The sequence below is a fragment of the Verrucomicrobiales bacterium genome, from assembly GCA_016793885.1.
GTDB lineage: Bacteria > Verrucomicrobiota > Verrucomicrobiia > Limisphaerales > UBA11320 > UBA11320.
Map to the genome: position 1 here is coordinate 1 of JAEUHE010000031.1, position 102,184 is coordinate 102,184.

Annotated in this window: 68 protein-coding genes and 1 tRNA gene; 23 read left to right on the plus strand and 46 right to left on the minus strand. The window is 59.9% G+C overall.

Annotated elements, in window-relative coordinates:
* Window positions 1-239 precede the first annotated feature (239 nt).
* Window positions 240-1,748 (plus strand): hypothetical protein, encoded by a 1,509-nt coding sequence (locus JNN07_03765; GenBank protein ID MBL9166834.1) that lies wholly within the window; start codon window positions 240-242, stop codon window positions 1,746-1,748.
* 80 nt (window positions 1,749-1,828) lie between these two features.
* Complete coding sequence (locus JNN07_03770; GenBank protein MBL9166835.1) at window positions 1,829-4,435, plus strand: hypothetical protein; 2,607 nt, start codon at window positions 1,829-1,831, stop codon at window positions 4,433-4,435.
* Between the two features lie 315 nt (window positions 4,436-4,750).
* Here the strand turns inward: JNN07_03770 and JNN07_03775 are convergent.
* Together JNN07_03775 and JNN07_03780 are read right to left on the minus strand one after the other, a co-directional pair.
* Window positions 4,751-4,826 (minus strand) — tRNA-Ala (locus JNN07_03775).
* Between the two features lie 933 nt (window positions 4,827-5,759).
* Window positions 5,760-6,617, minus strand: coding sequence for a serine/threonine protein kinase (locus tag JNN07_03780; GenBank protein MBL9166836.1), 858 nt, complete (start codon window positions 6,615-6,617; stop codon window positions 5,760-5,762).
* A gap of 152 nt (window positions 6,618-6,769) precedes the next feature.
* On the opposite strand from JNN07_03780, the gene JNN07_03785 reads away from it, so the two are divergent.
* From JNN07_03785 to JNN07_03805, 5 genes are all read left to right on the plus strand, one after another.
* Window positions 6,770-7,705 carry a CPBP family intramembrane metalloprotease gene (locus JNN07_03785; GenBank protein MBL9166837.1) on the plus strand — a complete coding sequence of 312 codons (936 nt, stop codon included), beginning with the start codon at window positions 6,770-6,772 and terminating at the stop codon, window positions 7,703-7,705.
* A gap of 98 nt (window positions 7,706-7,803) precedes the next feature.
* Window positions 7,804-8,541, plus strand: coding sequence for a ComF family protein (locus tag JNN07_03790; protein ID MBL9166838.1), 738 nt, complete (start codon window positions 7,804-7,806; stop codon window positions 8,539-8,541).
* Window positions 8,542-8,687: 146 nt separating this feature from the next.
* Window positions 8,688-9,650, plus strand: a complete 963-nt coding sequence (locus tag JNN07_03795; GenBank protein MBL9166839.1) for an acetyl-CoA carboxylase carboxyltransferase subunit beta — start codon at window positions 8,688-8,690, stop codon at window positions 9,648-9,650.
* Window positions 9,651-9,671: 21 nt separating this feature from the next.
* The gene (locus JNN07_03800; GenBank protein MBL9166840.1) at window positions 9,672-11,324 is read left to right on the plus strand and encodes a hypothetical protein; all 1,653 of its coding nucleotides are present in this window, start codon (window positions 9,672-9,674) and stop codon (window positions 11,322-11,324) included.
* Window positions 11,325-11,352: 28 nt separating this feature from the next.
* On the plus strand, window positions 11,353-12,738 hold the full coding sequence (locus JNN07_03805) for a DUF1501 domain-containing protein (GenBank protein ID MBL9166841.1): 1,386 nt from the start codon (window positions 11,353-11,355) through the stop codon (window positions 12,736-12,738).
* Window positions 12,739-12,761: 23 nt separating this feature from the next.
* Here JNN07_03805 and JNN07_03810 read toward each other — a convergent pair whose 3' ends face one another.
* From JNN07_03810 to xylB, 5 genes are all read right to left on the minus strand, one after another.
* Entirely contained in the window at window positions 12,762-12,932 is a 171-nt protein-coding gene (locus tag JNN07_03810) for a hypothetical protein (GenBank protein ID MBL9166842.1), read from the minus strand.
* A gap of 7 nt (window positions 12,933-12,939) precedes the next feature.
* Window positions 12,940-13,689: a hypothetical protein gene (locus JNN07_03815; protein ID MBL9166843.1), complete on the minus strand. Its 750-nt coding sequence runs from the start codon at window positions 13,687-13,689 to the stop codon at window positions 12,940-12,942.
* Between the two features lie 197 nt (window positions 13,690-13,886).
* Complete coding sequence (locus JNN07_03820; GenBank protein ID MBL9166844.1) at window positions 13,887-14,354, minus strand: hypothetical protein; 468 nt, start codon at window positions 14,352-14,354, stop codon at window positions 13,887-13,889.
* Between the two features lie 53 nt (window positions 14,355-14,407).
* On the minus strand, window positions 14,408-15,238 hold the full coding sequence (locus JNN07_03825; GenBank protein MBL9166845.1) for a DUF3445 domain-containing protein: 831 nt from the start codon (window positions 15,236-15,238) through the stop codon (window positions 14,408-14,410).
* A 66-nt stretch (window positions 15,239-15,304) separates the two neighbouring features.
* On the minus strand, window positions 15,305-16,831 hold the full coding sequence (xylB, locus tag JNN07_03830) for a xylulokinase (GenBank protein MBL9166846.1): 1,527 nt from the start codon (window positions 16,829-16,831) through the stop codon (window positions 15,305-15,307).
* A 294-nt stretch (window positions 16,832-17,125) separates the two neighbouring features.
* Here xylB and JNN07_03835 point away from each other — a divergent pair, with 294 nt between their 5' ends.
* From JNN07_03835 to JNN07_03850, 4 genes are all read left to right on the plus strand, one after another.
* Window positions 17,126-18,076: a DUF1080 domain-containing protein gene (locus tag JNN07_03835; protein MBL9166847.1), complete on the plus strand. Its 951-nt coding sequence runs from the start codon at window positions 17,126-17,128 to the stop codon at window positions 18,074-18,076.
* A gap of 49 nt (window positions 18,077-18,125) precedes the next feature.
* Entirely contained in the window at window positions 18,126-19,340 is a 1,215-nt protein-coding gene (locus JNN07_03840) for a patatin-like phospholipase family protein (GenBank protein MBL9166848.1), read from the plus strand.
* Window positions 19,341-19,556: 216 nt separating this feature from the next.
* Window positions 19,557-22,547 carry a hypothetical protein gene (locus JNN07_03845; GenBank protein ID MBL9166849.1) on the plus strand — a complete coding sequence of 997 codons (2,991 nt, stop codon included), beginning with the start codon at window positions 19,557-19,559 and terminating at the stop codon, window positions 22,545-22,547.
* A 25-nt stretch (window positions 22,548-22,572) separates the two neighbouring features.
* Window positions 22,573-23,937 (plus strand): hypothetical protein, encoded by a 1,365-nt coding sequence (locus JNN07_03850; protein ID MBL9166850.1) that lies wholly within the window; start codon window positions 22,573-22,575, stop codon window positions 23,935-23,937.
* A 181-nt stretch (window positions 23,938-24,118) separates the two neighbouring features.
* On the opposite strand, the gene JNN07_03855 is transcribed toward JNN07_03850, so the two are convergent.
* Together JNN07_03855 and JNN07_03860 are read right to left on the minus strand one after the other, a co-directional pair.
* Window positions 24,119-26,710, minus strand: coding sequence for a hypothetical protein (locus JNN07_03855; protein MBL9166851.1), 2,592 nt, complete (start codon window positions 26,708-26,710; stop codon window positions 24,119-24,121).
* 50 nt (window positions 26,711-26,760) lie between these two features.
* Window positions 26,761-27,642: a sugar phosphate isomerase/epimerase gene (locus JNN07_03860; GenBank protein MBL9166852.1), complete on the minus strand. Its 882-nt coding sequence runs from the start codon at window positions 27,640-27,642 to the stop codon at window positions 26,761-26,763.
* Between the two features lie 103 nt (window positions 27,643-27,745).
* Here JNN07_03860 and JNN07_03865 point away from each other — a divergent pair, with 103 nt between their 5' ends.
* Both JNN07_03865 and JNN07_03870 read left to right on the plus strand, forming a co-directional pair.
* On the plus strand, window positions 27,746-28,528 hold the full coding sequence (locus JNN07_03865) for a UvrB/UvrC motif-containing protein (protein MBL9166853.1): 783 nt from the start codon (window positions 27,746-27,748) through the stop codon (window positions 28,526-28,528).
* Window positions 28,529-28,545: 17 nt separating this feature from the next.
* The gene (locus tag JNN07_03870; GenBank protein ID MBL9166854.1) at window positions 28,546-28,992 is read left to right on the plus strand and encodes a GatB/YqeY domain-containing protein; all 447 of its coding nucleotides are present in this window, start codon (window positions 28,546-28,548) and stop codon (window positions 28,990-28,992) included.
* Here the strand turns inward: JNN07_03870 and JNN07_03875 are convergent.
* A complete protein-coding gene (locus JNN07_03875) occupies window positions 28,989-29,669 on the minus strand; it encodes a TIGR00730 family Rossman fold protein (protein ID MBL9166855.1) in 681 nt (226 codons plus the stop codon). The two genes, JNN07_03870 and JNN07_03875, sit on opposite strands and share 4 nt — an antisense overlap.
* A 94-nt stretch (window positions 29,670-29,763) precedes the next feature.
* Here JNN07_03875 and JNN07_03880 point away from each other — a divergent pair, with 94 nt between their 5' ends.
* Window positions 29,764-30,390, plus strand: coding sequence for a phosphoribosylglycinamide formyltransferase (locus JNN07_03880; protein MBL9166856.1), 627 nt, complete (start codon window positions 29,764-29,766; stop codon window positions 30,388-30,390).
* A gap of 201 nt (window positions 30,391-30,591) precedes the next feature.
* Here JNN07_03880 and JNN07_03885 read toward each other — a convergent pair whose 3' ends face one another.
* The 18 genes from JNN07_03885 to JNN07_03970 form a co-directional block, all read right to left on the minus strand.
* Window positions 30,592-33,690, minus strand: a complete 3,099-nt coding sequence (locus JNN07_03885; protein MBL9166857.1) for a chitobiase/beta-hexosaminidase C-terminal domain-containing protein — start codon at window positions 33,688-33,690, stop codon at window positions 30,592-30,594.
* 319 nt (window positions 33,691-34,009) lie between these two features.
* Window positions 34,010-35,338 (minus strand): cell division protein FtsZ, encoded by a 1,329-nt coding sequence (ftsZ, locus tag JNN07_03890; protein ID MBL9166858.1) that lies wholly within the window; start codon window positions 35,336-35,338, stop codon window positions 34,010-34,012.
* Window positions 35,339-35,373: 35 nt separating this feature from the next.
* Window positions 35,374-36,603 carry a cell division protein FtsA gene (gene ftsA, locus JNN07_03895; GenBank protein MBL9166859.1) on the minus strand — a complete coding sequence of 410 codons (1,230 nt, stop codon included), beginning with the start codon at window positions 36,601-36,603 and terminating at the stop codon, window positions 35,374-35,376.
* Window positions 36,596-37,555 carry an FtsQ-type POTRA domain-containing protein gene (locus tag JNN07_03900; GenBank protein MBL9166860.1) on the minus strand — a complete coding sequence of 320 codons (960 nt, stop codon included), beginning with the start codon at window positions 37,553-37,555 and terminating at the stop codon, window positions 36,596-36,598. Before JNN07_03900 ends, ftsA begins: the two co-directional genes overlap by 8 nt.
* Window positions 37,556-37,763: 208 nt before the next feature.
* Complete coding sequence (locus tag JNN07_03905; GenBank protein ID MBL9166861.1) at window positions 37,764-38,666, minus strand: D-alanine--D-alanine ligase; 903 nt, start codon at window positions 38,664-38,666, stop codon at window positions 37,764-37,766.
* Between the two features lie 48 nt (window positions 38,667-38,714).
* Window positions 38,715-39,647, minus strand: coding sequence for a UDP-N-acetylmuramate dehydrogenase (gene murB, locus JNN07_03910; GenBank protein MBL9166862.1), 933 nt, complete (start codon window positions 39,645-39,647; stop codon window positions 38,715-38,717).
* 32 nt (window positions 39,648-39,679) lie between these two features.
* Window positions 39,680-40,864 carry a UDP-N-acetylglucosamine--N-acetylmuramyl-(pentapeptide) pyrophosphoryl-undecaprenol N-acetylglucosamine transferase gene (locus tag JNN07_03915; protein MBL9166863.1) on the minus strand — a complete coding sequence of 395 codons (1,185 nt, stop codon included), beginning with the start codon at window positions 40,862-40,864 and terminating at the stop codon, window positions 39,680-39,682.
* Between the two features lie 8 nt (window positions 40,865-40,872).
* A complete protein-coding gene (ftsW, locus tag JNN07_03920) occupies window positions 40,873-42,003 on the minus strand; it encodes a putative lipid II flippase FtsW (GenBank protein ID MBL9166864.1) in 1,131 nt (376 codons plus the stop codon).
* A 95-nt stretch (window positions 42,004-42,098) separates the two neighbouring features.
* Window positions 42,099-43,067: a LysM peptidoglycan-binding domain-containing protein gene (locus JNN07_03925; GenBank protein MBL9166865.1), complete on the minus strand. Its 969-nt coding sequence runs from the start codon at window positions 43,065-43,067 to the stop codon at window positions 42,099-42,101.
* A gap of 161 nt (window positions 43,068-43,228) precedes the next feature.
* On the minus strand, window positions 43,229-44,602 hold the full coding sequence (gene murD, locus JNN07_03930; GenBank protein MBL9166866.1) for a UDP-N-acetylmuramoyl-L-alanine--D-glutamate ligase: 1,374 nt from the start codon (window positions 44,600-44,602) through the stop codon (window positions 43,229-43,231).
* Window positions 44,603-44,739: 137 nt separating this feature from the next.
* Window positions 44,740-45,891 (minus strand): phospho-N-acetylmuramoyl-pentapeptide-transferase, encoded by a 1,152-nt coding sequence (mraY, locus tag JNN07_03935; protein MBL9166867.1) that lies wholly within the window; start codon window positions 45,889-45,891, stop codon window positions 44,740-44,742.
* Window positions 45,888-47,276 (minus strand): UDP-N-acetylmuramoyl-tripeptide--D-alanyl-D-alanine ligase, encoded by a 1,389-nt coding sequence (locus JNN07_03940; GenBank protein MBL9166868.1) that lies wholly within the window; start codon window positions 47,274-47,276, stop codon window positions 45,888-45,890. The genes mraY and JNN07_03940 overlap by 4 nt, the downstream gene beginning before the upstream one ends.
* A 12-nt stretch (window positions 47,277-47,288) precedes the next feature.
* Window positions 47,289-48,782, minus strand: coding sequence for a UDP-N-acetylmuramoyl-L-alanyl-D-glutamate--2,6-diaminopimelate ligase (locus tag JNN07_03945; GenBank protein MBL9166869.1), 1,494 nt, complete (start codon window positions 48,780-48,782; stop codon window positions 47,289-47,291).
* 23 nt (window positions 48,783-48,805) lie between these two features.
* The gene (locus JNN07_03950; GenBank protein ID MBL9166870.1) at window positions 48,806-50,755 is read right to left on the minus strand and encodes a penicillin-binding protein 2; all 1,950 of its coding nucleotides are present in this window, start codon (window positions 50,753-50,755) and stop codon (window positions 48,806-48,808) included.
* Between the two features lie 17 nt (window positions 50,756-50,772).
* The gene (locus tag JNN07_03955; protein ID MBL9166871.1) at window positions 50,773-51,153 is read right to left on the minus strand and encodes a hypothetical protein; all 381 of its coding nucleotides are present in this window, start codon (window positions 51,151-51,153) and stop codon (window positions 50,773-50,775) included.
* Window positions 51,150-52,082 (minus strand): 16S rRNA (cytosine(1402)-N(4))-methyltransferase RsmH, encoded by a 933-nt coding sequence (gene rsmH / locus JNN07_03960; protein ID MBL9166872.1) that lies wholly within the window; start codon window positions 52,080-52,082, stop codon window positions 51,150-51,152. Before rsmH ends, JNN07_03955 begins: the two co-directional genes overlap by 4 nt.
* Before the next feature lie 16 nt (window positions 52,083-52,098).
* Window positions 52,099-52,695 (minus strand): hypothetical protein, encoded by a 597-nt coding sequence (locus tag JNN07_03965; GenBank protein ID MBL9166873.1) that lies wholly within the window; start codon window positions 52,693-52,695, stop codon window positions 52,099-52,101.
* 5 nt (window positions 52,696-52,700) lie between these two features.
* Window positions 52,701-53,174 carry a hypothetical protein gene (locus JNN07_03970; GenBank protein MBL9166874.1) on the minus strand — a complete coding sequence of 158 codons (474 nt, stop codon included), beginning with the start codon at window positions 53,172-53,174 and terminating at the stop codon, window positions 52,701-52,703.
* Between the two features lie 424 nt (window positions 53,175-53,598).
* Here JNN07_03970 and queA point away from each other — a divergent pair, with 424 nt between their 5' ends.
* Window positions 53,599-54,675: a tRNA preQ1(34) S-adenosylmethionine ribosyltransferase-isomerase QueA gene (gene queA / locus JNN07_03975; GenBank protein MBL9166875.1), complete on the plus strand. Its 1,077-nt coding sequence runs from the start codon at window positions 53,599-53,601 to the stop codon at window positions 54,673-54,675.
* The gene (locus JNN07_03980; protein MBL9166876.1) at window positions 54,672-55,460 is read left to right on the plus strand and encodes a dihydrofolate reductase family protein; all 789 of its coding nucleotides are present in this window, start codon (window positions 54,672-54,674) and stop codon (window positions 55,458-55,460) included. Before queA ends, JNN07_03980 begins: the two co-directional genes overlap by 4 nt.
* Window positions 55,461-55,718: 258 nt before the next feature.
* Here JNN07_03980 and JNN07_03985 read toward each other — a convergent pair whose 3' ends face one another.
* Complete coding sequence (locus tag JNN07_03985) at window positions 55,719-57,050, minus strand: hypothetical protein (protein MBL9166877.1); 1,332 nt, start codon at window positions 57,048-57,050, stop codon at window positions 55,719-55,721.
* 167 nt (window positions 57,051-57,217) lie between these two features.
* Here JNN07_03985 and JNN07_03990 point away from each other — a divergent pair, with 167 nt between their 5' ends.
* Window positions 57,218-59,887 carry a DUF1800 family protein gene (locus JNN07_03990; protein ID MBL9166878.1) on the plus strand — a complete coding sequence of 890 codons (2,670 nt, stop codon included), beginning with the start codon at window positions 57,218-57,220 and terminating at the stop codon, window positions 59,885-59,887.
* 17 nt (window positions 59,888-59,904) lie between these two features.
* Window positions 59,905-61,371: a DUF1501 domain-containing protein gene (locus tag JNN07_03995; GenBank protein MBL9166879.1), complete on the plus strand. Its 1,467-nt coding sequence runs from the start codon at window positions 59,905-59,907 to the stop codon at window positions 61,369-61,371.
* A 1,125-nt stretch (window positions 61,372-62,496) separates the two neighbouring features.
* Here the strand turns inward: JNN07_03995 and JNN07_04000 are convergent.
* From JNN07_04000 to JNN07_04010, 3 genes are all read right to left on the minus strand, one after another.
* Complete coding sequence (locus JNN07_04000) at window positions 62,497-63,054, minus strand: hypothetical protein (protein MBL9166880.1); 558 nt, start codon at window positions 63,052-63,054, stop codon at window positions 62,497-62,499.
* A gap of 121 nt (window positions 63,055-63,175) precedes the next feature.
* Window positions 63,176-63,433 (minus strand): hypothetical protein, encoded by a 258-nt coding sequence (locus JNN07_04005; protein MBL9166881.1) that lies wholly within the window; start codon window positions 63,431-63,433, stop codon window positions 63,176-63,178.
* A 32-nt stretch (window positions 63,434-63,465) separates the two neighbouring features.
* Window positions 63,466-63,696, minus strand: coding sequence for an addiction module protein (locus JNN07_04010; protein MBL9166882.1), 231 nt, complete (start codon window positions 63,694-63,696; stop codon window positions 63,466-63,468).
* 334 nt (window positions 63,697-64,030) lie between these two features.
* On the opposite strand from JNN07_04010, the gene JNN07_04015 reads away from it, so the two are divergent.
* Window positions 64,031-65,014 carry a VOC family protein gene (locus JNN07_04015; GenBank protein MBL9166883.1) on the plus strand — a complete coding sequence of 328 codons (984 nt, stop codon included), beginning with the start codon at window positions 64,031-64,033 and terminating at the stop codon, window positions 65,012-65,014.
* Window positions 65,015-65,279: 265 nt separating this feature from the next.
* On the opposite strand, the gene acs is transcribed toward JNN07_04015, so the two are convergent.
* Window positions 65,280-67,292 carry an acetate--CoA ligase gene (gene acs, locus JNN07_04020; protein ID MBL9166884.1) on the minus strand — a complete coding sequence of 671 codons (2,013 nt, stop codon included), beginning with the start codon at window positions 67,290-67,292 and terminating at the stop codon, window positions 65,280-65,282.
* 151 nt (window positions 67,293-67,443) lie between these two features.
* Here acs and JNN07_04025 point away from each other — a divergent pair, with 151 nt between their 5' ends.
* Complete coding sequence (locus tag JNN07_04025) at window positions 67,444-72,153, plus strand: PAS domain S-box protein (protein ID MBL9166885.1); 4,710 nt, start codon at window positions 67,444-67,446, stop codon at window positions 72,151-72,153.
* A gap of 38 nt (window positions 72,154-72,191) precedes the next feature.
* Here the strand turns inward: JNN07_04025 and JNN07_04030 are convergent, their stop codons facing one another.
* The 3 genes from JNN07_04030 to JNN07_04040 all read right to left on the minus strand — a co-directional run bounded on the left by JNN07_04030 (window position 72,192) and on the right by JNN07_04040 (window position 77,389).
* On the minus strand, window positions 72,192-75,452 hold the full coding sequence (locus JNN07_04030) for an efflux RND transporter permease subunit (protein ID MBL9166886.1): 3,261 nt from the start codon (window positions 75,450-75,452) through the stop codon (window positions 72,192-72,194).
* Between the two features lie 42 nt (window positions 75,453-75,494).
* Window positions 75,495-76,763 (minus strand): TolC family protein, encoded by a 1,269-nt coding sequence (locus tag JNN07_04035; GenBank protein MBL9166887.1) that lies wholly within the window; start codon window positions 76,761-76,763, stop codon window positions 75,495-75,497.
* 131 nt (window positions 76,764-76,894) lie between these two features.
* Window positions 76,895-77,389, minus strand: a complete 495-nt coding sequence (locus JNN07_04040) for a hypothetical protein (protein ID MBL9166888.1) — start codon at window positions 77,387-77,389, stop codon at window positions 76,895-76,897.
* Window positions 77,390-77,671: 282 nt separating this feature from the next.
* On the opposite strand from JNN07_04040, the gene JNN07_04045 reads away from it, so the two are divergent.
* Together JNN07_04045 and JNN07_04050 are read left to right on the plus strand one after the other, a co-directional pair.
* Window positions 77,672-78,031, plus strand: a complete 360-nt coding sequence (locus JNN07_04045; GenBank protein MBL9166889.1) for a hypothetical protein — start codon at window positions 77,672-77,674, stop codon at window positions 78,029-78,031.
* Between the two features lie 60 nt (window positions 78,032-78,091).
* Window positions 78,092-79,003 (plus strand): inositol oxygenase, encoded by a 912-nt coding sequence (locus tag JNN07_04050; GenBank protein MBL9166890.1) that lies wholly within the window; start codon window positions 78,092-78,094, stop codon window positions 79,001-79,003.
* A 406-nt stretch (window positions 79,004-79,409) separates the two neighbouring features.
* Here the strand turns inward: JNN07_04050 and JNN07_04055 are convergent, their stop codons facing one another.
* From JNN07_04055 to JNN07_04080, 6 genes are all read right to left on the minus strand, one after another.
* The gene (locus JNN07_04055) at window positions 79,410-82,844 is read right to left on the minus strand and encodes a hypothetical protein (protein ID MBL9166891.1); all 3,435 of its coding nucleotides are present in this window, start codon (window positions 82,842-82,844) and stop codon (window positions 79,410-79,412) included.
* 83 nt (window positions 82,845-82,927) lie between these two features.
* Window positions 82,928-86,317: a hypothetical protein gene (locus JNN07_04060; protein MBL9166892.1), complete on the minus strand. Its 3,390-nt coding sequence runs from the start codon at window positions 86,315-86,317 to the stop codon at window positions 82,928-82,930.
* 7 nt (window positions 86,318-86,324) lie between these two features.
* Entirely contained in the window at window positions 86,325-92,528 is a 6,204-nt protein-coding gene (locus JNN07_04065) for a hypothetical protein (protein ID MBL9166893.1), read from the minus strand.
* Between the two features lie 124 nt (window positions 92,529-92,652).
* Window positions 92,653-93,681, minus strand: a complete 1,029-nt coding sequence (locus tag JNN07_04070) for a hypothetical protein (GenBank protein ID MBL9166894.1) — start codon at window positions 93,679-93,681, stop codon at window positions 92,653-92,655.
* 30 nt (window positions 93,682-93,711) lie between these two features.
* A complete protein-coding gene (locus tag JNN07_04075; protein MBL9166895.1) occupies window positions 93,712-94,047 on the minus strand; it encodes a hypothetical protein in 336 nt (111 codons plus the stop codon).
* 293 nt (window positions 94,048-94,340) lie between these two features.
* Complete coding sequence (locus JNN07_04080) at window positions 94,341-95,696, minus strand: POT family MFS transporter (GenBank protein ID MBL9166896.1); 1,356 nt, start codon at window positions 95,694-95,696, stop codon at window positions 94,341-94,343.
* 137 nt (window positions 95,697-95,833) lie between these two features.
* Between JNN07_04080 and JNN07_04085 the strand changes: the two genes are divergently transcribed.
* On the plus strand, window positions 95,834-96,634 hold the full coding sequence (locus JNN07_04085; GenBank protein MBL9166897.1) for a thioredoxin family protein: 801 nt from the start codon (window positions 95,834-95,836) through the stop codon (window positions 96,632-96,634).
* Between the two features lie 33 nt (window positions 96,635-96,667).
* On the opposite strand, the gene JNN07_04090 is transcribed toward JNN07_04085, so the two are convergent.
* The 4 genes from JNN07_04090 to JNN07_04105 form a co-directional block, all read right to left on the minus strand.
* Window positions 96,668-98,119, minus strand: coding sequence for a hypothetical protein (locus tag JNN07_04090; GenBank protein MBL9166898.1), 1,452 nt, complete (start codon window positions 98,117-98,119; stop codon window positions 96,668-96,670).
* A 93-nt stretch (window positions 98,120-98,212) separates the two neighbouring features.
* A complete protein-coding gene (locus JNN07_04095) occupies window positions 98,213-99,178 on the minus strand; it encodes an ABC transporter permease (GenBank protein ID MBL9166899.1) in 966 nt (321 codons plus the stop codon).
* Between the two features lie 36 nt (window positions 99,179-99,214).
* On the minus strand, window positions 99,215-100,183 hold the full coding sequence (locus tag JNN07_04100) for an ABC transporter permease (GenBank protein MBL9166900.1): 969 nt from the start codon (window positions 100,181-100,183) through the stop codon (window positions 99,215-99,217).
* 29 nt (window positions 100,184-100,212) lie between these two features.
* Entirely contained in the window at window positions 100,213-101,880 is a 1,668-nt protein-coding gene (locus JNN07_04105) for a peptide ABC transporter substrate-binding protein (GenBank protein ID MBL9166901.1), read from the minus strand.
* Window positions 101,881-102,184: the final 304 nt, after the last annotated feature.

A 102,184-nucleotide genomic window follows, 5' to 3' on the forward strand; every position in this document is an offset into this window, starting at 1 on the left:
GACCCAGTCCGTCCTCTCCTTCTCAATCTTTTGCTTTCTTCCACGGGCACACTTGGCGATCCAGACTTCGATTAGTTATTTCGAACAATTTCCCTTCGGTCTTTGTTGACAAACCACATACCCGTCCTTCGCGGTTCAACAGTCCTCGGAGTGCTTCCCGAATTCCGTCCTACCCGTTTAGGCTAGGCCACTCGAACGCGCTCGACAACCGGACCGGGAGAATTGAACCTTCGCTCACTATGAACTCCCCGCGCGTCGCCCTGCTCTTATGCCTGATGGTTCACACTGTCTGGAACAGCTGCCTAGCCGCACCCGCCGAGAGTAGATCTGGGTCGCTCGCCTTCGGCTGGGCGACTGAAACCATCACCCCGCCCAAGCCGGTCGCGATCGGCGGTCAATACCACACCCGCATCAGCGGTGACAGTCACGACCCGCTGACGGTGACAGCTCTGGCCCTGGAGACGCGCGATGCGGAAGGAGTCATCGACCAGGTCTTGTGGATCTCCTGCGACCTGGTTGGGATTCGGAAACGGTCCGTGGATCAGGTGCGACAGCGGATCGCGAAGTCGATCCCTGACTTGGACGTGCGAAAGCTGGTGATCTCCGCCACTCATACCCACACCGCCCCGGCGATCACTGACGCGAACGAAACGAACCTTCATCCCTATGACTTCGCGGGCAGCTGGGCCTATCGCATTCCGGCCGACCGGAAGGACATCATGCATCCGCTGGCGTATCTCGACTACCTGGAACAACAGATCGCAACGGCGGCGATCCGGGCATGGAAGTCACGACAGCCCGGAGGCTTCAGCTCTGGACTGGGCCATGTCTCCGTCGCTCGTAATCGTCGCGCAGTGTATTTCGATGGCACGACACGGCTCTATGGCGACACCAAAGATCCCGGCTTTTCACACACCGAAGGAGCATCGGACGACTCGCTGGACGGCCTGTTTTTCTGGCGCGGGGGAAAGATGATCGGGATGGTCCTCACCCTTTATTGCCCATCGCAGTCAGTCGAAGGAGAACTCTATCTCTCGGCGGATTTTTGGTATGACGCCCGAAAAGCCCTCCGTGAACGGTTTTCCCCGGACCTCTTCGTTCTGCCGCTCAACGGAGCGAGCGGCGACCAATCGCCTCACATCCAGGTGGGCAAGAACGCCGAGCTAGGAATGCTCAAGCGACGCCAATTGGAGTATCGCCAGGAGATCGGCCGTCGGATTGTGCAATCGGTCACCGATGTCGCCGAGCTTGCCAAGGCGTCGGTGCGCTCCGAGGTGCGGCTGGCCCACCGGGTGGAGCAGGTGCGACTGCCGGTGTGGAAGGTGTCGGACCAGCGCTTCGCCGAGGCATCGAAGCTCGTTCAAGCCGGAAAAGATCGGCAGAACGACCTAACGAGTCCGGACTACATCAACTGGCGGGTGAGCCGAACCATGGTCGCACGTTATGAGTTGCAAAAAACAGATCCCTATTACCCCGCAGAAATCCACGTCCTGCGGCTGGATGATCTGGCCCTGGCCACGAATCCATTCGAGCTCTATAGCGACTACAGCACCCGGATCAAGGCCCGCAGCCCCGCGACCCAGACCTCAGTGGTGCAGCTGACCGCGGACTGTCCGGCCTACCTCCCCACCGAGCGTGCGGTTCAAGGAGGCGGTTACAGCGCCCGGATCGACGACGGCGTGGTGGGCCCCGAAGGCGGTCGCGTGCTCGTGGAGGAGACCACGCGGCTGCTTAAAAGCTTGTGGTGAGCGGCTAGCATCGACAAACAAGGGTGAGCAAATGCCAAGCGCTCCCTGTCTGCGGCGGTCCGAAGTCGCCATATTGCGATATGAACGACTACGCCCCCACGCCGTCGGAACGCGGTGCTTGTCCGGGCTACCCAAGAAGGGTTGGGATTTGTTCAGCCCTGACACTGACCATCGCCTCCACTTTCCTCAGCATCAACGCGTGGGGTGATTTAGGATTTGGTTGGGATACCGAGAACAAGGGAGGCTCCGGGAGCTGGTTCGACTCTGACCACTGGACACCGAAAGGCATCCCGGGAACTCAGGATTCCGCCAATACCTTTGTCACCATTAACGCACCGTCCACAGGCCTCGAGGAAAGTTCAGTCAGCCTGCCCTGCTGCCTGTCCATCGCGATCAACTCTCTCACCCTCGGGCCACGAACGTCCCCTCTCCCGACCGACGTTGTTGGAACCAACAGCCTCACGGTCCAACAGTCCGCAGCGCTTGGGTTCTTACGAAGCCCGGCCAATCCGTCGCCAGCGATCCACAACTCGGGTCTAATCTATGTCTACGGGGTCCTCGGCTCAGGAATTGGGGAGCTTGATCGCACGACCCTTTCCGGCCCCGGCAGAATTCTTCTCTTTCACTCCGGACAACATCTCATCGGACAATTCGAAAGCCAGCAGACAATCGAAGGAGAGGGGGATATCATGGGTGTGATGGTGAATCGTGCCTCGATCCGCGCCGCCCATGGCGGCACTCTGAGACTTTATGCTTCGGTCGACAACGACGGAGGCATGCTCACGACCGATGGCGCTGCAGCCGATCCTTTCAGGAGCGTCCTGCTCATCGGCTCTCGCGTCACGGGTGGTGTGATCGATGCGAATGGAGGCGGGGTGCGTTTCGCAACATCCGAAGCGTTGAAGGGAGTAACTCTGATCGGCGGACCGATGGGAGTTGAATGGCCGGGACTTCGTTTTGAGGGCGCGAACCAACTTCAAACCAATGCGGTGTTGTCGGCTGCGGGAATCGGCGTCCAGCCTGGATTGAGTCCGGTGACGGTGACTCTGGCGGACCAAGCCAGACTCACGAATAACGGTGTCGTTCGGTTGGAGACCTCTGAGAACAGGCTCGGCATCCTTGACAAGTCCTCGTCGATTGGCAGCACCGCCACCCTGGGGGGGACCGGGCGGGTGATTCTGAATGGCAGCCGAAGTTCTGTGGACATCGGCCCCCTGAGCGAGCTGATTCAGGAAACGGATCATACCATCGAAGGCTTCGGCCAGATCATGGGCGGTACGCTGAGGAATGAGGGTCGAGTGGCGGCGAAAGGCGGAACGATGAAGCTGGCGGCTTTCATCCGAAACGCGGGATCTCTTGAATCCGCCGCCAGTGGGGTACTCGAGCTCACGAGCAGCGCCATCATCAGCCGATCCTCCGCTGCTCCGAATCTCCTCTCGCCCGGGGCTGGAGTCATCCGACTCACCGGAGCGACCGTGGCGGACGGAGAATGGGCGGAAGGCCGGGTGGAGTTGTATCCCCTGCTCTCCGGATCCTCGCCGGCCGTCATCCTCACCGGCACCCATCACTTTTCCTCGAACGCCGTCGTGGAGTTTGTGACCGGCACGTCTGGACTTGGGGCTGGAATCGCCGTGATACCGGGATCATACGTGATTCGGAACGATGGCACGATCCGACTCAATGGAGCGGCGATGCTCTACTCAGGGGATCGGAGCGGAGTGAGTGTGACCAGTGCATTGCTCACAGGATCTGGAAGATTGCTACTAGTCCCGACTGCGAGCGCTCGTCCAAGTCTTACGACCTATGCGTCCAGTGGCTTTGTAAACGATACTTACCACACCATTCAGGGGGCCGGAACGCTGAACGCACCGATAGAGAATCGGGGCACGATCATCGTGGAAGATGGCTACCTCGCTCTGAATCGACCCGTCGCTGGGAGCGGGACCCTCCGGTTAAAGGCATCCGGAAAACTGGCCCTCGGCCCGGGTCTGCATACCGGCAGCCTGCTCATGGAAGACGGGGCGCTCCTTGACAACAACTATTCCGGCACTGTCATCGAAATCGAAGGGAACCTCTCCTTTGCTCAAACCAACGAGGCCAGTTGGCACAGGGGTAACCCTTCCTTCCTGATGTGCGGAGGCCACGGAGTCCAAAGATTGGAGATCGGGGGTACCGACCTGGGGGCGACATGGTCGGGGTTCAGCACTCCGAACTTTCAACTCCAAAAACTGATAGTTCAGGGAGACGGAACGCGGGTCGTGCTGACCGACTCGATCAACAACGGAAACCGCTCCTCCTCATCAGAGGCGCTTTACGCCACGACGCTCACCGTTCTCCCCGGAGCAACGCTGAATCTGAACGGACGGGTGATCTACTCGGTGCTGACGGGAACTCCTCATAGGGTAATCGCCGGTGAGGGCGATCTCTTCGGGGGCGGTCAGATCGTTGATCTACCCGAGGCTGAGATGGTGGCTTTGTCGGTAGCTCGCGTTCCGTTGGGAAACTCGCATGTCTGGGTGGTGAGTTGGCCTTCGCCTGCCGAGGGGTGGGTCCTGCAGGAGAATACGTCGACGATCCAGTCGGCCGTGTGGAGCAACGTGGCTGGACCGATCCAGGACGATGGAATCCGCAGGAGCGTGGTGATCCATCCAGTGGGCGTCAGCAAATTCTATCAGCTAATCAGGTAGCGCTATTCACGAAGCGTTGCCAGAACCTCGCTAGAAAGTGGTCGGGAATGAAATTCTCATAACCCCTTTCCATCCGAGTCATTCGAGAAATCCGTGGTGAAAACTCCTTGTTTTCGGGTTCAACTCCCCATGGCTCTCCGCGACACACCTCTCATCTCTTTCCGTGCCCTCTGGGCCCACCAGGGCTCGACGGAGTTTCTCTGACCTGGACCCACTCCGGAGTCCGCGAACCGGCCCACAAAAAAAAGCGGCGCAAATCTAACATTTGCGCCGCTTTTTTTCGTTGACCCATTTTTCCAAACAGAACTGGAAAAATGGTGGAGCCGACAGGTCTCGAACCTGCGACCCCCACAATGCCATTGTGGTGCTCTACCAACTGAGCTACGACCCCAGCCAACGGAGGCAAAAATATATGGAGCACCCCTAGGGTTGTCAAAGGCTAAGTGGAATTTTCGGGAGGACATTCTTAGGGAATAAACCCGCTCAAACCGAAAAGGCCCTTTCAAAACCCACTGCCGATGGAGGTATCCCTTCAGCTGTCCCTTCTCCAGAAACAGGAGTCCCAACCTATTGATTTTCAAATATCGGCTGTCTCTCTAGCACGCAGTGCCCTCTAGCAGAAAACGCCGCCGGCGCGATGTGGCGTTTGCTGCTAGAAACGAAGAGGCGGGTTTTGGCTTACACACAGAACAATTATTCGCCAAAACCCGCCTTTCTTCATCCTCTGAAGAAATTCGTAGAACTGATACCCTTCAGTTCATGAGGGGCCCCCACTTCGCCTGACACAGCGTTCGGAGACACTGACAAGGAAATCATTCAACGCGTTGCTGCCGGGAAATGGCCACAGTTTCGTTGAGTTTCTGAGGGAAGCGCAGAAAGGAAGGGAGAAGTGAACGCCAATGGACTGAGCCATGATAGCGGCCAAAACGACACCAGGAAAACGGTCGCAGCGATCCTCCAAGGGACAAAACTGGAGACTGGTCGGCATCACTGCAGACAACATAAGTTACTTCAGTACGTTCGGCTTCTGGACTAGGGACAACCTAAGGGATTAACGCCGTTTGTAAAGGCGAAATCGGTTCTAAAGGAAGCAAGCGGGCAGCGAAATCGGGGTAAGGCTGTCGGCCGATCCAGTTTTGCAGGAGACACTCGTTAACTCGTATGGAGTTCCGCCTTTAGGCGGTTCCCCTGGGCGTTTTAAGCGTTGGACGGCCAATTCTATGCCGCCACGTCCACTCGTGCGCCTTTCCGCCTAAAGGCGGAACTCCATACAGGGTACCAGGGCCTCAACAGGAATTAATGACGCCCGAGCACCCCGGGGAAACTACTCGATGTAGAGTAAATTCTGCAGTTCGAGCACGGCCACGCTCATAATCGGATACCGTTTGTTCGGATCACGATCGAGGCACTTGACGATCAGCCGAGACAGTGCTGGAGGAAGCTGAGGGTTGTGATCCAAGGGCGTTTTGAGGTTCCCTTCACGTTGTCTCCGCAGGATTTCATCCGCGCTGTCGCCTGGGAATGGCTTCTGCCCCGTCACCAACTCGTAGGCCGAAACCCCGTATGCGAAAATATCAACCCGATGATCGATCGGCTCCCGAAGTAATTGTTCGGGAGCCATATAGGCCGGCGTACCGGGATTCTTAGCAAGTTTGATCGGCTTATCCGGACGCTTCTGAGCGAGGTCAAAGTCGACCAGCCGAACATGGCCGTCCCGATTTACCAGGACGTTCTCCGGTTTAAAGTCCAGATGCATGAATCCGCTGTCATGGACATGCTCCAGAGCCACCGCCATATCTATCAAGATGTTACCAACGTGTTGATGGAGGATCTCATCCCCAGACACAAGCAACTGCTTCAGGTTGGCACCCTCCACGTACTCCATCTGACAATAGTGAATCCCCTCGATTTTGCCGTGCTCGAAGTAGCCGATCACGTAGTCGTGGTTGTGGATTTGCGACAGGATCTCGCATCCCTGGATAAAACGGTTGCGAGTTGTGAAATCCAGCAGGGTGGTGGGACGGAGGAGACGGAGCGCGCAGGTTTTCCCGGAAGGGTCGGTGGCCAGCCAAATATCGGCCATTCCGCCACTGTTCACCAACTCTTGCAGGTAATACTTACCAAACGGGCCGGGTTGACGGCACGGTTCGGGGCGCTGCGCATTGCTTTCTGGATAAACCATCGATTCTTCCTGATCCTTAAGCGAATGTCGGCAGTCCTTACCGGCTTCTGAAGGAAATCGATCTACAAAAGCACTTCGCTTTCGGTAAGTAACACGGCTGTAACGCTGGCGCAATGGAATACAACATCCAGTCCGGAGCTTGATTTTGGCCCTTGGCACACCGCGCCTGGGTTTTCTACGGTGCCGGGGTGCGCCCCTTGAAAGGCCTAGTTTGTTACTTGCTCGTGGTTTTTCTGGGAGCAGCCCTGCTCGCCCCAGCACTCTACCACCTTGTACAGGCGCTGAGCCCCGCAGCTGAGTGGATTCAGCGCCTGGCAAACCAACCCTTCCATCGCTATGTCAACCGTTGCCTCATTTTCCTAGCCCTGGTGGGACTCTGGCCTTTGTTGGGCGCACTCGGAGCGCGGTCTTGGAAGGCCGTCGGCATCGTCTCTCCACGAGGTCGATTCCGCGAACTTGGGTTCGGTTTTGCGCTGGGGCTGAGCTCCCTGGCCGCCCTCGCCGCCATCGCCCTCCTGTCCGGGACCCGCGCCATCTCCCCAACCCTCACCACGGAATGGGTAATCCGCGTGGCGATCCAGGCAAGCCTGTCCGGCCTCGGGGTGGCCATCGTCGAGGAACTGCTCTTCCGCGGCGCACTCTACGGTCGATTTCGTTCCGTTTTGGGACACCCGTTAAGCCTGCTGCTCAGCAGCGCCCTCTATACCCTGGTCCACTTCTTCGAGCGGCCCCCCGCTCCCCATTCCATCGACTGGTCGGCAGGATTCATCACGCTCAGTCACATGTTCCAGGGACTCTCGGATTGGAAGACCTCGCTGCCGGCGTTTCTAACTCTCAACTTGGTCGGATTCACGCTGGCGCAGCTCTACCATCGAACTGGCGCTCTCTACGCCCCAATCGCACTCCACGCCGGCTGGATCTTTTGGCTCAAATTCTACGCGGGGGTCACAGTCGCCCAACACCCGGAGTCGGCAACGATCTACGGCAGCAGGAAATTGATCGACGGATGGACGGCTTTGGCGGTAATGGGTCTCTGTGCATGGGTGGTAGCCCGATGGCGCCTTCCACGCCAAGGATCAACTCCATGAAAACAGACCAGCCCGCGCGGCCGAGGCTTCAATGCCTCCGGCAGCCCCCAACTCAACTGGGGGTCGATTGTCCGGCCGACTAACTCCAGGTGTCCCCGATGTACCGATCTGCCTTGCTCCAAGTCTCGGAGGCCCTCCTCTCCTTTCTTTACCCAGAGGTCTGTCAGCTGTGCGACGTCGAATCCGCCAAGCCCGTTGATGGCTTCGTTTGTTCCTGCTGCCGTGCCCGCCTTCCCACCATCATCCCGCCCTTCTGCTCTCGGTGTGGACTACCCTACCCGGGCGAGGCTTCAGCCTCATTTGAGTGCAGCAATTGCCATGGGGTAGAGCTCCATTTCTCCTTTGCACGCTCCATCCTGCAAGCGAAGGGCCTGGGCCTGGAGTTGATCCACCGCTACAAATACCAGCGAGCCTTGTGGTTCGATCCGCTGTTCAAGGACTTGCTCCACCGTGATGTCGCCCCGCTCCTCCCAACGGCCCGCTGGGACGCCATCGTCGCCGTTCCCCTCCACCCCTTGAAGGAACGCGAACGCGAATTTAACCAGGCCGGACGACTGGCGCAGCTGCTCGGCCAGGTAAGCCAGCTCCCCGTGCTCCCACATCCGCTCCAAAGGACCATTCCCACCGAGTCCCAAACTCGCCTAACCCGACGCGCCCGCTCTCTCAATGTCCGAACGGCCTTTGCCCCCAAAACCCCCCTTCCCAACTGGGCACGCCGTATCATCCTGTTCGATGACGTCCTCACCACCGGCGCAACCACTAACGCCTGCGCTCGCGTGCTCCGCCACATGGGTGCCGAAGAAATCGGTGTGTGGACTATCGCTCGCGGCCTGTAACGTTATCGGATGGCATTTTATGGGAATAGGCCCGAATCCAGCTGTGTTCAGCCACGGATCGAACGGGCTGCGTCGGCGACTGTCTTTACTTTCAGTGTTGCGTGAATGGGCCGAACCCGGCAGGTTCAGGCCCGTATCCGAGCGATATGTCCACTACCTACATCACCAAGAAAACCCTGGGCCTGGAAACGGTTGAACCGGCAGTCACCCCTCCGCCCGCCGAAGCCGCTACCGCCGCCTTTGCCAAGAAACCACGAGTGAGTTCTGGACGTTCCCGCAAGAAAGACATTCCCGAGGGCCTCTGGACGAAGTGTCCGAAGTGCAGCACGATGGTCTTCGACAAGGAATTGGACGCTAACCTCAAGGTATGCCCCAAATGCGGACATCACTTCCCGATCGTCGCCCGCGAACGGATCCACTCGCTCGTGGAGACGTGCTCGTTCAGCGAGATGGACGCCGACATGACGAGCGTTGATGTGCTGGAATTTACCGGGGTAGCCTCCTATCGCGACAAACTGGATGCCTACCAAAAGTCCACCCAACTCAAAGACGCGGTCATCACCGGCATTGGGACCATAGGCACCCAAAAGGTCGCCCTGGGCGTGATGGATTTCAGCTTTTTGGGTGGATCCATGGGCTCCGTCGTGGGAGAAAAGCTGACCCGGCTGATCGAAACAGCCACGGATCGCCGTCTGCCCGTGGTCATCTTTTCGACGAGTGGCGGGGCGCGGATGTATGAGGGCATGTTCAGCCTGATGCAGATGGCTAAGACCTGCGCTGCTTTGGCCTACCACGCTCAAAATAAACTCTCCTACATCAGCGTCCTTACGCATCCCACCATGGCAGGCGTCTCGGCCAGCTTCGCTACGGTCGGTGACCTCATCATCGCCGAACCCGGAGCGATGATCGGGTTCGCTGGTCCGCGGGTCATCAAGGACACCACCCAGGCCGAACTGCCTCCGGGGTTCCAAACCGCCGAATTCCTCATGGATCACGGGCTGATCGATTCGATCGTTCCCCGCAATACCATGAAGGAGCGTCTGATCTACTTCTTGGAGTTCCTAACCGCCAGCAAGGCCGCTCCCGGACCTAACAGCAACGCAGTCTAAGCGATCGAATTGGAGCTCCGGATGCCCGCCCTCAGAGCCCTCATCCTCATCCAGTTCCGGCATCGCTCCTCTCTCCTGTCCCCCTGGATCGCCCTGGCCTTGAGCGGCTGGATGGGCAGCTCCCAACTCTGGGCGGCGGGTGTGACAGAGGTAACCGCCACGCCTGACTTCGTTTACATCCGCGGCGAGACCCGATCGACGCAGGTGCGAGTGTTGGAACGGGACCCGTGGGAGGCGGGTGATCTACCCCGCCGAACAGAGCCTTTGACGCGGATCACAGCCCCAGCCCGATTCGAGTTCGCGGTTCCCCGCTATGCTGAAGGTCGCGACCGGCTCTACTCCGCCTTCCAATGTGTCGAGGAGCTACCCGACGGAGGGGTGAGAACGCTCGGCAACCGGCGGTTCGTGTCGGTTTTCCGGGGAATTTCGCGCAACCGGGAAGCCTTCCCTGCCTCCAGAAGCAAAAAGGGATTGCAGGTCCAGATGCTCGATGACGCCTTGGCCTTGGGCATCGGCCATGCCGCGCTCAACTTCAATCTCGCTCAACTGGTCGATGTCCACCAACGACCCGACAGCCTAAGCTGGGAATCGAGCGGCCAGACTTTCCGATTTCGGTCCGACTACCTCCGGTCCATGGATCAGCAGGTGAAACCTCTGAGCGATGCCGGGGTCATCGTCAGCCTCATTCTCCTGGTCTACCAAAGCAACGATCCGCAGCTGGACCAAACCCTACTCCATCCTCTTTACGATCCGGCCTGCCCAAACCGGCTCGCAGCTTTCAACACCGTCACTCCCCAGGGAGCACAAACCTATATCGCGGCGCTGGAGTTCCTGGCGGATCGCTACAACACCCCCCAATATCCCCACGGTCGGGTCGCGAATTTCATTATCGGCAACGAGGTCAACTCACACTGGTTCTGGAGCAACCGCGGACGCTGCACGATGGAGGAATTCGCGGAGGATTACCTAGGGGCGGTCCGAATGGCGAATACCGCGGTGCGCAAGGCGTCTTCGTCCGCACGGGTGTATCTGTCCCTTGAGCATCACTGGAATATCCGGTACCCCGGAGGCGATCCCGGTCAAGCGTTCGCGGGCAAAGGGTTCTTGGACTATTTTCATCGACGCGCCCACGAAGAGGGTGATTTTGACTGGCATCTCGCCTTTCATCCATATCCCGAGAACCTCTTCGAATGCCGGACGTGGAAGGATCAATCGGCTCATAACAATGCCGAAACCCCGCGCATCACCTTCAAGAACGTGGAACAAATCACCCGCTACGTGGCGGCGCCAGGCTGGCAATACGCCCCGCCTCCCAACGAAAGTTATTCGTTCCCCAACCGCCGCGTCATTCTCTCGGAGCAAGGATTTCATGCCCCCGATGGCTCGGAGGGCGAACTGTGGCAGGCTGCCGCTTACGCGTACGCCTATCGCAAGATCGCCCAGAACCCCGGCATCGACTCTTTTATCCTCCACCGTCACGTCGACCACGCTCACGAAGGTGGCCTGCGGCTGGGGCTCTGGACCCGAAAACCGAACTCGGTGGCCGATCCCGATCGCCCTCGGCGGATGTACGATGTCTTTAAGCGCGCCGATCAACCCGATTGGGCCAACGCTTTCGAGTTTGCCCTTCCGGTGATTGGCCTCCAGAATTGGGAAGACCTCCGGCTGCCCTGATTCTCAGGATACTCGGGAGGGTTGAACGATGGTGAACCGCCGAAACTTTTTACGGTTGGGCGCTCTGGGGCTGTCGCTGCCGCAGATCCTTGCCCTGCAGGGCCGAGCCGTGACGCGCTCGTCAGGCTCCATGGCGGGAGCCGGCGGACGAGCCAAATCATGTATCGTGCTCTTCGCTTGGGGTGGCATCAGCCATCTCGACACTTGGGATCCCAAACCGGATGCGCCATCCGAGATCCGTGGTGAGTTCCGGCCCATTCGAACCTCCGTGCCGGGTATTCACCTCAGCGAACATCTGCCCCAACTCGCGCGACACATGCATCAACTGGCGGTGGTGCGCAGCGTGACTCATCAGGCTCCCTCGCACCGATCGGCCGCGTACTGGAATCTAACCGGCCATCCGCCTCCCAACTTGTCAGGAAACTGGGAGGCGACGCGCCTCGATCATCCTTGTCTTGGAGCGTTGACTCAGGCGGCAATGGAAGCCACGCGCGACCCACGACTGCGATCCAGCATCCTACCGTCGACCGTGGCGCTGCCCTACACCATGGCCGACGGAGGCCGTGCGAACGGTCAGGATGGCGGGTTTCTTGGATCGAAATATGACCCGATCATCCTGCGTCCGGATGCGGGCTCACCTTACGGAGGCGTGTCGCCGGCTTCCCGCTCCCTGCGACTGGATCTCCCCCCGGGCATGACTCTCGAAAGGCTGCAGGATCTTCGGAGTCTGTCCGCATCGTTGGAGCGTCTGGGTTCAAGCCTGGGCGACGGAGAAGCCGAGCCTTTCGCGCGGTCGCGGGAACAAGCCTACGACATGCTGTTGCGGCCTTCGGTTCGCGAGGCCTTTGATCTCCGGCAGGAGCCACCCCACTTGCGAGCCTCTTACGGCAACCACATCTGCGGACAGAGCGCTCTGATGGCGCGGCGGTTGACGGAAGCTGGGGTGCCTCTCGTGACGGTCTATTGTGCCGCCGGGGATTTGAACGGGTCTGTCGGGGACCACTTCGACACTCATGGAGACAATTTCAACCGGCTCAAGCGAACCATGCTTCCGCCCCTGGATCAGGCGTCCCATGCGCTGTTGGAGGATCTCGCGCAACGAGGAACCCTGGATGAAACCTTGGTCTGTTGGCTGACGGAGTTCGGCCGAACACCGAAGGTGAACCCCTCGGCTGGTCGGGACCACTACCCCAACTGCTATTCGGTCGCGTTCGCCGGAGGCGGTATCCGAGGGGGACAGGTGTATGGAAAATCCGACTTCTCGGGGGCGGAGCCATCCGAGCTAGCGTGCGGACCGGAGGACCTCCATGCGACCATCTTCAGGGCCTTGGGAATCGATCCAGCATTGCAGCTAAGCTCCCTGGACGGGAGGCCCTTCCCATTGTGCTCAGGAAAGGCGTTGGAATTGTTCTAAACCTAGAGAGGGGAGGGCTTGAATCAACGGCCTTCGTTGATTCCAGACGGAAGGCCATGCTCCCAAGAACGAGGCGTGTTCCAGGGACGATCCGACTTATTGGCGGTTTCCGGAGTGCCGCACCCAGAAAAACCGAGCACCAGGACCAGGCATCCCAGAAAGGCTAACCAGGAGCGTAATCGGAGGAGCTTCATTCGGCGCTCAATAGAAGACGATGTCGCCTTCCATTAGTTCTTCAAGCTTCCAACCAGGCACCACGTTCGCGATCGCCCGGTCCTGTTGCACCGTTGCGACTTTGACCTTGCCGATGAGCTTTCCAGCACGGCTGACCATCAGCACACCGTTCGGAAGGAGCTCTTGGTTGGAACCAATATCAATCACCACGAAGTCCCACTTGGGATCGACGACCAAAATTTTACCCTTGGTGCCGGCCTTGAGAATCACGGGCACATCATTGGTGCCGCGATAGATCAACAATTCACGGTTCAAACGATCAATGTCCTTGGTCAGGAGCTTCTTCTCCTCTTCCATCGCCGCGTTAGCGTCCCGGGTATTCTTGAGTTCAGCCACGGTGGCCTTCACCTGGTCGACGGTCAAACCCGTCGCCGCCCACGCCGACAGCTGTTGGGCGATGCGAGTGATCTCCTCCTTGGCCTGGTTGAGCTGAGTGGTCAGGGACTTAACCGAGGCGTCGAGAGTGCTCGCGTTCGCTTCGGCTTTGTTCTTGGCCTCGGTGGTCTTCGCGAGGTCCGCTTCAGTGACCTTGAGCTTTTCGCTGGTCTCCTGGAGTTCTTTGACCGCCTTCTGGCGGGCGGAAAGCTCAGACTTCCACTTTCCTTCGAACTCATTGCGCTTGGCAATGATCCCCTCGACTTGAGGTTTAACCTGAACCCAAACCAGCGCCGTAGTCGCAAGAGCGGCCACGATCGCGATACCTAATGTGATTCGCAAAAGTAACATGTTCGTATAACCGACGGGTTAAAGCTCGGCGAAACTAAAGGGCCGACAAACCTGTGTCAATCTCGTCGTTAAGACCAAATGAAAGACGATGCGTCACGAAATATGTCCTAAAAAGGCAAAAAACCCTCATTTTGCAGGGGAAATGACAATAATCCGGTTTCCGATGAGAAAATAGCCGGAATGAGATGCTAATTTTCTTCAGCCAATCGGCGCGCCTGTTTCAAGGTATCCTCGGAACGGGCTTCCAGTTCGTTGCTCACCACCCAATGGTATTTCCAAATGGGATTGCTGGCTTGTTTGGCCGAAGGATCAATCAGAAGCAGGGTCCGCTGAAAATCGTCAATCAGGACTTTATTGGGGAGCTCCTTGGTCTTCCGAATCAGCCGACCATAGATATTGTCGGCTTGATTCGTATAGCCGCGGGTATGAAGCAAAATCATAGCTTCCCGCAGCTCCAGGTGCTTGGACTGACGGGCCTGGAGGCCACGGATCACCATGATGCTGCAAAATACGAGAAGCACCAAGAAACTCAGCACATATCGAAACTGTCCCACAAACCGCATACCTGTCTTAATCGACGGCCGCAGACGGAAGCTAATTCGGTATTTGCGGCAATCATAGCCTGTCGCCACGCTTCCTACGTCATTCTTGAGCACCAATGAGGTTCAAATCCGGACTCACGTCCGGTCGGGACAAGTCCGACAGGCTGCTAGCCCGACAACTCCCGAACCAGGGCCGCTCGAGCTCTCGCTAGCCCCTTGTACTCCGCCACCTCGTCGGGCATGGTTTCCAAAAGCCCCCTCAGGGTCGCCGCTGCCGCGTCCGAAGCACAGACAGTGGAGAGCCGTTCCACCTGAATCCGGAGTCCAAACAGAATTCCGCCCGATTCCGGTAGCCGCCGCAACGCCTGCCGCTCCACCCGAAACCAAGTCGAGGACAATGTCGCGTTCGCCTCCAATCGAGGCATTCCTCGCGCCGGGTGCAGGTTCCGCTCCGAGGTAGCCGCCAATCCCCAGTTTACCCGTTCCCAGTCCATCCCCGGCCGAAGGGCCGTCAAGAACGCGTGGATCTTCCCACCCAATTCACGATTGAGCTGCGGCACCGCCCCATGAATCCAGTCCAGGGAGTGTCCCATCTTCTCAGTCAGGGACCAGGCCGACGGAAAACAGACGCAAGCCGCCACCAGACGAAACTCATCCCCGTGGGGCTGCATCAGCAGGAAATCAGGTTCCCAGAGAGCGCCTAGCCGAAAGCAACGCTCCAGTGCTGAAGCATCGGACAACGCGGCAGCTCGTCGAATCTCCGGGTTTAACTCGCTCGCCCACTCCCAAGCCTCCTCAAACAAACGCTCCCCCTCCGGCAGCACCGCCGCGTACCGGCCTGGATCAGAAGCGAGCCAACTCGCGCGTTCGGCCAAGAGATCCGGTGCTTCCGACCAGTTCCGAAAAAAGCGCCCATCCCCGCGACGCAAACCCATATCGAAACGATAGGGGGGCGCCACCAACAAACGGGCCAACTCGTTGGAGGAGGGCTCAGTCATACTCAGGAGTTCGGTCGGCAGGAGGCTACTCGCTCCCCTGCCCTTACCCGTGGAATCCGAAAGCGCTCACCGGGTCACCAGGCGGCGATGGCGAGCAAAGCTGCTGCGCAAGCCCAAGGACATCTCGTCTTGCAGGGCCTGCATTTCGGCGTAAACCTCAACGGCACGGCGGTTCGGTCGAGCGGTTTCGGCACGATTCAAGGTTACGAATGCGTCGGTGATGTCCTCGATCGCGGTCTTCTCCCCGCGATCCCGCTGCCAAGACCACAAGGCCTGTAGCGCCGCACCGTAGGCTGCCCCTTCACTGACTCGGAGAGTGGTGACCTCGGCGTTAAAGACATCGGCCATGATCTGCCGCCAAACGGCCGACTTGGCACCGCCGCCGGTGGCGCGGATCTGCTTCGGCTTCACACCCAATTCCGCCAACCGTCGCAATCCGTAATTCATGCCGAGCGTCACCCCCTCCATCGCCGCGCGGGCGAAGTGACCCGCTTGGAACGTGCGGGGAGTCACTCCGAAGTAAACGCCGCTGCCATCCGGAACGTTCGGAGTCCGCTCGCCTTCCAAATAGGGTAGCAACAGGAGACCGTCAGAACCGGCGGGAACTTTAGCCACCTCGGCGGCGTAGCGATCGTGGGTCCAGCCAAAGTCTTGCCGGACCATCTCCGTCGCCACCGTGACGTTCATGGTGCAGAGCAAGGGCAGCCAACGGTTCGTAGAATCGCAGAAAGCGGCGATCTCCCCGCGCGGATCCACCACCGGCTGGTTGCTGCAGGCATAGATCGTTCCGCTGGTGCCGAAGCTCGCCGTGATCACCCCCGGACGGGTATTGCCCGTGCCAATCGCACCCATCATGTTGTCACCGCCCCCAGCGCTCACCAGCACACCCGGGTTGAGGCCGAGCGCACGCGCCGCGCGGGCATTAAGGCGACCTGCGGGCAGGTCGCTCCCGATGAGACGAGGCAACTTGTCAGCCAAATCGGAATCGATGGCGGCGAGAGCGGATTGGCTCCACTGCCGTCGTCGCACATCCAGCAGCGCCGTGCCGCTGGCATCGCCATATTCCATCACTCGCTCGCCGGTCAGCCAGAAATTGAGATAATCGTGAGGAAGCAGAATGGTGGCGAGACGGGCGAAGTTTTTGGGCTCATGGCGCTTGAGCCAGAGAATCTTTCCCGCCGTGAAGCCCGGCAGCACGGCGTTGCCAAGCGAAGCAATGGTTCGCTTCAACCCACCCATGCGCGCGGTGAGCTCTTCACATTCGGGAGCGGTGCTGGTGTCGCACCATAGCTTGGCCGGACGAATCACTTCGCCCGCTTTGTCCACGGGGACAAAGCCGTGCTGCTGTCCGCTGACACCCATGGCCACCACTTCACCGGACTTTGCTTTCGCCTCTTTCAGGGCTTCTTGGATCGAACGAGTCATGGCCTGAGTCCAAGATTTGGGGTGCTGCTCCTTGGCTCCCGGAGGAAGCTTCGGGATCAGGCCATAGGCCTGCGCGCCGGTTCCGAGCACTTTCCCGTTCCGAACGTCCACCACGAGGGCTTTGGTCGACTGCGTTCCGCTATCCACACCAATGACAAGGCTTCTCATATATTCGATTCAAAGAATGGGAAGGAGACTGTCCAAGCTCGGATCCGTTGTCGAGCCCGCTGCGCCCCCCCGTTCTGTGGAGGCCGATGGCCGTCTACCCCTTGGCGCTCCCTATGGAATCAGTTTCGAATCACGACCAACTTGGTGAACGTACGTTCACCAAGTTGGTCGTGGCGGTTTGTGTAGTGCAGGAGCCGCCGTCAGAAGGCTCGGGGGCAGCCTTGCTTGGTCCCAGGACACCCCCCAAAAAAGCCTCGGTGACAAAATGAGAACACCCAGGTAAAACCCTTGCCCATGAAAACGATCCCACTCCTCCTCGCGCTTTGCCTCGCGATGGTCGCCTCCGCGGCCGATCAGATTCCCACGTTCCTCGAACCCGCCGCCGGTGGCCGAGACTACCTGGATCAAGGTGAATACAAAAACAGCTGGGGTGGAGCCCAGATCATCGCTTTGGGCGACGACAATTTCCGCATGGTGACCTATCCAGGCGGACTTCCGGGCGATGGCTGGAACAAGGAGACGCGCACCGAAGTACCGGGAAAGCGCGACGGCAAGAAGATCGTGTTCACGGGTGAGAATGGCTATCGCGCGGAGTTGGCCGACGGCAAGATCACCATTACCACAGCCACAGGCGGACCTTACACCATGGAGAAAACCGCGCGGAAGAGCCCAACCCTGGGCGCACCCGCTCCCGCCGGAGCCGTAGTCTTGTTGGATGGCTCCAGCGCCGACGCCTGGGAAGGCGGGCATTTGGACGACCGAAAACTCCTCGCGGCGGGATGCAAGAGCAAGCAGGCGTTCGGCAATTTCACTGCCCATCTAGAATTCCTCCTCCCCTTCAAGCCGCTCGGCCGTGGACAAGATCGCGGGAACAGCGGCGTCTATGTCCAAGATCGGTATGAGATTCAAGTTCTGGACAGCTTCGGCCTCAAGGGCGAGAACAACGAGTGTGGCGGCCTCTACACCCAGGCCAAGCCGGCCGTCAACATGTGCTTCCCGCCGTTGACCTGGCAGACCTACGACATCGAGTTCACCGCCGCCACCTACGACGCCGCCGGAACGAAGACCAAGAACGCCATCCTGACCTTGAAACACAATGGCGTGACCATTCATGACCACTTTGAACTCAAGGGACCTACACCGGGCAACGGCCGCAAGGAAGACGCGACCCCGGGACCTTTCCAACTGCAGGGTCACGGAAATCCGGTGTTCTATCGCAATATCTGGGTGGTGCCCCGCTCCTAAGCCAGCCCATTCCAGCGAATCACTCGATGGGAACGACCCAGGATCTTTCATGAACTACCGAGGGACTATAGCCTGTCTGCTGGCCTCGGTATGGATGGCGATGACCACCGGCTGCGGTACCCTCCGACACCGGAACGCGCTGCCGGAATTACACTCCGTCCACGCCCAGATCCCGGGCTACACCGACATCCGCGATTGGGGAGACCAGCACAGTCCGGTGCTCCGGAGGAGTGTCGAACAAGCACTCCACCAGCAAGCCGCGCACACCGGACAATCAGTGCAAACGCTGGCCTCCCAACCCGTGTCAATCCTGGCGCTGTCCGGGGGCGGCATGAACGGGGCCTTCGGTGCCGGATTTCTCTGCGGATGGACTCAGCACGGTTCCCGGCCCCAATTCGATTTGGTGACCGGCATCAGCGCCGGATCTTTGCTGGCCCCGTTCGCCTTTCTGGGCACCAATCACGATGGCACCCTTTGCCAAATCCAAGCTGAGCTGGGTCCGAAAGGAATCGTCCGGCGCAAGGGGTTTCTCCACCTCCTGCGCGAAGACTCGTTGTTCGATACCACTCCATTGCAGCGGTTGCTCGAGCGCTACATCACACCCGAGCTGGTTGAACAGATTGCTCAGGAACACGCCAAGGGCCGCCGGTTGTGGGTAGGAACTGCGAACCTCGACTCCCGTCGTCCGGTGATCTGGGACCTGGGCGCGGTCGCCGCGAGCAATCGTCCGGACGCCCCGGAACTGTTCCGCCAGGTCCTACTCGCCTCTTCGGCAATCCCAGGAGCCTTCCCGCCGGTCTACTTCAACGTGGAAGCGAATGGTCGGACGTTTGACGAAATGCACGTGGACGGCGGTGTGGGCTTCCAGGTATTCGCCTACGGGGTGGTCGTAAACCTGGATAACGAACTCCGACAAGCCGACAAACAGTTACCCGCCCGGCCCGCCCGCCTGTTTATCATCCGCAACGGGGAACTCCGACCCCATTACCATCCCGTGAATGCACGGGTGGTGCCAATCATCATGAATTCCATCAACACCCTGACCTACCGGCAATCCATGGGTGACTTGTATCGGATGTTCGCTTATGCGGGACGCGACCAGGTTGATTTCAATCTCGCCGGCCTTCCTTCGGACTACCGCCCGCAGACTCAGACCGAGTTTGACCCGGAGGAAATGAAACGGCTGTTCGACCTGGGGCAGGATCTAGCCCGCCGCGGATATCAGTGGATCAGAACCCCTCCCGGCTACGGCCCCACAGATTAGGGGAACGGGACTCAACTAGGGCTCGCTCGGTTGAGGAAGCACAGCTAGGTTCCTGACCGGACCCTAGAGCGCAGGCCAGGACGTCGACAAGGGGTCGTCGATGGGTCGAGGTGTGACGAGCAGGCCGAAGGTAGTGACCAGGCCGGCCAAAGCCCGGATGTCAGTGAGGTGATGTCTCGAGCTGAGCAAAATGAGGACAGGCAAGACCAGATGAACATGAGCACCAAGCCGCTTCCAGGAATCGCGACCCTCAACGGGGGTCTCCTACTCTCCATCCTTCTGGCCATCCCACCGGAGGAGGTGCCAGCCGCGACAACCCCCAACCCGCGTTCCATGGAGGTTCAGGTAATCGAGGAGGCCACCGGCCAGCCGGTGGCCGGCGTCGTCGTGCTGTCCCCCTACCACCAGAGCCTACTCCAGGATCCCACGAACTCCTCAGCCTCGCTGCCTCACACCGACCAGAACGGCAAGCTTCGACTCACCATCCCCGAAGCGTTAACCCCACCCGGCCAATTCTATCTGGCGATTCAGGCTTCCAACTATCCCGCGCTCAATTTGAATTGGTCCTCGCCGACCGGCGGGCCGATCCGCGACCGACTGCCAGCTTCGCATGTTGTTCGACTTCCCCCCCGGTCGACCGTCGGAGGCTGGGTCCGCGACTCCCAAGGACGCCCCGTCGTGGGCGCCAAGGTGATGGTTTGGGGCTACGACCAGAATGGAGCGAGCAGCCCAACGCCGAACGGACTTCAAATCTTCCAACAGTTTCATCTCCCCCGCGAACCCCACCGGGCGGTGGAGACCGACCAAGAGGGGCGTTGGAGGTTCGACCGCTATCCCTCCGGGCTTACCTTCCTCACCATGGATGTCATCCAGCCCGGAGGCGCGTTAACTTCTTTCGTCACTCCCAGTTCCCAGAACTTCGGCCTGATGCCCCGCGGAAGCTCCATCGACCTTGAGAGTCTGTTGAACACGAACGCCACTCTGGTCCTCAAGCCTGGTTTCACCCTGCGCGGTGTCATCACCGACTCCCGAGGAACCCCTGTTCCGCACGCCATTATTCAAGAGCAGATCGGCATGGACATGGCTTTCCACCCGACGCAAGCCACGAACGGGTTGGACGGAAGATTCGAGCTGAAAGACCGGAGCTACCGACGCGGGCTCCTGAGGGTCGCCGCCCCGGGCTATGCCCTAGCCTTGCACTCGGTGGAGCCGAAACCCGAGGCCGGCGAGATTCGAATTAGCCTCCAGCCCCAGAAACCCATTCGAATCCAAGTACTGACCGCGGAAGGTCAGCCCGTGGGCAGCGCCCGGATCAGCACAATCCCTCATCGGTCGGGAGTCTATGCTTCCTGGGAAGCGACGACGGACCGTCAGGGTTCGGCGACCTGGACCAACGCGCCTCTCGAGGAACTGTTCTTCTGGATCAGCTGGCCCCATCAGCCTCAGCCCCGCTCGATCAAGGTGCCCGTCGACCAACGCGAGCAGACCGTTCGAATGCCGGCCGGATCCAACGCCGTGGCTTACCTCAAGGTTCGCGCTCAGGACGAGGACTCAGGCCAGCCACTGGCGAACTTCACTGTCAAACGTCGTCAATACGCTGGAATGCCGTCCCAACCATGGGGCGAAGGAAAACAAGGGGAGTTCACGGGACAACTCAGCCCCTCTGATCCACAGGGCGGCATGGGCGAAGGTTGGCTGGTCGACGTGGAGGCACCTGGGCATTTGGCGTGGAAAAGCGAGATGATCTATGCCGATGCCGGCGACCAGGAGATCGCGGTGCGGCTTCGAAAAGCCGTCCCCCTGACTGGGCGGGTGCTTCAGCCCAGCGGCCAACCCGCCAGCCAAGCTAGCCTAATCCTGAATACTCAGGACTGGGGCGTGTATTCGCACCAACCTGGGGTTTTTCAGGCATCGCAAGGTGCCGTTTCCGCAAAGTGTGACATGAACGGCAACTTCAGCTTGGCTCCCTCCGTCGAAGACCGCTGGGTCGTGATCACTCACTCGACGGGATTCTTCTCCGCGCGCCTGTCGGAACTCCAGAAGAACTCCACCGTAACTCTGCAAGCCTGGGCACGGGTCGAGGGCATCCTTAAGATCGGGGGCAAGCCGGCGAAATCAGCCCCCGTGAGCGTGCGGACGCCGCTCGTTCGTGAAGGGTCCATTCCCTACCAGGCAACGTACAGCCAAGCCACCGATGCCGCAGGGCGGTTCGTTTTCACCAACCTTCCCCCCGGGAACTATCTCTGGTACCGTCAACCCCGGCCGATCATGGGCGCACCCGTGGTGGAAAGCCATCCCTTCCCCTTCGACCTGAAGCCCGCCGAGGCCAAGACGCTGGAATTACCGACTGGCGGTCGGATCGTGCAGGGTGCCTTCCAAACTTCGGACGAGGTGGACTGGTTCAATGATGCTCATACGCTTCAGCTCAAGATCCCACCTCCGCCCGATGCCCCGCTCTACAATGATTTTACCAACCCCAAAGAATTTGAAGTGGCGCGAAAGGCCTATGCGGATTCGCCCGAGCTTAAAGAGTATCAGCGACAAGCCCGCCAATACCAGCTGGAGATGGACTCTACCGGAGGCTTCCGAATCGCCGACGTCCCGCCGGGAACCTATCTGTTGAAAGTCAACCTGACTCAACCTCCGCCGCCGGGTCAGCACCGCATGTACAATGCACAATCCATCGGCGCACTCGAGAAGGAGGTCATCATTCCCCCGGGAGAAGGCCTGGTCGACCTGGGCGAATTCGATCTTGCAGTTCGAAGTCCAGGAACCAAGCCCTCGGCCCCGCTGGATCTGCCCTTGCTCACGAGCGATGACAAACCCATGAAACTCTCCAACCTGCGCGGCAAGCCGGTGGTGGTGACGCTCTGGGCGGATTGGGCTTTAGGAGCGCGGGATCATCTCAAAAAGGTCGACACCGCGCGCGGGCAGCTACAAGTGAGCAATGAGGTGACGTTCGTGGCCGTCAACCTCGATGAGGACCAAGCTCGGGCCTCGGCTGCGCCCACGGGTGTTGACCACCAGTGGACGCTGGCCCGCGCGCAAGGCCGCGATCGGCTGACCTGGATCGATCAAGTCGGTTTCAACACCCTGCCGCTCACGCTGGTCCTCGATGCCAAAGGCCGGATCGTAGCCCGGGACGTCGCACCCGACCGATTAAAGTCCGGCCTCGTTCGTGCGCAGAAACGATCCTCGATGCCCTAGCCCTTCACCCCCAACTCTTCCCCTTATGAATGCTTCATCCCAATTCTACCTTCGCCGACCGAAGCGATGGCAGGCTACTCTTGCCCTGGCAGCGGCGTCGCTCTGCTGGCTCGGAGCAGGCCCGAACGCGCGGGCGGGAACTCCCCTGGACGTCCGGGGACTGGTCACCGGGGCCGACGGCGACTTCATCGAGGGCGCCGCAGTGTATGTGTTTACGGCACAGCCCAAGGATGGAAAATCCATCGTCTGCCCAAGCTGCTACCCCGATTGCGCCAAACATACCCAGACCGATACTTCGGGAAAGTTCGTGTTGTCAGGTCTCGATAGTGACCTCGATTTTCGTCTGCTCGTGGTCGCGAAGGGACATCTGCCTCGCTACATACGAAACGTGGATCCCGAGGCCGGCAGCGTTGAGGCCAGTCTCAAACCCATCACCTTTCCCAAAGCCCTGCCCGAACATCGCATTGTCGGCAAACTGCTGGATCCCGAAGGAAAGCCACTGGCGGGAGCGATTGTCGAGGTGGAGGGCGCACGTTACGGTCAGTACAGCTACACTTCAGCGAAGAACCTGGCGGATCCCATCGCTGCCACCGATGCCCATGGAGAGTTCCTGTTCACCTGCAAGTCCGACCTGAAGGGCCTTTTGGTGACCCTGAAACCTCGGGGCCTGGCTCGAGAAAAGATGTGGCTGGATGTCGGAAAATCCTACCTGATTCCGGTCAAAACAGGGGTAACCGTCACGGGACGACTGCTCAATGGCCAGCGGCCCATGTCCGAGCTCACCCTCGACATGTCCACGCAGGAACGCAGCATGGAAAACTACCTCGCCAACCTGGAGATCGCCACCGACGAGGAAGGGCGATTCAAACTGGAGCATGTGCCGGCTAGACGGAGCTTTTGGATCACCACGCAGATGAAGGAAGTAATCAGCCTCGGAGCGACGCTCGCGCCACACGCTTTTGTGACAGGCGACAACGGATCGACCGTGGATTTGGGTGACCTCGCCATGCGACCCTCACTTTCCATTAGCGGAAAGGTAGTGATGTCCGACGGCAAGCCGATTCCCGAGAAGACCAGGCTGAGCTTCTCGCTCGAAGATTCCAACGATTCCGCTCAGGTCACGATCGAAGAGGAAGGCGATTTCGAGATCCGAGGAATACCACCGGGCCGCGCCAGCCTCTGGCTACGCATCCCGGGGTATCGCCTGTCAGCAAAGAATCCGAACAAGGATTGGCTGAACGACGGTCGTCTCCTGGGGGTAGTGTCGAAAAATCTGGAAGACTTCACCATCCACCTCGAGCCGGGCGAACGCTTCGATCAGAACGACGCCCCTCCCGACTCCGAACGATATCCCCGCGACAAGCCCTTGCAGGGAGCGCCTGCGAAGTAGGGCATCCATCGAGCCAAGAACTCAGCTAGATGGGTCCTTAGAAGGTGACGAGTCATCCGAGGAATCCGTGGTTAAAACCGCCGTTTTAGGTTCCTCTGGAATCGGTCTTCTCTGCGCCTCTTCCCGTCTCTGCGGTGCATATCAGTCCCGTTGGGTCTCTTGGCTGAGTTGCGGGTCCACGTCACTCAGGACTCTTCACCTCGAAGAGCGGGCCAAGCATCTTCTTTCCCAAGGGCTGATCAGGTCGCACACTAAGAAGACGATCGTAGAGCAATCGCGCCCGCTGCGGATCCGCCTGAGCCATTACTTGGATGACGCTGATGAGTCGAGCGTACGACGCCGTGAAATACAGGCTAGCCTCGGCGGATTTGAAATACAGCTCGACCGCCTGCTTGAAGTCCCCGGACGCCTCCTGGCTCAGCCCCCGTAAATAGTGATCCCTCGCCAGCACGAACGACCGAACCAGCCCTTCCTGTTGAAACGGCTGCTCACTCGCCGCATCGCGAGATGTCGCCAGGGTTCGAGCGCAATCGTCCAACAGCTGAATCAATGTGGAGGAGGAGGGCGCGCTTGAGCTCGTAAGGCTTCGTGGCGCAAGAAAGGTAACCCGCGGAAACTCATCCCGATTCAAGGCGCCCGACCCCGCCAACTGGGCAAGCTGCCCTGCCCCAGCCAATCGACATCCGATCAGCTGAATCGCGTTCTGGAACCCGGCGCTGCGCAACTCGGTGGCATCGGCCGACCGAAACCGTTGCTCCACCTGCCCCATCCAGTCCACCGAGGGATCCTCCATTCGCCCCACCAAACCGAGAACCGGAATATCCACGTTGAAATGCAACAACCAGGCCTCACTCTGACGAAAGACGCTCTGGAAAGTCCGCAACACCATCTTCCAGGTCGCGGCATCCATCTGATGCAGTGGCAGCCACTGGCAAACCAGACCGCCCGGCCGAAGCCTATTGCGCAGGCTCTGGAAATGCTCCTGCGTGTAGAGCGATCCGCTGCCATCCTGAGCCGGATGAAACAAATCCGCTACGATCACATCATAGGTTTCAGAAGTCACCTGGACGAACCGCCGAGCGTCCGCGGCATAGAGCGTCACGCGCGGATTCTTCTGCGGTGCCAGGTTCTGCGGCTCGAACAGTGGCATCATCTCCAAGATCTCGGGCACCAGTTCGACGCCGTCGATTTCCAGCTCCGGGTAGGTCGTCGCCGCTCCCAGAGTGATCCCGGTTCCCGGGCCCAGAAACAGTGCCCGGCGGGCCTGCGGGTGGAGCAAGAGGGGAAGATGGGCTTGCCGCCGCTGCGCCACCACCGCCGCCGTCCCTCCCATCTGGAATCGGTTGTTGAGCCGAAGCGTGCGCTGACCCGCCGCATCTTCGACCACCGACACCATGCCCATCGCTCCCGCTCGCGTGGCCACCACAGTGGAACCTGGCGGCCGCTCTACCAACCCGAGGTCCGGCGGGGAAAGCAACAGAAGCATCCAGCTCACTGCTGCAGCTCCCCACGACCAGGTGCGAAAGGAAGGGGCCAGGAGCAGATAGCCCAGTGCGAGAACGGCGAAACATCCTAGGAAATTCACGCTCGGCAATAGCACCAAGCCGAAAACAACTCCGGCTAGCGCGCCGCCAGCATAGTTCAAGGCCACCGCACGGCTCGGTGTGCTTCCGGCAGCTCGTGCCATCGAAACCCACTGCACAAACAAGCCACCCATGACCAAACACGGGATCAAGAAGACTCCCGCCGCCAAGGTCAGTTCGGCCAAAAGGACACCGGTCAGTCCTTCCCCGGTCCACCGATGCACCTGTCCGTACACGGATTTGGATCGGGGAAGAAACAGGGCGGCCAAGATCAAACCCAATGCCACCCAGGCAAACAAATGGGACAGCAACCGAGGAGCGGCCAGGCGAAACTCGATCCAGCGATGATAGGCTGCGGCGCCCACCGCGGTCGCCACTAGATACACAGCCAATGCGGTCGCGAAGGAGTAGATCGTGTTCTCAAAGATCTGCGACAAGGCTCGGATTCCCACCACCTCCACTCCCAGCCCGAGTAACCCCGTGAGAAACAGGGTGCTCAATAGCCGCCGCCGCGACACCGGGGCTCCCCCCGTCACCCGCTGAGCCCGGGCAGAGGAGCGGGCGGGGATTGGTTTCGTCGCACACTCGACACGTACCAGCCATCCCGCCACCGCGGCACACATCAAGTTCACAGCCCCGCAGGCAACCAAGCTCCACCACAACCCCAGGGCGGGCATCACCACAAACGCGGTTAGCAGACAACCCAGGAAAGCCCCGAAGGTGTTGAAGGCATAGGCGGCACCCAAGCCGCCTGCCGAGGTCCCCTGCCGAGGATTTTGAACCATGGCCTCCATGGCAGGAAGCGTCGCCCCCATCGCCACCGTCGACGGCAATAGAATGAGGAGGGGAGCCAGAAAACTCAGGCCCCATTGAACCGTTTGCCCCGGATCCACCCCCATCCAGCCGCCCACCATCCGGCACCAAGGCAGCACCACGAAAGCCGAGAGAATGGCTCCGAGTCCGATCGCCAACTCCAGGCAGGCATAGCCGCGCAGAGGGGACCAGTCTGACGGCTTTAAACTCCAAAGGGCGCTACCGAGCGCCAGTCCCAGCATCACCGTCGTGACCACGGAAAGGACCGATGGCACTTCATGGCCCAACCCGATGGCGAACAGCTTAGCCCAGGCGACTTGGGCTCCCAAGCTTCCCAAACCCGACCACAAGAACAGCCATGGCAGCAAACGAGGCATGGTGGGAGAACGAGCGTCTGGCCAGTCCGAGGGCTGCCCTCGAGTTCGGCTTACCAGGACACCGATTCCAGATACTTCAAGCTTTCAGGAATCTGCGCCTCGACGCTGGGAGATTCGTCCTCAATGAAGTAATGCTTCACCCCAGCGCGACGAGCCGCCTTGAGGATTTTGGGCCAATCCATCTGGCCCTGGCCCAGAGCCACGTCGTTGGTGACATCAGACTTGCCGGTAAAGTCGCCTTTCACCCCGCGCTTCAAATCCTTCAGGTGAAGCAACTGCCACCTCTTCGGGTACTTCTTGAGCCAGGCCACCGGGTCTTGCCCCGGGTGGACCACCCAGAGCACATCCATCTGGTAGGCCACCAAGGCGGGCTCGGTCTCCTTCATCAACAGATCCATGAACGTGATGTCGCCAAACGGACGAAACTCATAGCCATGACAATGATAGAAAAACTGGATGCCCTGCTTTTTAAGGACGGCCCCCGCCTGATTGAAAATCCGGGCGGCATCGCGACATTCTTTCTCATCAAACTCGCCGTCGTGGGGAATCCAAGCACAGCCTGCGTACTTCAGTCCCAACGCCTTGGCATCCCGTGCCACGCCTTCCGGGTCGTTCTTGTAACGCTCAAAGGGGAAATGGCCGCTCACCGGAAGCAACCCAGCGGCATCGAGCATGGCTTTGAACTTCTCTGGGGAAAGGTTGTAGGTGCCAGCCAACTCAACCTCTTTGAATCCGAAATTCTTCACTTTTTCAATCGTGGTTGGAACGTTCCGAGTGAATTCCGCGCGCAAGCTGTACAATTGCAACCCGATAGGACCTTTGAAACTGTCGCCGATGCCGGGGGAGCGGGCGGCGGATGAAGCCAACGGGAGACAGGTCAGGAGGGCGGCGACGGCCGCGAACGACCACTTGGATGCGAAGGACTGGTTCATGGATCGATTGAATCCAAGAATCGGTCCGAAGGGAATCGAGAAATGAGCCGGAAGGCTCTGCGTTGACTTAGGACATTTCTGCCGCCATAGTAACTCGCAGCGCATGATTCTTGACATCTCTAACCTCCTGGACCGATGGGACTATCGTCCTGGCGAGGTGATGGTGAGGAAAATTAAAGGCAAGGACCGAAAGACCAAGCTCCAGCTGCGGGTGGACTTGGGGATTCTCCAAATGAACCTAGAGGGCCGCCCCGACGGCAAGCGCCCTAATGGGTTCGAATCCTTTTATGAGTTCCTGCTGAGCAGGCTCGACGAGCATGTCATGGCCCATGGGACCGACGACACCTTCAAGCTCTCGCCCGATGCCTGCACGCGCCTTCACCTCGAGGCACTTCAGTATCATCACCGATACATCTGCCTGCTCCAACTGGAGGAGCATCAAGCCGTCGAAAGAGACTGCCTGCGCAATTTAGGCGTCTTCGACTTTGTGGCGCGCTACGCGAGCTCCGGCGAGATGGCCTGGAGTCTGCAACAATTTCGTCCGCAATCGCTCATGATCCTGACTCGCGCGCGGGCAACTCCGCTGCTCCGCGGCAAGCATCCCGGCAAAGCCATCGCCGAAATCGAGTCAGGCATCCAGATGCTCAACGAGTTCTATACTGAAATGGATCGCCAGGATCTCCGCGACCACAGCCTGGAAATCGAGTCTTTGGAAAACTGGCTGAACGAGGTTAAATCCATCCCGACCTCGCGCCGGAAACCATCCAAGCGGGAGCAACTGGAGCAGCAGTTGTCGGAAGCGGTCACGAATGAAGATTACGAACGCGCCGCCCGATTGCGGGATCAGATCCGGAGCCTACGCGTTAAGGCCCCCAAGAAAAGCTAGCGCCGTCCCTCTCCACCATGTCACTCCAGGACCAAATCAGTCAGGAAATCAAGTCGGCCATGCTGGCCAAGGACGCCGCCCGGTTGTCGACGCTGCGACTCCTTAAATCAGCACTGGGATATCTCCAGATCGAGAAGAAGCAGGACGCCCTGGGAGATGCTGAAGTGGTCAGCGTGGTGCAGAAGGAGATCAAGAAACGACGCGATTCCATCGAGCAATACCAGGCCGCCGGCCGGGCAGAACAAGCCGCCCACGAGACTGCCGAGATTGCGGTGCTCGAAGTGTTCTTGCCCAAGGCGCTCGCAGCGGAGGAACTGGAAGCACTGGTGCGAACCACAATTGCCGAGGTCGGGGCCACTTCTAAGAAGGAGATGGGCGCCGTGATCAAGGCGGTCCAAGCCAAGGCGGCCGGTCGGGCCGATGGCAAGAGCATCAGCACCCTGGTGGGTAAGCTGTTGCCCTAAGAAAACGCCTGGTAGCGCATCGCTTCAGCGCCGCGTTGGCGCACGTAGGCTTGGATCTGGTCGGCGACCTGCTGCAGATCGTCGGTGATCGTCACCAACTTCAAATCTTCCGGATCGATGAACCCGGCAGGAACCAGCGTCTTCTCGATCCATTTCATCAGTCCCTTCCAATAGGCCGTCCCCAGCAGAATGACCGGAAACCCCTCGATCTTCCGGGTCTGCACCAAGGTGAGCACTTCGAAGAACTCATCCAGGGTCCCGAACCCTCCAGGCAGATAGATGAAGGCACTGCTATACTTCACCAGGCAAACCTTCCGGGAGAAGAAGTAATGGAAATCGATCTGGATGTTGGCGTAGGGATTCTGCACCTGCTCTTGGGGCAGCTTGATGTTCAATCCAATCGATTTACCGCCCGCTTTGGCTGCCCCGCGGTTGGCGGCCTCCATGATTCCCGGACCTCCGCCGGTGATGATGGCAAATTCGCGCTTGGCCAGGGTCTCCGCCATTTTCATGGCTAAGCGGTACTCTGCCTTGGAGGGCTTCGTCCGCGCCGAGCCAAAGATGGTCACCGCGGGTCCGATGGTGGACAGCCGCTCGAAAGAATCGACGAACTCCGCTAGGATTCGAAAAATTCTCCATGGTTCTTCGTGCGTGCTGGTTGAGATCGGTGGTTCCACGGAGCGCAGCCTAAAAGCACCCCCACGGACCGATCAATGCGAATCCGAAAAACTCCAACATGACAAACCTCGAATCTTCCGATAAGACAGCGCGGTGAAACGTACCGAACCATTCCGATTGGGCATCCTGGGGTCCGGCAAAGGCTCGAACATGCTATCCATCTCCGATGCCTGCGCTTCGGGCATGATCCCGGCCGAAATCGCGGTGGTGATCAGCGATATACCCGATGCGGGTATCTTGCAGCATGCCAAAAACCGGTTTCTTCCCATGGAATACATCCCGCCGGGGAACTTTCGAACCAAACTGGATGAGGTATCTGAGCGTCTCTACATTGATCGACTTAAGGCCGCCAAAGTAGATCTGGTGGTGCTGGCCGGGTTTATGCGCATTCTGAAGGGCAATTTCCTGAATGCGTTTCCTCAAAAGGTCATCAACATTCACCCCTCCCTGCTCCCGTCCTTTCCCGGTTTGGAAGCTTGGAAGCAAGCCTTGGACTACGGGGTCAAGTTTACCGGCTGCACGGTGCATTTCGTGGATCAGGGGATCGACAGCGGCGCGATCATCGGCCAAGAGACGGTGCCGGTCATGGACACCGACACCTACCAAACGCTTCACGAGCGAATCCAATTCGCGGAACGCCGGCTCTACCCGCAGGTCGTGGCGGCGATGGCGCGCCGGGAGGTCAGCGTCGCCGGACGGAAAACAACCTGGCGATCCTGAGTCAACCGCAACGATGTTAGGGACGCCGAACCTGCTGAAGCAGGAACTCCATGTGCCGAAGGGCCGGTCCCCCGTACGGAGTTGATCGCGAGGCGGTCCGATGAGATTTATAGTTCCTTCGTCCGCCTTCAGGCGCTTCCCTCAGATCGGCGGTCGAGGCAGGCTTTCAATCCGTCAGCTAACGAGCGAATCAACCCACCTTCATTCCCACAGCAGCCGATAGAAACGCACGGGATCCTCACCCACCCGGTCCTGAACTTCCACTTCCGATGCCCGATTGGTAATCGACCTCCAGGCGGTCCAGTCAACCAAGTTGCTCGAAACTTGAACCTGCACCACCTGTCCGGTCGGGGCAATCGCTCGGAAAGTCAGGCCGGTTTCTTGAAGGACTGAAAAACTCTTCAGGCCGAGCTCCACGAACTGGGCCGTAAGCACCACATTGGAGGTCATCTGCAGAATCAAAGGCAGCTCGGTCGAATTCCGATCGCCACTCCACCCACGAAAACGTGAGCCGCTGGCCGGAAATGCTTCCACCCTAACTTCCGTCCCCGCTTCAAACGACGATTGCTGAGGCATCCAGCGGACTTCCCCTTGCCCTTGCGGAATCACGGTGAGCGAATAGGTGTTGTCAGCCAGTGGCGAGAACAGTGCCGAGAGGGTCGGTACCGGCCCATTGATGGTAAAGGTCAGAGGATTGGTCTCCCCATTGGCAATTCCTCCCCAGAGAGCAAAGAACTGTCCGGGCCCCGGGATCGCCGTAGCTCGGATCACCTGGCCACGGGCGTAAGCTGGGGATGCCGGCTCCAGTTGAATGGAACCCAAGCCCAAATTCGTGGTGGTCAATACAGTGCCAAACAACGCCTCTACCTCACGAGCCCGATCCATCGTGACCAGAATCACTGGGTTGGTGCCCTCCGCATCACCCGACCACCGCAGAAAGCTCCACCCTCGAGCCGGCTGCGCGGTCATCTGCACCACGGTCCCCAATGGATACACTCCACCGGACGGACGAACGGTAACGACCCCGTCGCGCACGGGAGCCAAAACCAAGGGATACGATCTGAAGATGCGCACCAGAACCGGGTCGCTGACCCCGGTGGTGTAACCAGGAAGCGCCGCTGAAGCACGAAGAGTTGTCGTTTGGGTGAGGACAATGGGTGAGGTGTACACGCTCGCATTGGTGCCCGGAACCGAGCCATCCAGGGTGTAGCTCATGGACGCGCCGACCAGGCCGGACGAGAGCATCACGCTCACGGAGGTCACGTTCGAGAAGGTGAATTCCGTCCCCGCAACGCCATCGATCGAAAAGCGGGGCGGGCTCAGATGAAAACGGATGGGGACTGGGTCCGATTGACTCGACGTCAAGGACCGGTCGTAAGCGATGGCGCGAACCACGGCTGAGGTGGTTACCAGAAAAGGACCCGTGTATCGAAGGGAACCCTGGTTCGGAATGGACCCGTCGAGACTGTAAAAGAGAGACGCTCCCGGAAGGTTCACTTCCAAGGACACCTCAGCAGAGGCGGCGTTGGTCAGATCGATACCCGTCGTCAGCAACCCACCTACTCTTACCTTGGGCAGTGGAAGTCCAAAAACGTTGAGATAGGCGGGACTGCTGGTGGCACTCCCGAATGCGTTAGTGACCATCAGTGAATAGAGGCCCGACTGAGCCGGAGCCACATCCAGCAGCCGCAGGGTGGCATTGGTGGCATGTGGAACCGGAACGGTCTCGTTGAAGAACCACTGATAGTGAAGCGGCTCGGCCCCGACGCTCTCAGTCATCAATTGTGCTTCCGCGCCAGGAGAGACCGTCAACCCCAGGGGTTGCACGATCATCAAAGGTGCGGCGCTCACCAGCGCCGCAAACGCATCCGTGCCGCCGCCGGTAGTGAGATTGATGCGATCCAATTCCACCTTCGCACCGAACCGACCCGCGAGGTAGCAGGAGTCCAGCGGACCCGCAGCCAAAGCCAAACCAACGTCCGTTCCGGTACCTCCCAAACGGCGGACCCACTCCAGGCTGCCGTCGGAGCCATAGCGGGCCAGAAAGGCGTCGAAGTTTCCGGCGCTCACCACCTGATTTGTCTCGAAACTCGCCGTCCCCAAAAACTGCCCGGCCACAAAGACATGACCTCCTTGAGCCGCCAATCCGCGAGCATCACTCCCCCCGAAAGTCCGCACCCAGCCAAAGTTACCCTCGCTGTCGTAACGAGCCAGGTAGGTGCGATTCCCGACTCCCGCCGCCACCAACTCTCCAAACGTTGCGTCCCCACGAACAGTGCCGGTGAGATAAATGCCCCCCTCCGAATCCACACTCAGGGCGTTGGCATAATCCTGATCTTCCCCACCAGCCGATCTCACCCATTTCAAATCTCCAGCCGAGCTGTATTTGGCAACAAAAAGGTCCACGTTTCCCCTCACCTCCTCCGTAGTCTCACCAAAGCGGGCCTGCGCCCCGTGGTAACCACAAATGAGCACGTCACCGGACGGATCGATCGCCAGTCCATAGCCTACGTCGACACCCGGTCCGCCGGCCACGCGAACCCACAACAACTCCCCGACCGGACTGAACTTCGCCAGGAACAAGTCGACGCCCCCGCGGTTGGTCAGGGAGGCGCCGTCGATGGAGGCTCCATTTTGAAAATGTCCGGTGAAGTATCCGTTCCCCGCTGTATCCACCGCCACGGCGTAACCTCGGTCATCGCCAGGACCTGAAAGACCCCGCGCCCAGAGGCAACTGCCATCCGGATCATAGCGGGCCAGGAAGGCATCGTTCCCAGCCGCATTGGTGAGTGTCTGAGCTCCAAACGACGCAACAGACTGAAAGTAACCCGTGACCCAGGATTGCCCGTCCGGCTCCGCCGCTACTCCCAGCGCCGCATCCTGACTGGGTCCTCCGGCTGACCTCACCCAGAGCAGATCGCCATTGCGGTCGTAGAGGGCCAGAAAGGCTTCGAACAGCCGGGCGTTGGTGAACTGATTGACGGAGAAGGAAGCCGCTCCCGAAAAATACCCCGCCACATGCAACTGACCAAGGCCATCCACCGCCAGCGCCGTTGCCTGGTCGTCGGCCAGGCCGCCGCCAGAAACGGCCCAGTGAACGTGATAGCCTCCCGGATTGGCCGCCTCGATGGCCGACGGCCTTAACACCCCGATCACCCAGCACAAGATCCAGACCCATCCCAACCCAACCAACTCGCGACGCCCCGGCCAAATGAAACCTGCCGAGGAACGACCGTGAGGGCCGGGAAGGCGGCGAAGTTGAAACGAAGAAACCGCTGGGGCGTGGGCTTCCGTGCTCATGACGGAGAGGAGGATAGATCGCCTGGCCACCCGGGTTCTAGGCAAATGAGCATGTGCCGCTCCGGCAACCACAACGCTGAACCTAAAAAGGAGAATGGAACCACGGATTGCTCGGACACCTCACTTTTCTCAAAGGGACTGCGATCCCCCGCTAAGGAATATCACAACCCCTTCCTGATCCGTGTCATCCGTGAAATCCGTGGTGAGTCCATTGCCAGTTTTAGGGCAAACCCGATCCGCACGCCGGACGAAAAGAAAAAAGGCGACCTGGCTTGCGCCAAGTCGCCTTCGGAAAGAGATACCGTCGAGGGGTTTCCGGTCAGTTCAGAACAACTCCACGGCGTACGAACGTGGGGATGTCCAAATCCTGGCCGTGGATGATAGTGGGCTCGCTTTTCTCGAAACGTCCTTTCGAGACAATTTCCAAATTGAGCGTCCCCTGCTTCCAAACATTGCTTTTCCGGCGGCCGCGGCTCGATGACTGATTGGCCATCGCTTGGATCATCTCGGGGCTGCTATCGGGAGGAGGCGCCACGAACCGAGAAGGGGCGCGCACCTGATCCTCCAGACTCTCCTGCCGCAACAGAGGCTCGTCCTGATCGGACGCCGTTGTCCGAGTAGGCTGGGGCGGGAAGGGAACCACGGTCGAGGCGATCTCCGCACTGGGGGACGGCTGCACTGCCGCTTCCTTATTGGCTACCGAAGCCACCAGGGTGACCGCAATCCGATCCTGATAACCCTCTTCGATGGCGGCCCCCATGACCAGCAGAGCCTGCTCCGCGTGCCGACGGATCTGCTCGAGGATGTGGTTGACATCTCGCAATGCCAGTTCAGGCCCGCCCACGATGCAGACCAAAATCTGAGAGGCCTCCGCCAGACGGTTGCCGCCATCCACCAACGGATGGGCTAGCAGCTTCTCCAACGTTGTTCCCACCCGATTTTCTCCCCGCGACTCGACCGAGACCAGCGAGCTCTCGGCATGATGACCGCGCAGAACGGCACAGACATCGGCAAAGTCGACATTGATAAGGCCTGGGCGCGACAGCAGCCGCCAGAGTCCGCTAACCCCCTGCCCCACCCACTCGTTCGCGAGCCGGAAAGCGTCCAACAAACTCGTTCGCTCATCGATGAGCCGGAGCACCTCCTGGTTAGGCAGACAGATCACGGTGTCGGCGCAGCTCTTCAACCGCGTCAATCCCTCGACCGCACGGTGTTGCCGCGGCCGCCCTTCACAGTCGAAGGGCAGAACCACGATGCCGATCGCCAAGGCTCCCGTTTCCCGGGCCACCCGAGCCAGGACCGGGGCAGCACCCGTTCCGGTTCCACCCCCCATTCCGGCAATGATGAACACGACATCGGCGCCGTCGCACAACTGCCGCAGCAAAGCCAGATCCTCTTCGGCTGCAAGCCGGCCCCGTTCAGGATCCCCGCCGGCTCCCAGCCCACGCATGGAGCGCTCTCCAATCACAAAACGCCGTTCCAAGCTGGTTCGGGCCAAGGCAGCGGCGTCCGTGTTGATGAGCACGAAGTCCACACCTTCCAACGGCTGAATGGCCAATTGGCTCACGGCATTGCAACCCGCGCCGCCCACGCCGATCACGCGCAATTGGAACACCCGTCGCGCAGGCACCGTCCCAGAGATATCCATAGTCAGTTAGCTCCTGAAGTCGGAAGGTTCGAAAATCATAGCATCGCTCGACGGAGGAAACCGCCCAAAGTCTGCTTGAGAGTCTGAGTTAGTGTGGAGGAGCCTGCCTTGCGCTTTTCCTGAAACGAGCCGAATCGGACGAGACCGATCGCCGTGGCGAATTCGGGCTGATCCAGAGCCGACTTGATCCCGCTGATGGAGTTCGTGCGTCCCAGGCTCACCGGGAGTTGGAAAACCGTTTCCGCCGCCTCCTGAATGCGCGCCGTCCGAGCCCCGCCACCACACAAGACAACGCCGGCACCCAGGTAATTCAGCAGACCAGCCTGACCAATCTCCTGTGCGATGAGCTGGAACATCTCCTCGATGCGCAGGCTCATGATATTCTGAAGATGTTCCAGATTGAGGGTCCGCGCCGGCATGCCCAGTTCAGCCTCCGTAGTCACAGTCTGACCCTTCACGCTGGGAGAAACCAAAGCGGCACCATAGTCCACCTTGAGCTGCTCGGCGCGCTTCAGCGGTACCTTCAGGCCATAGGCAAGATCGTTGGTGACATGATCCCCGCCGACCGCCAGAACCCCCGCGTACTTGACCGCGCCACCGGTGTAAACGATGTAGTTGGTGACCCCGCCGCCAAGATCAATCACCAAAGCCCCCATCTTGCGCTGGTCGGGAGTCAGCACGCTCAAGGCAGCCGCCAGTCCGTTGAAGGCCACCGACTCCACCTCGAGTTGAAGATTCTTCACAGCGCGAATCGGATTTTGCAACCGATTGAGGTTCCCGTGGATCACGTGCATGTCCACTTCCACCCGCGAGCCAAACATTCCGACCGGGTCCACGATGCCCTCTTGTCCGTCGATGACGAAATGCTGGCGAGTCGCGTGCAGAATCTCGTTGTCGGCCGGCAGCCGGACTGCCTTGGCATTCTTAATCGCGTCCTCGACATCCTCGCTTGTGATTTCGCGGTCCGCGGAGACAATCGGATACATCCCCCGGTTGGTCAGCGCAGAGATGTGGCTGCCCGTCACACCCAGGTAGACGCTGCGAATTTCGACATCGGCCATCTGCTCGGCCTCATCCAGGGCCGCTCGGATATCCACCTCCACCCGCGCGCTATCCACGATCTCTCCCTTGCGCACTCCGCGGGAGCGGGCCTGTCCAACTCCGGTGATGTTGAGTTCGTCGTTCTCGTTCACCTCGCCCACGACGGCGCACACCTTCGAGGTGCCGACTTCCAATCCCACTATGACAGAATTGCTCTTAAACATGCTTTTTCCTCACCCTCATCTGACGGGAGGTTTTGGGTTTCACCAGGGCGGCCTCGCCGGCTTCCAGCCATTGGGCAGGGATGTTGTTCCCCACCGAGAGGTCCAGCGACGCCAGTTGCAAGCCCCGGCGCTGGCCATGATCGTAAATACTGCGCCAGCGCTGCAGCTGCTGAGCAGGGTTTTTCAGCCCAAACACGATGCGACCGCGCTGCTCCGTGCTGACCAGCAGGACATCCGGACTGCCCACATGGATCTCCCGAATGTCAACCAGGCCGGCCATGGGCGACCGCTCAAAGGCGGTAACCAAGGCCAGGGCCGCCAGCACCTGCGGTGACTCCACCCGCCGCCCGGGACGAATCTCAGCCGGGGGAACTCCGGTAATGATCGGCAAAAATTCATTCGTGGGTGCTGGGATCGCGCGCTGATAGGCGCTGATCTGGGGCATCACAAAGCCCTCCTCGTCGAGAGTGTAAGTCACCTGATCCGGAGTGCCTCCCAAACGAGGCTGCGCAAACACGAACTGAGCCAAGGGCTCACGTTCCGTGACCCGGATACGCAAGGTGTGCGGCAAAATGCGCTCCACCTCGGCCGACTGAATCACCGGCACATACTCCAAATCCCGCTTGATACGGTTCAGGTCGAGTGCAAAGAGGTTCGAGTCCAGCTCCACACCGGCCCACCGACGCAACTGCTCCAAGGCGATGACTCCATCCGTCCCAATATCAATCTCATTCACGGCGAACGCCGGATTCTGGTAGATGAGTCGTTGAAGCGCCCATTCTCCACCCCGCCAGCAGACCACCAAGATCAGGAACGCCACCGATGCCGTCGCTAAGGTTAGGCCCAGCCAGCGCATGCGAGCACCGTGCCGCTGCTCATTGCTCAACTTCACATCAAGCACATGGCGGCGGCGGTGTTGTCGATTTCGTTGACGGCGGCTAAACCAACTCATGGGAGAAAAGAAAGAAACCGAGACAGCCCCCTCACCCAGCCATGGGACTCCACGGCGGCTCGGAAGCGGGAACGCGAAATAAGGTCGGACAGCAACACGGTCTTGAACTGGCAGGATGATGCAAAAGCGATCCGCCCGACGTCAATAGTATCGTGAAAAAGAGATGAGTTCTCTGGACTGAGACCGGGTGCCACCTGCGCCCGTCCGGTCAGGCCCGGGCGACCGCCAGTTCAATCATGCGCTGGCAAAGCTGCTCGTAGCTCATACCGGCCGCAGCCGCAGCCTTCGGCAGCAGGCTGGTCTCAGTCATGCCCGGCAGCGTATTCACCTCAAGAACCACCGGACTGCCGTCCGGACGAACCATCACATCGACCCGGGCATAGTCGCGTCCCTGGATGGCCCGAAATGCCGCCAAGGCCGCGTTCTGAATGCCGGAGGTCACCCCCGGCTCGAACGGGGCAGGACATAGATACTCCGTGGCACCCGCCGTATATTTGTTACGGTAGTCGTATCCGCCCTGTTTGGGGCGAACTTCGACCACCGGCAAAGGAACTCCCGCCAGGATGCCTACGGTGGTCTCTCGACCCAGGATCATCTCTTCCATCAGGACTTCGGTGTCATACTTCAACGACTCCGCCAACGCCTGCGGCCAGGCGGAGATTTCACGCACGAACTGCAGCCCCACGCTGGAGCCCTGCCGGACTGGCTTTAGAACGACGGGGGGCTCCCACCCCGTGGGCCAAGGCTTGGAGGCTCGATCGAAAACCTGGTATCGGGCGGTGGGGACCCCATGCTCCACACACCGCTGCTTGGTCAGGACCTTATCAAAGGCCAAGCGACTGGCCTCGACGCCGCATCCCGTGTAGGGCACCCCGAGATTCTCCAATTCCTGCTGAACGGTGCCGTCCTCCCCATAGGTGCCGTGCAGCGCCAGGAACACCACCTCTGTCCCGGGGGGCAAATCCCAGTTACCAGGCTGGGGATCGAGCTCGTGCACCCGATGTCCCAATGAGCGAAGCGCTCGCGCGACGGCCGTTCCCGTCACGAGCGACACCTCACGTTCGGCCGAGGGTCCACCTAGCATCACCGTAATCGTGTAAGATTTAGACATAGCTCACTCCGGCAACCCGTTTTTTGTAAGTCCTAGAGGCTCCTGCGGTCAGGAGAGAGGCAGATCCTCCCCGAGAATTTCCACCTCGGTTTCCATCTCAATTCCCCGGGCCGCACGAATCCTTTCCCGCACTGTTTCGATGAGTTTCAACACATCAGCCGCCGTGGCATCCCCTTCGTTCACAATGAAGTTCCCATGCACGTCCGACACCACCGCCCCACCAACGCGGGTGCCCTTCAGCCCCAGTTCGTCAATGAGCTTGCCGGCGGGCACCGCCGCGGGGTTCTTGAAAACGCATCCCGCGCTGGGTTGAGCCGGCTGACTTTCCCAGCGTTTCGAACTATAGGCGCTCATCCGAGCCGCGACTTCAGCCGTGGTCGAGGGAGTTCCCCGCAACACTGCCGATAAAGCCACGTGTGTTTTCAGAATCGGGCAGCAGCGATAGCGCGATTCCACTTCGGCGGCCGGATGCTCCTCGATTTCACCACCGGGGGTCATATAGCGGATGGATTCGACAACGTGGAAGGTCCAAACGCCCATCGCACCTGCATTCATTCGCAGGGCGCCGCCAACGCTCCCCGGTATCCCTTCGAGAAATTCCAGTCCTGTCAAACCCGCGCGTCGAGCCTCCACCGACACCGCTTTCAGGCGAGCACCCGCCCCACAGCGAAGCCGTTCGCCTTCTACCACGATGTGGCTGAAGGCGGGCTGGGCCAGGCAGACGACAACGCCTCGAATCCCGCCGTCCCGAATCAGCAAATTCGAGCCACGCCCCAGCAACGTCACCGGCAGCGAGAGGTCACGACAAACCCGCAACACTGTCGCCAGGTCGGCCTCGTGGGCCGGCTCCACATAAATGTCCGCCTTACCGCCAACCCTTAACGTCGTCTTCTTGGCCAAAGGTTGCCCCGACTGAACGATCGATGACGGGTCGAGTCGCTGTCGTAGGTGGTCGGAGACTGAATCAGGACTGCTTGGCACAGGTCGCTAGAGAGTTAAAACTTCGAGAGAGTCTAAGTTGAGGAAGGAGCACAGAAGACGTTGGCGGCCGGGCGGGAACTGGACCCGCCAGCCGCACCCCGGGGAGCGCTAAGCTGTAGATGCGCGGCCATTCGGTCCGCAATCCGCCGTGCGGCATCCACCACATGCATTTCGGCCAGGCGAGTTTTCATCTGCCTCAGTTTCTCAGAATCGCGACCTAAGGAGAGAACCACCTCAGCGAGCCGCCCGTCCAGCGCCTGTCGCTGCGGCAACCAGATGCCCGCCCGCGCGGCTGACACGGCTTGAGCATTGGCGGTCTGATGATCGTCCGCCGCCGTGGGCAAGGGTAGGAGAACAGCTGGGAGTTGCATGGCCGCGAACTCAGCCAAAGAAGATCCACCAGCGCGGCTCACGGCGAGGTCCGCCGCCGCCAGGGCGAGGTGCATCTCCGCCAGGTAGGGAAGAACCACGGCCTTAGCGGAAAACTCCTGATATCGCGAGTTAACCGCCGCAAAATCAGCCCGCCCGGTCAGGTGCAGGAATTGCACCTCCGGCCAAGCTGCGAGTAAAGCCGGGAGCGACTTCAGCACCGCCTCGTTGACCCCATGCGCCCCTTGGCTTCCCCCCATGGCCAACAACACCGGCCTCGAGGGATCCAATCCAAGCGCTAACCGAGCCGGGCTGGCGGAAACGGGACGGACAAACTCAGGCCGGACCGGCGTGCCGGTTCGATGGACCTGGGCCGTGCGCAGGCGGCGGCCCGCTTGTTCGAACCCTACAAACGCCTCGTCGGTCAGCAAGGATAGCCAACGATTTGCCCGTCCGGGGATGGCATTGGAATCATGCAGAAACAAACCAGCTCCGACGCGCCGCCCTGCCAAGATGGGGGCCAAACTGGTAAAGCCTCCCATGGCCAGCACGGCTTGGGGGGGACGCTCCCTAAACATGGACCGACATCGCGCCCCAGAAGCCCAGAGCCCGGAGAGCAGGCGAAACCACGAACCCTGGCCGGAGCCCAGAGCTGGCAGCCTAGCCACTCGGAACCGGGATTCACCCTGCAATGCCACCTGGTCGATTTCCTTCTCGGAAACCACCAATGTCACCTCTCCCCCCCGCTGAAGCCATACGCCTCCCACCGCAACTCCGGGGAATAAATGTCCCCCAGTGCCGCCGCACGCGATGACCAAATGGCTGGGATATGAAGTCGAGTCGGACATGGTTGAGCCTAGGCAGCGGCCTCGGCGAAAGGATTGGTGTCGTTGCCAAAGAGCCGACCACGTTGTGCCGAGGCTCCCGCATGGCGAGCCACGTTGAGGAGCAAACCCACCGCAGCCGACATCGCCAGCAGATTCGACCCTCCATAACTGAGAAAGGGAAGCGCCAAGCCCTTGTTGGGAAGCGCACCCGTCACCACCCCAATGTTGATGAACGCCTGCAGACCCAGAAGGAAGGTTACTCCCGTTCCCAAGTACATGCCGAACGGATCTCGCGCATTCCAGCTAATGATGCAGCCGCAGATCACAATCAGGATGAAAGCGAGCAGGACAGCCAACGTGGCGATTAGACCCATTTCCTCCCCAATCACGGAAAAGATGAAATCGGTGTGGTGCTCCGGCATGAATCCGAGCTTGGTGCGCCCCTCCCCCAAGCCCACCCCAGTAACACCTCCCGACCCGAGAGCGATCATCGCCTGGTAGGCCTGGTATCCTTTGTCGTCCTTATACAGTTCGGGATGCAGCCAAGCCAGGACGCGAGTCGATCGAACTGAATTGTGCATCACCGCCACCACCAACGCAGCCAAGCCGCCAACCGCAGCGGGCCAAAAGAAGATCGGGCGTAACCCCGCCACGAGCAGCATCATTCCCCCAACGCAGGCCAGCAGCACCGTCGTCCCCCAATCGGGCTCCGGGAGCAGGAGCGCAAGCACGGCACCGATCAAGAGGCCGGGAAGCAGGAAACCGCGGGAGAAGGTTCGCATCTGGCTCTGGTTGATTTCGCAATAGCGAGCCAAGGCGATGATGAGGGCCAACTTCACAAACTCGGAAGGTTGCAGCGATTGCCCGCCGATCACGATCCACCGGCGTGCCCCCTTGATCACGGGCGCCAGCCCAGGCACGAACACCAAGGCCAGAAGGATCAGGCCCCCGCCATAGATCACCCAGGAGAACTTTCGAAGATGCTTATAATCAGGCCCCGCCATCAGGCAGCACACTCCCAATCCGACGCCGAACCAAAAGGTCTGGTTACGAAAATACTTGGTGCTGTCCATGCCAATGCAGGCGCTCGTGATCATCACGAGACCAAGCGCAGCCAGGGCGGCAACACAGAAGACGAGAAGGGTAGTGGCGGTTTTCATCAGAAAAGCGGAAGGCTCTATAAAAAGAGACACCGCCCGATGACTATTCACCGGGCGGTGCCATGAAAGCAACCAGACGAAGCGCGAAGGCTGACCTAGGGATTCCGGACCGGTGCCCCAGGAACTGTGGGCTCAGGCACTGGGGTCAGGACCCCAGGCGAGAGAGTAGGCGGCGGCAAGGTCAACGGGGTCGGAACCGGTGCCGGGGCCGAGTGGTCGACCGCAGGGGCAGCGGGCGCCTTGCTAGGAATGCGCAGTTTGGCACCCACCTTGATCGCATCCAGCTTCAAACCGTTGGCCGCCTTGATGGCCTTAACCGAGACACCGTGGTTCTTCGCGATTCGGGCGAGTGTGTCACCCGACTTGACGGTGTAGGAGCTTGAACCCGAGTCAGCCGACGTTGTGGCATGCTCAGAGCTGGTCGAAGCAGGGCCGCCCGAAGTCACGGTCTTCGAAGGGATCAGAAGCTTCTGGCCAATGCGCAACTTGCGAGCGTCAACGCCCGGATTGGCCGCCTCGATGGCTTTCCATCCCATCCCATACTTCTTGGCGATCAGCGACCCCGTCTCTCCCTTCATGACCGTATGCTCGGTGCTCGGAGTGCTGCTGGTGCTGACGACGGGAGGAATCACGCTATCGAAACCACCCGAGGACACGGTGGAACCCGGTGCACCGGCTCCGGGGAGAGGAGCCAAACCCGTTCCAGCCGGAGGCAGCGGGGCGGGAGGCAATCCGGTAGGAGAGCCGAACGGCGCCGGCGAGGCGCCAGAGGGCACACCCGGGGGAGGAGGAATGGCGCCCGCAGCCCCGAGGGTATTGGTGGGATCGGGCGTCGGCGTGAAGGGCGACGGGGCGTTGGAAGACGCCAAATCGGAGCCGTACTGCGGTGCGTTACCGGCATCCTCAGCGGGCTTGGCAGGCTCATCAGGCTTGCAGCCTTGCAGCAAGAAGCCGGCGAGCACGCCCACGTGGATAAAAAGGATGATAAAGACAGCGGCAAAATGGGATTTTCGCCGTGGCTCCGGAGAAGTGCCCTTGGGCACAAGTGGACTAGGTGTGTTCATTACGCGTCGTCGTCAGTTGCTCAGTTCAATTGAGGAAATCAATTCATTCTGTCGCTCCGGGTCTTTCCCTCATGTAGACCTCAAAGCAAAATCACTGGTCGCTATCAATTCTCTAATACTCTACCCCGCTGGGACAGCATCCGGCCATAAAATCGGCAGAATCAGGCGAGGGCCAAGGCTAAAACCGCCTGCCTAAACACCTCGCCACGATGTTGATAGTCCCGAAATTGATCAAAGCTGGAACAAGCGGGTGAAAGCAGGACCACATCTCCCGGCTCAGCTCGCCGGGCGGCTTCGCTAACTGCTTCTAACAACGAGCCGCACACGCTGCAAGGAGTAAAAAGTCCCCAGTCCGACCGAAGGCGCGTGGCCGTCTCACCGATGAGGTAGGTCCCCTTCACCCTTTCGTGCAGAAGTGGGCCCACTTGGTGATAATCCAAACCCTTGTCCTTGCCACCTGCAATCAACCAGACATTGGGACGCCCCCCCGTGGCCATGGGGATCGCCCGCAAGGCGGCCTCCAGGGCATGCATCGTGGTGGCTTTCGAGTCGTTGATGAAACGCACCCCATTGACCTCCCGCAGCAACTCGCAGCGATGGGGCAGCGGCACGAAATCACGCACCGCGGCGATCGTCTCCTCGAGGGGCAACCGCAGCACGCGTCCCACCGCCAAAGCCGCCATGCAGTTCTCGGCATTATGCGGACCGCTGAGTTTGCATTTCTCGAGATCGAGCAGCGGGCCTTCCCACAGAGGAAGCCGGCTGATGAGCAAACTCCGATCGAGGAAAAGGTCCGCCTGCGAATCCGTCGCGCTAAAGGTGATAATTTTCCCACGCGGCTCGATTCCCAGAGCGCGAAGCTGCGCCAGTGCCTCCGATTGAACAATCGCCCAGTCAAACGCCTGCTGGTTCTCAAACAGACGCCCCTTCGCTCGAATATAGGCCTCCATGGATCGATGCCGATCCAAATGATCCGGGGCCAGATTCAACAGCACTGCCACCGTGGATCGAAAGTATTGGATCGATTCCAATTGAAAGGAGCTGACCTCGAGGGTCAGAAAATCAAGGTCTCGAGTCCGATCAACCACGGAGGTGATCGGGGTGCCGATATTCCCGGCGGCGATCGTTCGCTTGTGGCTATTGGACAACACTCGCTCAATCAACCGGGTCGTGGTGGTCTTGCCGTCCGTGCCGGTGATGGCGATGTTCAAGCAAAGCGACTCTCGATACCCAAGTTCCAGCTCGCCGATCACGGGCACTCCAGCGGAGCGAAGCCGCCCGAGGCAAGGCAGATCACCAGGCACGCCCGGGCTAACAACACCCAGCTCGAAGCCCGACTCCGCAAGGTCGCTGGCACCCAGGAGAACCCGGATGCCATCCTTGCCAAGCCGCTCAGCGGTAGCCCGCAGCTCGGCGGTGTCAGCACTGTCGATCGCCCAAACATCCGCCCCGCGTTGACGAAGGAATGTGGCGGCCGACTGGCCGCTCATCCCCAACCCGATCACCAACACTTTTTGCTTTTCGTAACTCGACATGATTCCTTATTCCACTGCCTGCCAAACCACCGATTCACTCGCACCGAATGAACCTCCGCATCCTGCCTGAGACCTTCGCCGGAGGCGAGCGCCGTTTGCAAAGCCTCGGAAACCCCACCCCGATTATTACCCTCTGATTAACGCAACTTGAGCGTCGCCAACGCCAGGACGGCGAACAAGAAACACAGAATATAGAACCGCATCACCACCTTGGTCTCGTGCCAGCCCAGCTTCTCGAAGTGATGGTGCAGCGGGGCCATCCGGAACAACCGTCGCCCTTCGCCGTAGCGCATTCTCGTGAACTTGAACCAACCGGTCTGCAACAGGACGGAGGCCCCCTCGGCCACAAAGATCGCGCCGGCGATCACCAGCACGAACGGCTGGTGGATGAGCACGGCCATGATCCCCAAAGCCCCGCCCAGGGCCAGCGAACCCGTGTCTCCCATAAAGACCTGCGCCGGATGACAGTTGAACCACAGAAAGCCAAGCCCGGCACCCATCATCGCAGCGCAAACCACGGTGAGTTCACCGGCGCCCTCCACATAGGGCACCTGCAGATAGCCAGCAAAGCGAAAGTTTCCCGCCACGTAGGTGAGGATCAAGAACACCATCCCCACGATGAGGGTGCAGCCGATCGCCAACCCGTCCAGTCCATCGGTCAGATTCACGGCGTTGGAACTGGCCACGATCGCGAGCATCGTTAGCCCGATACCAAGGGTGGCGCCCAAAATCCCCGTTGCCACCGGATGCTTCATGAAGGGCACCATGACCTCCTCCACCAAAGGACGAGTAGCGGGATTCCGGTACAAATAGAGCGCAATGAACCCCGCCAGTCCAAATTGGACGATCAACTTGACCGCCGCCTTGGCGCCTCGATTGCTCTGCTGGGTGATCTTGGCGTAATCATCATAGAAACCAAGTCCGGCCAGCACCAACACCGAAAGGAGCGTGAGCAGCACCAGCACGTTCGGCTGAGCCCAAAGCAAGGCCGCCACGTCCATCGCCACCACGATGAGCACCCCACCCATGGTCGGGGTGCCACGCTTGTCGATCCGAGCCGTGAGCCCGCCCGCCTCCTGAGCCTTGTCCACATAGTCCTGGCCGAACCGCAAGCGCTTCAACGCTCGGATGAGCGGCGGTCCCAGCCACCATGAAATCGCTAGGGCGGTGATGGCCGCGCCGGCGCTCCGCACGGTGAGGTAACGAAACAGCCTCAGGAACGAAAGCGGATCTTCCCAGGGCGTGCCCCGGGAATATTCCAAAAGCCATTGAGAGAAATACAACATCATGACATCAGATGCTTCAGCAGGCCGTCCACCACCCGATCGAGCCGCGCCGACCGCGAGGCCTTGACTAAAACCAGATCCCCCCCGCGCAAGGAAGCCGTCAGGAAAACCAGGGCGGCGTCCACATCCTCAAAAGCAAGTGCTCTCCCGGCCTGCTGACTCCCGGCCCCCTCCAACGTCGCACCTGCCTGCGCGCCTACCGCCACTAAAAGATCTACCCCCAACTCTCCCGCCCGCTCGCCCACCTCCCGATGCGCGGCCAGGGTATGATCGCCCAACTCAGCCATGTCCCCGACCACGGCCACCCGACGCCCCGAGCAAGGCAGCTCTCCCAGCGTCCGAAGCGCGGCGAGCATGGAGTCCGCATTCGCATTGTAACTGTCGTCGATAATCTGGATTCCTCCCGCCTGCTGAAGCTTGAGGCGAGATTTTGCTGGCTGGCACTGACTCAGACCCTGCCGAATCTCCTCCGCGGCCAGGCCAAACTCAGCGCCCAGGACGATGGCAAAAAGCGCGTTCAATGCCTGATGCCGACCGAGCAGCGGCACCTGATAGTCTCCCGCATACCCGGCAGGGGCGGAAACGATTTGAAACCGGGTTCCGCCCGCGCTCAGGGCAACCTCTCCCAAACGCCAGTCGCTTCCCTCCCGCCACCCCGCCCGCACGACTCGGCACAAGGCCCGGGTCACGATGGCCGGCGTCCACTCCGAATCCGCATCGAGCACCAGGAGCCCATCGGCAGGCAGACGAGCTGCCAGCGTGCCTTCTTCTTCCGCAACGCCAGCCACGGTCCCGAAGAACTCCAGATGCTCGCGGCCGATGCTCGTGATGACCCCGAACTGCGGCGACACCATGTCGATGAGAGGCGCTAACTCGCCCGGGTGATTGGTGCCCAGCTCAAGCACGGCGGCCTGATGAGTGCGATCCATCCGCAGCAACGTGAAAGGAACTCCCAAATCGTTATTGAAGCTCGCCTCGCTCCACACCGTGGCGTACCGCTGTCGCAGGACGGCTGCCACCAACTCCTTCGTGGTGGTCTTGCCATTGGAACCGGCGACCGCCACACACCGAGCGGAGAGCTGTCGACGATAGGATGCTCCCAGGCGCCCCAGTCCCGCTCTCACATCATCCACCTCGATCACCGCGCAATCACCCGCGATACCCGCCCACTTGCCCTTTTCAACCAGGACCGCCGCCACGCCGCGCGCGGTTACTTCGGGAAGAAACTGGTGACCATCGAAGCGCTCCCCCGGAATCGCCAAAAACAAATCTCCCTCCTGGGCCAGACGCGAATCTGAACAGACCCGCCGCACCACGGCCGAGCTGAGACCTTGAGCCAAACGACCGCGGCAGGCGTCCACAACGAAAGGAATGGAGAGGGGATCCACGGAAGTCCAAAGTTAGGAGCGACCCGTTTTGTGCCCGAGAAGCTCCAGGGTCTCCGCGGCGTAGAGACGATCGTCAAAAGGAACGACGGTGTCGCTGAACTCTTGGTAAGTTTCATGCCCCTTGCCGGCAATCAAGACCGTATCCCCCGGCTGGGCCATCCGAATCACCTCGTCAATCGCGCGGCGACGCTCGAGCTCCACATGATACTGATCGTTGCGCACCGCGACCAATCCACGCTCGATCTGGGCTGCGATCTCCGCCGGAGGCTCCCGGCGCGGATTGTCGCTGGTAATGATCGTGTAATCGGCCAGACGCCCGGCCACCCTACCCATCTTGGGCCGCTTGGTCACATCGCGCGCGCCACCACACCCAAACACCAGCAAAACCCGCCCCCGCGTGATTTCTCGCAGCGTCGTGAGGACATTCTGCAGCGCATCGTCGGTGTGGGCGTAGTCCACATACACACCAAACGGCTGCCCACGATGAATCGCCTCGAGCCGGCCCGGAACCGGCGGCAGAATGTTCAAGGCAGCTTGGATGTGCCGCACCGGAATCCCCAGCACCAACGCGGCACCAATGGCCGCCAAGGCGTTATAGACGTTGTGCCGGCCGATCAAGGGAAGCCGACACGCGAAGCTTTTATCCGCAGTCTCGACCAGGAATCGGGAGCCATCCCGCCCCAACTCCAGCTGAGTTGCCCGCAGCTCCGCGGACTTTTCCACCCCATAGGTCAGCCGCACGCTGACCTGTTTCGTCTGGGCCGCCAAACGAGCCCCATAATCGTCATCAATATTGATGATGCAGGCTGGAATCTTGTCGCTCTCCCAGTCCGGCGTGAACAACCGCGCCTTGGAAGCAAAATAACTCTCCATCGTCCCATGGTAATCCAAGTGATCCTGGGTCAAGTTCGTGAAAATGGCGACATCGTAACCGATACCCCACACCCGCTTTTGGTCCAGCGCGTGCGAACTCACCTCCATCACGCAGGCCTGACAATCCGCGCGCACCATCTGGGCTAGCATTTGCTGAATATCCACCGACTCAGGGGTCGTCCGCTGGGCTGGTATTACCCGGTCTCCCACCTCATAACGCACGGTCCCCATCAGACCGGTTTTCGATCCCGAAGCTTCCAAGATCGCTTTCACCATGAATGCCACCGTGGTCTTGCCGTTCGTGCCGGTAACGCCAACGAGCTTCATGCTCGAGCTCGGCCGACCATAAAAAGCCGCACTGGCCCGGGCCATCGCCTCACGGACATCGTCCACCCGAATCCGGGTGACTCGCGCCGGTGCCACGGCGTCATGATGGCAGAGCACCACCGGAGCACCCCGCTCCACGGCATCCGCCATAAACTCACCCCCATCGACGCGCTGCCCCGGCACCGCGACGAACAGAGTGCCGGGAGTCACGCGACGCGAATCGTAGGCCATGGACGTGATCTCACGATCCACAGCGCCTTCCACACGGGCTCCCGGAAGGTGGGTGATTAGGTCTTTGACACGCATGTCACGAATAGGGAATCGGCCGGTTAGGGAATATTGGCTGGACGCACCGAACCTCCCACCTGGGCTGCTGGGAAACTTCGGACCATCGCAGGCACCGGCACGCGGGAATCCTCGGTCGGAACCGAAAGACTGCCGCGATCGGGCGGGATCTTCAAATAATGGGAGGCCTGCTCGGCAACCTTGCGGAATACCGGGGCGGCAACCTGGCCGCCGTAAACACCTGACTGCGGGTCATCCACGACAATGGAGATGCAGAGCTCAGGATCGTCCGCCGGGAAAAAGCCGATGAACGAGGAGTAGTAGCGTTTATCGTAGCGAGCCGTGGTGCTGTTCCACTTCCATGCAGTGCCCGTCTTGCCCGCCACGTAGTAGTTGTCCAACATCGCCTTGATTCCGGTGCCATTGGTGCTCGCCACCGTTTTCATGGCCTGGACCACCTGTTTGGCCACAGCCGGAGACATCACCTCGCGCACTTTTTGCGGGGAGTACTCCACCACCGTCCTGCCTTCATTGTCCACCAGCCGCTTGACCACATGCGGCTGCATGAGCACGCCCTGGTTGGCGACAGCGGCGACCGCCATCACCATCTGCAACGGAGTGGCTCCGATCTCATACCCGATGGGAATGCGCGTGAGCGAAGTCTTATGCCAATACTTGGGATCGCGCAACCGGCCCATCACCTCGCCCGGCAGCTCAATTCCGGATCGGCTCCCAAAACCGAACGCCCGCACATACCGATGAAAGTTGGTCTCCGACATGCGCAGGGCCATCTTCGCAATGCCGATGTTCGATGACTTCGCAAAGACCGTTTCCAGCGGAAGACTCCCGTAATGCTCATGGTCCGTGAGCACCAATCCTCCATAGCGCCAGGAGCCGTGCTCGCAGTCAAAGTAGTCGGTCAGCCGAGCAACCTTCTCGTTGAGCGCCGCGGAGAGCGAAACGATCTTGAAGGTCGATCCGGGCTCGTAGAAATCCGCGATGATCCGGTTCCGCCGATGCTGCACCGTCGAGGCGGAGAGGTCGTTCGGATCGAACGTGCGACTGTTCGCCATGGCCAGGATATCCCCTGTCCGGGGACGAACGATGATCCCCATGGCGTTCTCCGGGCGGAACTTCGCCGCCGCCTCAGCCAGCTCGGCTTCCAATATCTTCTGCAGCACCAGATCCACCGTCAGCACCACGTTCAAGCCCGCAACGGGCTCGGCGTCCTGACCGCGAAATCGAACGAGCTCACGGTTGCTTCGGTCCCTCTCGGTGACCCGGATTCCACGCACTCCGGAAAGCTGCTTGTTGAAGCTGGCTTCAATGCCTTCGACTCCGAACAACTCCCGAACCCAGGTGTCATGGAGAGTGTAGTTGGTAATCCCGACCACGCCGACCACATGCGAGGCGAGCTGACCGTTGGGATAGATGCGGCGCTGGGAGTCGATGCCAAAAATGGCCCGTTGCCGGAGTGTGTTCCAAAATCGACGCTCGCGCTTGGGCAGGACGGCCTCGTCGCCTTCGAAGCGAACCTGGGCCATCGCCTGGGTAACTTGCGTCCACTGGTCCAGAGTCGCCTCAAACCTCAGGTCCACAAACTGGTTGGTCCGCACTACCCCGTTCGTGTCGACGCGGGTGGTGATCTTGAGCCGGTCTGCCAATTCCGTTTCCGACCTTCCCAGAATGGGAGCCAGCGCGCGGGCCACATCCCATTGCCGATTGCGTATCAGTGACGGGTCCGCGCAGAGACGCTTCACCGGATGGCTCGTCGCCAGCGGATTTCCGTTGGCATCCCGAATATCCCCGCGCCAAGGCTCCCGAACGGTTGCGTCGTGGGTGAGTGACTCCGCCAGCGCCCGCAGCTCCTCATGACGTTGGACCTGCAGCACGTACAGACGTCCACCCAATGCCATGAGTGCCAGCACGAGGCAGGAGGTCAGCCCAAAGAGCCAGCGGAGCTGGTTGGGACGAAATAAGGCTTGCGAGGCCATGGGATGTTTTAAGTCGACTAGTCGGCCGACGCAGGACGGCTGGCGAGCGGGAGAGATCGTTCGTCCCACCAGGCCTCGCCGGAGGGAGGTGGCTCCGGGAGCCGCACCAATTGAGCGGGCACGGCAGGCACTAAGTTAACTCGGAGCTGACGAACTCGCTCCTGCAGGCGGTACGGCAACTGCAGGTCGGCCAGCTGCCCCTGGAGGACCCGGTTGTCACGCCGCAACAAATCCAGTCTGGCCTCCATCTGACGCTGAATGGTATCCAGCTCGTGCAGCTTGCGCTGCTGCCACACGTAGCCGACCGCTGCGCCGCCGAAAAAAAAGCACAGAAACAGCGCCTTGAGCGCGGGCACCAGGCGAACGGCGGCCGACTGCGATTTTCGATTGCGTTTCATGCCAACTTTTCCAGAACCCTCAGCTGAGCGCTACGCGCCCGCGGGTTCGACTGAATCTCTTCGTCCCCCGGCAAAATTGCTTTCCGCTGAAGCCAGCGGAGCTCGGGCTTCTTTGGGCGACGCAGCTCGGGGATGTCCACCGTTCCGTCGAAATCGTAGTCTCTGGACCGCTCGTTTCCGAAGTCCTTCACCGCCCGATCCTCCAGCGAATGAAAGGTGATCACCGCGAGCCGTCCACCGGGTTTTAGAACTGAGCAGGCTGCCGCCAGTCCGCTTGAGAGGGAGCGGCCTTCATCATTGACTGCGCACCGCAACGCCTGAAACACCCGCGTTGCCGGATGGGCTTTCCGCCCACCCCGAGGACAGACCCGCTCGACCAAAGCCGCGAGCTGTCCCGTGGTGCGAAACGGGTGAGTCCGACGCTCTGCCACAATGGCCTGAGCGATCCGACGCGATGCCCGTTCTTCACCCAGCTTCCAAAACAGGTCAGCCAACGCACGTTCGTCCGAATGGTTGACCAACTGCTCGGCGGTCAGCGACTGACGCTGATCAAACCGCATGTCGAGAGGACCATCGCGAAGGAAGCTGAACCCTCGCTCCGGCGTGTCCAACTGGGGGGAACTCACCCCGAGATCCAATAAAACCCCATCACAGCTCGACCTGCCCAACCCATCTGCCATCTCCGCGAAATTCGCCTGCCTGAACTCCACCCGACCCTCAAAGCGCGCCAATCTTATCCTGGCTGCGTCGATGGCGGCCGCATCCCGATCCAATCCGTAAAGACGCCCGTCTGGTCCGCAGCGTTCCAGAATCGCCTCCGCGTGCCCTGCCCGACCCAAAGTCCCATCCACCCAGCACCCTCCGGGCCCCACCGCCAGCGCGGTGAGCACCTCTTCCAGCAACACCGGCCGATGTCCCGAAGCCTCCACCCTTGCGTCGCTTTGCTCAGGGCGGATTTGCCGATCCGAAGATCCGCGCGGTGAAGCGGCTCCAACGAGAGGGCTCCGGCTCGACCGCCTCCAACCCGGGAGAAGATCCCGTCGCAGCCCGCTTCGGCGCGGGACCCACCAGAGGCCTCGCCGGCACCAGCTCGAGATCCGAGTCACTCAGGTCATTGCGAACTACTTTGACAAATTCGAGCGATAACTGACCTTTGGAGTCGGCACGCAACGTGGCCCGCGGAGCTGTCCGACCACTGAGCCACCGCGAACGCTGAACCGGCACGCCGACGTCCGACGACCCCTGCCCAGAAACTCCGGAACGACTCGAGGAATTCACCAGCATCTCATCCTGTTGTTCCTGCATGACCTTGCCTTTCTCTTGGGAGGATCGCCCACCCCGAGGCAACCCCAACTCACGCACCACCACACTCCGCGCGCAGCCCGCGCCGCTTCCAATCGGTTCCTCCCGGTTCGGAACCGGCCGCAGGCTGCTGCGGGAAAAATCAGGCATCAGATTGTCCTGGGTCAGCTGATAAGCCGTGTTGAGATCCCCTTCTCCACGAAGCGACCTCGCCAAGGACAACATCTTGATCAAACTCATGGCCGTCAGATCAGCTTGCGGAAAGCCGTGGACGCCACCACCCGCACCGCCGCACGCGTCGCGTCATACCGCTCCGGATTCCAAATCTGAAATCGATCCCACATCCCACTCATGACCGCGTTGCCGTTTGCCTTCACCCCGATCCGCTCAGCCATCCAGTCCGGCAGCGCAATCCGCCCCACCGAGTCCAGGGACGCCATGGCTGCGTTGGCTGCCATGTCCGCCCGGATCGCCTCCGCTTCCGACCCGCCATAAGGGAGAGAGTTCAGCTTCGCGATAAAGTCGTCCGCAACCTCTGGAGGCATCACCATCACACAGGAATCCGGTTGGTCATTGTGGGGCCAAAGAATCAAGGTGAACTCCGCCGACTTCTGATCCTTATCCCGCCACTCCGAAGGCACCTGCACACGACGCTTCTCATCCACTTTATGACGAAAAGTGGAGACATACCGGTTCCGCCTGACTGCGCCTTCGGTCATTCTTGCCGGGGACAACCTAAACCCCATTTCGCCCCACAGCGATTAACTTTTACCACACCTTACCCATCTTTGGTCAACCTATTAATTGGCCAAAATTGTCACCAAGTTATTCACAGCCCGGGGAATATTTTAATGAACGACGTAAAATCGGAATACTATTAACGTTATAGCTTCACCAATAAGGCTCAGATTTGCGGATGAACGCCTATGCTCACTGGTAGGATCAGGACAAAGCGTGACAAAGTTGCTCACCCCCACTCCGGCTCTGACCTCGGCGACGTTCCCCCACTCCGGCTGGGAAGTCGGGAGAAGAACCAATGCTCGAGAGCCTGAGGGAACCTGATCCCCCCACCCGGGGGGGTTCACCTGAAAATTCCAGCCCTTGGGCTTTTCAAAGAGGGCGCAGTCGAGGAAGCATACCCACGTGCGGACGGCCGACTTTGACTATCCATTGCCTGAATCGCTCATCGCCCAAGCTCCGCTGGAGCGACGCGATGATTCTCGACTGTTGGTCCTGGATCGAAGCCGGCCCGAACTCGAGCACCGCCACTTTCGCGACCTGGTCGAACTCCTGCCGAGCCCTGCCCTCCTTGTTTTCAATGACTCGAGGGTCATCCGCGCTCGCTTGCGGGCACAAAACTCCCAGAGTAGCGGGCTTTTTGAAGTATTGTTGCTGGAGCAGAACCAAACCAACGACTGGTGGGCGATGGTGCGTCCGGGCAAACGGGCCAAAATCGGCGGGAGCTTGATCCTCCGCCATCCAGCTCGCGGGAACACCGGCATCGTGGCCCGCGTCACCGAGATCAACGACGAAGGACATCGCCGACTCCTCTTCAGCGGAACTCGCGATCTGCTGGCCGAACTCGAGGAACTGGGCGAGCTTCCACTCCCCCCCTACATCGAACGGCCCGCTGGATCGCGCGACCCGCGGGATGATGCACGTTACCAAACGATCTATGCCGGCCAGCCTGGATCGATCGCTGCGCCCACGGCGGGCTTGCACTTCACCCAAGAATTATTGGCAGCACTGGAAGCGCGGGGAGTGAAACTAGCTCGCACCACATTGCACGTCGGCGCTGGCACGTTCGCTCCCGTAAAGTCCGAGCGCATATCGGACCATCACATGCACAGCGAGTGCTACACACTCGACGCCATCAACGCGGAAAAAATCAATCAAGCCCGTCAGACAGGAACACCCATTATCGCGGTGGGAACCACAACGCTGCGAGTTCTGGAAAGCATCGCCAGACTCAATCCCCATGGCATCGCGGCCACCCAGGGAAAGACGGACATCTTCATCTATCCGCCGGCCGAGTTTCTGGTGGTCACCTCGCTCATCACCAACTTTCACCTACCGCAATCAACGCTCCTCATGCTGGTCAGCGCCTTCGCCGCCCCGGGTCGAACCGAAGGCCGGGAGAAAATCTTGAACGCCTACGGTGAAGCCATCGAAAAGCGCTACCGCTTTTTCAGCTACGGGGACGCCATGTGGATCCGATGAGGAAACGCCCGCTCAACTCAGGAACAGCCCGGCCGTGGGTGTCCCTCAACATGGCGATGACCGCCGATGGAAAGATCGCCACCGAGAATCGCCAGGTCGCCTCATTCGGAAGCCGCGCCGACCACGACCAACTCTACCAGCTCCGCGCGCGCGCCGATGCGGTGATGACCGGCGCGGGCACGATCCGCCAGCAGAACGCGGATCTGAACAGCGGTGGGCCACGCTATCAGCGATTGCGGCGTCAGAACCACCTTCAACCCGAGAACCTACGCGTCGTGGTGAGCGGCTCCGCGCAACTCGATCTCGGGTCGAGGCTATTTCACGAATCCGGTGGCCCCATCATTCTGCTCACCACCACCCAAACACCCGCACGCCGTTTGAATCTGCTGAGAAAGGCGAACGTGCAGGTGGGACAGTTTGGCGACCGAGAAGTGGATCTCAACGCAGCGTTGATCTGGCTGCGCGAACACTGGCAAGTGCACCGCCTGCACTGCGAAGGTGGCGGTGAACTGAACGACGCCATGTTCCGAGCCGACTTGGTGGATGAGCTCTACCTCACGGTCTGCCCGCTGATTTTTGGCGGCAAGCTGGCTCCCACCATCGCGGACGGCAAAGGTTTCGAGCGACTGGCGGAAGCGACGCAACTGGAGTTTGTCTCCGTTCGACAGGAAGGCTTGGAACTGTTTCTGAAACTCCGCAGATCCGCCAAGACTTGGAAGGAAGACCCTCATCACCCTGAGAGGGAGTGCGAACTCGTGCTCAAGAATGTCACGATACCTTCTTAATCCGTGTCATCCGTGAAATCCGTGGTTCATCCATTCCCGGATTTAGGTTTAGCTTGGTTTGCGGGCAACCCATTCCCGGTTCCAGGGTAAAGTCGCTCGGCCCGACCCGGGCAAGTTCCTCTTCAGATCCGTGTGGTCCGCGTCGTCCGTGGGCAATAGGTCCCCGCTCCGATTTCCGATGGCCCGTTATCGAACGTTTACGTAGCCTCCCCGCACGCAGTGCCTTCTCGCAGCAAACACCGCCGGCGCTGTTTGCTGCTAGCGCACCAACTCGAGGCTCACCAGATCAGACACCGGCAGCACGCAGGTTCCAATCAATGGTTCCTGAATACTCAATCCGTAGTCGACCATGGTCACCGACAGAGCTTTCCAAGTGGAGCCGTCGACCGTGTGAACCTCATAGGCAAAAGCCGGCTTTTCCGTAGGGCGCATCACCACCGCCAAGACCAAATTCACGACATCCAGCCGCCGCTGTCCGAACAGCACCGAATCCAGCACCATCGTCCCCTCAGAGATAGACCGGACCTCGCCCTCTATGAAATCTCCCGTCGTGAGCAACACTCCGGGCTGCCCCGAGCGAAGCCGAGTCTCGAGTCGGCCAGGGATCGAGTGGAATAGAATCCGGGCAACCTGATCACGACGCACTAACGGCCTGGCCTGAATCCCCGAGAACCTCAGGCCGCCGCTGTCGATCTCCATCCAGGAGGACTCGATCACCGAACCGCTCACCAACTCGGTGCGCACTGGAACTTGATTCACCATGCGACGTTCATGGCGCACACTTTCAAAGGAGGCCGAATGACCGCGAAACTCCGAAACACCAGCCGCCGTCAGCCCCATCAACATGTCCGAGGGAAGGGCCACATTGGTCTGCCCCACTATCAACCACCGGACGCCGTCGCGCGAGCGGAAGGCCGAAAACTCGTCGCCTTCACGCTTGAGCTTATACCATCGGACCCCGGGTAAAACCGGCGCGGAAAACGATTCCATCGGTCCTCCCGCAGCCGTACGCCATTCACAGATATCGTGAGTCCCGCCCATGGTGCCCCAAAAAATCCCAGGCGACGACTCGTTCAAGGTGGATCGAAACATCATTCCCGCCCGCGCCTGTTCATGAATGGGAGTCGACCGTGCGATGCGGGTGACAAACTCCCGATCTCCGCGAATCCGCTCAAACACAAAACGGGCTGCGTCCACCCCCTGCCCCAGCGAGCTGAACTTGCTCTCAAACCGGTAGGTGCCGCCGGAGTAATAGACATTCACCGGCCCCGCCGGACTTCCGATGTCTCCCATTTCCCACGGAAACGGCAACCCCGTCGCCGTGACCTCCTGTCCAATGAGGCTGGCCGGCGGAAGCAGGGGCGGGGAATCCGAGGAATCCAGCCACAGGGCACGGATATCGGCCACATTCACTCGGCTCCACGTATCGGTTCGGGAGTTCACCACCACCAATCCCCCGCCCTCCCACCGAATCTTCCCGTATAGATCACGGCCTTGCAGCGTCGTGACACGCCCCTCAAGTCCCCGCGCTCCAGGAACAGCCCAGAGCAGGATGATCAAGGCGAAGCGACAGGTGCCAAAAAGCTGCATGCCGGGAATCTCACCCCAAAAACCTTCGCGATCAAGCTCGCACGCATGCAAGAGTGCACCAAACCGGCGTAGGACACATCCCGCCTCCCAAGTCAGGGGTATCGGGAGGCAGATTTGGCATCGCTTTTCGGGGAGACCTGGGCTAGGATTTTCAGCGTTGTATCCGCATGAATGCTTTCATACCGCCATCGAGTTTGCACCTCCCTGCGAGTTTCCCCAGCTGTCCGCCGTGCCGCCCGAGTTTCGGAAATGCCGTTTGGTTTCGGGCGTTGGCTGTTGGGTTGCTCCTCGTGCCGGGGGCGCCCCTCGCTCCCGCCGCGGTGTTGGACATCGATGCCAACGGGTTGGAAGACATCTGGGAGCTGAGCTACCAACCCGCCAAACTGGTTCGCGATCAGGACCCGGATAGCGATGGATTCACTAACGAACAGGAGTCCATCGCGGGCACGGATGCGTTGGACCGGACGTCTCATCCCCAGCTGGAAATGACACGGCACCCCAATGGCGAGGTTCAGCTCTCCTTCTCGCGGGTAGCCGGCAAGCGCTATGAGCTCCTGGCCTCTCCTCATCCAGGCATGGACGGCGGGCAGACCTATTTAACCGACCTGGCCGACTCCAACGCCCCCTATGTCCGTGCACTCGAAGCCACCGGTGAATCGCGGTTCTTCCAACTCCGCATCACGGACGCTGACTCCGATGCCGACGGGTTGACGGACTCAGCCGAACGAAACCTGGGACTCAACCCGCTCACGGATCATAGCGACCGCCAGGATGAGTCAGACCTTCAGCGGGTAAACCGCCAGCTCAACCTCCCCAGCACCCTCACTCTGGGTGTGCTCGACCCCTGGATGAGCGAGCGCTGGCCGGATCCCGGAGTGGTGGCCGTCCGACGCAGCGGTGGCATCGGCGGACTGACCGTGAACTTCGAACTCACCGGTACCGCGGTGGACGGAGTGGACTACCGGACGGTGGCAACCCGCAACCTACGGTTCGCACCGGGCGTGCGGGAGCAGTGGATTGAACTCCATCCGCTTCCGGACACCGATGACAACGAAGGTCCCGAAACCATCGTGGTCACCCTCCTTCCCGGCGCGGGATACACTCTCGGCACGACCCCGTCGGTCACTCTGACAGTGCGCAATGAGACGGAGAGCAGCAAACCCTCCGAGAAAGCGGCCGCCCGCTTCCTCTTGCAAGCGGCCTTCGGTCCGGATCAGGATTCAGCCGAGGATGCCGACGAGGTGCCGGAGAATGTGGAGCAGGTTATGGAGCTCGGCTTCGCCGGATGGCTCGAGGATCAGTTCACTCGGCCGCTGGGGTTGATCGAGCCCTGGGTGACCTGGGCCACCTTCAACGGCCAACGTCTGGCACTCTACGGAAACTGGAAGGAGAACTCTTGGTGGAACCGGGCCATGGGGGTGCCCAAACTACGTCCGGACTCACCGACGGAAGAGCTGCCCGATCCCTTGCGCCAACGGGTCGCTTTCGCCCTCAGCCAGATCCTGGTCATATCCGACCGACCGGAGCAGCTGGGCCCCGAGCAGCGCGGGATGGCCAATTACTACGACCTGATGGTCAAGCACGCCTTCGGGAACTACCGCGATCTGCTTTACGACGTCGCACTGCACCCGGCCATGGGCATCTATCTGAGTCATGTGGGCAATCGCAAAGCCGATTCCACCAAGCAAACGTTCCCGGACGAAAACTTCGCCCGCGAGATCATGCAGCTGTTCAGCATCGGACTCTGGGAGTTGAACCCCGACGGATCGCGTCAAGTGGGTCCGGAGGGCCGCCCCATTCCGACCTATGACAACCGCGACATCACCGAATTGGCCCGCGTGTTCACCGGACTGAGCTTCGGCAACAATGAGGGATTCCTGCTCTACCCGAGGGATCTCACCGTTCCCATGCAAATGTGGGATGCCTTTCATGACTGCGACCCGAAAGTCTTGCTGCGCCGACTAGAACTGCCGCTGCGCAGCCCGAGTCCCGGCAAGCAGGGCACGGCCGGTTTGGCGGATGTGAATGCGGCGATCGATCTGCTTTTCCAGCACCCCAACACGGGCCCGTTCATCGGCCGCCAGCTCATCCAACGCCTGATCACCTCCAACCCCAGCACGGGCTATGTGGCCCGGGTGTCCGCCGCCTTCGCAGACAACGGGCAGGGAGTGAGAGGCGATCTGCGTGCGGTGATCCGGGCCATCCTGCTGGATTCCGAGGCGCGCACCAGCGAACCGTGGAGCCGTCCGGAATGGGGCAAACTGCGCGAGCCATTCCTGCGCTGCGTGAACCTGGCCCGCGCCTTCAACGCCAGCTCGCCCTCGGGCTGGTACCCGCTCGATCAATTCCAGCTGGATCACCTCCAGGATCCCCTGAATGCGCCCAGCGTTTTCAACTTTTACTTGCCCAACCACAGCCCAGCAGGTCCTCTGACTCAACAGGGCTTCGTGGCACCGGAGTTTCAACTCATCAACGCCAGCTCCACCATCAGCGGCCCGAACTACTTCTTCAATGCGATCCTCGGCGACCTGCATCGCTGGGGATCAGGCAACACCAACTACTCGGTGCGGCTGAACCTGCTCCCCGAACTCGCCATGATCGTCCCGGCTCACATGATCGGTCAACACGTCCCCCCCATCAAACCGATGGACCCCGATCCCCTGCTCCGCCGGTTGGATCTCGCGTTGACCGCCGGACGATTGACCCCGCCGCAGTTCCAGATCATCCGCGAAGCCATGGAGCGAATCCCCACCTCCACCTGGCAATGGCACAAAGAGCGCCTGCGACTCGCCATCTATTTGGTGGTCACCTCGTCCGACTTCAACGTGTTGCAATGAACCAACGTCCCCCTCCCATGAATCCCTGTATCGTGAATGGTCGAGACCGGTCGTCGTCGGCCTCGATTTCCCGGCGTCGTTTCCTCGGCGGATTGGGCGCGTCCACCTGCGGTGCGATGAGCAGTCTCCCGGCGCTGAACACCCTGCTCAACCTCCAACTGAGCGAGGGGGTGGCGGCGGCCAGCGCGCCGACCAACGGGGAATACCGAGCCTTGGTCTGCGTCTTCCTCGGCGGCGGCAATGATTCGTTCAACATGCTGGTCCCCCGCGAGCAGGCGGCCTATGCCGAATACCGGGCGGCCCGCGGCATCCTGGCGCTGCCCCCCGAGCAGCTGCTGCCCATCCAGCCGATCGGCCTCCCCGCCTACGGAGTTCATGTCGGAATGCCCGAAATCGCGTCGCTGTTCGAAGCTGGCCAAGCGGCTTTCGTCGCGAACGTAGGCACCCTAATCGAGCGCGTGGCCAACCGCACGGAGGTGGAGAAGAACCTCCGCCGCCTGCCCCTGGGATTATATTCCCACTCCGACCAGCTCGAACAGTGGCAAACCAGCATTCCCCAGTCGCGATCGGGGATCGGTTGGGGAGGACGCATGGCCGATCTGCTGGCCGAGCTCAATGCCAACCGGGTCGTCCCCATGCAAATCTCGCTGGACGGAAACAACGTGTGGCAGACGGGCCAATCGGAGGAGGTGTATGCGATCACCCCCGAGGGGTCGGTGGGTATGACCGGGTATCGCCCGCGCTGGGAGCCGAATCAGGCGGTGGTAAATGCGCTGAGCACAGCGGTGGACAGCCAGTTGGCCCTGCAGCAAAGCAATTTGTTGGCGCAAACTTTCAATGTCGGGAAACGGCGGGCCCTGGAGGCCAATGACGTCTTCTCCAACGCCACCGCCAAACCGCTTCCGGCCGGCGTGGAATTCCCCAGCACTTACCTGGGCTACCGACTCGAGATGATTGCCCGCGCCATCCAGGGACGTTCGATCATTGGAGCCCAGCGCCAAACCTTCTTCGTGTTCTGGGATGGGTGGGACCACCACGGTGAGGTGCTCGAAACGCAGGGGGCGATGCTGCCGCAGGTCAGCGCCGCCATTGGGGCGTTTCAGAAAGCCATGAACACATTGGGAACCGAACAGAACGTGACGCTGTTCACCGCTTCAGATTTCGGTCGCACGCTCACCAGCAACGCCAAAGGTTCGGACCACGCCTGGGGCGGGAACCAACTGGTGGTGGGCGGAGCCGTGCGCGGACGCCGGCTCTTCGGCCAGTTTCCCTCGCTGGCCCTCAATCCGGAGCGCGGGGCGGAAAAGAATCCGTTGGACACCGGGCGGGGCCGCTTGATCCCCACGACCAGCTGCGATGAGTTTTTCGCCGAGCTGGCGCTCTGGCTGGGAGTAAGCCCAACCAACCTGACCAGCGTGTTCCCCAACATCGGGAACTTCTACCTGCCGGGCAGCTCAACGCCCCCCGTGGGCTTCGTGATGTAAGGGACCGAGCAAAAATAACCCGAATTTATTTTTGCACGGTCCCTAAGGTCCTCTCCGCATGCACATTGCCCGGATGCATGGTCGCACTCTCTAACGCGGCCGGATCTCGCTTAGCGACTTCTATGGACCGCGGTGGCACCGACACCGCTTTTCCTTCGCGTGACAATCGTGCACTCCGCTTCCCTCTAGCGTTGCAAATCTGCATCGATCAGTTCAACTCCTCGGGGAAGGCAGCGGCAAACGGTCGGCCGTGCCGGCCGGCAAGCTGCGCCATGCTCTTGAGGAAGCCTCCCGTCGCCCCCGTCGCCAACAGGACAAGCTGGTCGATTTCATCAAACTCTTCATCGCCCAAAACTCCAACGGCCAGGGCAAAGTCGCTTAAAAGGGAGATTGGGCTCGGTCATACCTTTGGCTTGCCTTGGCGCTTCTCGCGAGCTCGAAGCAGTTCCGAGACCACGCTCAGAATATACAACCCTGTAGCGCATCCAACTATGGTTGATCTGTCGCCTTTGATCGCGAAGTAGAATTCACGTACTCCGGCAGCGTATTCAGCATTTCGATCCTTGTTCTCCCAGACTAATCGTCGGCTGACTGCACCATATCCAAAGTCCGTCAGTAGGATCGCCGCGTAAAGTACCGAGGCAGTCGCTATCAAGAAGATTCTCTCAAAGATCCAGGGCAATTTCATAGTTCTATTCCCAGCAAGGGTCTGAGTGGAGACCCATTTTACGACTGGAGGCACCCCTTCCTGTGAATGATCAAAACGGACTGCCCGGGACCAAAGTGTATCCACATTGCGAATCTTGCGAATAGTACCTTTTGGCAGATTGAAGGTCCGTATGAATTAATCGGTTGATTCCGCAGAAATGAATATAGGCTCTGGAATTCCTTCGGTCGCTGTTTCGAACGCCGTAGAGCTATTTCAAATCCTGGCTCCCCCAGGGGATCCCTATTTGGCCAAAGGTGAGCAGCTCACTTTCCAGATTCCTCAGATCCTCACAACCCTCACCATGTTTAGCTGCGTCGTTGTTTGCGTAGCCGACGGACATCCAGCTAAATCAACGCTGGTCCCAAGAATCCGCCGCCCATCAGCACCTAGGTACCGTCCGTCGCTCTACCGCAACTCTATTCAAACGGGTCCACATCGGTCCAATTCGTAACTAAAAGATTACCAGGTTGCGACACCTGGCCGCGGCGCGCGAGAACTCCATTCTTAAACAATTTTACCACGCTTGGAACTTGCGCCCCGTTAGGGGCGATAACGACCACAGACTGCAACTCCCTTTCATAGTACGTTTTCGCGTCTGCCTGCCCATTAAAATCCAGATCTTGCTCCATCATGGCAAGGCGTCCGTTCGTATAGTACTGTGACGTATCAATGTTTCGGTCTGCATTGTTATCCAATTCGATCAAATGAACAACCCCATTGGTGTGATGCTGGCGCATATCAAAGACTTGAGTAAATCCTCGATCAATCATAGCGCGCCAGATCAAGCCATCGCGGTATTGGTAAATCTCGTCCGCAACCCCGTCATGATTATTGTCGACCCGATCAATATCCGGCGGTCCACCCCTCTTCAGCGCCATCACTGAACACCCAGCAGCAAAGCCTAAGATGGCCGCCAATGTGGGCAAGCAGTATTGGCGCAGTAGTTCTTTAAATGTGCGACCTCTTACTTGCATACACAGCCTTCCTCTGGATGATTATGACGCTCAGCAGCGGCTAAATGAGGAAATAGTCCAACTCCGTTCACGAGGAGGAACCTACCTTGCTCCTATGGGATTTGAAAGTAGCTTTTCTTCTCTAGCCGAGGCGACTTTTCCAATAGCCGGGCGGTCGTTTCATGTGCATGACGGCGACGATCCAGACGTGATCGGGTTTCTCCAGGTAAATGACCGCATAGGGAAACTGGGCGCTAAAGTATCGTCGGGCAGGTGGATCAAATTTGTAGAAGCGCTGCGGGTCGGCGCAGACTGCGCGCAGCAACCTTTCCATTTCACGGCAGAAGCGGATGCCCAGTTCCGGCTCGATCTGCGTGCAATAGCCGACCGCTTCAGCCAACTCCTCGTCGGCCTCAGGATGGAGCAGTTACCTCACAGGCCTGCGATTTTACGCATGCCGGCCAGGGACTCTTCGAGCGGGATGCCTTCCACCTTCCCCTCCTCGATCTCATGGATACGCCGACCGACCTCGGTTTTCCAAGCCGCTTCGACGTCAGGGACGATCCCACCATGTCGGGCCAATAAGATGCGGTCGATCAACTCAGCCAACACATCCGAAGGCAGCACACGGCAACAACCTTTACGCTTGAAGTCCGTGAGCATCTCCACGATTCACGCCGTTGTTCCCAACGAATCGATACAGATTGATCCCCCCCTGCTCCCCCAACGGATCCCTATTTAGCCAACCCCTTTCAGCAGGACCACTTCCCGTGGTCCGACCCCGCGACTCTTCCATCATGAAGTAGCGCTTATCGATACTGATAGTCGCCGCGAATTTTAGAGATTAGCGTCCTTAGCGTCCATTGCGGTTCAACCTAGAAACGGCTGCGGCTCGGCATCGTTCCCGAAATCGGTCCTAGCCTTACACCCGTGGCAACCGACGCATCGATCTGACGGTGACAAGCGGGCTTCCCGGCACTACGTTGGTCCCTAAATCATGTCAGAACGTTGGATACATTTGGCGCGAAACGGGGAACCGCTCGGGCGAGTTCCCATCGAAGAATTAGCCGAACTCGTGGACTCGGGCTTCCTCCGTCCCGAGGACGACTACTGGGAAACGGGAATGACGGACTGGCGCCCCATCCATCTCCTTCCCCAACTTCGGGTGCAAGCCGATGCCACCTCGGTCTGGAAGCGCGAAGCCAAGAACGCCATGGCCGAGGCTGCCGGCCTTCTGGCGCGGGGCACGGCCAAACTCGCGGAAGGGGCGCGCAGCCTGGCCGCCCAAGGTTCCGCCCGATCGCACGAGGCAACCGCCCGTCTCCTGGCCGATTACACCCCTGTCGTCAAGGATCTGGCCGGCAAACTCGTGGAGACGAAGCCCTTCCTGATGGCCAATTCCGCCCTCGAAAATGATGAGCTGATGGAGAAAGCCTTCGGCGCAGTCTATGATCAGCTGCCCAAGGCCGTGAGCCGGTTCATCTCCGAGGAGGAGTTCATCACCTATTGCCTGCACAAGCGACGAGAACTGATCGGGCAGCCGGCCGATGGGAACCCGGCCTCCCCCCCGCCTCCAACTCGCCGATTCCGGCTTTCCCACATGCGTCTGTTGGTCAGCGACTTTGAACAGTCCCTGGAGTTCTACCGCAATCGTCTGGGCCTGGGAGTTCGATTTCAGGAGGAGGGAATCTACGCGGAACTCGACACCGGCGCGGCTGTGCTCGCGCTCTTCCACCGGGATTTCATGGCGGAAGCCCTCCAGGTCAGCGCGCCCCACGATCAAGCACTCCCGCTACAGCGTCCTGTGGTGGTGCTTTCGGTGGAGGATATCGACGCCGTGTACGTCAGCATGAAAGAGTCGGGTCTGGAATTCCTGACCGCCCCGGAAGACCGGCCGCATTGGGGTGTTCGAACCGCCCATTTGCTGGATCCGGAAGGCAACCTCATCGAGCTCAACAGCCCGATTGGACAGCCTCGCTAGGAGCAACCACCGTCGAGGCTATGGCACGGCTCTTGTGAAAGGCGGCAGCATCGCCCGAGCGGATCTTCTCCGAGCCCCCTCGGACATCGCGTCCTTTGCGTCCTTGGCGGTTCAACTCCACAGCCGTCTGGCACTGGTCTTCTCTGCGCCCCTTCCCGTCTCTGCGGTGCCACTGATGCCCCGTTCATGCGAAACCAGTCGGGATGGACTCACCTGACCGCCGGGCCGAGGGTATGCCAGTCACCCTCAGCCCCGCCTGCTTAAGTTAGTCGTCCGCAGACCCCAATTTCGCGAGCACGCTGAGATCCTCCAGGGTGGTCGTATCCCCCTTGATCTCGACGCCCGCAGCGACCTGCTTCAGCAAGCGACGCATGATTTTTCCAGAACGGGTCTTCGGAAGCGCCTCGGCGAAGCGGATGTCATCGGGCTTCGCCACCGGACCAATCTCCTTCCCGACGTGTTGTCGCAGCTCCTCGCGCAACTCAGGCCGGGCAATCACGCCCGTTTTCAAAGTGACGAAAGCTACCAGCGCCTGACCTTTGAGCTGGTCGGGACGTCCCACCACCGCGGCCTCGGCAACGGAGATATGACTCACCAGCGCGCTTTCCACCTCCGCAGTGCCGATACGGTGGCCGGCTACGTTGAGAACATCGTCGATGCGACCGACGATCCAGAAGTATCCATCCTTGTCCTGGCGACATCCGTCGCCCGTGAAATACGAGCCTTTCACCTCAGTCCAATACACTTCTTTGTAGCGCTGAGGATCTCCCCAAAGCCCGCGCAACATGCTGGGCCAGGGCTTACGAATGACCAATTTGCCGCCGCTGTTCCGGGCAACTGCCTTGCCCTGGTCATCCACCACTTCCGGCAGAATCCCGAAAAACGGCCGGGTTGCTGAACCTGGCTTGGTGGGGGTCACCCCCGGCAAAGGCGTGATCAAAATGCTACCGGTCTCCGTCTGCCACCACGTGTCAACGATCGGACAGCGCTTCTTGCCGATCACCTCATGATACCACATCCAGGCCTCAGGGTTGATCGGCTCGCCGACGCTACCGAGCAGGCGCAACGAACTCAGATCGTGTTTCGCCGGCCACTCATCGCCCCACTTCATGAAGGCGCGAATCGCCGTCGGCGCCGTATACAAGACGGAGACCCGATACTTCTCAATGATCCGCCAGAAGCGATCCGGCTCCGGATGGTTTGGAGCGCCCTCATACATCAAGCTGGTCGCGCCATTCGCCAGCGGTCCATAAACGACATAGCTGTGTCCCGTCACCCAGCCGATATCTGCAGTGCACCAATACACATCGGTGTCCTTCAAATCGAAGACATACCGAGTGGTCAGTTTGGAGCCTAGCAGGTAGCCTGCCGTGGAGTGGAGAATCCCCTTGGGCTTGCCGGTGGAACCGCTGGTGTAGAGAATGAACAGTGGCGCTTCACTGTCCATTTTCTCCGCGGGACAAACCGAGTTCACATACTCCAATTCCCGATGCCACCAGTAGTCACGACCTTCTTGGAAGTGAACTTCCTGGGCAGTGCGGCGCACCACAATCACTTTTTCGATCGTCTTCGCCAAGCGCTGACCTTGCGCGTCCTTCAGGAGGAGCGCATCGTCGACATTCTTCTTCAGGGGAACCACGGAACCACGACGAAACCCGCCGTCCGAAGTGATCACCATTTTGGCGCCACAATCCTGAACGCGATCCGCGACCGACTGAGCGCTGAAGCCGCCGAAAACCACCGAGTGGACCACCCCGATGCGCGTGCAGGCGAGCATTGCGATGGCCGCTTCCGGAATCATCGGTAGATAAATGATCACCCGATCGCCGGCCTTCATTCCGTGCCGCTTCAGCACATTGGCGAAACGACAAACCTCCCGATGCAGCTGCCGATAGGTCAACACCCGTTCTTCGCCGGGCTTACCGTCCGCTGCCGGTTCCCCTTCCCAAATGAGGGCAGCCTTGTTGGCCGTCGGGGTGTCCAGATGCCGATCGAGGCAGTTGACGCTCACGTTCAGCTGGCCACCTACAAACCATTTCGCAAACGGCTCCTTCCACTGCAGCACCTTTTTGAAGGACTTGCTCCACACCAGTTCCTGCTTGGCCATCCGACCCCAGAACTTGTCCGGAGACTTGATCGATTCGCGGTAGAGCTTTTCATAAGCGGCCTCAGATCCGATGTGCGCGGCCTTGGAGAAGGATTTGGACGGCTTAAATTTCCTAGATTCCTGCAGAACCGAGGTAAAGTTGTTCGTGGGAGCTTGAGATTTTGCGGCCATAAAATCGGTATTAAGTGGGGCGATTGTAGGAACCTACCGGCCAGCGTCAAGGGCTGTCCCTGCCGGCTCGCAGTTCTGCTTGTCCTCGAAGGCCCTAAACGACTACTCTCGCGATGCCCAATTCAGTCGGAAACCGAATCTATTTTGCTCTATGACGGCTAGAATCTCACTCATCGCCGCGACGGTGATCTCCCTGGCGATTCTTCTAGCCGTGGCCACTTCCGCCCAAGAACTCACCACTCAAGGGCCGTCCCACATCCTGACGACCACGGCCTCGGTCCAGAGCCTGTCCAAAGCAGAGGCGGACCTTTCGCCTCCGGTCCGAATTGAAGGAACCGTCAGCTTCTCACATCCCGCCTGGAGGATCCTCTTCCTGCAAGATGACACCGGAGGTATCTTCTGTGATCCTTTGATATCCGACAAGATTCCTGAGCCCGGGACCCGACTGGTGGTGCATGGCCTGGCGGCCAATGGATCTTTTCTGCCCTACGTCAACCTTCATCGAATGGAAGTGCTCGGCAAGTCGGATGTCTGGCCGCCCGCCCGCCCGGCCAGAGCGGCCGAGCTTTGGCGGGGACAGCATGATGCCGGTTTGGTAAGGGTACGGGGATACATCAGCTCCGTAACATCCGTCACCAATCCTCTGCCACTCACAGCGATCCAGCTGATCAGTGAGGGCCTTCCCGTGGAGGTTCGAATCTTGGGCAATGACGTCCTCGATGCGAAGCCTCAACCGAGCGCCTGGGTCGAGGTGGAGGGTGTTTTTGGGCCCACCGCAGACGCACAGCGTCGAGTGAACAGGGTCATGATCCAGCTGGCGCGCCCCGAGCAGTTCAAAGTCTTGAAAAGCGCCGCCCAAATGCTGGCAGCGCTGCCAACTACCCCCCTTCATCACTTCTCGACGAACACCGGTCCGCAAGAGAACACCCTGGTTCGAGTCCAGGGCGTGGTCAGCCTGGCCGAGACCAACGGCATCTACCTGGTCAACTCCGAGAACGGAGTGCATGTTCACGCCCCCGCTGGGTTACGCCTGGCCCGACGCGAGGCGGTGGAACTCACCGCCCTCGTCATCCCATCAGCCCGGGAGACACAGCTACAACTGGTCCAACTTCTTTCGCGGACGCCAGGCACTCTCCCCATCCCCACGCCAATGCCGGCACGGGAACTCTCGGAGTGGAGCCGCTACGGCCAGCAGGTTCGGGTGGAGGGTGAGTTTCTTCACAGCAGCCCGGAACCGGATGGCTGGCTGTTGGTGATGCGTGATCAGGGCAAGAGCTTTGAAGTCCAACTGCGGTTCAACCCCAACGGGCTCCTTTCTCACCTCCAAAGCGGGATGCGACTTCAGGTCTCCGGCACTCTCCGCCTGATCACCTCGAGCACGTCGGAGGGACCCGTAGCCCGTATCCTGGTGGCCGACGAGCAGGACCTGATCGTGTTGACGCCGCCACCCTGGCCTCTGCATCTCACCCTCCTGGTCGTCAGTCTCCTCTCCGCAGCGCTCGCCATTGGTCTGGTGGCCCTCGGGTTGGCGCACCGCGGTCTGCGCGCTTCCAACCGCCGGGCGGCTGATGCGGAAATCGCCCTCCGGAAGCTCAACTCTGAACTCGAGAAGCGAATCATCGAGCGAACCGCCGAGCACCAATCCAGCGAAGCACGCTTCCGGACGCTGGTGGAAAGCACCGACGTGATCCTGTGGGAACACGACCCCACCGCCAAGCATTGTAAATACGTTTCCCCACAGGCCGCGCGGCTCGGATATCCGCTGGGGGATTGGACCCAGCCCGACTTTTGGCGCACGCACTTGCATCCCGAGGATCGCGAACACGCCCAGGCCGTCAGCGCCACCGAAATCGCGGCGGGGCGGAGCCATCGCATCCAATACCGCATGCTCGACGCCCGGGGAGAATCCGTCTGGATCGACGATCTCGTAACCTGCACCACCCGCCCCGACGGTTCTCGAATTGTGCGCGGCGTGATGACCGACATCACGGATCGGAAGCGAATCGAGGAGGACCTGGTCATTCGCGAGGAGCGACTCCGACTGGCGTTGGAATCCACGGACTGCGGAGTATTCGACAATGACCTGGTCAACGGCCGACTGCATCTCTCGTCGACTCTCAAGCGGCTCCTCGGGCTGGAGGCGGAGATTCCTCTGGAGGCGAATCAGATCGCCCACCTTATCCACCCGCAAGACATCCAACTGGTGGCCGCGGCCGCCGGACGAGCACGCGATCCCAAAGGTGATGGTGTCTTCCTGAAGGAATGTCGGGTCATCCTCCCGAATGGGAGCATCCGCTGGCTGGCCGCCCGGTCGCAGACCTTTTTTTCCAATGAGGGGGGATTGCGGCGGGCAACCCGCGTCACCGGGGTGGTACGGGACGTGACCGAAAACCGAACGGCGGAGAATGCCCTGCGCGAAAGCGAGGAACGCTTCGCCCGCGCATTCCATGCCAGCCCCGCGATCATTGTCATTACCCGCCGCTCGGATCACCGCATCATCGATGTCAACAATCGTTACACCGAAGTGATGGGCTACACCCGCGAGGAAACGATCGGAAAGACCTCCCTCGAGATGGGTTTCTATGTCGACCTCTCCAAACGCAGGCTGATCATCGAAACCGCGGAGGCTGGACGAGCCATCCGCGATCTCGAATGCAGCTACCGAGATAAGTTCGGCCGGTATCTGACCATGCTCACCTCGGTCGAGAACATCATGGTCAAAGGGGAGGATTCGCTGTTGGCTTTCTGCCACGACATCACCCGCAGAAAACGCACGGAGGATGCCCTGAGAGCCCTGGTGTCGCGACGCTCGCTCAATCCAGGGGACACCTTCTTCACCCGACTCGCACGAAGTCTCGCCGAGATTTTCCAAACCAAAATCGCCCTGGTGGCCGAGAAGCCCAACAAGGACTCTGGGGAGGTGGCGACGCTGGGCGTTTGTCTGGGCGGAAAAACGGAGGCCAATTTTAGGAAACAGATCAACGACACACCCTGCGCCGAGGTTTTCAAGGAAGGCATCAAACTGGTTGCGAGCCGCCTCCCCGAGCGTTTTCCCAAGGATGAACTACTGAGCAAACTTGGAGCCGAAAGCTACTTTGGAATCGCGGTGCGCGACAGCCAGGAGCAGCCCATCGGACTGCTGGCCATCGTCCACGACGCCCCGCTCCAGGTTTCTCCCGAGAACGAGCCGATCCTCAGGCTGTTCGCCGAGGTTGCGGGCGTCGAGATGGAGCGGGCCCGGGCCCTGGAGGCGATCCGATCCGCCGAGGCCCGCTTCCGCTCGGCCATCGAGCACTCGTTCGAATGCATCGTCATGGCAAACCACGAGATGACCTGCACCTATGTGAGTCCCGGGGTGCAGCGAATTTTGGGGTATTCGCCCCAGGACATCGTCGGCCGCCGCTTGGTGACATTGCTCTGGCCCGAAGATCAGCCAGCCGCGGAAGACCACTACCACCAACTCTTGCTGGAGCCGGAGGCCCACGCCGAGATTGAACTTCGGGCACGTCACCAGGACGGCGCCTGCCGCTGGATTCAGATGTCCGACACCAACCGGCTGCAGGACCCCAATCTAAAGGCGATTGTTTCCAACCTGCGCGACGTGACCGAGCGCAAGGAGGCCGACCAGGCTCGAAGAAACCTGGAGGTTCAACTTCGGCAGTCCCAGAAGATGGAAGCCATCGGAACCCTGGCCGGGGGGATCGCCCACGATTTCAATAACATGCTGGGGATCATCATCGGCCAAAGCGAACTGGCTCGTCATCATCTTCTCGATCTCAACGCGGAGGCGTCCGACTGCCTCGGACACGTGCTGCAAGCCAGCCACCGCGCCAAGGAACTCGTGCGCCAGATCCTGACCTTCAGCCGGCGTGAGGAGTTCCAGCGCACCCTACTTCATCCGGAGAGCATCCTTGGGGAAACGCTGAATTTGCTTCGCTCGACTCTGCCGGCCTCGATCGAGGTCTCCCTGAACATCCACTCGCCGGTGCCGACCATCTACGGTAACAGCACCCTGATTCAGCAGATCGTAGTCAATCTGGCCACCAATGCAGCCCAGGCCATCGGCGACCGCAAGGGTCGGGTAAGCATCGTGCTCCGCGAGCGCCAGGTCAGGACGGCCGGTCTTCTCCAGAATCCAGAACTCTCACCAGGCAACTACGTCGAGCTGTCCGTGGAGGACAACGGCCCGGGCATCGAACCAGCGCTGCTGGATCGGGTCTTCGAGCCGTTCTTCACCACCAAAGGTCCGGGCGAAGGCACAGGTCTTGGGCTATCAGTGGTCCACGGCATCGTTCAAGCCCACGATGGCACCATCCACGTTGCGAGCCACCTTGGCTCCGGAACGCGCTTCACTATCCACCTGCCCGCGACCCATGCGGTTCCTGAAACTTTCTCTAGCCCAAGCTCACCCTCATCGAATCCGTTCGTGCCGGGTTCGGAGCGAATCCTGCTCATCGATGATGAACCTTCTCTGCTCAAACTGGGAGAGTGGGTACTGAGGCGTTCCGGATATCAGGTGCACGCGTTCCTCAACCCCAATGAGGCGCTGGATCTATTCCGCGCCTCGCCGAGAAGTTTCGACTTGGTCATCACGGACTACTCCATGCCGGGCACCTCCGGGGTGGACCTTGCTCTCTCCATGCGAGAACTCCGCGCCGACGTGCCCATGCTCATCTGCACGGGATATGGAGCAGGGCTAACGACCGAGAAGGCTCGTCGCATGGGCTTTCGCGCCGTTCTGCAAAAACCGCTCGAGATCGCGGAGTTCAGCCGGGCAGTCCGACTCGCGCTGGATGATCCCGCCGGAACTGCGGTGGAGATGAGCTCGGAGCGGGCTGCACTCAACCTAGAGCCAGTTTAGCCGATGCACTCGCGGAGAGGAGCTTCGATTCAAAGGCATCACTCAACCAATCCTTCGGCCGCCGAGTCGGCACGGGTGCCCGCAGAACTTGACGGAGTGACAGCCTGGAAGCTTGGCCGTCGCTCCCGAGGGGGGGATCGACGCAACCTCGAGGCTTCGGACGCGTCCGCGTCGGAGTCGGGCCGCCTCTCAAACCAGGCGTAGAGCACTGGCAGGAGGACCAAGGTGAGAAACGTCGAACTCAAAATCCCTCCGATCACCACTGTCGCAAGCGGACGCTGAACCTCCGCGCCAGCCCCGGTGGCAATTGCCATCGGAACGAATCCCAGCGCCGCCACAGCGGCAGTCATGATGACGGGCCGCAGCCGCGTCAGGGCCCCCTCCATGACGGCCTCCAGCAGCTCGAGGCCCTCTTCCCGAAGCTGATTGAAGTAGGTGATCATCACCAAGCCATTGAGCACCGCCACGCCGCTGAGCGCGATAAACCCCACGGCGGCAGTGATGCTGAAGGGCATGCCCCGCAGCCAGAGCGCCACAATCCCGCCGGTCAAAGCCAGGGGGATTCCCGTGGCGATCAAAAAGGTCTGCCGCAGGCTGCGAAACGCGGCAAAGATCAGCACCAGGATCAGCACAAGTGCGGCGGGCACCACGACTAAAAGTCGGGCACGGGCCTTCTGAAGGTTCTCGAACTGACCTCCAAACTCGAAAGTGTATCCACCGGGAAACTGAACCTGCTCCTTGATGCGAGCCACGCATTCGTGCACGAAGCCCTCCATGTCACGACCCTTCACGTTGACCATGAGTGCCACCCGACGCTGGGCGTTCTCGTGACCGATGGGTTCCACGGTTTTGACGGTTGTCACCTCCACGATTTTTCCCAGGGGTACCAACCCATACTCGCCCACACGCACGGGGACCGCACGAATCTTGTCGATGTCGGATCGCTGGTCATCGGGAAGGCGAACCACAATGTCGCGGCGTCGATTCCCTTCGATCATGGTTCCCACTGTCTCCCCCCCGAGCGCAACCGAGACCGCGCGATTCACCTCCGAGGATGCTAGGTTTCTTCGCGCGAGCTCGCCCCGTCTCACGTTGAGCACCAAGGTGGAGTTGCGCCCGTTCACCTCCAAGGTCGCCTCACCACCCGGCACAGCCCCGATAATCGCTTTGGACTGCTCCGCCAAGCGCTCCAGAACGTCGTAGTCAGCCCCGTAGATCTTCATCGACAGCTCCGCCTTGCTTCCCTCCAGCATCTCGTTGAATCGCATCTCGATGGGTTGAGCAAACTCAAACTCGTGTCCGGGCACCTGGGCGTTTACTGCCTTCTCGATCATCTCGCAGAGTTCCCGCTTGTTTTGCGGCCGGCCCTGTTGGCGAGACCATTCCCGTAGCGGTCGATAGAAAACGTAGAGATCATTCTCATTGGGGGCCATCGGGTCCGTCGCCACTTCGCTGGTGCCGATCCGAGAAAAAACCCGAGTCACTTCGGGAAATTGCTCGAGAATAATCCGCTCCACCTTCAGCTCCCGTGCCAAGGATTCCTCCAAACTCATTCCCACCTCGCGATAGACCATCGCCGTGATGGCGCCTTCGTCCAGCTTGGGCACAAACTCCGCACCCAATCTCCCATACAGGAGGATCGCGCCCGCGAACAATGCCATCGCCCCACCCACCGTCAACCAACGCAGGCGCAGGGCGTGAACCAGGCTCGTCCGATAGGCGGACCGTGCCAGGCGCATCAGAATGTTTTCTTTTTCTTCCACCCTCCCGACCAACACATAGCTGCAGAGCACCGGCATAAGACTGAGCGCCAGAAGTAGCGCGCCGCCCAGCGCCAACATCACGGTCAGAGCCATTGGGCGGAACATTTTCCCCTCAATTCCAGTCAAGGCCAATATAGGAACGTACACCAATGTGATGATCAGCACTCCGAAAAACATGGGATTGGCCACTTGCTTGCTCGCGCTTAGAACGGTATGGGATCGTTCCTCCGCGGTGAGCACACGACCCAGATGTTTCTGTCGATGGGCCAGCTGGCGAACAATGTTCTCCACCATCACCACCGCACCGTCGATGATCAGACCAAAATCGACGGCACCGAGACTCATCAGGTTTCCCGAGATCTCGTACCGAACCATGCCCGAGATGGCGAAAAGAAAGGAAAGCGGGATGGCCAGCGCCACAATCAGAGCAGCGCGCCAGTTCCCGAGAAGAGCCATCAGCACGACCACGACGAGAACGGCGCCCTCAAACAGGTTTCGCTTTACCGTGTCGATGGTCCGGTCCACCAACTCTGACCGATCGTACACGGTGGTCAATTCCATGCCGCTCGGCAACTTCTCGCGAACGCCCTCAAGCCGTGGCAGCACGTCCTGACATACCACTCGGGCGTTCCGTCCGGAGAGCATCATCACCGTGCCCAGCACCACCTCCTGGCCGTCCATCGTCGCCGCCCCCGTGCGATACTTCGCCCCGACTGCCACCCGCGCCAGATCCTTGACCCGGAGCGGCGTGATGGCAGCTCCGAACTTCACCGGAAGCTCTGCGATCTCCTCCGGAGAGCCCACCCGTCCCACCGCGCGAATGGTTAATTGCTTGCCGTTCTTGCTCACGATCCCGCCGCCCGCATTCTCAACATTGCCGCGGATGACATCCGCCAGATCGGAGACGGTCATTCCGGCATTGCTCAGCGCGGCTAGATCAGGCTCCACGAGCACCTGACGCTGGTGACCTCCGTTCGAGTTGATCTCAGCCACCCCCGCAACCTGACGCAGGAGGGGCTTCACGACGTATTCCTGCGCATCATAAAGTTCCATGAGTGCCTGTTGCTCGTCTGCCGGCCGGGCCGAGGCATCGGACTTCCAATGCAGGGTGTAATAGAAGATCTCTCCCAAGCCGGTGCTGATGGGAGCCAGCTGCGGTGCCACGCCCTCCGGAAGAGAGTCCACCACCGAGGTCAAGCGTTCCCCGACCAACTGGCGAGCCCGATAAATATCAGTGCCTTCATCGAAGGTCAGAGTCACCTGCGATAAGCCGAATTTGGTGAGCGACCGCATGTCGCTCACGCCGGGCAGACCCTGCATCTCCAGCTCGATGGCCCGGGTAACGGCTTTTTCCGATTCCTCGGGGGCCATGACGGGAACCTCGGTGTTGATTTGGACTTGGACCCCGGTCAGGTCCGGCACGGCGTCAATAGGCAGCTGAAAGGCCGACCAGAGGCCACCGGCAAACAAGGCGCAGGTCAGCAGAAGCACAACCCCGCGCTGGCGCATGGAGAATTCAAGAATGCGATCGATCATGTCAGTTACATTGGAAAGGGTTTTGACGCAGTCTGGGCTGCTTCAGCGAAGCCCCAGCAAGCTCACTCCCGTAAGCTCCTCAAGTTCGGCCGCCGCGGCGCTAAACTCACGCCGGGTGTCCAGCAGACTTTCCACGGCTTCGAGATACTGCTTTTGCAGCTCGACATAGGTGGTGGCCGGAACGGCCGCCATGCGATAGTGGCGATCGGCCAGTTCCGCCGCCTGGGCGAAGTGCTGGACGGAATCGGGGCGCCACTGCGCTATTTCATCCAATCGTGCCCCATAGGCGCGGCTGGCGGAGATGACCCGTCTTTCCACATCGCGACGCGCCAGATCCAGCAGCGTCTCAGCCTGAATTTCGCGGGCCCGCGCGGCCCCGATGTTCGAGCTGTTGTTTCTCCACAGGGGAAGCGGAAAGGAGATCCCCACCCCGATCATGCGGTCCTTCCCTCCCGCGGTTTCCTCGCTGAACTCCGGACCCAGCCGAACCGAGGGCCAACGCTCATTGCGAGCCAGCTCCAGACGAAAACCTTGCTGCTCCAACTCCACCTCGCGGAGCCGCAACTCGAAGTTATTGGTCTGAGCGGCGGCCAAAAGGTCAGAGAGCCGCGGTGCCGCTGGACGCGGAGTGTCCGACAAAACCACGGTGAGTTCCTCCTCCAACGGGCGACCCAACAAGCGATTCAAGGTCAGGCGGGCATCCTCCGCGCTCAAGCCGGACTCGGTGGCCCGCCGTCGAAGGCTGACCTCGGTCGCCTCCAGAATCCGCAACTCAAGCTGAGGAGTAACTCCCGACGGATCACGTTGAACCAACACCTCCCTAAGGGCTCGGTAGCGGTCGGCAACCTCCCGAGCCACTCGCGCCTTCTCCTGCGAGGCGGCCAACGCATGGGCTTCACCCCGTACCCGCGCCGCCAAGGCGTTGCGAAACCGAGCCAACCCAAGCTCCGCCAGGGCCACATCCTGGTTCGCAATCGCTTTCCTCAGCCCGAGACGTCCGGGCCACTCAAACGCTTGGCTAACCCCCACGCTCCAAGCGACCCCCTCCCCCGTGAATCGTCCACCTCGCTCGTGCGCCTGCTTCTGTCCCAGGCTGCCGGTCACCTCCGGCGGCGCCAGCCGGCCCGCCGTTCGCTTCATCGATCGCGCCGCACCTACCTCGGCTTCGTAAAACCGAAGTTCAGGATTCTGCTTCAACGCCAACTCCACGAGCGAGCTGGGTGAGGGTGGCAGGGCATTGGTGGAGGCTCCGGCGGCCAGGCTGGCCGCGATAGCAATCAAAACAAGTGGGGTCAAAATGGACTTCATCATAGATCAAAACACGGGATCAGGTTCAACAAACGGGGTCAGGTATCGAAGTGATGCCGCCAACGCGGCGACATCCGGACACAAAAAAACCCGAACGAATCGCCGTTAGGCGGACCGCTCAGGCTCAAGAAGGATCAAATGAGGAAGACCGTGGACCGAACGACGCTGACCGACCAGGAGGGGGGAGGGATCGCCAGCAGCGGCGTTTCCAGGGATGTGAAACCCGCTAACAACCCGACCAAAGGGGCAACCGAAGGCAGGCAAGTGCCCGTCGGAACTCGAACACTCATCGATTCGATGAAGTCTCGGAAATTCGCAATCTGTGCCTTTTGGAAACTGAGCACGTGATCGGATGTCGCGGTCGGGGATCCATCCGCCAGCCAGACCAATGCCGTGGAAACCAGTCGGTGCGCATGCCCCCGCAAAGTCGGACCCGCATGACGAAGCACGACTTTGGTTCCCCCCTGATGCGAGGAAATCTGCACTCCGTGTTCTCCGTCCAGACAAGCAATCACCGCGGCCGTCACCGGGGCCAAGGGCGTCCCCATCCACAAGTACACCACTAGCCAAAACGCAGCCAAGAGCTGGCGGCGGCCGAAGTCGACAAAATGGCGCGGATAGAAACTCATGTGTCTACGAGGACTAGTTCTAGACTACTCGCGCTCAAGGAATGTTCAAGCGACTTGTTGGGGAGCCCGACTCCCGGTCGTTCTCAGCCAGCTGCAAACGGTCGAACCGACCAGGCAAAAAGGTCCCACCACTACCCAGGGCACAAAGCCTGCTTACCTAGGGCACCACGACCGGATGCTTTAAGAAAAGCACCGGAGCCGCTTCTGGCTTTTCAAGCCACAAGCCCGCGTGTAGCAGTAATTGCGGTCAACGGACGAACCAACAACAAGTGCATGTACGCCATGAAGAAAATCGGATATCTCCTGACTCTGACTCTCAGCTTCTCTTACTTAGGAATCATGAACTCGGCGCAAGCTTCCGGTGGCTATTCCGCCCGGATGGCCCTGCCTAGGACCGGCGTCGAGAAGAGCCAGGTCGACCGGGAGAAATTTAGCCTCGGTCAGCGAATTTTTGCCGGCAAGGTCAATTCAGGCCAGGGCGATGCGAGTGCTCAAAAGGCCAAACTGACCGACCTGCAATCGCTGCTACCAGCCAAGCTCGCCAAGGAAAAGGATCTTTGCTCCCTGGCCGGGAAGCTCTCTCCTGAACAGCTGAACGCCCTCGACTATTTTGTGACGCAACGTTACGGCAAGGGCAAATAGTCCTTAGTTTTTGCCAAGAATGGGATGGCCACCTGGGGGCCGAAGTGGGTTGATTTTCCAATGAAAAGCACCCCTGACGTTCGATCGGCTTCGCAGAACCCGCTCTCCGGCTTCGAAGATTGGGAAAGCTTCATGGAGAAGCGGTATCCGAATCCCCTCCCTGACCAGCCCGGTCCTCTTAAAAACCAGAATACCCTTCAAAAGCGGGAGGGTTATCGCGACTATCGTGCCGAGGCCCGCGCCGGGGTGAAAGAGTTCTATCAGCAGAACCACCGGCTTCAAACAGTCGACTTTGTGCGCAGGAAGCAGGCCGAATTCAGCCCGCTTAACAAGGGCGAGATGAGTGTTTGGGAAGCGATTGAACTGTTGGACACCATCGTGGACGACAGCGATCCAGACACCGAAAACTCCCAACTGATGCACGCCATGCAGTCCGGCGAAGCCGCCCGCGAGGCGGGGATGCCCAGCTGGTTTGTCCTGACCTGCTTTATCCACGATCTTGGCAAGATCCTCTGCTGCCATAAGGAACCGCAGTGGTCGGTGGTCGGAGACACCTTCCCGGTCGGTTGCCGCTTCTCCGAAAAAATCGTCTTCTCCGAGTTCTTCAGCGAAAATCCAGACTCCCAGGACCCTCGCTACAACACTCCCCACGGAATCTACACCCCGGGTTGCGGGTTGGACAAAGTTCTCATGTCCTGGGGACACGATGAATATCTCTACTATGTGATGCGGCCCTATCTCCCGCTCGAGAGTCACTACATCATTCGCTATCACTCCTTCTATCCTTTGCATCGCGAGAACGAATATCTGTGGATGCTCAACGATCAGGACCGATCGATGTTGAAATGGGTCAAAGCCTTCAATCCCTTCGACCTCTATTCCAAAGGGGATCGAATGCCCAACGTGAAGGAGCTCACTCCCTACTACCGAGATCTGGTCGCGGAATACCTGCCTGACAAATTGAAGTGGTGATTGCGAAGCTCCGTGGGTCGCTGACTCTCACTCAGGTAGGGCGAGACTCTGCTCGAGCCCATAAAGGCCCAAGGTGTGGGAAGCTTCAAAGTAGCCGCGGCGAGGAGCCACGAAGGTTCATCGATGTCGGGATGCCCTCATCGGGGTAGCCCTTCGACTTGAGCGGAACCTGGGGCCTTTGTGGGCTCGACGAGATCTGAACTATAAACTGAATCGGATCGCTCTTCGATCAAGTCTCTCCCTACCCTAGTAGGATGGGAGGGGGCGCAGGAAAAGCGGAGACGTGTCTCCGCAGTCCATAGGCCCAGCTGGCCGTCACCCATCGACTCGGGGATCCGTTTCGAAATCCGTGTCATCCGTGAAATCCGTGGTTCACTTCGGGCCGAACCGAGATGAATCCCGCCCCTCACTCCTCCGCGTTCGTCAAGGTCACGATGTAGAACTCAGCTACCGAACTGGGAGCCTCGAGGTTAACCTCAAACTCATCGCCCGAGTTCAGCGCGCTGGTCACCACATCCCGGAAACTCTCTCCCGACACACGGGATGCTGCACGGATCGCGAATCGTAACTTGCTCGCGTAAACCCTCGGCCAGTTCCACCGCAACCGAACTCTCCCCTGCTCATTCAAGGAAATATTGATCGACGGCGGGCCCAGCGGCAATGGCGGGACCGAAGGCCGGCCCAACCCATCGCTTGGATCCGTCCCCTCCACCATCTCCTGCCAGTCGCTATAACCATCGCCATCGGAATCCGTCCACGGCACATGACCCACTGTACCACCCAGGAACAACCGCTCCCAAGAATCGATGAGTAGATTTCCATCCAGGTCACGATCGTTGGCCCGCGGAATCAACACCAACCGAAGCTCAATCACCTCCAGCGTCTGAGGCGCACAAGTGTCGGACGGAAGATCACTAAACGCCTCCAGTCGAATCAGAGAATCAGGAACCAGCTCCAGGGCCGACGAGAAGCCAAAGGGCTCTCCGAAGGCGTTCACCAGGCTGACCGGACCAGAACTGCCCTGCAGTACCGTGCAGGCGGGACCAAACGAATCCGCACGGACCCTCAGGTCGACCACCGTCCGGGGACGCGCACCCGCGCTGTTGACCAAAACCTGCGCTCCGAGGCGCGCAGAGGGGATTCTGTTCGTTCCAGTTCCCAAGGCCGCCACATAGTTGGAACTGAGCGCAGCTCCGGAGAACAGCAAACGCAGCTGATCCAACACCGGCGAGTAAGGAGCTTCCGTGGGAGTGTTGGATTCGATGCAGATGCGATACAGATCCGCCGTGAGCAATCGCAAGTTGACCACTCCCGGCAACGTCGACGTCCGTGTCAGGCTGTCGATCGTCTGCAAAACTCCCGGCAAACTCCAGGAGTTAGAAGCCTGCGGACTGGCCAGTGTGACGAGCAGCTCCGTCGGAGGGTTGGTGCGATCAAAATCCCGCTGACGTTGGGGGAACAGCGTGACATTGGTCGCCCAGCCCTGCCCCTGCGACTGAAGAATCGAAGCAACCTTCTGCTCCAGCAAGGCGGCGATGAGGGTGTCAATCTGCTCCACTCGAGTTCCCACGATCGTCTTGGGTCCCGAAAGCAAGTAGGTCGCCGCTCCCGCCAGCCACCGATTCGCCTCCACCTCCGCCGATCCGCTGCCCGGAATGAAGGGAATGGTCACCGGCTCCACCGCTGGAAGGGTAAAGGCGCGGATCAATTCGCGTCCCAGCGGATCATTGGTCGACCCCGGGCGACGATTGAAATGCTCATCCGTCGAAAGAGAGATCAGGTTTCCGGCGCTAGCTAGCAGGGTGAACTGAACAAAACCCGGGGCGATCGGGGAACTGGCCACTTTCCCCGAAGCCATGAGCGCTCCGTTCAGACCGTTGACGCGCACCACTGTCCCGGTTTCGGCTCCAGCGACTGATGAAACCTGCGCGGGATTCAGGTAGGGCTGAGGAGTCACCGTCAACGCAAGCGGCAGCTGGGTCGTGTAGGGAACATGGCCCGGTGGCGGAATGGACAGTTTATTGGTGGGGTTCGTCCCGGTAAGCAGCTCATCCAGATCACGAAACCCGTCCAAGTCGGAATCGGCACCCCCCTTGGGATCCAGCCCCTTGGCCACCTCGACGAAATCCGGCACTCCGTCTTCATCGGAATCGATTTTATCAGGCGGCACGGTGAACCGGTAAATCGCAGTGGCAATGGCGGATCGAGCTCCTGGATTCCCTGCCGGCCGACCAAAGTATTGAACGACGGTTTGGGCGTAGAGTGGAACACGGGTTCCCGAAACGAAGCGCGTCCACGCGCCACCGTCCAGTCGATAGAACAGCTCATCGCTGGGGTTCGAGGCCGTGAGTTGGAAACAAACCCCCGAGTTGAATGTCCCTGCCGGGGGATCGATCCGAACCTCGGAACCCAACACACCCTGCGGCGGATCGAAGGTGGAGAAACTAAATTCTCTTCTGGGCTGGCTCACCAAGGCGAACGCCGCCGAAGCATGGCCGAGCCCGAGGTTCACGCCCACCGGGTTTCTCAACCCAGTCTGAGTATCTCCATACGTTTCATTGGTAACCGACAGTGTCCTAGGACTGCCTCCAAAAACAGGACCCGAGGACCAATCTCCGGCAGCCGTCAAACTGAGCAGCCGCGGCTCCTCCGTCACGAAGGGCTCAAACTGAAACTGGGCCACATTTCCGCCATTCCCTCGGGATCGGGCAGAGGGTAGGAAACCGGTCATCACGGGATTGTAGCCGTTCCCACCCCATCGGCGGCTTTCAAACCGAGTGGATACCCCTCCAGCACCAGACACCACGTGCAAGCCGCCTGCTCCGCCGGGGAGGAGAAACTGGATCGCTTCGCCAGCAACCGGTTGATAGGTCTGGATTAAGCGGAGAGTGGTTTGACCGTCATAGGCGTAAACTGCCCCGATCGCCCCCTCATTGAGCAGTGCCGTCAGCTGAAGATTGGTGGGACCGGAAATCACCCCTAGCCGATCGATGCGATTCGAGCCAAAGCTGAGCTGACCGAGCGGAGCCGGACGGAATTGGAAGACGCCGGCCGCCGGCTCGATCAGGGGCCGAATCACCGCCTGGGTTTCCCCTGGACGCCAAGTCAAAAAAGTCGCCAGCGGAGAACCGCTGAAAATCCCCGCGACATAAAGCGTGTTCGTGGGCAGCCCGGCAACCTGATCCTCCAAGGCAATAGTCCCGGCTCCCGAATCATAAACCGCCAACGTACTACTCCCGCTCCCCCCTAAGATTCCGGCCGCATAGTTCAGTGGCGCGCCGGTCTTGAGGGCAACTCGGTTCGCAAAGCTCAATGGCACGGGACTCGTGACATCGGAGAAACTGAGAAAGTTGCTACCGGTCGAGCGCATCAGCCCGAGATGCACCGGCGTTGCCGGTTCGTTGTAGACGGAGCAAACGAACAGATCCTGCCAACTGTTGGCCGCCGCTCCACCGACCTGCACTGCCACCACCGCCCAGGGTCCATATCCCGACGGGAACACTGAGTAGGGTTGCGGAGTGCCGGAACGAGTGGGGCTGAAGAGGTTGATGCGGTTCGCCGCCGGAGCCGTCAACGCCAGATTCGCCTGATTGCTGGTCACCAAGCTCCCAGTCAATCCCGACGCATCCCGAACGGGACCCAACGCCATCCCCGTCACGCCTGGGATGCCGCTGCCCCGAGCCGGGATCCACGTCAGCCCACCGGCCGATTCCAGAAAGCCAACGCGGTAGTCTCCCGTGGCACGGTCAACCATCACCAAGTCCACACGCCCGTCCCCATCAAAGTCAGCGGACCCGGCCAGTTCCGTCGGGGATTCCTCGACCCACGATCCTTGCGCCAACGAAGAGCCCGCCCCTAAAGCGAAAATGAACCCGGCAACAACAGACCGAGAGGCCCATCTTTGCCAACAGCACGAATGGAAACTCACGGCATCACCTCCACATCATTGGTTGGAATGATCTCGATCAACTCACGATTCGGCCCCAGGCGAACCAGGAAATACTGATAGATGGCCTCTTCCATCATCGGCTGGGTATCCACCAGGCAGATGTCTCGGTTGTACGGCCCATATCCACCATAGCTGAAGGGCTCGGTGGGATCCCGCAGGAAGACTCCGATAAATGGGTCATGGATCGCCGCTTGCGGACTGGACACCAACGACGCGGGAGCGGAGGCCTTGGATTCGTAGGCAATCGCCTCCATCAGGGGAGTCACCTGGACCAAGTCCGTGGCCGGGTTGGGCCATCGAGCGCTTGGCTTCTGGGCTCGGTACATCACCACCCCGGCGCCGCGATCCGAAAGCAGCGGCACGCTCAGTTCAATACGGGGCACGCTCAGGCTGGACCCTGTGTAGCTGACCGTCGTATCCTTCCCAAAGAGCAGTTCACCCGTGGCAGTATTCCGTAGCAACAGGCTCAGCGGATCCATCTGACCGCTGATCGCTCCGAACCTTCCCCCGGGAGGTTGAAGGTTGGGAGTGGCTCCGATCACGTTCGCAAACCCGATGCGCACTCCTACGCCATCATAGTTACCGGTGGTTAAACGTCGGGCTTTCACCGTCCAGTTCGTCGTGTTGAGCGGAGGCAAAGGGAGCGATGGCCAGGGAACCGAGGCGGAAGCCGTGGGCTGTCCCAGCTTCCACTGGGTGCCGGGAAGCAGCAGCACATTGCTGGCTTCGCTGACGGTCCCATCCACTCCAATAGCCTCGACCAGCACGTATTGATCACCCATGCCGGTCCGATCGATGATGTTCGTGAACGTGGGTCCGTAACCGAGCCGATTCCCGATCTTGGTGGTTTCAATGACCGTGCAGGGCAAGTTGGTGACGGTGCCGTTGTAGTAAAAGTCCCGGCGTTGGACCGGAGGATACTCGTAGGTCAGCTCGATCGGAGAGTTTAACGTTCCACCCGGAATCGTGATCGGCCGCACAAATCCAGAGATCAGCCGGATGGAGGAGGCATCACCAATCCAGATTCGATAGCGAGTGACGCCGTAGCCGGAGCTGCTCCACTCGATCTGCATTTCGCTGCCGGAGTTTGTGGCGGTCACATTCGTGACGCTCCACACCGCCAGGAGAGTCGGTGCACTCAGCATTCCGGCCAGGAAGACAGGGGTTGAGTAGGCACGAAGCCCAGGATTGCCGTGCTTGTCGACCAGCTGGATCGCGTAGCTCGCATCGGCCGAGTTAATCGGCATGGAAGAGTCGGTGAATTGCAGGGAGGTCGCAGTGCCAGCGAGCGCCACCCGTCCCGCGACGTCGTTAGTGACCTCACCGTGATCGAGCAGGACCTCATCACCACCATCCAGACGGCGATACACTCGCCATTCCTTGGTGGAAGGATCCAGCGGGATATCCAGCCTTACCCCGACCACGGGAGCCGTTCCCTGCTGCGAGGAAAGCAGCGGCCGGGGATAGTGGGTATCGCCCGGCTTAGCCACCGAGTTCGACCAAACGCTGGACGCCGAGAATCGGTGTTCCGTGCCGAATCCCAAAGCTCCCGGGGCAGGTCGGTTCAAGGTGAAGGGTTGCGCCGGTCCTGAAACTCCATTCGCCAAACCAGCAGCGAGGTACACGGTAGGAGCAGCCTGGGAGTTGCTGGTCACCATCACGGCCGAGACACGGTTGCTCAACGGATGAAAGTAGTGGCGTCCCAGGCTATACAACTGCGACGGTGACAACAACGGGTCCACCACTAGGAACTCAGCCCAGGCCACGTCACTGGACTCCCGTTCGCAGACAAATCGATAGCGCGCCAGTCCCGCACCCGGCTTATCCCCTTCGATGGTGCGACTGCCGAGCTGAACCACCTGGGGCTTCACATTCCGGATCGTTAACGTCGGCGGCTCAGCGCGCGGCCCCACGCGATCTCTCAGGATGCCATAGGCAGGAGCACTCGGCCCTGAGACCAGTTCTCCGCACGCAGTCTCCTGCACGGCATGCACAGTGTACCAGTACACTTTTCCCTCATCCTTGGCTCGTTGAGGAGATCCGACTCCTAAGTCCACGAACTCCAATCGTGTCCCCGGCACCCACTCCACGACCCCTACCCGGTTCTGAGCCAGGGTCGTCTTGGAATGCATCTCACTCCGGGAGTTCCATCGATGAATGTAGTACCGCCGCACTCGATTCGACGCCCCGCGCGGATCTTCATCCCAGTTCAGTTTTAGGTGCTTAGTGCCGCCTCCAGCTGTAAATCGATAGTCGTTTTGAACCTTCACGCCCCGCGGAATCGGGGGCGGGATCCGATCGCAAATCGTCACGCAGCCTGCGAGCGAGTAGTTGCCATCACGACCCAAGAGATCCGAGGCCGCGACCACATAGCACACGTTATCGCCATCGCGAAAACCAGGACCGCCGGCATATCGATCATTGCGATCCTGAGCAAAGACAGTGACGCCATCTTTGGCAAAATCAGCCACGTCTGCCGCCGTAAACTCCTTGGGAATCAGGATCGGTGAACGATTCACGCGATGCACGTATGGGTTGGTCAACATCATCGAAGCGAGAACACCCGGAGCGGGCGGCGCGGTGTTCCATCCCAGAGAAACCGCGAGGCCACCATCGACACGATACAGGTTAAACCCATGTTGCAAGGGAGCCAGACGCCGCAAGGGGTCTGGTGAGGCCCAACGCACCGCGGCCGTCAGGTCGGCGCGCGCCCGATCCTCCGGCAGCTGCACCGGGGCACCCGGAGCGGGGAGAATGGGAGCGATGGCGGTATTCAGCGTCAGCCGGCCGAGAACAGTAATGTCCTGTCCGGTAGCGAAATCGTGCTCGCGAATCTCGTAGGTCACCACACTGGCAGGCATCACCTCGGTCCAGGCCATGCCCAAGGCCAAGGCCGCACCCGGATATCGCCGAGCCAAGAGTACCATTCTCGCGAGATGTTCGGCATCGTCCCCACCTCGAATGACCGCGGAAAGCTTGGCAGCCAGGGTCAGGGTTCCGACGGGAATTACCTTGTTGAACAAGCCATCAATGGAGTCCTCGAGCTGGGACAGATTCTGACCGATGTTCACCGAGCGCTGAAGGAGAGGGTCGATGACCCGAGTGTCAGCCTGCTGCTTCACGACCGTCTGCAAGGTATACACATTGGTGGAGTTGGCCTCCCCCAGCTTGTGGTACACCGCAAAGCTCTTGCCTTTCAGCTGGGAAGGATCGGCTGCCTGCCAAAGCAAGTAGGCCCAGTTACGACCGGCAGCGTCCCGCCAGGTGGTGCCCGCGGAGGCCACCCACTTTTCCTGGGGCAGCGGGGCGGCCCAGATCGAAAGGCCGCCGGCGACCATCTGAAAAAGGAGGAGGAGTCTCCTCACAATCAGCCTATTTCTCATACGCGTCAAAAATCCCGTTCTGGTAGGTAATACAGACCGTTGGGCTCACCTTCACAAAGAGAATGGTGGCTTCTATCGTGGCGCATCCTTGCATGAACAAATCCTCGATAAGCTGACCGGACATGATGTCACCCAGCTTGGCGGACGCCAGCAACTCAAACGAAGCGCCCCCACCCACCACACACAGGAAATCTCCGCTCACGTATCCTGAGGCCGTACCAAATACCGTCGGGTCGTCCCAACGGAAACCCACTCCTCCGCTGCCGCCATACTCCGCGCGCAGCCAGCAGCCCTCGGTCCCCAACGACAAGCCCATGTCCACCTCGGTGTAGATCCCGGCCCAACCATCCCGTTCCATGACCGATGTGCTGACGCCGATCACCCGTTCCGCCTCCGGAGCCCAACCCTCGAAGGGCTTGTAGGAGCACGTCTTCCCAATCATCAAACCACCCGTAGCGTCCACCAGCTCGATCAGCTTGGCATCCGCGCTCGCGGAGAAGTAATTCTCCTTCGCGCCAAAGGAAGCATCGCCGCCGATGCCCGTCAGACGAATAAATGGGGGAGCCACGGGTATCGGCACCGGAATGTCGAATCCGCCGCCCACCTGAAGGGGCTTGAAGGGGTCCGGCTGGAAGCCGAACAAAAAGTCGAACGCGAGCCGGAAGTCATCCGTAAGGAACCCAGGGATGGACGCATCGGCACCCAAGCTGACCTCGGTGGCATCCCCCGATCCCAGGGTGCAGGTGCCGTCGTTGCCATTGTTATTGTCGTTCTTGATCTGGAACCAGGCCGCGAATTCCAGGAGCGAGCCCTCCTCCGGGTTGTTCTGATCGCCATTCAGCGCCATACGCAAGCGGGTGTCCAAACGCAGACTCTCCAAACTATCACCATTGATCACCGCCGCCCCTTTGATTTCCGCAGCTCCCAAGGCATCGGCCAAATCTCCCAGCAGCGGCGCGTGCTGCTCGACTAGTCCACCTAGGTTCTCATCCAGAACCTTTTCGACCACTCGATTCAACTCGGCGATGGCGCTATTCACGGCCTCGACCAACAGTCCGTTCAAATCATAGACCACTTCACGCAGGACGGTCTGCACCGCAGCCGGGACACCGGTCGCGTAAAACTGATTCTTGATCTGGTTCTTCAGGGTGGTCTTGAAGGTCTCTTCGGCTACATCCAGGAAAGGATCGTCCACGGTGCAGACGAAGCTGGAAAGGTAGGCGGAGGCATCCTGCTTGCTGCGCTGGGCCGCGGCATCCAAATCCGCCGCCGCGGTGGTAAAGACCGCGGATAGATTCAAAGCCAGGTCGCCGGACGCCTTGAGCCTGTTCCGCAGATCACCCAGTTGATCTCGAAGCTCACCCAAGGTCTGCTCGATCTCATCGAGCGGAAGATCTTCGTCGCCCAATAACTCATCGATCATCGCCGTGATACCGGCGTCGACCACCACCCCGGCGAGATCACCCAACACCTGCGAGACCATCTCCCGCCCGGTGGCGCGTTCCAATCCTTGCTGGGTGATGAACCCCACCTGGGTGCCGATCGACGCGCCGTCGGCATCACGCGTGATCGTCCCAGCAACGGCATCAATCGCAAACTGCGCATCCGCCAGGTAAGCGTCGGTCTTCCCGATGACGCTCTGCGCTTCATCAAACCTACCCGCCATCGTCTTCAACTCGGAGGCGACACTCGAGCCGGTTCCGGATCGCGTCAGATAATAGTCGTTCAGGAGAGGATCGGCCTCCGTCACGAAAGAGCACGGAGACACAGCTTCGTAGCGCGACTCGAGCTCGTCATAAAGGTCATCCAGAATGGGGTCCAATACCTGATCCAAGATGGGATCGAGGAATACCTTCGGATCCGCGTTGAGGATCTCGCCCAATTGACCCAGGCCCTTGTCGAAGACACCCAACTGCGCCTCAACGACCTTGCTGAGCGCTGCTGAAAGTCCGCTCTCCTCGAGCAACATCTCGGTGAGATTCATGACCGGCAGACCTTCGTACTTCAGCCCAAAAGTCAGGTCGGCGGTTTGATTGTCCAAGTACTCCAATCGGCTCTGGGTTTCGAGAACCAGCAAGTCCTTGACCTTCGGCGCCAACCCCGCAAAGGAGCGACTGGCGGAGGACCACACCAACGGATAGTCGAATTTGACAACTTCCGCCCAGACCTTTTGAGCTCGAGGGTTGTAAAGCTCGGTGGTCTGATCGCGATAGCTGGCCACGGTTCCGCCGGGCTTGCCATTGTTCGCCTCGTCAAAATAGGAGACGTTGAAAAAGTCTGCACTGCCATCCCTCCATCCGTAATTGTCGGCAAATCCCGACGTGGGCCATCCACCCATTAGGTAGAGCGCCGCGGATTGGGCACTCCCCCCACTCACATGCAGGTGTACCGGGATATCCTCAAAGAAGGCAACGTTCAGATCCCCAATCACGTTGAACCATCCCGAATCGGCCTGTTTCGCGTTATCGTAGTTGTTGAGATACCCGTCGCAGACGGGTGTGAGCGAATAGGTGCTGCCGCCCGGCCCATCGAAGCGCACCGTGGTTGGCCCCTTTAGGCGCGAATCCGCACCAAAGTATCCGGAGGACTTGGAGATCAGGGTGCCGTTGGTTTCGAAAAACACTCGCCCAGTGAAGTTACTGCCACGGAACCCGACGGGGGCGAGGCTCACATCGAACGTGAGCCGGTAGTCCGAGGCATCACAGGAGGTGTTCAAAAGAATCCTCCACCCATTGGTGCTCGTCTCCGTCAGACGCTCAAAGGCCAGCCCGTTGATGGTGATCCAGGTGTTCCAGTAGTTCAGGTAGAGCCTCTGATCGCGAGTGGCACCCGGGGTGCCGACCAACTGTCCGCTGCAGTTGAGTTCCAACTGCGACAGCTCCACATCGATGCCCGCCGGGAATGGCAGGTTGATATGGCCCTGGATGGCGGACTGGAAGGGTTTCCCGTTCAAGAACGACACGCTGAGATTGCTGATGGATCCCTGGTAGCCATAGATACCTTCGATCGAAAAAGCCCCCGGAATCGCTTCATGCCGTCCAAATACCCCTCCCCGGCGAACGTAATATTTCGCGGCGTTGCTCAGAGTATAGAGTCCTGAGTTCTGATTCGCGATGCGACTTCTCCCCTGCGGCGTCGAGTTCGTAGCGGGCTTGAAGTTCAATCCCGCATAATCCCCCAGCCCATCTTCGTAGTTGAGTTGGGCCGTTCCACCACCCTGGCCAGGACGCCCCACCACCGCTCCCGTCGCACTGTCGACCGAGGCGTACAGCAACGCCGTGGGGTGCAGTGCCAGGTCCAACTCCACCGATTCCGCGACGAGCATGGTGCCGGCCATGTGAAAGGCAGCCTTGGTGAAGTCCAAGGCCTGATGAGCATAGTCGGACCCGTCGTGTTTCCCCCAGCGCAGGTCAAAGGGAGAGCTGAAAGTAGTCGGAGTAGCGAGCCCGCCATCGGGGGTGAACCGCAATGCACCCACCGGGGCGTTCGTAATCGACTCCGTGCCGGGGAGAATAGGAATGGCTCCGCAGTCGGCGCAGGTCAGCTCATAGCTGAGCTTGATGTCATCAGGGCCAGGCAAATTGCTGGTGGCGGGAACGACTAGATCATCACGGATCGAAATCTTCCCCCTGCCCGACCAGGACAACACGGTGTCGGAGGGAAAGTGCGTTTCAAAGCTTCCCCCGCCCTCCCGCAGATGCACATCGTAGGTAGCTAGGGCGCGATGAGACGAGTCAGCCCGAATCTGAACGGTCGCCGAGGACACCACATCCACGTAGTCCCAGTAATGATCGTTGGATGGCTTCTCAGCCAAGCTGAGAGTTTGGAGCACGTTCGTTTTGCCTCGAAGCGTTTCATAATCGCCTCCGCGCGCTGACAAAACCCCGGTCGGGACAATCTCCAGAACTCCAGCGGACGATTTCCAAGTGAAACCGGTAGACTGAAACCAGACCGGCCGCCCCTCCTCCGCGGAATAAATCCCCGCGGGCTCAACGAAACTCAAATCCTGAGCCGGGCGCAAATTGCCTGCATTGAGGGGAGCGTTGGTAAACGTGACTCGACTGCGACAGAGCGGTGAGTCCACATTACCCACCCGATACCCGAAGCCCTGAGGCAGCCTCAGCTCAACGGTTCCCAGAAGCCCCGCAGCGCCCAACGAAAGTCCGGTGGAAACTGAATACTCGAAGCCTTGAACGACCTTGTCCACCGGCGCGGCTAGGCTGAGGGCGTAGCTCCCACTGAGCACTTGCGCCGTGCCATTGGTGAGAAGTCGAATCGAAAGCGTCGTGTTTCCGCCAAAAGTCAGCGGAGGTTGTGCTCCCGTTACCTGACCATTCCCCGCGGATACCCTGAGATTGGCTTGAACCCCCGCATTGTTAGTGCCCAGGGGTGATGGCGAATTGGCTATGGAGGTGAAGGTGCCGGCACTCGTCGCAAACTGGAGCTGGCCGTTGAAGTGGAGCAAGGTCTGGGCACCCGTCGATTGTATCCCATCGGTAACAGTTACCACCGGACCACTCGTGCTCTCTGCGTGTGTCATCGTCACTCGGAGCTCGTAGGCGCTGAGGGAGCTGAGTTGAACTCCGCTAGCCGGCTCGACACTGATCGCATAGCTCTTGCTGGAAACGACCGGTTGGCGCGGAGAACCTGCCAGGTAGGCAGCCAACAGCTCATTGGTGCTCAGCTGGGTTTGCCTCAGCGGAATCAGGTTCCCGCCCGGGACCTGCCGCAGTTCCCAAGAAAAGTTCACCGGGACTGACGCAGCGGGTCCAGGGGAGGCCGCGGAGAACGAATCGTAACGGCGCAAGGTCGCGCCGACCGTGAAGAGGAAAGAGGGTTGAGCGCCTCCCACCACCGCAAATCCACGATCCAACCCGAGACTGTCCAAGGAACCGATCACGTTGAGCACCGAGTCCGCGCTCACGGTGTTGGTGAAATGGTAGTAAACGCGAGCGATGTCGCTGGCCGAAATTCCCGTCGCACCCGCACCCGGTTCCACCAGACTAAACTCCACCCGATAAGCCTCACCGGGAACCAATCGACGCAGTGGCTGAAGCCCCACCACATTGGTGATCGCGACGCTCGCGCCAGCGAGGAGATTGACCTGATTGGTCGAATCGTAGGTGGAAGTGGCGTTCGTCGAGTTCGAACCCAAGGCAGCAATCGGATATACCAGCCCCGCGCTGTCCAGCAATCGATAGCTGAACACATAAGTCGAGGCAATCTGGGCCGTGTTGGTATTTTGAAATAGCACGATGGATTCGGCCCTCACTGCCTCACGATTGTAAGCGGGGTCCGCCTGCAGAGAATCCTGATCAGAGTCCATGACAAACCCGTTGGTGCTGAGACTCCGAAAGGAAGAAAGCGTCTCCACGAGACCACCCACCGTCGCCGGGGGCGCGCCCGTTGTGGATGTCACCGTGGCCCAGGTCGAGGCGACGCGCAGTTCATCAACGATCGTCGCTGCAGGCGCGTTGGGACCTTGAAACAAAGCGAGACTGTTGAGCGAGAGCCCGAGTTGGGAGGCGGGGGTTCCGACCACATTGGTCAAGGTGGCAACGGGGGCTGCCCCGGCTCCCAGCGTCGAGGAGTCCGGATTCAGCCACAACCGCGACACATCCAGATTGCCCGGGATGAAGTTGTAGCCCACCACCACATAAACCACGTCGGAGGAAGTGAGAACATTTGTTGCCCAGGAGGCGTTCGCTTGAACGCTGGTGTTTCTTCCCAAACCCACCTGGTAGCCACCCGCCGTCGGACGGACGAGCAGGCGGCCGAAGAGAGCGGTGGCGGCTGGAAAATTGGTGCCGGTAATCGAGTCGAATCCTGCTACCGTCGACACGCCCGCCATACCGCTCAGGGAACTGAGCCGAAGCAGAACGGAATAGAACAGGGGTCCGCTGCCTACGGAGTCATTCCAGACGAGACGAGCGCCGCTCAGGTTGGTGTTCGCGGGACGTAAACTCCGTCCCGTCGACGAAGGGAGGCCTATGTAGGAAAGGTTACCAGCCCCCAGCACCAAATCAGGATCGGCAGGAACTCCGAGCTTAATCCAGGTCCAACCTCCGCCCGCCGGCACTTGCCCGCCCAGGGGGCTCCCATTGGCGTAGGGAAAACCCTCATAAACCGGAAGTCCAGCCCAGCCCGAACGAACGACCAGGAAAAACAGGATTATCGTTCGCAAATACGTCATCGCGCTCACTATGACGTATAGAATCGGCCTCTGTTATGAAGAGTTAAACCCCACTAGCAGCCTGACGCACTTGTCCCTACGACGCCGAAGAATTGCCAGCTCAGGGAGCCGGTGTTCGGGAATATCAAAATCTCCAGCTAAGGCCACCGTGGAAACGAAAGTCCGGGACATTCTGTAACCCTCGGTTGTCCACCGAGATCGGAAGATCAACTCCGGCGCTGATGCTTGCATGCTCCCCGACGGTGACCCGGATGTCCGGCCCTAGATACCAAGCACGCATGCCCGTGCTGCTCACGTCATGGGAAAAAACCCGATCAGGCGCCACCTCATCGTACGAGACGAGGGCCTGCACGCTGACCGTAAAGCTCTCCCTGGTAATTAGATAGGCACCAGGACCCGTGGAAAGCATCCACTGACTGCCATACCGGTACCCCGATTCTCCGCGGGTGCGGAGGTAGTACTGAGCCTGGCTATTCAGAAACCAGCGGCTCCAGCGGCTATTGACCGCGAGACCGAAAACCCCATCCCAGGAGCCGGTCCCCAGCGCGAGATCCCGAAGGTGCACCCCGCTGACGGCGTGCTGATGTCCGACCCCATACAGCGCGTCCAGCTCCCGAGTCGATTCCGCTTCCTCGCGAACACGGGTCGCATCGCCTGTCGGAAGCTTGGCTCCAGCATAAGTGTTGATCCCAAAAGACCATTTCATCTTCTGGACCTGCACCGGAGCGAACCTCACGATGGCCGACACATCACCCAAGCCCTGCTCCGTTCCTCGTTCCGAACTCACACCGGTCGGCGTCAACTGCAAGCGGTTGAAGCTTCGATGCACATAGGGCAGGTTCAGGCTGAAGCCCAGCCGATCTGAGACATTGTAGGTGGGCACGACATGGGTCTGGAAGCTGTCTAGAAACACAGTATCCAAAATGGAGGCCGGGAGCTGGCGTCCTTCAAGCTGTACCGTACCCGCAGGTACGAACTGCTGGGCCAGACTCAACACAAAACCGCGTCCCCCGTCTGGCCGCGTGCTTGCTGCATTGTTGATCGCACACAGATCGCAAGTCTCACCGCCAAAGGTGCTCCCGAACAGTATTCCAGGAAGAATGCCCCTCTGCACCAAACCGACTGGTAACCGCCTACATCTCGATGTTTTCATTCAGTCAGTGCCCCGGGGAAGAACAGCCGATTAGGGCTTGGCGAGCAGCCGATAAAACCGCTGCTGGTTGGTGATGGAGTCAGCCACGACATAGTGGTTTGCAAAGGGGAAAGCTGGGGCGACAAAAAAATCTCTCCACACGGCCGGGCTGGCATTCGAGAGGCCCGAGCTGGAAACCTGAACAACATAGGTACGATTGGGCTCGGTGTCGAAGTGCACCACTAGCAGCTTGGGGGAAAGAAGATCGATTCCGGTAATCCGGGGCTCCGAGGCGGAGACAAACAACCCACCCAACACGAAAAGACCACTCAGGATTGTCCAGAGCACTGGGCACTGTACGTTACGAATAACAGCCAGTCGGATCATGGGTCATGGGTTTCGACGACAGCTTGAACTTTATCCGTCTGCGGTTCGGGAAGACAAGCCTGGAGTGAGGCTCGAGCCAGGTGGGCGTGAGTATTTCCAGGTGAGGGCGCATCTGAACCAGCAGCAATTTCCGACTCCGTCGGGTCCTGAAAAGCGGTAGAGGGCTACCGCACTCCAAGACACTTCGCGAAACAGGTGACCCGTATGGAGTGCTGTAGCCCTCTACAGCTTTCCCACCCCCCGGAGGGGGATCTTGGCTGTCCTCACCCGGAAAAAAATCATACCCATGGCGTTCACGAACCACTACTGCTTGTCTCCCCCTGCAGATAGGAACGCTCCTTAAAACGCATCGCAAAGGGCACGTAGACCACGGTGGCTACCGCCATGAACAAGGCAAAGGCCAGGTAGTAGTCCGACCCGCTCAACTTGGAGGTACCGTCGGAATTCTGATTCCAATGATTCACCACTGCCGTCAGACCGTTGCCCAGGGAGATTGAAGCCAGCATCAGCGACATGATGATCGACTTCATGCGCGGAGGGGCCTGGCGATACGAAAACTCGAGGCAAGTCCCATAGGCGAGCACCTCCCCCGCCGTCAGCAACGCATGCCCCAAGAGCTGCCAAACGATGTTGGGCCGCTGGCCCGCGGCGATCTCCCGCTCGATCCAGGCGGAAAGAACGAAAGCGATCACGGGCATGACCAATCCCAGACCTATCTTCCGCAGGGCCGTCAACTCCACGATCCGACCCACCGCCGGATAGAGTACGTACGAAAACAAGGGGATAAAGACCAGGACGAGCAGCGGATTGACCGCGTTCACCTGATCCGGCAACCACTCGCTTCCCAGGAACACCCGATTCATGTGGTCCGCCTGCAGAACCCAGGCGGAATAGGCCTGATCGCTCAGGCACCAGAAGGCGGCGATGAACAGGTAGATGACGCTGAGCCGCGCCATGACTCCCAGGCCCTCGCGACTGAATACCTCCTTCACAAAACCCATGCCCGCCGCCGGAATATGCACGAACCGGTGACGTCCCAGCCAAAAAACCCAGGTAGCCACCAACATGAGCAACCCCGGAACACCAAACGCCACATTGGGTCCGTGTTCCCGCAGGAGTTTGGGGATCCAGAGGGTTGAGACAAACGATCCCGCGTTGATCGAGAAATAGAACCAATAAAAGACCTTCTCCAGGAGATGACGATTGTTCTTCCCAAATTGATCGCCCACATGGGCCGAAACGCAGGGCTTGATTCCGCCTGAGCCGATGGCGATCAAGGTCAGACCGATGGTCAAACCGGTCAAAGTGTCGTCCAGAGCCAAAGCCAAATGCCCGAAACAATAGACGATCGAGAGCACCATAATCGTCCAATATTTCCCCAGAAACACGTCGGCCAATAAAGCTCCCAGCATCGGAAAAAAGTAAGCAGCCGATTGAAACGAATGGTAATAGACCATGGCCTCGTCCTTGCTGAGCGGGGCCTTTTCACCGGCCTTGTCGCGCAGATACTGCGTCATGAACACCATCAGGATGGCGCGCATCCCATAATAAGAAAAACGCTCTGCCGCTTCGTTGCCGATGATGTAGGGCACGCCGGGAGGCATGGTCGAAACGGGGAACGGAGCGGTCGCGTAAGGTTGCTTAGCCATGTCGAGGAATAGGATATCTTCACCCACAGCGAGTTGTGAAGCCCGGATCAGGAAGATGGGGTTAAGTTTCCGGATCATCCTGCCGTTGTTAGAAGGAGCGCATCTCCGATGCGCGCAGCCTGAATTACGTTGACGTTATGGAATGCCGCAAACATCGCCTTCTGCAAGTCTGGATGGCCCTCGCCGGTGCGCTGGCCCTCTGGGGCACTACGTTTCCCCTCTGCGCCAACCAGTGGCTAACTGACTACCCGGCGGCCAAGGCCCTAGCACGTCAGCAGAACAAACTCGTGCTGATCAACTTCACAGGTTCCGATTGGTGCGGCTGGTGCATGAAGCTCAAGGAAGAGGTCTTCGATCAACCCGAGTTCCGGGCCTATGCGGCGCAAAATCTGGTGCTGCTCGAAGTTGACATCCCTAAGAAGAAGAGCCTGAGCGAGGCGCAGTTGAGCGCCAACCGAGCGCTGGTGGGGCGATACAACGCCCAAGGCAAACCTACCTTGGTCGTCCTCGGTCCCAACGGGGATGAAATCGGTCGGACCGGATACCGCCCCGGCGGCCCCAAGCCTTTGATCGCCGCGTTACAGCAGATGAGTGGAAAACCAGCCAGCGCGCCCAGCGGCCAACCACACCTCGCCACTGCGGAAAAGACCGCCCCGACGGCACCGGCACCGTCTGGAAAATCGCTTCTGCCTTGGGTGACCGGCAATGCTCGGGCCTCAAAGCCAGCGGAGGATGATCTCCGCCTCAAGAGCATCTCCGGCCCTCCCAAACGCCGCGTCGCTCTTATCAACAACGAGACGCTGGCGGCTGGAGATGATGTTCGTGTGGTAGTGGGAAACAAAACGGTTCGGGTGCATTGCATCGAGATTCGCGACACCTCGGTGATCATCCGCGTCGATTCCGAGGAACAGGACCGGGAACTCCGGCTGAGCAGGTAGCCAGCCCCAGGCCAGAACAGACAGCCAGAGCGGCTAGGCCGCTTGAGGTAGTTGCCCGAGCTCAGGCCCGGCCAGTGGCCTGGTATGGCTCAGCAACTGGGTAAGAGAGAGATGATCGTTCTGAGCAGCATAGAGCAGGAGCGCGCGAAACCCATTCAGGAAAAGCTCCATCTGCTCTGGATCGACCACTGTCGAGTCGAAGGCCGCCCACCCCGCCAAGCCGTCAGGACCTTCGCGCAAATCCAGGATCAGATCAAAGCAACCTGGTCCTCGCCGGACCTCGAACACGCTGGCCGAAGCTTCCCCCAAGTCGGGCATCTCCCATCCACGCCCCGAATAAGTCACCAGCACTCGCGGACCCGGACGCCCCGCTTCACAAGAACCGTAGGCGAGGGGAAACAATGCCGAGAACGGAACATCGGGATGCGTGAACGCCTCAGTCAGGCGCACCCCGACCTGCTCAACTAACTTTGAGAATGGGAGGGATTCCCGAGGTGTCAGGCGGAGCGCAAGAAAGTTGGAGAAGCATCCCACCAGTTCGTTCTCCAGCTCCGATGGACGGCCCGGAGCTTCCGTCGCGAGCATCGGTTCCTTGATCCCAAGGATTCCCTTCAAAGCCAATGCCAGCCCGGAGATCACCACCGCGCCGATGGAAGCCGAGGCGTGAAGGGCTGCGGGCCGAAGCTGATCGCTAAAGGCACGGGGAAATCCGAGATATCGAGAACAGCACACTCCCGGCTGACGCACCGCGCCTGCGGGAGAGTTGCCTGCCCAGGCAGAGACGGGCTGAGGAGGAATCGATAAAGTGATCCCGTGCCAATAGTTCCAGGCTGGGGATTCCTGACGTTCTGCCGCCGTCGGTTCGGGCCGGCTGGCAAACGCAGCGAAGGACCCCTGTAGCGGCGGCAGCCAAGGTTCGCTGCCCGAGCAAACCGCCGCGTAATGTTCGCTCAACTCGCTGAATACCACCTCCAGAGAGGCGCCATCGGCGATCAATTGATGAAAAACAAAAATCATCAGGAAGTCATCCGCCGACCGCCGAATCAAACGGACGCGCCAGAGGGGCGCCACCGAGAGGTCGAACCCCCAGGCAAAGTCGTCCTGAATGGTCTTCTGTTCAAAGTCCTCGCGCAACTCAGGAGCCAGCGACTCCACATTGGTGTGCAACAAAGGCACCACGCACGTTTCCGCAATCGCGATGCGGAAGGATCCGTTTTCTGCCGTCACCGCGGATCGCAAGACTGCTTGCCGGCGCTGAAGGTGGCCGAGTGCCGTCTCCAACGCGCCCAGATCCAGCACGCCCCGAACCTGCAACACCACCCCCTGATGCCAGGCCGCCAGCGAAGGCCCAGAGGAATAGGCCCGAGCGATCGCTTCCTGGCCGCGGGTCAGCGGATGCACGCCGGCAGGCGGGGTTTGCAGATCGAAAATCAACCGCTGCAACCCTCGTAAAAAGGAATGAGACTTGGCATCGCCCTGGGACATAATCACTTCGGTTACAGTGGCCGAGGTTCCGACTCACCGTCCGCCTTTCTGGGCTCTTAATCGCCAGTCAGAGCCAAACCTAAAGCCAAGAAATCAATCCGAACGACCCTTGGGATCCCAAGCGTCACGCAGCCCGTCCCCCACAAAATTCAAAGCCAGCAACGCGACCACCAACATCCCGGCTGGGAAAGCAATGAGCCACCAATAGACGCGGATCGGGTTGAGCTGGGAGGCCCCGTCCGATATCAGCGATCCCCAGCTGGCCATCGGGGGCTGAATGCCCATTCCCAAATAGCTCAAGAAACTCTCGTAGAGAATGATCGCCGGCACTGTCAAGGTCGCATAAACGATGACCACCCCATAGATGTTGGGTAAAATATGGCGCACCAGGATTCGGAGCGGGCTCGCTCCCAGCGCGATGCTCGCGTCCACAAACGTGCGATGCCGAAGCCCCAGCACCTGCCCACGAACGATGCGAGCCATGTTCAACCAGGAGATAGCCCCCAGTCCAACAAACAGGAAGAGGAGCCGACAGTATCCGGTCGCTTCCGTGCCCCACCCGAACCACCCTTGCAAACGGTTCCGCACCAAGCCTTCAAGGGTTGTAATCATCACGATGACAAAAATGATGGAAGGCAGACTGTAGAGGATATCCACGATCCTCATGGCCATGCTGTCGACGCTCCCCCCTTTGAAGCCTGCCACGGCTCCCCAACTCACTCCAATCACCACTGCGACCGCCGCCCCTACCAGCCCCACCAGCAGCGAGATCCGAGCCCCATAAAACACCCGGGTGAGCAGGTCTCGTCCATGAATATCGGTGCCAAACCAGTGTTTGGAACTGGGAGGCTGGAACTGGAGATCAGAAGTCGCATCGAAGGCGTAAGGTGCCAGAGCCGGCCAAAGAAGGACTACGGCCAGGAGTGCCGAGAGAAACACCAAGCTCACCACCGCCGGGAAGTTGCGAAGGAAACGACGGCGAGCCCGTTGGTTGGGAGTCAGGTGCAGCGCTGGCAGGGCCTGCGGCTGAATCGCTGGGGATGAATCCGGGGTTTGCATGGAATAACGTTCTCAAGGAAGCGGGCCGACGCCCTCTCAACCGGGCTTTACCCGCCGATCCAAAAAGCTGTAACTGATGTCAACCACCAGATTGAGCAGTACCAGCATCAGGGCGTACACGAGGACGAGACCCACGACCATCGGGTAGTCGCGCCCCAAGGCGGCGTTCACTAAGAACACGCCAATGCCCGGGATTCGGAACAGATTCTCCACGACAAAGGAGCCGGTCAGCAGATCGGCCAGCAGTGGACCACAATAGGAAACCACCGGCAAGATGGCCAGCCGCAGGGCGTGCTTGATCACCACCGTCGATTCGCTCAGGCCCTTGGCTCGAGCCGTGGTGATGTAGCCCTCCTTCAGCACCTCGGTCATGCCTTCCCGCATGAGCCGGGAGATCCGGCCGGCAAAATAAAGCCCCAAGGCAATGGTCGGCAGCACCGCGTGCCAAGGAGAGTCCCACAGCGCCACGGGAAAGATCCGGTAGTGCATGCCGAAAGCCATGATGAGCAGCGGGCCGACCACAAATCCCGGGATGCAGAAAGCCAGCAAAGCAAAAAAGCTCCCGATGTAATCTCCCCACTCGCCGCGTCGCAGCGCTGTGTAGACCCCGGTTGGGATGCCGACCCCCAAGGCAAACAGGAACGCCAGCAGCCCCAGCGTCATCGAGACCGGCAACCCTTGGGCTAGCACATCGTTCACACTGTGGTTGCGATACTTGAAGGAGGGACCCAGGTCGCCCTTGATCAGGCCACCCTCCGACCAACGGGTGCCACCCTTGCCATCCGGCTCGCGGAGCACGCCGAGGAAACGCAGATACTGTTTCCAGGTGGGATCGTCGAGATGGTATTTCGCGAGCAGCGCGCGTTCAATTTCGGGCGAAGCCGGCTTGCGTTCCTTGTCGAAAGGACCGCCGGGCGCAATGCGCACCAACTGGAAGGAAACCCAGCTGATAACCAGCAGCAGCGGGATCAACCCCAGCAACCGTCGTGTGATATGAATCCACATACCCAGAGTTAAATGGTGTCGTGCGAGCGCTATTTTCGCCCCGCCGGAACACCCGGCGTCTTGGGCTTTTTCCGAATCGGATAGATCGCATGCTCATCCAACAGGTTGGCGTGAATACCTTCGATTCGGTCCGGATCATAAAATGTGATGCCGGCGTAATAGAACAAAGGGAGGATCGGCGACTCATCGAAGACCAGGATCTTCTCGGCCTGCGACAGCAGACTTGCCCGCTGTTTGAGATCGGTCATCGCGTTCGCCTTTCGCATCAGCTCATCGTAGCGGGAGTTCTTCCATCCGGTTCGATTGTTCCCATTGTTGCTCATGAACATGTCGAGGAAGGTATTGGCGTCGTTGTAGTCCCCGACCCAGGCACTGCGGCTTAGATCAAAATTCACCGCGCTCTGATCGGCCAGATAAACCTTCCACTCCGTGTTCCGCAGCTCGAGCTGAATGCCCAGTTCCTTTTTCCACATCTGCTGCAGCTCGACGGCCACCTGCTCATGCTGCTTCGCGGTGTTGAACAGGTAGTGGAAGGACGGAAAGCCCTTTCCACCAGGATAGCCGGCTTCTGCCAAAAGCTGGCGCGCCCGCTCGGGGTCATAGGGAAGCCCCTCCGGACCGGCATAGTTGGCGGTGCCGGGCGGCACCAGGGTGGAGGCGGGCTTTTCTCCGCCCTGCATGATGTGGGTGGCGATTCGAACCTTATCCACCGACATCGCGAGCGCTTGACGAACTCGAACGTCGTTGAAGGGCGGGCGAGTTACGTTGAAGCGAACGAAATAGGTCGCCAGATAGCTGAAAAAGTGGGTGGAGGGACGATGCTTGAGCACGTCCATCAGCTCCATCGGGATCAGGGTTTTGTCCCAGATGACATCGGCCTGCCCGGTCTCGAACAGATTCAGAGCCGTATTCGCCGATTCGAGATGCACCAAGTCCACCACCTCATTCAAGATGTTGGCGGCGTCCCAGTGCTTGGGATTCTTGCGCAGCCGAACCTTATCGTTCACCCGCCAGCTCTCCAGGGTGTAGCATCCGCTGGTGGGAAGCGGCTTGGCCATCAGCCATCGATCTCCATATTTCTCGATCGTCTGCCGAGGCACGACTGCCAAGGTGCGAAAGGCGCAGAGCTCGAGAAAAAATGCGGTGGGATTCTCCAGCTCGACTTCCACCAGATGGGGATGCACGGCGCGGACCCCCAGCTGGGTGAGATCCTTGATCTTGCCCGTGCTGATGGGCTCCCCATTCTTCACGTAATAGAGCTGGCCGGCGTAATCGGCCGCGGTGGCCGGATCGATCACCCGACGCCAAGAATACACCACATCCTCGCTCGTAATTGGTTCCCCGGTGGACCAAAGGGCGTTTGTCCGGAGAAAGAATCGGTAACGCAGGCCGTCGGGAGAGATCTCCCAACGCTCCGCGATCCCCGGGCTGGGCGCGGCGGTAACCGGATCCAATCGAGTGAGGCCCTCAAAAAGCCCGGCTGCGACCCGGCCGTCCGGCTGCCCTGTGCAGATCGCGGGATCCAGGCTCTCCGGCTCAGTACCGTTGATCAGGACCAAGTCAGCCTTCGGCTCGTGGCGTACGCAACCGGTTAGCATGATGGCCAATGCCACGACAAAGACAGCTCCAAAGCCCTGGAGGAGTGCCCGAAATGCGGGACCCAGATCTGATTCGGACTTTCGAGCAGATGGACTCAAAGCTGGCATGGTAATCGAAGCGAGCGTGTCATACACAACCGCACACCCCAAACAAGAGCGTTTGCGCGATCGAACCTCAAGCGCGAAAAAGCGTTCGCACGCCATCCCTGCTAAAGCAGGAACTCCATACTCCAAGGCCGCTCCCCGTACGGAGTTCCGGCTTTAGCCCAATCCATGCAGTTGAGCAAAGTCACTGTTTGAGGTGTGCTAGCGGTATTACATGAAAAACTCAACTAAGCACCTCGACGTATCGAGTCCCCAAACAGTGACGGAGTTTATTAAGCTGCATAACGGGCAGGAAACA

What these genes read in the sequence shown, in the direction of transcription:
- JNN07_03765 (MBL9166834.1), top strand. Translation starts at nt 240, where the DNA reads ATGAACTCCCCGCGCGTCGCCCTGCTCTTATGCCTGATGGTTCACACT.
- JNN07_03770 (MBL9166835.1), top strand. Translation starts at nt 1,829, where the DNA reads ATGAACGACTACGCCCCCACGCCGTCGGAACGCGGTGCTTGTCCGGGC.
- JNN07_03780 (MBL9166836.1), bottom strand. Translation starts at nt 6,617, where the DNA reads ATGGTTTATCCAGAAAGCAATGCGCAGCGCCCCGAACCGTGCCGTCAA.
- JNN07_03790 (MBL9166838.1), top strand. Translation starts at nt 7,804, where the DNA reads ATGTACCGATCTGCCTTGCTCCAAGTCTCGGAGGCCCTCCTCTCCTTT.
- JNN07_03795 (MBL9166839.1), top strand. Translation starts at nt 8,688, where the DNA reads ATGTCCACTACCTACATCACCAAGAAAACCCTGGGCCTGGAAACGGTT.
- JNN07_03800 (MBL9166840.1), top strand. Translation starts at nt 9,672, where the DNA reads ATGCCCGCCCTCAGAGCCCTCATCCTCATCCAGTTCCGGCATCGCTCC.
- JNN07_03805 (MBL9166841.1), top strand. Translation starts at nt 11,353, where the DNA reads ATGGTGAACCGCCGAAACTTTTTACGGTTGGGCGCTCTGGGGCTGTCG.
- JNN07_03810 (MBL9166842.1), bottom strand. Translation starts at nt 12,932, where the DNA reads ATGAAGCTCCTCCGATTACGCTCCTGGTTAGCCTTTCTGGGATGCCTG.
- JNN07_03825 (MBL9166845.1), bottom strand. Translation starts at nt 15,238, where the DNA reads ATGACTGAGCCCTCCTCCAACGAGTTGGCCCGTTTGTTGGTGGCGCCC.
- xylB (MBL9166846.1), bottom strand. Translation starts at nt 16,831, where the DNA reads ATGAGAAGCCTTGTCATTGGTGTGGATAGCGGAACGCAGTCGACCAAA.
- JNN07_03835 (MBL9166847.1), top strand. Translation starts at nt 17,126, where the DNA reads ATGAAAACGATCCCACTCCTCCTCGCGCTTTGCCTCGCGATGGTCGCC.
- JNN07_03840 (MBL9166848.1), top strand. Translation starts at nt 18,126, where the DNA reads ATGAACTACCGAGGGACTATAGCCTGTCTGCTGGCCTCGGTATGGATG.
- JNN07_03845 (MBL9166849.1), top strand. Translation starts at nt 19,557, where the DNA reads ATGAGCACCAAGCCGCTTCCAGGAATCGCGACCCTCAACGGGGGTCTC.
- JNN07_03850 (MBL9166850.1), top strand. Translation starts at nt 22,573, where the DNA reads ATGAATGCTTCATCCCAATTCTACCTTCGCCGACCGAAGCGATGGCAG.
- JNN07_03855 (MBL9166851.1), bottom strand. Translation starts at nt 26,710, where the DNA reads ATGCCTCGTTTGCTGCCATGGCTGTTCTTGTGGTCGGGTTTGGGAAGC.
- JNN07_03860 (MBL9166852.1), bottom strand. Translation starts at nt 27,642, where the DNA reads ATGAACCAGTCCTTCGCATCCAAGTGGTCGTTCGCGGCCGTCGCCGCC.
- JNN07_03865 (MBL9166853.1), top strand. Translation starts at nt 27,746, where the DNA reads ATGATTCTTGACATCTCTAACCTCCTGGACCGATGGGACTATCGTCCT.
- JNN07_03870 (MBL9166854.1), top strand. Translation starts at nt 28,546, where the DNA reads ATGTCACTCCAGGACCAAATCAGTCAGGAAATCAAGTCGGCCATGCTG.
- JNN07_03885 (MBL9166857.1), bottom strand. Translation starts at nt 33,690, where the DNA reads ATGAGCACGGAAGCCCACGCCCCAGCGGTTTCTTCGTTTCAACTTCGC.
- ftsZ (MBL9166858.1), bottom strand. Translation starts at nt 35,338, where the DNA reads ATGGATATCTCTGGGACGGTGCCTGCGCGACGGGTGTTCCAATTGCGC.
- ftsA (MBL9166859.1), bottom strand. Translation starts at nt 36,603, where the DNA reads ATGTTTAAGAGCAATTCTGTCATAGTGGGATTGGAAGTCGGCACCTCG.
- JNN07_03900 (MBL9166860.1), bottom strand. Translation starts at nt 37,555, where the DNA reads ATGAGTTGGTTTAGCCGCCGTCAACGAAATCGACAACACCGCCGCCGC.
- JNN07_03905 (MBL9166861.1), bottom strand. Translation starts at nt 38,666, where the DNA reads ATGTCTAAATCTTACACGATTACGGTGATGCTAGGTGGACCCTCGGCC.
- JNN07_03915 (MBL9166863.1), bottom strand. Translation starts at nt 40,864, where the DNA reads ATGTCCGACTCGACTTCATATCCCAGCCATTTGGTCATCGCGTGCGGC.
- ftsW (MBL9166864.1), bottom strand. Translation starts at nt 42,003, where the DNA reads ATGAAAACCGCCACTACCCTTCTCGTCTTCTGTGTTGCCGCCCTGGCT.
- JNN07_03925 (MBL9166865.1), bottom strand. Translation starts at nt 43,067, where the DNA reads ATGAACACACCTAGTCCACTTGTGCCCAAGGGCACTTCTCCGGAGCCA.
- murD (MBL9166866.1), bottom strand. Translation starts at nt 44,602, where the DNA reads ATGTCGAGTTACGAAAAGCAAAAAGTGTTGGTGATCGGGTTGGGGATG.
- mraY (MBL9166867.1), bottom strand. Translation starts at nt 45,891, where the DNA reads ATGATGTTGTATTTCTCTCAATGGCTTTTGGAATATTCCCGGGGCACG.
- JNN07_03945 (MBL9166869.1), bottom strand. Translation starts at nt 48,782, where the DNA reads ATGCGTGTCAAAGACCTAATCACCCACCTTCCGGGAGCCCGTGTGGAA.
- JNN07_03950 (MBL9166870.1), bottom strand. Translation starts at nt 50,755, where the DNA reads ATGGCCTCGCAAGCCTTATTTCGTCCCAACCAGCTCCGCTGGCTCTTT.
- JNN07_03955 (MBL9166871.1), bottom strand. Translation starts at nt 51,153, where the DNA reads ATGAAACGCAATCGAAAATCGCAGTCGGCCGCCGTTCGCCTGGTGCCC.
- JNN07_03965 (MBL9166873.1), bottom strand. Translation starts at nt 52,695, where the DNA reads ATGAGTTTGATCAAGATGTTGTCCTTGGCGAGGTCGCTTCGTGGAGAA.
- JNN07_03970 (MBL9166874.1), bottom strand. Translation starts at nt 53,174, where the DNA reads ATGACCGAAGGCGCAGTCAGGCGGAACCGGTATGTCTCCACTTTTCGT.
- JNN07_03980 (MBL9166876.1), top strand. Translation starts at nt 54,672, where the DNA reads ATGAGGAAACGCCCGCTCAACTCAGGAACAGCCCGGCCGTGGGTGTCC.
- JNN07_03985 (MBL9166877.1), bottom strand. Translation starts at nt 57,050, where the DNA reads ATGCAGCTTTTTGGCACCTGTCGCTTCGCCTTGATCATCCTGCTCTGG.
- JNN07_03990 (MBL9166878.1), top strand. Translation starts at nt 57,218, where the DNA reads ATGAATGCTTTCATACCGCCATCGAGTTTGCACCTCCCTGCGAGTTTC.
- JNN07_03995 (MBL9166879.1), top strand. Translation starts at nt 59,905, where the DNA reads ATGAATCCCTGTATCGTGAATGGTCGAGACCGGTCGTCGTCGGCCTCG.
- JNN07_04000 (MBL9166880.1), bottom strand. Translation starts at nt 63,054, where the DNA reads ATGCAAGTAAGAGGTCGCACATTTAAAGAACTACTGCGCCAATACTGC.
- JNN07_04010 (MBL9166882.1), bottom strand. Translation starts at nt 63,696, where the DNA reads ATGCTCACGGACTTCAAGCGTAAAGGTTGTTGCCGTGTGCTGCCTTCG.
- JNN07_04015 (MBL9166883.1), top strand. Translation starts at nt 64,031, where the DNA reads ATGTCAGAACGTTGGATACATTTGGCGCGAAACGGGGAACCGCTCGGG.
- acs (MBL9166884.1), bottom strand. Translation starts at nt 67,292, where the DNA reads ATGGCCGCAAAATCTCAAGCTCCCACGAACAACTTTACCTCGGTTCTG.
- JNN07_04025 (MBL9166885.1), top strand. Translation starts at nt 67,444, where the DNA reads ATGACGGCTAGAATCTCACTCATCGCCGCGACGGTGATCTCCCTGGCG.
- JNN07_04030 (MBL9166886.1), bottom strand. Translation starts at nt 75,452, where the DNA reads ATGATCGATCGCATTCTTGAATTCTCCATGCGCCAGCGCGGGGTTGTG.
- JNN07_04035 (MBL9166887.1), bottom strand. Translation starts at nt 76,763, where the DNA reads ATGATGAAGTCCATTTTGACCCCACTTGTTTTGATTGCTATCGCGGCC.
- JNN07_04040 (MBL9166888.1), bottom strand. Translation starts at nt 77,389, where the DNA reads ATGAGTTTCTATCCGCGCCATTTTGTCGACTTCGGCCGCCGCCAGCTC.
- JNN07_04045 (MBL9166889.1), top strand. Translation starts at nt 77,672, where the DNA reads ATGAAGAAAATCGGATATCTCCTGACTCTGACTCTCAGCTTCTCTTAC.
- JNN07_04050 (MBL9166890.1), top strand. Translation starts at nt 78,092, where the DNA reads ATGAAAAGCACCCCTGACGTTCGATCGGCTTCGCAGAACCCGCTCTCC.
- JNN07_04065 (MBL9166893.1), bottom strand. Translation starts at nt 92,528, where the DNA reads ATGACGTATTTGCGAACGATAATCCTGTTTTTCCTGGTCGTTCGTTCG.
- JNN07_04070 (MBL9166894.1), bottom strand. Translation starts at nt 93,681, where the DNA reads ATGAAAACATCGAGATGTAGGCGGTTACCAGTCGGTTTGGTGCAGAGG.
- JNN07_04075 (MBL9166895.1), bottom strand. Translation starts at nt 94,047, where the DNA reads ATGATCCGACTGGCTGTTATTCGTAACGTACAGTGCCCAGTGCTCTGG.
- JNN07_04080 (MBL9166896.1), bottom strand. Translation starts at nt 95,696, where the DNA reads ATGGCTAAGCAACCTTACGCGACCGCTCCGTTCCCCGTTTCGACCATG.
- JNN07_04085 (MBL9166897.1), top strand. Translation starts at nt 95,834, where the DNA reads ATGGAATGCCGCAAACATCGCCTTCTGCAAGTCTGGATGGCCCTCGCC.
- JNN07_04090 (MBL9166898.1), bottom strand. Translation starts at nt 98,119, where the DNA reads ATGTCCCAGGGCGATGCCAAGTCTCATTCCTTTTTACGAGGGTTGCAG.
- JNN07_04095 (MBL9166899.1), bottom strand. Translation starts at nt 99,178, where the DNA reads ATGCAAACCCCGGATTCATCCCCAGCGATTCAGCCGCAGGCCCTGCCA.
- JNN07_04100 (MBL9166900.1), bottom strand. Translation starts at nt 100,183, where the DNA reads ATGTGGATTCATATCACACGACGGTTGCTGGGGTTGATCCCGCTGCTG.